Source organism: Flavobacterium sp. FlaQc-28 (assembly GCF_044007415.1).
In the GTDB taxonomy this organism is placed as follows: domain Bacteria; phylum Bacteroidota; class Bacteroidia; order Flavobacteriales; family Flavobacteriaceae; genus Flavobacterium.
This window is the reverse complement of the sequence record NZ_JBIPCM010000001.1, coordinates 173,015-288,357: the sequence shown is the minus strand read 5'-3', so window position 1 is coordinate 288,357 and position 115,343 is coordinate 173,015. Positions and strand designations below refer to the sequence as shown.

The 115,343-nt window shown below is 33.0% G+C and carries 97 protein-coding genes and 2 riboswitches (2 of these 99 running past the window's edge); of the genes, 55 read left to right on the top strand and 42 right to left on the bottom strand.

The window, feature by feature from the left end:
• A protein-coding gene (locus ACHRVL_RS01195; protein WP_395409701.1) for a hemolysin family protein crosses the window boundary here: on the top strand, positions 1 to 429 show its 3' portion. 831 nt of this gene lie to the left of the window's left edge; only the last 429 of its 1,260 coding nucleotides appear in the window; its start codon lies off the left edge, out of view; its stop codon occupies positions 427 to 429.
• A 109-nt stretch (positions 430 to 538) separates the two neighbouring features.
• The gene (locus tag ACHRVL_RS01190; protein ID WP_395409700.1) at positions 539 to 2,638 is read left to right on the top strand and encodes a peptidylprolyl isomerase; all 2,100 of its coding nucleotides are present in this window, start codon (positions 539 to 541) and stop codon (positions 2,636 to 2,638) included.
• A gap of 247 nt (positions 2,639 to 2,885) precedes the next feature.
• On the opposite strand, the gene ACHRVL_RS01185 is transcribed toward ACHRVL_RS01190, so the two are convergent.
• Together ACHRVL_RS01185 and ACHRVL_RS01180 are read right to left on the bottom strand one after the other, a co-directional pair.
• Complete coding sequence (locus tag ACHRVL_RS01185) at positions 2,886 to 3,800, bottom strand: GYDIA family GHMP kinase (protein ID WP_395409698.1); 915 nt, start codon at positions 3,798 to 3,800, stop codon at positions 2,886 to 2,888.
• Between the two features lie 131 nt (positions 3,801 to 3,931).
• Positions 3,932 to 5,245 (bottom strand): hydroxymethylglutaryl-CoA reductase, degradative, encoded by a 1,314-nt coding sequence (locus tag ACHRVL_RS01180; protein ID WP_395409696.1) that lies wholly within the window; start codon positions 5,243 to 5,245, stop codon positions 3,932 to 3,934.
• Positions 5,246 to 5,425: 180 nt separating this feature from the next.
• On the opposite strand from ACHRVL_RS01180, the gene ACHRVL_RS01175 reads away from it, so the two are divergent.
• The 6 genes from ACHRVL_RS01175 to ACHRVL_RS01150 all read left to right on the top strand — a co-directional run bounded on the left by ACHRVL_RS01175 (position 5,426) and on the right by ACHRVL_RS01150 (position 13,730).
• The gene (locus ACHRVL_RS01175) at positions 5,426 to 7,597 is read left to right on the top strand and encodes a S9 family peptidase (protein ID WP_395409695.1); all 2,172 of its coding nucleotides are present in this window, start codon (positions 5,426 to 5,428) and stop codon (positions 7,595 to 7,597) included.
• Positions 7,598 to 7,634: 37 nt separating this feature from the next.
• On the top strand, positions 7,635 to 9,311 hold the full coding sequence (locus ACHRVL_RS01170; protein ID WP_129052926.1) for a peptide MFS transporter: 1,677 nt from the start codon (positions 7,635 to 7,637) through the stop codon (positions 9,309 to 9,311).
• A gap of 77 nt (positions 9,312 to 9,388) precedes the next feature.
• Positions 9,389 to 11,047, top strand: a complete 1,659-nt coding sequence (locus ACHRVL_RS01165; protein ID WP_395409694.1) for a peptide MFS transporter — start codon at positions 9,389 to 9,391, stop codon at positions 11,045 to 11,047.
• 10 nt (positions 11,048 to 11,057) lie between these two features.
• A complete protein-coding gene (locus ACHRVL_RS01160; protein WP_395409692.1) occupies positions 11,058 to 12,542 on the top strand; it encodes a peptide MFS transporter in 1,485 nt (494 codons plus the stop codon).
• Positions 12,543 to 12,590: 48 nt separating this feature from the next.
• Positions 12,591 to 13,058: a thioredoxin family protein gene (locus ACHRVL_RS01155; protein WP_395409691.1), complete on the top strand. Its 468-nt coding sequence runs from the start codon at positions 12,591 to 12,593 to the stop codon at positions 13,056 to 13,058.
• A 219-nt stretch (positions 13,059 to 13,277) separates the two neighbouring features.
• On the top strand, positions 13,278 to 13,730 hold the full coding sequence (locus ACHRVL_RS01150) for a hypothetical protein (protein WP_089052517.1): 453 nt from the start codon (positions 13,278 to 13,280) through the stop codon (positions 13,728 to 13,730).
• Between the two features lie 19 nt (positions 13,731 to 13,749).
• On the opposite strand, the gene ACHRVL_RS01145 is transcribed toward ACHRVL_RS01150, so the two are convergent.
• From ACHRVL_RS01145 to surE, 5 genes are read right to left on the bottom strand one after another with little or no spacing between them, the layout of a single operon-like run.
• Complete coding sequence (locus ACHRVL_RS01145) at positions 13,750 to 15,786, bottom strand: ComEC/Rec2 family competence protein (RefSeq protein ID WP_395409688.1); 2,037 nt, start codon at positions 15,784 to 15,786, stop codon at positions 13,750 to 13,752.
• A gap of 53 nt (positions 15,787 to 15,839) precedes the next feature.
• Positions 15,840 to 16,325 (bottom strand): C40 family peptidase, encoded by a 486-nt coding sequence (locus ACHRVL_RS01140; RefSeq protein WP_395409686.1) that lies wholly within the window; start codon positions 16,323 to 16,325, stop codon positions 15,840 to 15,842.
• Positions 16,326 to 16,335: 10 nt separating this feature from the next.
• Positions 16,336 to 17,451 (bottom strand): lipid-A-disaccharide synthase, encoded by a 1,116-nt coding sequence (gene lpxB / locus ACHRVL_RS01135; protein WP_395409685.1) that lies wholly within the window; start codon positions 17,449 to 17,451, stop codon positions 16,336 to 16,338.
• A 36-nt stretch (positions 17,452 to 17,487) separates the two neighbouring features.
• Complete coding sequence (locus tag ACHRVL_RS01130; protein ID WP_395409682.1) at positions 17,488 to 17,760, bottom strand: hypothetical protein; 273 nt, start codon at positions 17,758 to 17,760, stop codon at positions 17,488 to 17,490.
• A complete protein-coding gene (surE, locus tag ACHRVL_RS01125) occupies positions 17,753 to 18,532 on the bottom strand; it encodes a 5'/3'-nucleotidase SurE (RefSeq protein ID WP_129023911.1) in 780 nt (259 codons plus the stop codon). The genes ACHRVL_RS01130 and surE overlap by 8 nt, the downstream gene beginning before the upstream one ends.
• A 212-nt stretch (positions 18,533 to 18,744) precedes the next feature.
• Here surE and ACHRVL_RS01120 point away from each other — a divergent pair, with 212 nt between their 5' ends.
• The 3 genes from ACHRVL_RS01120 (at position 18,745) to glsA (ending at position 22,881) form a co-directional block, all read left to right on the top strand.
• Positions 18,745 to 20,931, top strand: a complete 2,187-nt coding sequence (locus tag ACHRVL_RS01120) for a carboxy terminal-processing peptidase (RefSeq protein WP_395409680.1) — start codon at positions 18,745 to 18,747, stop codon at positions 20,929 to 20,931.
• Between the two features lie 100 nt (positions 20,932 to 21,031).
• Positions 21,032 to 21,811: a DNA/RNA non-specific endonuclease gene (locus ACHRVL_RS01115; protein WP_395409678.1), complete on the top strand. Its 780-nt coding sequence runs from the start codon at positions 21,032 to 21,034 to the stop codon at positions 21,809 to 21,811.
• A 44-nt stretch (positions 21,812 to 21,855) separates the two neighbouring features.
• The gene (gene glsA, locus ACHRVL_RS01110) at positions 21,856 to 22,881 is read left to right on the top strand and encodes a glutaminase A (RefSeq protein WP_395409677.1); all 1,026 of its coding nucleotides are present in this window, start codon (positions 21,856 to 21,858) and stop codon (positions 22,879 to 22,881) included.
• Positions 22,882 to 22,944: 63 nt separating this feature from the next.
• Here glsA and rpe read toward each other — a convergent pair whose 3' ends face one another.
• The 14 genes from rpe to ACHRVL_RS01040 form a co-directional block, all read right to left on the bottom strand.
• A complete protein-coding gene (gene rpe / locus ACHRVL_RS01105; RefSeq protein WP_395409675.1) occupies positions 22,945 to 23,607 on the bottom strand; it encodes a ribulose-phosphate 3-epimerase in 663 nt (220 codons plus the stop codon).
• A 249-nt stretch (positions 23,608 to 23,856) separates the two neighbouring features.
• Positions 23,857 to 24,720 carry an RNA polymerase sigma factor RpoD/SigA gene (locus tag ACHRVL_RS01100; protein WP_007804760.1) on the bottom strand — a complete coding sequence of 288 codons (864 nt, stop codon included), beginning with the start codon at positions 24,718 to 24,720 and terminating at the stop codon, positions 23,857 to 23,859.
• Between the two features lie 146 nt (positions 24,721 to 24,866).
• A complete protein-coding gene (locus ACHRVL_RS01095; protein ID WP_395409673.1) occupies positions 24,867 to 26,654 on the bottom strand; it encodes a hypothetical protein in 1,788 nt (595 codons plus the stop codon).
• A 16-nt stretch (positions 26,655 to 26,670) separates the two neighbouring features.
• Positions 26,671 to 27,876 (bottom strand): DUF4249 domain-containing protein, encoded by a 1,206-nt coding sequence (locus ACHRVL_RS01090; RefSeq protein ID WP_395409670.1) that lies wholly within the window; start codon positions 27,874 to 27,876, stop codon positions 26,671 to 26,673.
• 5 nt (positions 27,877 to 27,881) lie between these two features.
• Positions 27,882 to 30,665, bottom strand: coding sequence for a TonB-dependent receptor domain-containing protein (locus ACHRVL_RS01085; RefSeq protein ID WP_395409668.1), 2,784 nt, complete (start codon positions 30,663 to 30,665; stop codon positions 27,882 to 27,884).
• Entirely contained in the window at positions 30,666 to 31,412 is a 747-nt protein-coding gene (locus ACHRVL_RS01080; RefSeq protein WP_395409666.1) for a hypothetical protein, read from the bottom strand.
• Between the two features lie 235 nt (positions 31,413 to 31,647).
• Positions 31,648 to 31,899: a hypothetical protein gene (locus ACHRVL_RS01075; protein ID WP_089052531.1), complete on the bottom strand. Its 252-nt coding sequence runs from the start codon at positions 31,897 to 31,899 to the stop codon at positions 31,648 to 31,650.
• A gap of 196 nt (positions 31,900 to 32,095) precedes the next feature.
• On the bottom strand, positions 32,096 to 32,842 hold the full coding sequence (locus tag ACHRVL_RS01070) for a LytR/AlgR family response regulator transcription factor (protein ID WP_395409664.1): 747 nt from the start codon (positions 32,840 to 32,842) through the stop codon (positions 32,096 to 32,098).
• Between the two features lies 1 nt (position 32,843).
• On the bottom strand, positions 32,844 to 34,571 hold the full coding sequence (locus ACHRVL_RS01065; RefSeq protein ID WP_395409663.1) for an ATP-binding protein: 1,728 nt from the start codon (positions 34,569 to 34,571) through the stop codon (positions 32,844 to 32,846).
• A 71-nt stretch (positions 34,572 to 34,642) separates the two neighbouring features.
• Entirely contained in the window at positions 34,643 to 35,035 is a 393-nt protein-coding gene (locus ACHRVL_RS01060; RefSeq protein WP_395409661.1) for a hypothetical protein, read from the bottom strand.
• Positions 35,036 to 35,288: 253 nt separating this feature from the next.
• Entirely contained in the window at positions 35,289 to 37,424 is a 2,136-nt protein-coding gene (locus ACHRVL_RS01055) for a polyribonucleotide nucleotidyltransferase (RefSeq protein WP_129023060.1), read from the bottom strand.
• 177 nt (positions 37,425 to 37,601) lie between these two features.
• On the bottom strand, positions 37,602 to 37,868 hold the full coding sequence (gene rpsO, locus ACHRVL_RS01050) for a 30S ribosomal protein S15 (RefSeq protein ID WP_007804772.1): 267 nt from the start codon (positions 37,866 to 37,868) through the stop codon (positions 37,602 to 37,604).
• 98 nt (positions 37,869 to 37,966) lie between these two features.
• Positions 37,967 to 38,914, bottom strand: coding sequence for an energy transducer TonB (locus ACHRVL_RS01045; RefSeq protein WP_395409658.1), 948 nt, complete (start codon positions 38,912 to 38,914; stop codon positions 37,967 to 37,969).
• Positions 38,915 to 38,952: 38 nt separating this feature from the next.
• Positions 38,953 to 39,408: a GAF domain-containing protein gene (locus ACHRVL_RS01040; protein WP_332653083.1), complete on the bottom strand. Its 456-nt coding sequence runs from the start codon at positions 39,406 to 39,408 to the stop codon at positions 38,953 to 38,955.
• Positions 39,409 to 39,479: 71 nt separating this feature from the next.
• On the opposite strand from ACHRVL_RS01040, the gene xrtF reads away from it, so the two are divergent.
• The 6 genes from xrtF to ACHRVL_RS01010 all read left to right on the top strand — a co-directional run bounded on the left by xrtF (position 39,480) and on the right by ACHRVL_RS01010 (position 44,191).
• Positions 39,480 to 40,016 carry an exosortase family protein XrtF gene (gene xrtF, locus ACHRVL_RS01035; RefSeq protein WP_395409655.1) on the top strand — a complete coding sequence of 179 codons (537 nt, stop codon included), beginning with the start codon at positions 39,480 to 39,482 and terminating at the stop codon, positions 40,014 to 40,016.
• Complete coding sequence (locus ACHRVL_RS01030; protein WP_395409654.1) at positions 40,006 to 40,452, top strand: exosortase F system-associated membrane protein; 447 nt, start codon at positions 40,006 to 40,008, stop codon at positions 40,450 to 40,452. The genes xrtF and ACHRVL_RS01030 overlap by 11 nt, the downstream gene beginning before the upstream one ends.
• Before the next feature lie 47 nt (positions 40,453 to 40,499).
• Complete coding sequence (locus ACHRVL_RS01025) at positions 40,500 to 40,898, top strand: HYC_CC_PP family protein (protein ID WP_395409652.1); 399 nt, start codon at positions 40,500 to 40,502, stop codon at positions 40,896 to 40,898.
• Positions 40,899 to 41,002: 104 nt separating this feature from the next.
• Entirely contained in the window at positions 41,003 to 43,009 is a 2,007-nt protein-coding gene (locus ACHRVL_RS01020) for a TonB-dependent siderophore receptor (RefSeq protein ID WP_089052541.1), read from the top strand.
• 26 nt (positions 43,010 to 43,035) lie between these two features.
• On the top strand, positions 43,036 to 43,377 hold the full coding sequence (locus ACHRVL_RS01015; RefSeq protein WP_129052949.1) for a heavy-metal-associated domain-containing protein: 342 nt from the start codon (positions 43,036 to 43,038) through the stop codon (positions 43,375 to 43,377).
• Positions 43,378 to 43,510: 133 nt separating this feature from the next.
• Positions 43,511 to 44,191 (top strand): DedA family protein, encoded by a 681-nt coding sequence (locus tag ACHRVL_RS01010; RefSeq protein ID WP_129023068.1) that lies wholly within the window; start codon positions 43,511 to 43,513, stop codon positions 44,189 to 44,191.
• A 266-nt stretch (positions 44,192 to 44,457) separates the two neighbouring features.
• Here the strand turns inward: ACHRVL_RS01010 and rodA are convergent, their stop codons facing one another.
• The 6 genes from rodA to purH form a co-directional block, all read right to left on the bottom strand.
• Positions 44,458 to 45,693 (bottom strand): rod shape-determining protein RodA, encoded by a 1,236-nt coding sequence (rodA, locus tag ACHRVL_RS01005; protein WP_089052544.1) that lies wholly within the window; start codon positions 45,691 to 45,693, stop codon positions 44,458 to 44,460.
• Between the two features lie 15 nt (positions 45,694 to 45,708).
• On the bottom strand, positions 45,709 to 47,673 hold the full coding sequence (gene mrdA, locus ACHRVL_RS01000; RefSeq protein ID WP_395409648.1) for a penicillin-binding protein 2: 1,965 nt from the start codon (positions 47,671 to 47,673) through the stop codon (positions 45,709 to 45,711).
• The gene (locus ACHRVL_RS00995; protein ID WP_129053212.1) at positions 47,670 to 48,176 is read right to left on the bottom strand and encodes a rod shape-determining protein MreD; all 507 of its coding nucleotides are present in this window, start codon (positions 48,174 to 48,176) and stop codon (positions 47,670 to 47,672) included. The genes mrdA and ACHRVL_RS00995 overlap by 4 nt, the downstream gene beginning before the upstream one ends.
• Positions 48,169 to 48,999 (bottom strand): rod shape-determining protein MreC, encoded by an 831-nt coding sequence (mreC, locus tag ACHRVL_RS00990; protein ID WP_395409646.1) that lies wholly within the window; start codon positions 48,997 to 48,999, stop codon positions 48,169 to 48,171. The genes ACHRVL_RS00995 and mreC overlap by 8 nt, the downstream gene beginning before the upstream one ends.
• A gap of 109 nt (positions 49,000 to 49,108) precedes the next feature.
• On the bottom strand, positions 49,109 to 50,137 hold the full coding sequence (locus ACHRVL_RS00985; RefSeq protein ID WP_007804822.1) for a rod shape-determining protein: 1,029 nt from the start codon (positions 50,135 to 50,137) through the stop codon (positions 49,109 to 49,111).
• 56 nt (positions 50,138 to 50,193) lie between these two features.
• The gene (purH, locus tag ACHRVL_RS00980) at positions 50,194 to 51,720 is read right to left on the bottom strand and encodes a bifunctional phosphoribosylaminoimidazolecarboxamide formyltransferase/IMP cyclohydrolase (RefSeq protein ID WP_395409645.1); all 1,527 of its coding nucleotides are present in this window, start codon (positions 51,718 to 51,720) and stop codon (positions 50,194 to 50,196) included.
• Positions 51,721 to 51,886: 166 nt separating this feature from the next.
• Between purH and ACHRVL_RS00975 the strand changes: the two genes are divergently transcribed.
• Positions 51,887 to 53,134, top strand: a complete 1,248-nt coding sequence (locus ACHRVL_RS00975) for an ABC transporter permease (protein WP_395409643.1) — start codon at positions 51,887 to 51,889, stop codon at positions 53,132 to 53,134.
• A gap of 187 nt (positions 53,135 to 53,321) precedes the next feature.
• Here the strand turns inward: ACHRVL_RS00975 and accD are convergent, their stop codons facing one another.
• From accD to ACHRVL_RS00960, 3 genes are all read right to left on the bottom strand, one after another.
• Positions 53,322 to 54,176, bottom strand: a complete 855-nt coding sequence (gene accD / locus ACHRVL_RS00970) for an acetyl-CoA carboxylase, carboxyltransferase subunit beta (protein ID WP_089052550.1) — start codon at positions 54,174 to 54,176, stop codon at positions 53,322 to 53,324.
• A 110-nt stretch (positions 54,177 to 54,286) separates the two neighbouring features.
• Entirely contained in the window at positions 54,287 to 55,354 is a 1,068-nt protein-coding gene (gene fbaA / locus ACHRVL_RS00965; protein ID WP_395409641.1) for a class II fructose-bisphosphate aldolase, read from the bottom strand.
• A gap of 60 nt (positions 55,355 to 55,414) precedes the next feature.
• Positions 55,415 to 57,988, bottom strand: coding sequence for a BamA/TamA family outer membrane protein (locus ACHRVL_RS00960; RefSeq protein ID WP_395409639.1), 2,574 nt, complete (start codon positions 57,986 to 57,988; stop codon positions 55,415 to 55,417).
• Positions 57,989 to 58,025: 37 nt separating this feature from the next.
• Here ACHRVL_RS00960 and ACHRVL_RS00955 point away from each other — a divergent pair, with 37 nt between their 5' ends.
• Positions 58,026 to 58,754, top strand: coding sequence for a TrmH family RNA methyltransferase (locus ACHRVL_RS00955; protein ID WP_395409636.1), 729 nt, complete (start codon positions 58,026 to 58,028; stop codon positions 58,752 to 58,754).
• Positions 58,755 to 58,763: 9 nt separating this feature from the next.
• Here the strand turns inward: ACHRVL_RS00955 and ACHRVL_RS00950 are convergent, their stop codons facing one another.
• The 4 genes from ACHRVL_RS00950 to ACHRVL_RS00935 form a co-directional block, all read right to left on the bottom strand.
• Entirely contained in the window at positions 58,764 to 59,471 is a 708-nt protein-coding gene (locus ACHRVL_RS00950; protein WP_089052554.1) for a porin family protein, read from the bottom strand.
• A 1-nt stretch (position 59,472) separates the two neighbouring features.
• The gene (ubiE, locus tag ACHRVL_RS00945) at positions 59,473 to 60,204 is read right to left on the bottom strand and encodes a bifunctional demethylmenaquinone methyltransferase/2-methoxy-6-polyprenyl-1,4-benzoquinol methylase UbiE (RefSeq protein WP_089057440.1); all 732 of its coding nucleotides are present in this window, start codon (positions 60,202 to 60,204) and stop codon (positions 59,473 to 59,475) included.
• A gap of 572 nt (positions 60,205 to 60,776) precedes the next feature.
• Complete coding sequence (locus tag ACHRVL_RS00940; RefSeq protein WP_395409633.1) at positions 60,777 to 61,259, bottom strand: dihydrofolate reductase; 483 nt, start codon at positions 61,257 to 61,259, stop codon at positions 60,777 to 60,779.
• A gap of 12 nt (positions 61,260 to 61,271) precedes the next feature.
• Positions 61,272 to 61,616 carry a 2TM domain-containing protein gene (locus ACHRVL_RS00935; RefSeq protein WP_089052557.1) on the bottom strand — a complete coding sequence of 115 codons (345 nt, stop codon included), beginning with the start codon at positions 61,614 to 61,616 and terminating at the stop codon, positions 61,272 to 61,274.
• Between the two features lie 240 nt (positions 61,617 to 61,856).
• Here ACHRVL_RS00935 and ACHRVL_RS00930 point away from each other — a divergent pair, with 240 nt between their 5' ends.
• Complete coding sequence (locus ACHRVL_RS00930) at positions 61,857 to 62,153, top strand: isoamylase early set domain-containing protein (RefSeq protein ID WP_395409631.1); 297 nt, start codon at positions 61,857 to 61,859, stop codon at positions 62,151 to 62,153.
• 50 nt (positions 62,154 to 62,203) lie between these two features.
• On the opposite strand, the gene ACHRVL_RS00925 is transcribed toward ACHRVL_RS00930, so the two are convergent.
• From ACHRVL_RS00925 to ACHRVL_RS00910, 4 genes are all read right to left on the bottom strand, one after another.
• The gene (locus ACHRVL_RS00925) at positions 62,204 to 63,055 is read right to left on the bottom strand and encodes a thymidylate synthase (protein WP_395409629.1); all 852 of its coding nucleotides are present in this window, start codon (positions 63,053 to 63,055) and stop codon (positions 62,204 to 62,206) included.
• A 118-nt stretch (positions 63,056 to 63,173) separates the two neighbouring features.
• Complete coding sequence (locus ACHRVL_RS00920; protein WP_042566126.1) at positions 63,174 to 63,797, bottom strand: bifunctional nuclease family protein; 624 nt, start codon at positions 63,795 to 63,797, stop codon at positions 63,174 to 63,176.
• Between the two features lie 162 nt (positions 63,798 to 63,959).
• Positions 63,960 to 64,928 carry an electron transfer flavoprotein subunit alpha/FixB family protein gene (locus tag ACHRVL_RS00915; RefSeq protein WP_089052560.1) on the bottom strand — a complete coding sequence of 323 codons (969 nt, stop codon included), beginning with the start codon at positions 64,926 to 64,928 and terminating at the stop codon, positions 63,960 to 63,962.
• A 74-nt stretch (positions 64,929 to 65,002) separates the two neighbouring features.
• A complete protein-coding gene (locus tag ACHRVL_RS00910) occupies positions 65,003 to 65,749 on the bottom strand; it encodes an electron transfer flavoprotein subunit beta/FixA family protein (protein WP_089052561.1) in 747 nt (248 codons plus the stop codon).
• 502 nt (positions 65,750 to 66,251) lie between these two features.
• Here ACHRVL_RS00910 and ACHRVL_RS00905 point away from each other — a divergent pair.
• The 5 genes from ACHRVL_RS00905 to ACHRVL_RS00885 all read left to right on the top strand — a co-directional run bounded on the left by ACHRVL_RS00905 (position 66,252) and on the right by ACHRVL_RS00885 (position 73,876).
• Positions 66,252 to 67,229: a pyruvate dehydrogenase complex E1 component subunit beta gene (locus tag ACHRVL_RS00905; protein WP_089052563.1), complete on the top strand. Its 978-nt coding sequence runs from the start codon at positions 66,252 to 66,254 to the stop codon at positions 67,227 to 67,229.
• A gap of 84 nt (positions 67,230 to 67,313) precedes the next feature.
• Positions 67,314 to 69,815 carry a DUF5686 family protein gene (locus tag ACHRVL_RS00900; RefSeq protein ID WP_395409628.1) on the top strand — a complete coding sequence of 834 codons (2,502 nt, stop codon included), beginning with the start codon at positions 67,314 to 67,316 and terminating at the stop codon, positions 69,813 to 69,815.
• 158 nt (positions 69,816 to 69,973) lie between these two features.
• Positions 69,974 to 70,573, top strand: a complete 600-nt coding sequence (locus ACHRVL_RS00895; protein ID WP_395409627.1) for a DNA-3-methyladenine glycosylase family protein — start codon at positions 69,974 to 69,976, stop codon at positions 70,571 to 70,573.
• Positions 70,574 to 70,684: 111 nt separating this feature from the next.
• Positions 70,685 to 71,215 (top strand): inorganic diphosphatase, encoded by a 531-nt coding sequence (locus ACHRVL_RS00890; protein ID WP_089052566.1) that lies wholly within the window; start codon positions 70,685 to 70,687, stop codon positions 71,213 to 71,215.
• A gap of 114 nt (positions 71,216 to 71,329) precedes the next feature.
• A complete protein-coding gene (locus ACHRVL_RS00885; RefSeq protein ID WP_395409624.1) occupies positions 71,330 to 73,876 on the top strand; it encodes a sodium-translocating pyrophosphatase in 2,547 nt (848 codons plus the stop codon).
• Positions 73,877 to 73,995: 119 nt separating this feature from the next.
• On the opposite strand, the gene ACHRVL_RS00880 is transcribed toward ACHRVL_RS00885, so the two are convergent.
• Together ACHRVL_RS00880 and ACHRVL_RS00875 are read right to left on the bottom strand one after the other, a co-directional pair.
• Entirely contained in the window at positions 73,996 to 74,610 is a 615-nt protein-coding gene (locus ACHRVL_RS00880; RefSeq protein WP_089052568.1) for a deoxynucleoside kinase, read from the bottom strand.
• The gene (locus tag ACHRVL_RS00875; protein WP_395409623.1) at positions 74,610 to 75,425 is read right to left on the bottom strand and encodes a hypothetical protein; all 816 of its coding nucleotides are present in this window, start codon (positions 75,423 to 75,425) and stop codon (positions 74,610 to 74,612) included. The genes ACHRVL_RS00880 and ACHRVL_RS00875 overlap by 1 nt, the downstream gene beginning before the upstream one ends.
• Positions 75,426 to 75,657: 232 nt before the next feature.
• On the opposite strand from ACHRVL_RS00875, the gene ACHRVL_RS00870 reads away from it, so the two are divergent.
• The 4 genes from ACHRVL_RS00870 to ACHRVL_RS00855 all read left to right on the top strand — a co-directional run bounded on the left by ACHRVL_RS00870 (position 75,658) and on the right by ACHRVL_RS00855 (position 83,223).
• Positions 75,658 to 76,560: a GLPGLI family protein gene (locus ACHRVL_RS00870; protein ID WP_395409621.1), complete on the top strand. Its 903-nt coding sequence runs from the start codon at positions 75,658 to 75,660 to the stop codon at positions 76,558 to 76,560.
• 39 nt (positions 76,561 to 76,599) lie between these two features.
• On the top strand, positions 76,600 to 79,287 hold the full coding sequence (locus ACHRVL_RS00865) for a carboxypeptidase-like regulatory domain-containing protein (protein ID WP_395409619.1): 2,688 nt from the start codon (positions 76,600 to 76,602) through the stop codon (positions 79,285 to 79,287).
• Positions 79,288 to 79,379: 92 nt separating this feature from the next.
• Entirely contained in the window at positions 79,380 to 81,614 is a 2,235-nt protein-coding gene (locus ACHRVL_RS00860) for a hypothetical protein (protein WP_395409618.1), read from the top strand.
• Between the two features lie 142 nt (positions 81,615 to 81,756).
• Positions 81,757 to 83,223: a M28 family metallopeptidase gene (locus tag ACHRVL_RS00855; RefSeq protein ID WP_395409616.1), complete on the top strand. Its 1,467-nt coding sequence runs from the start codon at positions 81,757 to 81,759 to the stop codon at positions 83,221 to 83,223.
• Positions 83,224 to 83,475: 252 nt separating this feature from the next.
• Here the strand turns inward: ACHRVL_RS00855 and metK are convergent, their stop codons facing one another.
• On the bottom strand, positions 83,476 to 84,726 hold the full coding sequence (metK, locus tag ACHRVL_RS00850; protein ID WP_089052574.1) for a methionine adenosyltransferase: 1,251 nt from the start codon (positions 84,724 to 84,726) through the stop codon (positions 83,476 to 83,478).
• A gap of 531 nt (positions 84,727 to 85,257) precedes the next feature.
• Between metK and ACHRVL_RS00845 the strand changes: the two genes are divergently transcribed.
• The 13 genes from ACHRVL_RS00845 to ACHRVL_RS00785 all read left to right on the top strand — a co-directional run bounded on the left by ACHRVL_RS00845 (position 85,258) and on the right by ACHRVL_RS00785 (position 100,142).
• Positions 85,258 to 88,104 carry a TonB-dependent receptor plug domain-containing protein gene (locus tag ACHRVL_RS00845; RefSeq protein WP_395409615.1) on the top strand — a complete coding sequence of 949 codons (2,847 nt, stop codon included), beginning with the start codon at positions 85,258 to 85,260 and terminating at the stop codon, positions 88,102 to 88,104.
• Between the two features lie 451 nt (positions 88,105 to 88,555).
• Positions 88,556 to 88,738: a hypothetical protein gene (locus ACHRVL_RS00840; RefSeq protein ID WP_395409613.1), complete on the top strand. Its 183-nt coding sequence runs from the start codon at positions 88,556 to 88,558 to the stop codon at positions 88,736 to 88,738.
• Between the two features lie 65 nt (positions 88,739 to 88,803).
• Positions 88,804 to 90,108, top strand: a complete 1,305-nt coding sequence (locus ACHRVL_RS00835) for an O-acetylhomoserine aminocarboxypropyltransferase/cysteine synthase family protein (protein WP_395409611.1) — start codon at positions 88,804 to 88,806, stop codon at positions 90,106 to 90,108.
• A 104-nt stretch (positions 90,109 to 90,212) separates the two neighbouring features.
• Positions 90,213 to 91,301 (top strand): aspartate kinase, encoded by a 1,089-nt coding sequence (locus ACHRVL_RS00830; protein WP_129053194.1) that lies wholly within the window; start codon positions 90,213 to 90,215, stop codon positions 91,299 to 91,301.
• Positions 91,302 to 91,890: 589 nt separating this feature from the next.
• Complete coding sequence (locus ACHRVL_RS00825; RefSeq protein WP_089052578.1) at positions 91,891 to 92,085, top strand: hypothetical protein; 195 nt, start codon at positions 91,891 to 91,893, stop codon at positions 92,083 to 92,085.
• A gap of 187 nt (positions 92,086 to 92,272) precedes the next feature.
• Positions 92,273 to 92,381, top strand: a riboswitch (SAM riboswitch).
• Positions 92,382 to 92,458: 77 nt separating this feature from the next.
• Complete coding sequence (locus ACHRVL_RS00820) at positions 92,459 to 93,442, top strand: alpha/beta fold hydrolase (protein WP_395409609.1); 984 nt, start codon at positions 92,459 to 92,461, stop codon at positions 93,440 to 93,442.
• 1 nt (position 93,443) lies between these two features.
• Positions 93,444 to 95,858, top strand: coding sequence for a bifunctional aspartate kinase/homoserine dehydrogenase I (thrA, locus tag ACHRVL_RS00815; protein WP_395409607.1), 2,415 nt, complete (start codon positions 93,444 to 93,446; stop codon positions 95,856 to 95,858).
• 59 nt (positions 95,859 to 95,917) lie between these two features.
• Positions 95,918 to 96,475, top strand: coding sequence for a hypothetical protein (locus ACHRVL_RS00810; RefSeq protein WP_395409606.1), 558 nt, complete (start codon positions 95,918 to 95,920; stop codon positions 96,473 to 96,475).
• A gap of 30 nt (positions 96,476 to 96,505) precedes the next feature.
• Positions 96,506 to 97,165, top strand: coding sequence for a DUF3592 domain-containing protein (locus ACHRVL_RS00805; RefSeq protein WP_395411071.1), 660 nt, complete (start codon positions 96,506 to 96,508; stop codon positions 97,163 to 97,165).
• Positions 97,166 to 97,181: 16 nt separating this feature from the next.
• Positions 97,182 to 97,607, top strand: a complete 426-nt coding sequence (locus ACHRVL_RS00800; RefSeq protein ID WP_395409605.1) for an OsmC family protein — start codon at positions 97,182 to 97,184, stop codon at positions 97,605 to 97,607.
• Between the two features lie 138 nt (positions 97,608 to 97,745).
• Entirely contained in the window at positions 97,746 to 98,918 is a 1,173-nt protein-coding gene (locus tag ACHRVL_RS00795) for a PLP-dependent aspartate aminotransferase family protein (RefSeq protein WP_129053189.1), read from the top strand.
• A gap of 162 nt (positions 98,919 to 99,080) precedes the next feature.
• Positions 99,081 to 99,587, top strand: coding sequence for an RDD family protein (locus tag ACHRVL_RS00790; protein ID WP_395409604.1), 507 nt, complete (start codon positions 99,081 to 99,083; stop codon positions 99,585 to 99,587).
• A 144-nt stretch (positions 99,588 to 99,731) separates the two neighbouring features.
• Positions 99,732 to 100,142 (top strand): Rrf2 family transcriptional regulator, encoded by a 411-nt coding sequence (locus ACHRVL_RS00785; protein ID WP_089052586.1) that lies wholly within the window; start codon positions 99,732 to 99,734, stop codon positions 100,140 to 100,142.
• A gap of 74 nt (positions 100,143 to 100,216) precedes the next feature.
• On the opposite strand, the gene ACHRVL_RS00780 is transcribed toward ACHRVL_RS00785, so the two are convergent.
• Complete coding sequence (locus tag ACHRVL_RS00780) at positions 100,217 to 100,999, bottom strand: sulfite exporter TauE/SafE family protein (RefSeq protein ID WP_395409602.1); 783 nt, start codon at positions 100,997 to 100,999, stop codon at positions 100,217 to 100,219.
• 303 nt (positions 101,000 to 101,302) lie between these two features.
• Here ACHRVL_RS00780 and ACHRVL_RS00775 point away from each other — a divergent pair, with 303 nt between their 5' ends.
• From ACHRVL_RS00775 to metH, 13 genes are all read left to right on the top strand, one after another.
• On the top strand, positions 101,303 to 102,205 hold the full coding sequence (locus ACHRVL_RS00775; RefSeq protein WP_395409600.1) for a sulfite exporter TauE/SafE family protein: 903 nt from the start codon (positions 101,303 to 101,305) through the stop codon (positions 102,203 to 102,205).
• Between the two features lie 27 nt (positions 102,206 to 102,232).
• Entirely contained in the window at positions 102,233 to 102,943 is a 711-nt protein-coding gene (locus ACHRVL_RS00770) for a phosphoadenylyl-sulfate reductase (protein ID WP_395409598.1), read from the top strand.
• Between the two features lie 155 nt (positions 102,944 to 103,098).
• Positions 103,099 to 103,998, top strand: a complete 900-nt coding sequence (cysD, locus tag ACHRVL_RS00765) for a sulfate adenylyltransferase subunit CysD (protein ID WP_035645595.1) — start codon at positions 103,099 to 103,101, stop codon at positions 103,996 to 103,998.
• A 136-nt stretch (positions 103,999 to 104,134) separates the two neighbouring features.
• The gene (locus ACHRVL_RS00760) at positions 104,135 to 105,379 is read left to right on the top strand and encodes a sulfate adenylyltransferase subunit 1 (protein ID WP_395409597.1); all 1,245 of its coding nucleotides are present in this window, start codon (positions 104,135 to 104,137) and stop codon (positions 105,377 to 105,379) included.
• An 84-nt stretch (positions 105,380 to 105,463) separates the two neighbouring features.
• Positions 105,464 to 107,554: a HEPN domain-containing protein gene (locus tag ACHRVL_RS00755; RefSeq protein WP_395409595.1), complete on the top strand. Its 2,091-nt coding sequence runs from the start codon at positions 105,464 to 105,466 to the stop codon at positions 107,552 to 107,554.
• Positions 107,547 to 108,320, top strand: a complete 774-nt coding sequence (cobA, locus tag ACHRVL_RS00750; protein ID WP_395409594.1) for a uroporphyrinogen-III C-methyltransferase — start codon at positions 107,547 to 107,549, stop codon at positions 108,318 to 108,320. The genes ACHRVL_RS00755 and cobA overlap by 8 nt, the downstream gene beginning before the upstream one ends.
• A 138-nt stretch (positions 108,321 to 108,458) precedes the next feature.
• The gene (locus tag ACHRVL_RS00745; RefSeq protein WP_144337552.1) at positions 108,459 to 109,040 is read left to right on the top strand and encodes a bifunctional precorrin-2 dehydrogenase/sirohydrochlorin ferrochelatase; all 582 of its coding nucleotides are present in this window, start codon (positions 108,459 to 108,461) and stop codon (positions 109,038 to 109,040) included.
• 98 nt (positions 109,041 to 109,138) lie between these two features.
• The gene (locus ACHRVL_RS00740; protein ID WP_395409592.1) at positions 109,139 to 110,191 is read left to right on the top strand and encodes an NAD(P)/FAD-dependent oxidoreductase; all 1,053 of its coding nucleotides are present in this window, start codon (positions 109,139 to 109,141) and stop codon (positions 110,189 to 110,191) included.
• A 156-nt stretch (positions 110,192 to 110,347) separates the two neighbouring features.
• On the top strand, positions 110,348 to 110,575 hold the full coding sequence (locus ACHRVL_RS00735) for a hypothetical protein (RefSeq protein WP_395409591.1): 228 nt from the start codon (positions 110,348 to 110,350) through the stop codon (positions 110,573 to 110,575).
• Positions 110,566 to 110,859, top strand: a complete 294-nt coding sequence (locus ACHRVL_RS00730; protein WP_395409588.1) for a type II toxin-antitoxin system RelE/ParE family toxin — start codon at positions 110,566 to 110,568, stop codon at positions 110,857 to 110,859. The genes ACHRVL_RS00735 and ACHRVL_RS00730 overlap by 10 nt, the downstream gene beginning before the upstream one ends.
• Positions 110,860 to 110,971: 112 nt before the next feature.
• Positions 110,972 to 111,088, top strand: a riboswitch (SAM riboswitch).
• A 304-nt stretch (positions 111,089 to 111,392) separates the two neighbouring features.
• Complete coding sequence (locus ACHRVL_RS00725) at positions 111,393 to 112,397, top strand: homocysteine S-methyltransferase family protein (protein ID WP_395409586.1); 1,005 nt, start codon at positions 111,393 to 111,395, stop codon at positions 112,395 to 112,397.
• A gap of 24 nt (positions 112,398 to 112,421) precedes the next feature.
• Complete coding sequence (locus tag ACHRVL_RS00720; RefSeq protein ID WP_395409585.1) at positions 112,422 to 112,742, top strand: YbbC/YhhH family protein; 321 nt, start codon at positions 112,422 to 112,424, stop codon at positions 112,740 to 112,742.
• A 232-nt stretch (positions 112,743 to 112,974) separates the two neighbouring features.
• Positions 112,975 to 115,343: the 5' portion of a methionine synthase gene (gene metH / locus ACHRVL_RS00715; protein WP_395409583.1), read on the top strand. It continues 307 nt past the right edge of the window; the window shows 2,369 of its 2,676 coding nt (coding positions 1-2,369); its start codon is at positions 112,975 to 112,977; the stop codon falls past the right edge of the window.

Below are 115,343 nucleotides of genomic sequence, written 5' to 3'. Positions count from 1 at the left end.
GAGTACGTTCCAGAAACAATATTGATAAAAGACGCCCTAAATATTTTGATAAAAAAGCGAAAAAATGTTGCCGTTGTTCTTGATGAATATGGTGGGACTTCTGGGATCATTACTATTGAAGATATTGTCGAGGAGCTTTTTGGAGAAATAGAAGATGAGCATGACTTAGACGAAGAATTGATTGAGCAGGAATTGGGTGAAGGAAAATATTTGTTTTCGACAAGATTAGATGTTGAGTATTTAAACGAAACCTACAAACTGATGATTCCCGAAGAAGATTCGTATGGAACCTTAGGAGGTTTTATTGTAAACCATACCAAAGAAATCCCTCAAAAAGGAGATGAAATTGTAATCGACAAGTATCATTTTGTGATAGAACAAGCTTCAAACAAGAAAATCGAGTTGGTCAAAATGACAATAAAAGAGTGATTTTTTTAGTAATTGAAAAAAATTGTGTAAAATAAAACCCTAGTTGTATTGTTATTAACTAGATAATTGTATTTTCGCAAACTGAATATAAAATTAACGATAATTAAAAATGGCAGTTTTAGCAAAAATTAGACAGCGTTCCGCTTTATTGATAGGAGTTATTGCACTTGCATTATTTGCATTTATAATACAAGATCTATTTACTAGAGGAACATTTGGTCAAAGTTCAAAAGATGTAGGAAGCATCGATGGAAAAGATATTTCATTTGAAGACTTTAGAGTTAAAGTTAGTAATGTTGAAAAAAGTGGTCAAGGAATTACTTCCACTGAAGCTGCAAATAGAGTTTGGGACCAAGAGGTTTCAATCGCATTATTATCAACTCAGTTTGATAAATTAGGATTGAGAGTTGGTGAAAAACACTTACTTGAAGTTTTAAAATCTGATCCAAATATTGGTAAAAACCCAATGTTTTTGAATGCAGCAGGAATGTTTGATGTAGTAAAATTTAAAGACTACTTTAAAGCAAACCCTGAAGCGGCTCAATTTATTTCTGAAAAAGAAAAAGATGCTGAGTTAAATGCAAAATTTCAAATTTACAGTACTTTAGTAAAATCTGGACTTTACACAACTGCTAGTGAAGGAAAGTTGAAATATGAAATGGAAGCAAACAAAGTAAACTTTGCTTATGCTGCTGCTTTATATTCGTCTATAAAAGATAGTGAAGTGAAAATTTCTGATGATGAAATCGTAGCTTACATGAAGAAAAATGAGAAAAAATTCAAAGCTGATGCAACTCGTGAAATTCAATACGTTTTAGTTGAGGATAAAGCTTCAAAAGAAGACGAAGCTGAAATTAAAGCTAAATTAACAGCTTTATTAAACGGAAGAGTAGAGTATAATGCAAAAACAGGTAAAAACGATACATTGCCAGGTTTTAAAAATGCAACAAACATTGCTGAATTTGTAAACTCAAATTCTGATGTTCCTTACGATTCTACTTATGTTGCTAAAAACAATCTTCCAGCAGTAGATGCTGATAAATTATTCAGCTTACCAGCTGGTTCTATTTATGGTCCTTATGTTTACGGAAGATATTATGCTATTTCTAAATCATTAGGATTTAAAGCAGGTGTTAATGCAAAAGCTAGTCATATTTTAATTGGTTACGAAGGATCTCAAACTCCAAGTCCAAAAGAAAAAAGAACTAAAGAAGAAGCAAAAGCTAAAGCTGAAGAAATTTTAGCTCAAGTTCAAGCTAATCCAGATAGTTTTATGATGCTTGCTTTTACAAGCTCTGATGATTCATCTGCACAACAAGGTGGTGATTTAGGATATTTTGGTCAAGGTCAAATGGTAAAACCATTCAATGATTTTGTATTCAACAACGGAATTGGAAAAGTTGGTTTAGTAGAAACTCAGTTTGGTTTCCACATTATCAAAATTACAGATAAACAAGACGGTATTCGTTTAGCTACAATCGCACAAAAAATTGAGCCATCTGAAGTTACTTCTGATAAAGTATTTACATTAGCAACTAAATTTGAAATGGATGCTGCTAATAAAGATTTTGCTGCTACAGCTAAAGAATTAGGTCTAAAAGTTGCTGCGCCAGTTACTGCAAAAGCAATGGATGAAGCATTTGGTCCGTTAGGAAATCAAAGAAACATCATTAGATGGGCATTTGACAAAGAAACAAGTACAGGAGATGTAAAACGTTTTGAAATAGCTAATATTGGCCATGTAATTGCACAATACAAAAGCGAAAACAAATCTGGTTTAGTTTCTGTTACTATGGCAAGACCTTATGTTGAGCCAATCTTGAAAAACAAGAAAAAAGCTGAAATGTTGAAAGCTAAAATGACAGGTTCAAGTATCGAAGCTATCGCTAAAAGTGCTGGTGTAGCTGTACAACAAGCTGCTAATGTTACTTTAGAGAATCCAGTTTTACCTGGAGGAGTTGGGCAAGAGCCTAAAGTTGTTGGTAATGCATTCGCTTTAGCAGCTAATAAAATTTCTGCTCCAATCGAAGGAAACACTGGAGTTTATGTAGTAAAAAACATAAGCACAGTTAAAGCTCCAGCGCTTCCAAATCATGCAGAGTATATTGCTAAAGTAAAAGCTCAAAGCGCATCTGATACAGGAAGAATTTTACCAGCATTAAAAAACAATGCTAAAATTGAAGATAACAGATTACAATTTAACTACTAGTATTTAGTAATTAGATTAAAAATATAAAACCCGAAGTGTTCTACTGAATACTTCGGGTTTTTTCGTTTACTAGTGTGTTAAATGTAGAAAATGAGAAGAGAATATAGTTTTGATTTTTATCAATAATATGCTCTTAAAAATGAGAATTGTCACTTTAGGAAATTAGCATAATAAAATAAAACAGAATGTAAAAAAGCGTCACGTAGAATTGTGCAGAGCAAATTGATTTAGTTTGCGTTAATTATCTCTATTCTTGCAGAATCATTTCATCATAAGAAAGAATAGTGTCGTATCCTTTTGATGAAAAATAATCTTTCGGATTTTCTTTAGAAACGGCCATTACAAAATCTCCTCCCCAAGCGCCAAGGCTTTTAATAGTGCCATTAAAATCAGGAAAAGCGACTTCCTTAATCGTTTCGATTTCAAGGATATTACTTAAGTGAATTTCGTGTTTCTCGACCGCATATTCAAACTCTTTTAGAGTCTTAGCGTTCAAAATTGCCTTAGTAATTTTATTGTTTTCAATAACGCTTTTGGTTAAATTTTGGTCTTTATGCCTGTTATAAGCATGTATTGCTGCTTTGCTGTTCTGCTTTTTATTTAGATAAACAAAGAAAATGTTTTTTGTAAAATCAGGTTTAAATAAAACTGGTTCTACATTGTTATTTTCTATTTTGTAGAGAATCGGAGTATTATTTTGAGCGCAGGCAATATCGTAACCACTTCCCCCAAAACTGTTTTTAAGCAATGTAAAAGCATTAACTTTTGTCCATTGAGCAATGTTGTTGATTAGTGTTGATGATGTTCCTAATCCCCAGTTTCTTGGAAAAGTAAGATGTGTAGTAATTTTGTACCCATTAGATTGTGTAATGAAATCTGGATTTAACAGGTAGGCTTCATGAAGAATATCAATTAAAGTTGTTCTTACAGTTTCAATTTCTGAATCGGCATTGGTTATGATTTCCGCAAATGTAAAAGTGTCTTCAAACCAAAGTTTTTGATCGTAGTCGTAGCTTTTCCATTCAATAATTTTATTATCATCATTTTCTACAACTAGATTTTGACCAAATTTTGTTGGTAATGCAAATGCGTCAGCGCCATCTAGAACTAAGTATTCTCCAGAAATGAGTAGTTTTCCGTTGCTGTAAAAGGTTGTTGACATACGTTGTCTTTATTATGTAAATTTCAGTATTTTAAATTGCCGCGCCTATTCGCTGTCGCTCGAGTCTAAATTCCAATTTTGGGATTTGAAATTTATTTAAAAGCTTTAAATATTGGAATTTTTAAATTTGGTTATTTTCTTAAGTTTTCAATAAATTCAACTACGGCACTATGAGAAACGGCAGTTTTCTTGAAATGGGATTTGATTAAATGACGTTCTTCGCTTGTAGCTTCAAATTGATTGATGATGTTGTTCAGGTGCATTTTCATGTGTCCTTCCTGGATTCCAGTTGTAGTTAAAGAACGCAATGCAGCAAAATTTTGCGCTAAACCTGCAACAGCTGTAATTTCCATTAACTCTCTTGCTGAAGGTTTTTGAAGAATTTCTAAACACAATTTTACCAGAGGATGCAGCGAAGTTAGACCTCCTACTGTTCCTAAAGCCAAAGGTATTTCTAACCAGAAAGTAAAAATTCCGTCTTCAATTTTAGCATGCGATAAACTTGAATATTGCCCGTTTTTTGATGCATAAGCATGAACTCCAGCCTCAATAGCTCTAAAATCATTTCCGGTTGCTAAAACCACAGCGTCTACACCATTCATAATTCCTTTATTATGTGTGACTGCTCTAAAAGGCTCCACTTCGGCAATTTGAACAGCTTGCACAAAACGTTCTGCAAATTCCAGCGGATTTTGAATGTGTTTTTCGGCTAAATCTTCAATTGGACACGAAACTTCGGCTCTTACAACACAATTTGTGACATAATTAGACAAAATGCTCATAATTACTTTCAGACTCTCATCATCAGAAAATAAACCAGAGTCTTGAAATTCTTCTTTTAATGTTGATGCAAATTGTTCTAAACAGGAGTTTATGAAATTTGCGCCCATACTGTCTTTTGTTTCGAAAGTAGCATGAAGTTGAAAATAATTTTCAAGTAAATTTCTTTTGTCTTTTAGCTGAATATCTAATATACCTCCGCCACGCTGCTGCATTTTTTTTGTAATGCTTTGTGTATCAGAGAAGAACTTTGGTTTTATTTCTTGAAAGAAAGATTGAAGTTTTTCAACCTCTCCGTTATAAGTAAAATGAACCTGACCTATTTTTTCAGTATCAATAATTGTTGTTTTAAAACCTCCACGCGTCGACCAGAATTTTGCGGCTTTTGATGCAGCTGCAACAACTGAACTTTCTTCAATTGCCATTGGGATGGTTTTGTACTTTCCGTTTATCAAAAAATTCGGAGCAACTCCAAGTGGAATATATAAATTTGAAATCGTGTTTTCGATAAATTCATCATGTAATTGTTGGAGCTTTTCATCTGAATTCCAGTAATTTCTTATAATATTTAGTGCCTCCTCAGGCGTTGAAAAATATTCGTTTGCAATCCAGTTTATTTTTTCCTTTTTGGATAATTTAGAAAATCCGGCAACAGCGTTGTTCATTCTCAGTATATTAAATAATATTGTTGCGGCAAAGATACTATTTTAAGAGTTTTGTTTGCAATGTATTTCAAACATGAAAATACGCAATCGTTATTTTTTTTAACATTTAACACTTAAAATGTGTATTATGTTTATTTTTTTTACTAAAATTGGGCTCTTTTTATATTTAAAATAATTCTGATGAATACAAGTAAAATTACTGTTGTGCTTTTGTTAATAGTTGCGACAGTTTTTGGGCAGCAAAAGATAACGGTTGAAAACATCTACGGCGGGGCATTTCGGGCAAAAGGAATGGATGCATTGCAATCTTTAAAAAACACAAACCAATATACGGTTTTAAATGTTGACCAAGCAAATAGGAGTATGCAGATCGATTTATATGACTTTGCAACTCTAAAAAAAGTATCAAACTTAATAGATACTAAAAACCACGCAGCACTTTCAGACGGGATTGACAGTTATACCTTCGATGCTTCAGAAAAAAAGATTTTAATTGCCTGCAATTCTAAAAAAATCTTCCGTCACTCTTTTACAGCAGATTATTTTTTATATGATATTGCTTCTAAATCATTAACAAAATTATTCGATTTTCAAATTCAAGAGCCAACTTTTTCTCCTGATGGAACTAAGATTGCTTATGCGAAAGAAAATAATTTATACGTTTATGACTTAGCATCAAAAAAATCTACAGCGATAACTACTGATGGAAAGAAGAATGCAATTATAAACGGTATCACTGATTGGGTTTACGAAGAAGAATTTGCTTTTGTGCGTGCTTTTGACTGGAGTAAAGACAGTAAAAAGGTAGCTTATATTCGTTTTGACGAAAGTCAGGTTCCTGAGTTTTCGATGTCAATTTTTCATAAAGATTTGTATCCAACGGTTGAAACGTTTAAATACCCTAAAGCTGGAGAGAAAAATTCAGTAGTTTCATTGCATATTTATGATACTGCAGGAAATACTTCTAAAAAAGTAGATTTAGGAAATTACAATGACTTTTATATTGCAAGATTACAATGGACAAATGATAACAATACATTATCAGCTCAGGTTTTAAACCGTCACCAAAGTAATCTTGATTTGTTATTTGTTGACGGAACAACTGCTGCTGCAAAAGTAGTTTTAAATGAAAAAGACAAAGCTTACGTTGATGTTACAGATAACTTAACTTTCTTAAAAGATAATAGTTTTATCTGGACAAGCGAAAAAGATGGTTTCAATCATATTTATCTTTATGATAAAACAGGGAAACTTAAAAATCAGGTTACAAAAGGAAGCTGGGAAGTGGTTTCATACTACGGTTTCGACGAAAAAACAAAAACTATTTTCTACCAATCTACAGAAAATGGTTCTATCAATAGAGATGTTTACAGAATTGGCTTAGACGGAAAAAGCAAAACTCGTTTAACTTCTAAAGTTGGAACAAGTGCAGCGACATTTAGTCCTAATTTCCAATTTTTTATTAATACTTATTCCAGCGCTTCTCAGCCAACAACTTACACTTTAAATGAGGCTAAAGCAGGAAAAGAAATTCAAGTTATAGAAAACAATCAAGCACTTGCAGATAAATTGAAGGCATATAATCTTCCTGCAAAAGAATTTTTTGTTTTAAAAACAGCTAAAGGAAATGAATTGAACGCATGGATCATGAAGCCAAAAGATTTTGATGCTTCAAAAAAATATCCTGTTTTCATGTACCAATATTCTGGTCCAGGATCGCAGCAAGTAAATAATGATTGGAACAACTCTGATGATTATTGGTTTGCTTCTTTAACACAACAAGGTTATATCGTGGCTTGTGTTGATGGTAGAGGAACTGGTTTCAAAGGTGCCGATTTCAAAAAAGTTACTCAAAAAGAATTAGGGAAATACGAAGTTGAAGACCAAATTGATGCGGCAAAAGTAATTGGAGCTTATCCTTATGTTGATGCTTCAAGAATTGGAATCTTCGGATGGAGCTATGGTGGATTTATGGCTTCGAACTGTATTTTTCAAGGAAATGATGTGTTTAAAATGGCAATCGCTGTTGCGCCGGTTACAAACTGGAGATTTTATGACAGCGTTTACACAGAAAGATACATGCAGACTCCACAAGAAAATGCGAGCGGATACGATAAAAACTCTCCAATAAACCACGTTGATAAATTAAAAGGTAAGTTTTTATTGATTCACGGATCTGCTGATGACAACGTTCATGTTCAAAACTCTATGCAAATGATGGAAGCGTTGATTCAAGCAAACAAACAATTTGATTCTCAGATTTATCCTGACAAGAACCATGGTATTTATGGCGGGAAAACCAGAATTCAGCTTTATAATAAAATGACTAACTTTATCAAAGAAAATTTATAATCTTAAAATATACTAACTTAAAATAATAATGAATAATATGGGAGAAACTCAAGTAAAAACTGCGCATCCAAAAGGTCTTTGGGTATTATTTGGAACAGAGATGTGGGAGCGATTCAATTTTTATGGAATGCGCGCTTTGTTAACTTTATTTCTTGTGAATTCATTATTGATGAAAGAAGAAGAAGCTTCTTTAATTTATGGAGGTTTCCTTGGACTTTGTTATTTAACACCAATGTTGGGCGGTTTTATTGCAGACCGTTTTTTTGGAAATAGAAATTGTATTTTATTAGGTGGATTGATGATGGCGATTGGGCAGCTTTTGTTGTTTACAAGCGCAACTGTTTTTGACGCAAATTTAGGTTTAGCAAAAACTATAATGTATTGCGGATTGGGTATAATCGTTTTTGGAAACGGTTTCTTTAAACCTAATATTTCTAGTATGGTGGGAAGTTTGTATCCTAAACAAGAAAAGACAAAATTAGATACAGCTTTTACTATTTTCTACATGGGAATTAATTTAGGAGCATTCTTAGGTCAATACATTTGTCCAATTTTAGGAGATGTCAAAGATTCTGGGGGTGTTCGTGATATTCATGCTTTTAAATGGGGATTTTTAGCAGCATCTATTGCGATGCTTTTAGGAACAACTCTTTTTTACTTCTTAAAAAACAAATATGTTGTATCGCCAGAAGGAAGACCTTTAGGAGGTTTGCCATCGAAAAATGTTTCAGCTGATTTTGAAGAAGGAGAAGCACAACAAGCTAATTTTTCGAATAAAGCGTTGACTATGGCAGGAATTGCATTTGTTGCGTTAGGATTCTTTTTTCATTATGTAGTAGGGCAGAATTTAATTTATACTTTAATTTATTCAAGCGGTATTGCGTTAGCAGGATTAATTGTTTCAGACTCATCGCTGACTAAGATTGAAAGAGATAGAATTATAGTAATTTATATTGTTTCATTCTTTGTTATCTTCTTCTGGGCAGCATTTGAGCAGGCAGGATCATCATTAACTTTTATTGCAGATAATCAAACAGATCGTAATTTCTTTGGCTTTCAAATGCCGGCTTCTATGGTGCAAATCTTTAACGGTTTGTTCGTTGTGGCTTTGGCAGTTCCTTTTAGTGTAATTTGGGATACTTTGAGAGCTAAAGGCAAAGAGCCAATTTCTCCAGTGAAATTAGCAGTTGGATTGGTTGTGATCTCTATAAGTTTCTTTATGATTGCAACTCAGGTTTCATACATTGGAACTTCAGGTTTATTGGCAATTAAATGGCTTATTTTATTATATTTCTTAAACACATGTGCTGAGCTGTGTTTATCTCCAATTGGATTATCATTAGTTGGTAAATTATCTCCAAAACGTTTTGCTTCATTATTGTATGGAGTATTCTTCTTGTCTAATGCTTCTGGGTATGCTTTAGGAGGAACTCTAGGTTCAATCTTGCCGGCAACAGGAGATAAATTTGCAAAAGCGAAAGAATTAGGTATCGATCTTCAGGCAGTTTTAGATAAAACAATAACTCCAACTGCAGAGCAGCTGGCTCTTTTAGACAAACATCAAATTAGTGCAGCGAATCACTTTTTTGCAGGATTCGAAATACATAATTTATATGAGTTTTTTATGGTGTTTGTTGTTCTTACTGGAATCGCAGCAATTATATTGTTTGCTTTGACTCCATTTTTGAAGAAAATGATGCACGGTGTTAGATAAATAATTGTAATAATATATAAAAAATTACCTACAGGTTTAGGCTTGTAGGTAATTTTAATTTTAAAGAGTTTGTAAGTATGTGGAATAAGCACCCAAAAGCATTGCCTTATTTGTTTTTATCTGAAATGTGGGAACGTTTCGGCTATTATTTAATGATTGGAATTTTTACTTTATATCTTAAAGATGTAGAGAGTGGTTTTGCCATGACCGAAAAAGAAGCTTCTGATTTGTACGGAACCTTTATTGCATTAGTTTTTCTTACTCCTTTTATTGGAGGCTTAGTTGCTGATAGATATTTAGGCTATAAAAAGTCGATTGTTTTTGGCGGTATTTTAATGGGTATTGGTTATTTCTTAATGGGAGTGCATGATATTACAGTACTCTACATAGCGATGACTTTGGTGATTATTGGGAATGGTTTTTTCAAACCCAATATTTCTACATTGTTAGGAAGTTTTTATACCAATGAAGAATATAAAGATAAAAAGGACGAAGGCTACAATATTTTCTATATGGGAATTAATGTTGGGGCTTTTATTTGTAATTTCTTTGGTGCTGCTTTGCAGATTCTTTTAGGTTGGCATTGGGCTTTTATGGCTGCAGGAGTTGGAATGTTTATAGGTGTAATTGTGTTTTTATTAGGAACTAAACATTACGTAGGACACGATCAGAAAAAAGGTGTGCAGGAAGGTGATATGCCATTTTATAAAATCATCCTTTTTATTTTATTGCCGTCATTTGTTTTTGGTGCAATAGGCTGGTTGATAAAAGGAGTTGCATCAGAAACTAATTTGAATAGTTCGATCTTTGGTTCAGACAGTACAGATGCCTTTATTTTTGCTTGTATTCCAATCGTTTTGTTTTATGGATCACTTTATGTTAGAGCTAAAGCAGAAGACAAACGTTCAATAGGAGCTTTATTAGCTATTTTTGGAGTAGTGATTTTATTTTGGGGTGTTTTTAAACTTAATGGTTCAGCACTTACTACTTGGGCAGATCGTTATACAGATCGAGAAGTAACCGGAACAGCTGGTCAGGTTGTTGGTAAAATCAAATTAGCAAAAGAAGTAGAGTATAAAAAAGAATCAACAGAGCTTTATGATGACCAGTTTCGTTTACAAAAGGTAAATGGAGTTGTTCAAAAAGAAGAGAATTATCCTTTGTATTTTAGAAATGTCGCTCCAGAAAAATTACCTGCTGAAGGCGGTAAAGTGCATCTTTGGGCTACAAACTTAAGCCAGTCTATTAATCCGGGCTGGGTAATTATATTAACACCTTTGGTTGTGGCATTCTTTTCTTTTTTAAGAGCAAGAAAAAAAGAGCCTTCAACACCTACTAAAATTGCTTTTGGATTGTTAATTTCGGCCTTGTCTGTTTTGGTTATGATAGCAGCGGTAAAAATTGGCGGTAATGGAACAGAGAAAGTCAGTGTTTGGTGGTTAGTGGCAAATTACGGAATAATCACAATTGGAGAATTGTTTTTAAGTCCTATGGGATTATCTGTAGTTTCTAAATTAAGTCCAGTTAATATTACTTCATTGATGATGGGAGGTTGGTTTTTATCAACTTCAATAGGAAATAAGCTAAGCGGCGTTTTGGCGAGTATGTGGGATACCTATGATAATAAAGTCAACTTTTTTTGGGTTAATTTTGCGTTGCTGATGTTTGCGACTGTGCTGATGTTTGCTTTAGTAAAACAGCTTAACAAGGTGATGAAAGAAAGAGGAATCAATTAATTATAAATAAATGGAACAGAAGATTACTTTAGAGGAAATTCAAAATTTTAAAGGCAATTATCCAAAGCAATTGTGGTACTTGTTTTTTGTCGAAATGTGGGAGCGTTTTTGCTTTTACGGAATGCGGGGGGTTCTTGTTATTTTTATGGTAGATCAGCTTTTTTTAAAAGAAGATCACGCTAGTTTACAATATGGTGCAATTCAGGCTTTTGTATATGCATTTACTTTTATTGGAGGTATTTTTGCTGATAAAGTTTTAGGATTTAAAAAATCATTGTTTTTTGGAGGAATCGTTATGATTCTTGGAAATCTTTTGATCGCTGTTTCGCCTCACGATTTCTTTTACTATGGTATTGCATTTTCTATTATTGGAACAGGTTTTTTTAAGCCAAACGTTTCATCAATGGTAGGAGAATTGTATCACGAAAGTGACGGACGTAGAGATGCTGGTTACGGAATGTTCTATGCCGGAATCAATGTAGGAGGCCTTTTTGGAGGTGCTTTATGTGTTTATTTAGGGAAATATTATTCTTGGCAATTATGCTTTTTGTCAGCCGCAATAGTAATGTTTTTAGGGTTGATTACATTTTTGTTTACTAAGAAATATTTAGGACCAATTGGAGATTCTCCATTGTTGAATTTAGAGCCTGGTAAAAGACGAATTCGCGAAATAGCAGTATATGCTTTATCAATTTTAAGTTTACCATTTATTTTTATAATGGTTAAAAATACTGACTATACAGATTATTTCATGTATACAATTGGTATCGTTGCGGTTTTGTATTTTGTATATGAATTGCTTAAACTTGGAGATGTAAAAATGCAAAAGAAACTCTTTGCAGCTTTCTTATTTGTATTTTTCTATTTCTTGTTTAACTCAATTTATGAACAAAGCGGTGGTTCATTATCTCTTTTTGCGAAAGACAACTTGAATAATAAATTGTTGTTTTTTAATATTGACCCAAATGTTGTCAATAATAGTTCAAATACCTTTTTTGTAGTCGTTCTAAGTCCGCTTATTGGATTGTTGTGGATTTGGTTGGGGAAACGAAAAATAGAGCCAAATACATTAATTAAATTTGGAATAGGATTTTTGTTTCTGGCAGCCTCTTTCTATATCTTCTATCTTACTAGATTTTTTGCTGATTCAAAAGGGATAGCATCACTAAACGTGTTTACTTTAGCTTATTTAGTAACAACAATCGGTGAGCTTTGTTTAGGGCCTATTGGAATGTCGATTATTACAAAATTGTCTCCAAAAAGATTGTTCGGAATGATGATGGGATTGTGGTTTTTAGCTAGTGCTTTTGGTCAACTGGCAGCAGGAAAGTTAGGAGCTGAAATCTCAAGATCAAATACAGGAGATACTTTAGTTTCTAAATTACAGTCTTACACAGAGGGTTACTATCAATTGGCAATTTATTCGCTTATTGCAGGAGTTATTTTGATTGCTATTTCTCCAATAATTAGAAAATTAATGCAAGAAGTTAAATAGTTAATTATTATTGACTTTTTGATTAAATTTGTCAAAAAATAAAAGAACATGAAAAAGATATTCTTAATAACATTGTTTTTAATTGGTGCATTTGTAACTCAAGCCCAAGAGTTAAAGTGGTACACAGATGTAAAAGAAGCAATTACAGTTAGTAATAAAGAAAAGAAACCAATGTTGATGTTCTTTACAGGCAGTGATTGGTGTGGATGGTGCATTCGTTTGCAGAACGAAGTATTGAAAACAGCTGAATTTAAAAAATGGGCTTTAGACAATGTTGTTTTGGTAGAGCTTGATTATCCAAGACGTGTTCCTCAAACGCCAGAGTTAAAAAATCAGAATAATGAATTGCAGCAGGCTTTTGGAATTCAAGGATTTCCTACGGTGTTTTTTACCAGCGCAGAATCTAAAGACGGAAAAGTTAATTTTAAAGGTCTAGGAAAAACAGGTTATGTTGCCGGTGGTCCATCGGCTTGGTTAACTGTGGCTGAAGAAATCGTTCATCCTAAAAAGTCTTAAAAAGAGAAAATAGATTTCTATAAATAGAAACTCCTTACAGTAATGTAAGGAGTTTTTTTTATGTATAAGGAAAAGATTTTCATTTTGGCAGTAATTAGTGCTTTATTGTTTAAACATGGATTAAAAAACATATAATGTATTTTTTGTGTTTATTAAATTTGGATAATTAAAATATTATGTTAATTTCGTCACGCTATACTAACCAAAAACCAATCTACTATGACTAAAAAATTACTTATCCTACTATTTTTTTTAGGTTCATTTTTTATGCAGGCGCAAAATCTCGCTTGGCGGACAAACATGACAGATGCCATTGCAATCAGCAATGAACAAAAAAAACCAATGTTAATTTTATTCACTGGTGCAGGTGTACCAGAAAATTTACAAAATGAAATTTTTAAAACCCCAGATTTTGCTGTTTGGTCTCGAGATAATGTAGTTTTGGTAAAACTAGACCTGTCAGATTCTTCAGCTTCAGCTACTGACAAAGAGCAAAATATTAAACTGAAAAATGCTTTTGGCGTTGAAGATCTTCCTGAAGTTTGCTATGCAATAGCTTCAATAAGAAAAAATAAAACAACTTTTAGTGCTTTAGGCAAGATTGCTTACAAGCCCGGCGGTGCAAAAGCATGGATCGCTGAATCTAATAATATTTTGCACCCAAGTGAATAGTGAATTTAATTAAGTTTTCTTAGTTTAATTTGTAGAATCCCTTTTCGGCAGTAGCATGAAAAGGGATATTTTTTTTAGCACAGCTTGCCTCCCATATTTTTTGAATTTTGTATGAATTTGAAGCGTCAGCCACAATGATTTTGGGATGAAGATGTGCTAAAATTCGATCAAGATTTATTTTTGGAGATTGTGTTAGAATTAGTATATCGGGTTGTAATTTATCAACGTAAATTCCTGTGCTGTCTACAATGAGAATTTTTTTGCCATTAAAAAACAAAGTGTTTTTAATTTTTTTTGGTTCACTCAATATTCCAAAATTTCCCACTAAATAAGAATTAAGTATAAAGTTTCTTGTATTAGGTTTTAAAATAGTATCTGCAGCATAAAATGTAATATTTTTTCCTGCCCTCGTGGTTATCAACGTACTTTTCTTTACGTTGTAAACAATTAATTCATGTTGACCTGCGATTTCTTTTTTAGTATAAATTAAAGACAACTGCAGTAAAACTATGGATAGTGCAAACGCGGTAAAATGAGTAAAAGTTCTGTTTTTTGACCAAATAATACAGCTGATAATTAGAAAATAAAGAGAAAATAGATAATAGGAGTTAAAGCTTATATTTTGAAAAACAAATGATTCAAACGATGCAACATAATGAATTGTTTGGTTTAAAAGATAAATGCTTTTTTCAAAGATTTCAACAAGAAACATTGGCGGACTTATAAAAATGGCAATTATCATAACGATTATGCCAGCAATCATTATGAAAGATAATATGGGCAGAATAACAATGTTGGTTACAAAAAATAAACCCGGAAATTGATGAAAATAATAAAGACATAGAGGCAGAGTGCCAATTTGAGCAGCAAAAGAAACGGTTAATGCATCCCAAATATAAATTGATATTTTGTTTTTAGGAGTCCATATTTTTTTTAGTTCCGGTTGAAGCCAAACAATAAACAGCAACGCTAAATAACTCAATTGAAAACCAACATCAAACAAAAAATAAGGTTCAAATAGTAATATAAGTAAAATTGAAACTAGGAGAGTATGATAAATATTTCCGCTTCGACGCAAATGATTGCCTATTGCTACAAAAGAAAACATGACAACCGAGCGCAGCACCGAAGGCGATAAACCAGAAATTATCGCAAAACCGGCTAATGATATTAAAATTGAAATTAATTTAATGGCAGAACCTTTGCGAGTATTAGGAATAGGTTTTAAAACAAAAGCAATAAACAGCATTATAAAACCAACGTGTAAGCCAGAAACCGAAAGAACATGTGTCGCTCCAGAATATTGATAATCTTTAATTATATCTGATGAAATTTCTTGCTGCTGACCTAGTATTAATGCAAGCGCAACATTCATTTCGTCTTTATTAAAATGAGCGCTTTCAAGATTTTTTAGAATAGTTGAATGCAAGCGTCCGCAATAATACCAAATGTCTTTTTTGATTGTTTTGCTTACTGAGATTTCTGACTTCTCACAATATAATTGCGCATATATTTGTTTGTCTGATAAGTATTTTGAATAATCAAATTGATTCGGATTTTTATTAGAAGGAGTTCGCTGTATAGTGGCTTTTACTCTAATTATATTTCCTATAATCAAAGGATTGCGTAAGCTGTCTTTTTGAATATTTACAATTATTTTACCTGAATAAATGTTGTTGTCAATTTCTTTGATGAGCCCAATGTAACGATCACTATAATTGTTGCTTTTGAGTTTTTCGCGAAGTATAAAAGTTATAAAGTGTGGTTTTTCGAATGCAGTTTTTGAGTGCGTATAATTCGACTTGTCAAAAGAGTCAGTGTGAAAAATCAGCACGCATATTCCTGTAGATAATGAAATTAGATAAGTGCCTAATCCAAAATAAATGTTTGTTTTTTTGTTGTTTTTTGCTGCAAAATAAAGCAGACAAAATAAAATCGTGCTAGAAAGAAGAAATGTACAAGCGGTTAAGATAGAAGGCTGGCAATAATAAGAGATTATTATACCCAAAATAAAGCATAACGTAATTTTAACTAAAGGAAAATCTAATACTTTCATGGTTTAAAAGTATTAAATTTATGTAAGAAAAAGAATATAAATAGGTTAAAAAGTTATTCTATTACTCGATTGATTTGTACAAAGGAATTTTGATAATATGGTTCTTTGGTAGATGAAATTATAACACCTTTTGAAGTAGAAGAATGTACAAATTTTATTTCATTTGAGCTGACTTCAACAATTAATCCTACATGATTAATTTGTCTGCTTCTATTGGTCTTAAAAAATATTAAATCACCTTTTTGGGCATCATTAAATTTTATTACGGTTCCAATTTTAGCCTGCTCAAAAGAACTTCTAGGAAGTTTTATGTGTTCAGATTCGAATGTTGTAAAAACTAATCCAGAGCAATCGAAACCACTTTTTGTTGTACCTCCTGCTTTGTATTTAACACCAATATTGTCCGTTGCAATTTCAATTAAATTATTTACAACATATCTATTTTCTCGTTTCGATTCTTTTTTGTTCACAGCAGTAGAGGCAGATTTACAAGAAGTAAACAGCACAGTTAAAAGAAGGAAAATGAGTAGTTTTTTCAAAATAAAAAATTTAAGCTTTTAAATCAGCAACAATAAGTTTAGCTGTTTTTTTACTGGCACCAACTCCGCCAAGTTTTTCTTCTAAAATATCATAGTTTTTAAGCAATTTGGTACGATAAGAAGGTTCAAGTAATTTGTTTAATTCTTCTTTTATGCGTTTTGTATTGCATTCACCTTGAATTAATTCAGTTACAACCTCTTGATCCATAATTAAATTAACAAGCGAAATGTATTTTAAAGTAATGATGCGTTTTGCAATTTGGTAAGAGATAGAATTTCCTTTGTAACAAACAACTTCTGGAACTTTAAAAAGTGCTGTTTCTAAAGTAGCAGTTCCCGAAGTTACTAAAGCAGCTGTAGAGGAACGAAGTAAGTCATATGTTTTGTTTGAAACAAAAGCTATGTTTTTATTTTTTATAAACTGTTGGTAAAACTCAAAATCTTGACTCGGTGCACCAGCAATAACAAATTCATAATCTTGAAAATCGTCAACAACGCTCAGCATTACACTCAGCATTTTTGTTATCTCCTGTTTACGGCTTCCTGGTAAAACGGCAATAATTGGTTTTTCGCCTAAATTATTTTCTGTTCTAAACGCAATTTCATTAAAAGAAGGTTGATTCTGAATGGCATCAATCAAAGGATGTCCCACAAAATCAACAGGAAAATGATGTTTGTCTTCATAGAAACTTTTTTCAAAAGGTAAAATAACAAACATCTTATCAATATCATGTTTTATGGCATTGATTCGGTTTTCTTTCCAAGCCCAAATTTGCGGCGAAATATAATAATGTGTTTTATAGTTAAGAGCTTTGGCCCATTTTGCAATACGCATATTAAAACCTGGGTAGTCAATAAAAATTAAAACATCAGGCTGAAATTCAGAGATATCCTTTTTACAGATTTTAATATTATTCAATATGGTTTTTAGGTTAAAAATAACTTCAACAAATCCCATAAAAGCCAACTCGCGATAATGTTTTACTAATGTTCCGCCAGCCTTTTGCATTAAGTCGCCGCCCCAAAATCTAATGTCGGCTTGAGGATCTTCCTCATACAATGCTTTCATTAAATTTGAACCGTGTAAATCTCCAGAAGCTTCACCAGCTATTATGTAGTATTTCATGTTGACCAATTTTTATTGCTGCGCAAAGATAGGTTTTTAAATAATTAGAGTTGAAATTGCTAAAACAATCACCGCCAAAATTACACCTCTTGCCATTATTTCTTTGTTTCTGTTTAAAAGAATTAGAAAAACCGCAAGATCTAAAGTGGTGCCAATAGTAATTACTTTTCCTAAATAACCTTGCTGTTTAATCGTTTGAATTCCTGTTGAAAGATCAAGTGATGTAAAGGTTTTAATGAATAAAAGACTTCCAAGAATAGAAGTCAGGATCCCAATAATAAATCCAATAATAAAATCTTTTTTATTCATTTAAATTCCAAGTATTAAGTTGCTGCATCGAATGATGAGCGGTTAAATCAAATTGTACCGGAACAACTGATATGTATCCGTTTTCTAAAGCCCATTCATCTGTATCTTCGCCTTTATCTTCATTTACAAATTTACCCGTAAGCCAGTAATAATCTTTTCCAAAAGGAGTTTGTCTTTTGTCAAATTTTTGAGAATAAAAAGCTTTCGCCTGACGACAGATTTTTATTCCCTTAATTTCTTTTTGACTTAGTTTTGGAAAATTTACATTTAAAACCACACCTTCTGGCAGTTTGTTAGCCAGAGTTTCTAAAGTTATTTTCTTCACAAAAGCTTTAACAGGTTCGAAATCAGCATTCCAGTCAAAATCTAAAAGAGAAAAACCAATTGCTTGAATCCCTTCAATTCCTGCTTCAACAGCAGCGCTCATAGTTCCAGAATAAATCACATTAATAGACGAATTAGATCCGTGATTGATTCCTGAAACGCATAAATCTGGCTTTCTTTTTAGAATTTCATTTACCGCCAGTTTTACACAGTCAACAGGCGTTCCAGAACAGCTGTATTCTGTAATTGTATCTTCATCTTTAGAAATTTTGTCTAAAAATAAAGTGTTATTTATGGTAATAGCGTGTCCCATGGCACTCTGAGGTTTGTCTGGAGCAACAACAACAACATCGCCAATTGTTTCCATTACACTTATCAAAGCCCTTATTCCTGGAGCAAGAATTCCGTCGTCGTTTGTTACTAATATTAAAGGTTTTTGAGTACTCATGCTGTGATTTGTATTTTTAATTTATCAAAATTAAAGCTTCTTAAAACAAATGTAGTAACAGATTTTGGTAGAATACTAACAAATAAATAAAAATTGTAAACTAAATTCGGGAAGACTTTTGCGCATCAAACATTTTTATATCTTTAACAAAAAATTATAGTGAACTTGGCATGTTGGCATAGTTTTTACCGTAACTTAGATTAAAAAATTTGATGAATGCTATTATTAAGTTTATGAAAAGAAATTATAAAATCCTTATAGCCGTATTATGCTTGTCTCTGACCTTGTTTGCTTTTAAAATAAATGCAGACAAATCTGGCGATCCGGATCCAAATAGAGATAAAACACTTCTGGAATTACTAGCGTTTGTTATTGAAAAAGGACATTACAGCCCGGCTGAAATTAATGACGAATTCTCTAAAGGTATTTTCAAAGATTATATCGAAGCTTTAGATCCTTCTAAAAGGTTTTTTCTTCAATCAGATATTGATGGGTTTAAGCAGTATGAATTAATGCTTGACGATCAGTTTTTGAATAAAGATTTGACGTTTTTTAATTTGACGTACACGAGGTTGATGAAAAGAATGGAAGAGAGTAAAAAACGTTACAAAACGATTTTAGCACAGCCATTTAATTATAACACTGACGAGACTTTTAATTCAGATTATGAGCATCTTCCTTATGCGAAAAACTTAACAGAGATTAATGAAAGATGGAGAAAACAAATTAAGTTATCTACACTTTCATCGCTTGTTACAAAGCAGAAAATTGAAGAAGAGAAAAAGAAAAAAGATCCAGCTTACAAAGAAAAAACGTTTGAAGCTTTAGAGAAAGAAACTCGTGACAGCTCATTAAAATCTTTAGATGATAACTTTAGTGTTATTAAAGATTTGAATAAAGATTATTGGTTTTCAGTGTATTTGAATTCAATTATGGCTCGTTTTGATCCGCATACAAGTTATTTTGCACCAGAAGAAAAAGATCGTTTTGATGTAAATATTAGTGGAAAATTAGAAGGGATTGGAGCAAGATTAACTAAGAAAAATGATTTCACACAAATCGATGAATTAATTTCTGGCGGACCTGCTTGGAAAGGAAAACAACTTGAAGCAGGAGATTTGATCTTGAAAGTAGCTCAAGGAAATGAAGAGCCGGTAGATGTAGTTGGAATGCGTCTTGATGATGTTGTGAAAAAAATTAAAGGACACAAAGGAACTGAAGTAAAACTAACAGTTAAAAAAGTCGACGGAAGTATTAAGGTTATTTCGATTATCAGAGATGTTGTCGAAATTGAAGAAACTTATGCAAAATCTAGTATTGTTGAAAAAGACGGATTAAAATACGGGGTTATTTATCTGCCTAAATTTTATATCGATTTTGAAAACAAAGACGGCCGTGATGCAGGAAAAGATATCGCTCTTGAAGTAGAAAGATTGAAAAAAGAGAACATAAACGGAATCGTTCTTGACGTTCGTGATGATGGCGGTGGATCTCTTTCTACAGTTGTTGATATTGCTGGTTTATTTATTGAAGAAGGGCCAATTGTTCAGGTAAAATCTGCAGGAAAAAAGAAAGAAGTTTTATACGATAAAGATAAAAAAATAGAGTGGGACGGACCATTAGTAATTATGGTAAACAGCTTCTCTGCATCGGCTTCTGAAATTTTGGCTGCGGCAATTCAGGATTACAAACGTGGTGTTATCATTGGCAGCAAACAAACTTATGGTAAAGGAACAGTTCAAAATGTACTTGATTTGAATCAGTTTGTTCGTAACGCAAATTACGGAGACTTAGGAGCATTGAAAATCACAGGGCAAAAATTCTATAGAATTAACGGAGGTTCTACACAATTAGAAGGTGTTCACAGCGATGTTGTTATGCCAGATCGTTATGCTTACCTGAAAATGGGAGAGCGCGATATTGACAATGCTATGCCGTGGGATAAAATTGATCCAGCTGATTACAGCATTTGGACTTCTAACGAGAACTTTACTAAAGCAATTCAAAATAGTAAAAACAGGATTGCACAAAGTCCTCAATTTAAATTAATTGAAGATAATGCGAAATGGATTGATGTTAAAAACAAAGAAAACACATACAGCTTGAATATTAAGAGTTTTAAAGAAACTCAAGAGCAAGTTGAAAATGAAGGAAAAAAATACAAACCAATTTCTGATTATAAAAACAACTTAGTTTTTAAATCACTTCCTTATGAAGAAGCTGAAATGAGCAGCGATGCAGCTTTGAAAGAGAAAAGAGATGTTTGGCATCAAGCTTTGTCTAAAGATGTTTATGTTGAAGAAGCTTTGAATGTTTTAGATGATTTACAATCACCAAAAGGTTATGTGAAAAATACAGTTTCTCCAAAAATGAAAAAGGATAAATTGGTGAAATCTTAGTTCTCGATAGAATTAATTTGTTATTAAAAAACGCTCCATAGGTTTAAAATTTATGGAGCGTTTTTTGTAAGTTTATTTTAAAAATAACGACTGTGCTACAATGAAGAATTATATTATTTTAGGTTTATTGGGGATTACATTATTTGCTTGTAAAAAAGAAAATACCGATGAAAACGAAACTATTCAGAAACAAACTTCTTTTGCTCCAGTTCAAAATGTGACAGATTCTTTGTATACGGCAGTTTATTTGCCAACATCGACAACCAATCAAATTGTAAAGCACAAATATTATACATTATCTTATAGTGAAAAGTTCGAGCAGGCAGAATGGGTTGCGTATGAATTAAAAAAAGATTATTTGAAAAATGGGGACTTTAAACGTCCTTATTTTATAGAAGATCCTAAAGTTACTACAGGTTCTGCAGACTGGAGAAATTATAAAAAATCGGGTTACGATAAAGGTCATCTTTGCCCGGCAGGAGATATGGAATTTAGTGAAGAAGCTTATAATGACACTTTTTATACATCGAATATTTCTCCTCAAAAACATGACTTTAACAGCGGAATTTGGAATAGATTAGAGCAAAAAACACGTTATTGGGCGGGGAAATATAATGATATTTATGTTGTCACTGGCGGAATTTTGAAAGATTCGGATAAAAAAATAGGAACAGAGAAAGTTTCTGTTCCTAAATATTTTTATAAAATTGTCTTAGCTAAATCAGGGAAAGAACATAAAGCAATTGCTTTTCTGGTTCCTAATGAAGACAGCGACAAGTCAATTTATGATTTTGAAGTTCCTATTGAAACTTTAGAGAAAATGACCGGAATTGACTTCTTTCCGAATTTGAAAAACTTAAAAAGCGGTAAGGATTTTTAATTAAATAATGTCCTGTTATAAATTAATATAGAATACAAATAAGAATGCAGTTTTTTAGAATAAAGAAGCAAATGATTTTTGTTGGTTTAATGATCGTTTCTATCATAAACCAAGGCTATAGCCAAACATTACTGAATAAAAAAAATATAGAAAATACACTTAATGAAGCCTTTGATAAATTTAAAGATTTAAAAGAAGGAAAAAATGCAGACTATATTAAAGAGCTAGCCAATGTGGATCCCAATATTTTTGGCATTGCACTTGTTACTGCAGACGGAGCGGTATACACAAAGGGTGATATAACCTCAATGGTTTCAATTCAAAGTATATCGAAAGTATTTACTATGGCAAAAGTAATTGAACAAGAAGGGCCTCAGTTTTTGCAGGACAAAATAGGTGTGAATGCGACTGGGCTGCCATTTAATTCTATAGTCGCGGTAGAAATGAATAAAGGGGGTAAAATTAATCCTCTTGTAAATCCTGGAGCTATTGCGGCCACAAGTCTTATTAGAGGTAATGATTCTATAGAAAAATGGAAAGAAATCCAGAAAATTCAGAGTGATTTTGCGGGAAGACAGCTTTCTATAAATCGTCCAGTTTATATAAGTGAGGCTGGTGATAATTTGCGTAATCAAGCCATTGCACATTTGTTATTGGCTTATAATAGAATATATTTCGATCCGATAGAAGCAACAGATATTTATACGAAACAATGCGCATTGAATGTAAATGTAAAGGATCTTGCTACAATGGCGGCCACATTGGCAAATGGAGGTGTTAATCCTATCACAAAGAATAAGGTGGTTAGTCAAACGACTGTGATGTACACCTTGCCTGTAATGGCAACTGCGGGTCTTTATGATAATTCTGGAATTTGGCTGTTTAATTCTGGGCTTCCGGCAAAGAGTGGTGTTGGAGGAGGTATATTGGCAGTGTGTCCTGGTAAATTTGGAATTGCTGTTATTTCGCCGCCATTAGATAACTCTGGAAATAGTTTGAAAGCTCAGAAAGTTATTCAGTATGTTGTAGAGAAACTTAAAGCAAATCCTTATTGGATTGATCCTAAGTAGGCTTTGGGTAAAAAAAGAAAAGTCCAAAAATAATTTTGGACTTTTCTTTTTTTCTTTTAAAATTTAAAAAGTAGTAAGGATTTTTAAGTCGGCAATTGTCAGAGTTGGATTTTCGGCTTTAAAAACAAAGCTTCCCGCTACTAAAACATCTGCTCCAGCTTCTACTAGTTGTTTTGCATTTTTATTCGTTACACCGCCGTCAATTTCGATAATTGTCGAAGCGTTTTTGCGTGTAATTAAAGCTTTAAGCTTTTTGACTTTATCATACGTGTTTTCGATAAACGATTGACCTCCAAAACCAGGATTTACACTCATGATGCAAACTAAATCAATATCATTGATTACATCTTCTAGTAAATCAATATTAGTATGCGGATTGATGGCAACTCCTGCTTTCATTCCTTCTGCTTTAATTGCTTGAAGTGTTCTGTGTAAATGTGTGCAAGCTTCGTAATGCACGCTTAGAATATTAGCTCCTAAATCAGCAAAAGTTTTAATGTAACGATCTGGATCAATAATCATTAAATGTACATCGATTGTTTTTTTTGCGTGTTTTGAAATTGCTTCTAAAACAGGCATTCCAAAAGAAATATTCGGGACAAAAACGCCATCCATTATATCGATGTGAAACCAATCAGCTTGACTGTTGTTGATCATTTCGATATCGCGTTGTAGATTAGCAAAATCCGCTGCAAGAACAGAAGGGGCAATAAGTGTATTTTTCATTTTGTAGTTGTGTGTTGTTTTATACAAAGGTAGATTTTAACCGCAAAGTGCGCAAAGAATTACGCAAAGTTCGCAAAATAAAATAAAAAACTCCGGTAATCAGCCGGAGTTTCAATCATCAATCAAAAAACGAACAGTCAATCAAACTGTTGTTTGCTTTAATACCAATATACGAAATTTTGAAACAAATTCCAAGCTCCAATAATTTTTTGGAATTTGGAATTATTTGTATATTGGAGTTTTGGGTGATTACCCAAGATAAGTTTTAAGAATTTTACTTCTTGAAGTATGTTTTAATCTACGGATTGCTTTTTCTTTAATCTGACGAACACGCTCACGAGTTAGGTCGAAAGTTTCTCCAATTTCTTCTAAAGTCATTGGGTGTTGATCGCCAAGACCAAAATACAAACGAACAACATCAGCTTCTCTTGGAGTTAATGTTTCTAATGAACGTTCAATTTCAGTACGTAATGATTCGTGAATTAATTCTCTGTCAGGGTTTGGAGATTCTCCAGAACGTAAAACGTCATAAAGGTTAGAATCTTCACCTTCTACAAGAGGTGCATCCATTGATAAGTGACGACCAGAGTTTTTCATAGACTCTTTTACGTCATTTACTGTCATGTCAAGTTCTTTTGCAATTTCTTCAGCAGAAGGCGGACGCTCGTTAGATTGCTCTAATAACGCATACATTTTGTTGATTTTATTGATAGAACCAATTTTGTTTAATGGTAAACGAACGATACGAGATTGTTCTGCCAATGCTTGAAGAATCGATTGACGAATCCACCATACAGCGTAAGATATAAATTTAAAACCACGAGTTTCATCAAAACGTTGAGCCGCTTTAATAAGACCTAAGTTTCCTTCATTAATTAAATCAGGAAGAGTTAATCCTTGATTTTGATATTGTTTAGCAACCGATACAACGAAACGCAGGTTGGCTTTTGTTAATTTTTCTAATGCTCTTTGATCACCTGCTTTAATTCTTTGTGCTAATTCTACCTCTTCATCAGCGGTAATTAGGTCAACTTTTCCGATTTCTTGTAGATATTTATCTAACGATGCAGTTTCACGATTGGTTACCTGCTTGGTGATTTTAAGTTGTCTCATGTTATTTGTGTCCTCAATTTTTAAGTGTACAAATGGTTATACGTTTGAAGATGCAAAAAGGTTACAATTAAATGAAAATAATTTTATTTTTTTTTAGTAATTAGATCAAAAAAAAATCGGTTCAAGAATTGAACCGATTTTTATATTTATTTTACTGTAATGTTTTTTGTAATATAGACAGGTTTTCCTTCATCTGTGAAACCTTCTAAAACAACTTCAAAGTCGCCTTTAAGATCTGAAGTGTAGAAAGATAGGATTTCTTCGTTTTTTTCTAAAGATAAAGTTGGCTCCCAAAGCAATTGGTATCTATAATCTGGAATTCGTTTTAAATTATTTCCCGAACTATAATCAGGGTTATAATAAATTTTTGCAGGATTTGGTCTTTGAACTTCAGTTGGCTTCATGTATTTTTTGACAAAATTTATAGCAAAGTCACTGTTTTTGGTTTCAAAACTTATTAAGCCTCCGTATAATTTTGGACCATAAGCATAAGGTTCATTAATAAGGCTTACTTTGTCTACATTTCCCATATTATAATCAAATAAATCACTTGAATCTTGTATAAGAAGACCGTCGACAATTATCAAAGGCGGTCCGTAAGAGGTTAGGTCTTTATGACCATTTCGTACAAACAATTGATTTTTATCGTTAACACGTCTATAATAAAGTTCTAATATGATTTCTACAACATTCTCCTTTAGGGTTGGGAAGCGAGTATAGTCATCAAGAACATATGTTTTTTCGATGCTGTTAAAAAACGGACTGATAACTGCTTCTTGTATCAAGCTGTCTTTTTTCGTTTGATAATAGGCGTTTTGAATCTGACTTGCAGTAGAGCGTTCTTCAATATCTTTTTTAAGATCTTCTGTTAGATTGAGTTTTGATGAAAATTGCAGTCCTGAAGTATCAAGTTTTGGTAATGGATCTAAAAGCACGGTGAAATCTGACGGGTTTTCATCGAGAACCTGAATAATCGCATTTGAGAAATTTGGAAATTGATCTAATAAGAACGTGAATTTTCCCTGAGAGTTTGTTTTAACTATTTTTAAAACATACTCTTTCCCAGGAAGCGAAATTGACAATGATTTATTATTTAAATCTTGATTGGTTTTTGATACAATTGAACCAGTAATTAATTCTGCTCGAAGTTCTGGAATATATAAAAACGAACTAGGAGAATAATCGCTGTAATTTCGGGCTGTTTTTTTTACAAATTCTTGCGGAGTTGTTTGTTTTAAAGCAGGAATTTGATCTTTCTTTCGAACAGAAATAGAATAATTTCCTTTTTGGGTTATTTCAGTAAGTGATTTTACTTTAATGCTCGCTTTATCTCTTGTGTAATAACTGTTTTTGTCTAGTTCAAAATCGATTCTTTTTTCGTTATCTAGATTTGAATCTGTTGAGATGTTAGCTGATGATACACTGTTTTTCAGTGTATTGTCAAAAGTTACATTAGCATTAGGTTCTTGGGTTTGAAATGGATTTATGATGAATAAATCTATTTCATATGTTTGAGATTTCGGATTGTTTAACATCCATTTTGTATAGGCAATTAACTTGTAATTTCCTGTTTTTAATGTTGTTGGTATAAAATAATCCCCTGTTCCAATTCCTTTGTCAAGATAAACTTTGTTTTTTTGAAATGATTGTTTCTCATTATCAACAAGTTCAATATAAGCTATTTTGCTTATTAAACTTGGTTTGTTATTGATAGGGTTCAAACAATATAATTTGTAGAACAAAGTTTCTCCAGTTAAAAAAGTTGTTGTATTCGAATGAAGAAAAATAGTTTCTTGTGATGATTTGGTTAATGTGCTATTTTTATTTTGCTGCGCAGAGACAAATAGGCTGTTCGCAATCAAAAGTGTTAAAACCAATAATTGTTTAATTCTTTCCAAAATGTATGTCTGGTTATAGATTAATAGTTGTTTCATAGATGATAAAAAAGAATTATTCTATCCAAAAAGTTGGAACTAAGTTAGATGAAAAAGTAGTGCAGTCACCACAAGGTGCTTTTACCAAAAAGTATTTACTTTCATGATCCCATGAAAACAGAGTTCTGCCTTTGCTTCGAAGGGAGGAACGTAATATTTGGCCTGTACAAGGAAGGTCTCCTGGACAATCGATGTATTCTTTTAGATCACAATCTTCTATATAGTAAGGAGGTAAGTTATCATTCGGAAATAAATCTTTATAGTTGAAGTAAATTCTATCTGAAGAAACGGCCGAAACTTCAAAAAAGCCAATTACTTTCTCATTAGGATTTTCTACAGATTTCATATTACCATAAAAGAATCCAGGCTGTTTTGGCGAAAGAATACTTTCAGATGTAGATAATTCTCTCAATGTTTTATAAAAAGTATAAGCGGCTAAATTTTGAACATACTGTTTTACCATAATAGTATAACGATGTGAGATGATGTAATTTTGATCGCTGATAAAACGAACAGGATAGTGTACACGATCTTCGCTTGAGGTGCTAGTGTTATTAAGAAGAATAGCATCAGAAGTTTTAGAAGAATAACATGTTTTAACTTCTTTGACTCTATTAGTTACTACAATGACTTCTCTTTCTGGAGTAGTAGGAGTTCCTGGTATTACATTTATATTTGCCTCTTGATAATACCACATAGGCGCTATGATTTTGTACGTCTCAGTATATTCATATCTATAGTATTTCGAAGTATTGGCAGGATCGTAACTATTTACATTTATTTGAACTCCACGCTGTCCATCAACAGTTTCGACAGTTGCAGTCATATTGTCAATTTTAGTTTCTGTAGTTAGAAGCTGTTCATCAGAAGTATAATTTTTTCCTTCCCTTGTTTTAATGTTTAGTTTGTACTTTGTTCCAGGCATTGCTTTAAACGGTGTAAGCGAAACATAGAGGCTGTCGTTTTCTTTGAACTGATACTCATTGCCTTTATCATCTGTGATAAAAACATTAGCTCCTTTTTCAAATCTAGGACCGGTTTCTTCTAATTGATAAACTTGAGAAACTTTTATAGTTTGATTTTTAAGTTCGTTTGTGATTGTTCCTTCAACAACTAGTGCGCTTTCAAAATCGGTAGTTTTAAAAGCATATTGTTCTGTACAGCTTGTTATGGCAAGCGATAGAAGAAGAAAAACGGAGATTTTTATTTTAAAATATTTCATAATTATTAAAACTTGAAATTATAAGTAATACTAGGAATTGGAACAGAGAATATTGAAGTTTTGTAGGCTTTAATTTGTCCTTTATCGGTTACGAAAAATACGGAATAAGGATTATTTCTGCCTAAAACGTTATAAACTGAGATGTTCCAGAAGCTATGAGTTAATTTTTTTATTTTATGATTTCCTTCAATGTTTAAACCTACATCTAATCTATAGTAATCAGGAATTCTAAATTTATTACGATCGCTGTAAACGGTATATTGTGCATTTCCGTAATCATACTTTCCAACAGGATACGTTATTGGTCTTCCGGTTTGATAGATGAAGTTACTAGAAAAACTATATCGTTTTGTGATTCTATAGTTTAAAACCGCACTAAAATCATGAGGTTTGTCAAAATTAGACGCAAAGAACTTACCGCCATTTACTTTCTCTTCATTAAATTGAGAATTTAGTCTAATTAATGATCTAGAGTATGTATATCCAAGCCATCCGTTAAGTCTGCCTACTTGTTTTTTTAATAATACTTCGATTCCATAAGCTTTACCATCTCCTTGAAGAAGTTCGGTTTCTATATTATGATTTAATAACAAATCAGCACCTACTTTATAGTCTAAGATGTTTCTTGATTTCTTAAAGTAACCTTCTACACTTAATTCTAACTCATCATTTTTTAGATTCTTATAAAGACCTAGCGAAAATTGCTGAGCACTTTCGGGCTTTACATTTAAATCTGAAAGCTTCCAAATATCAGTTGGAGATTGTGTAGTGTTGTTTGATAAAAGATGGATGTATTGATACGTTTTGTCATAACTGGCTCTGACAGAAAAATCGTCTGTTATAAAATAGCGGGCAGCAACTCTAGGCTCAAATCCGCCATATCTTTTAATTACTTCGTTATTGCCAAATGTTTTAGTTTCTACTACAGTAGCATCACTTATAGGAAGATTTTCGTCATAAACCCTTTGAGTAGATTTTCCTAATGCTGCAAATGATGAGTATCTTAAGCCAAAATCGACTAAGAATTTATCTGTAACTTTAAAATTATCGCCAACGTAAATTGCAGATTCTAAACCTCTTTCTTTATCTATTTCAATAGGAACTAGGATAGATTCAGGATTTTTAGGGTTCAGATATCCGGGATTAATGCCGTATAGTTTAGTTGAAATTCCGTAACTAATTTTATGCTTTTCGCTGTATAAGTAAATCATTTTTAAAGCGGCCTGCGTATCATTGATTTTATAGCCAAAATCAAAAGCATTTACACCGTCAGGCTGATAATCTATATTAAAACGATACTCACTATTGGTAAAGAGAAGTGAACCTTTGTTTTTCTCATTAAATGTGTGATTCCATTTTAAAGTTGCTAGTCGATTGCTGTATTTATATAGAGAGTCTGATGAAACGCTAAATTTATCGTGGCTGTAATAAGCAGTAGCCTCTATGTCATTATTGGCGTTTATTTTATGATTATATTTCAAAATGAAGTCATAGAATGATGCCTGACTATTTTTTAACTTCTCATCATCTAGACTTTTTAGAATCCAATTAGAATAACTGGCTCTTCCTCCAGCAACAAGGCTTGATTTACCTTTTACAATAGGTGTAGAAATCATTACATTGCTTGTTGCAGGGCCAATTCCAGCTTCACCTTCAAATTTATTGAAATTTCCAGTTTTTGAAGTTATGTCAAAAACAGATGATAATCTGCCTCCAAATTCAGCAGGAATACTTCCTTTATAAATATCTACTTTTTTTGTTGTGTAAGGATTTAATGCTGTGAAGAAGCCAAAAAAGTGCGATGGATTATATAAAACGGCATTGTCTAACAAAAATAGATTTTGATCTTCTTTTCCTCCTCTTACATTATACCCAGAAGAACCTTCTCCAGATGTTTTGATCCCCGGCAGTGTCAATGCTACTTTTAGAATGTCACGTTCGCCAAGAACTAATGGAACATTTTTAATTCCTTCAGCATCAATAGTTGTAACCCCTGTAATTGCAGCTTTTGCATTTTTACTTTTATTTGTATTAATTAAAACTTCGTCGAGCTGATTTATGTTGTCAACAACCATAAAATTAAGGGTGCCGTCATTGTAAACCATTATTTTTTTAGACACTTTATCGTAAGCAAAAGTTTCTGTTTCAACAGTGCTGATTCCTGGCGGCACTTGCAGTTTATAATGCCCGTCGTTATCGGTAATAGTTGAAAATTCGGTATTTGGAATTTTTACTACAATGTTTGCAATTCCGCCTTTATTTTTACCGCCCCTAACGTATCCTGAAAGAATATAACTTTTCTTTTTTTGGTTTTTTACTTCTTTACCAATAAGTATAATATCCTTAATGTTTTTGTTAGGATTACGAGAATTTGTTTTTTTTACCGAGTCAAATTGCTGATAAAAAACAGGAGCAAGAGCTAAACCATTTTCATCTCTTTCTAGTGGAATTCCAAAGTAATCGTCTGCCAGCTCATTATATATGATGCTGTTATTGGTTAATATGACTTTATTTTCGGCAACAAAAAAGTTGATGTTAGTGTTTTGAAAAACATCTTCAAGTAATTCAGCTATACGAACTTCTTTATACTGTTTTGTAATAGAAGTGCTGTCAGATTCTAACCATTTTTCGTCGTAGTAAAATTTAAAATATGACGTTTGTTCAATATTTTGAATTGCAGTTTTAATGTTAGCGTTTTTAAGTTCAACAGAAACTTTATCACTAATGACTTGTGATTGTATATTGTATTGAAAGGCTAATAAAAAGAATAGGAGAGTAATTTTTTTCATTTAGTTAGAACTTTTTTTTAAAAAAAAATTATTGATTTGTTTCGTTAGATTTTCCATGTATTGAGTTTTATCTAATCGTGCTAACTTTCTATTTGCGTTGTAGTAATTATTAATTTCTTTTTTAATAGAAGGAAAGATTTTTTTTATATCTTTTTGTGAGTCAGCTTTGTAGAAAAATCCATTGTATTTTAGGAGATAATTTATTTTCTCAATAAAATTGTAATAGACTCCATCTGTCTGAAAAACTTCTATTTTTTCTTTATGATATTTAATGAAGAGTGAAACATCACTGCCAACATATTTTTCTTCGTAAATACCTTTTACGATATTTGGAAATTCAATGCTTTCAGATCTTAGATTGACGAATTTTTTATTATTGATGTAAAAAAAATCAACTTTGTCCTTAACAATATTCATAGCTAAGTTATCTGTTTGATCTTTATGCTTGAAAATTACCTCGTCTTTAAGGATATCGTATTTAAGATAAGAGTTGGAATAAATTTCTTTTTCAAAGCTTATATCTCCAACGGTGAATTCGTCGATATAATATCTGTGTTTATTTGGAATTGGACGAAGCGGCTCGCTGTGCAAAACTCCATTATTAATGTTTAAGTTGTCTTTTCCAACAGCATTGTCAAAATAATCATACAATGATGATTGGTCATTGGACTGACAATAGGAATAAGAGGTCGTGAGTAATGTGCTTAATATCAGTAGATATAAAGCCTTTTTTTGGTGATTTTTCAAAGGATTTTGTGGTTTTGATGATTTGTTTTTGATTGGAGCCAAATATATCAAAAAAAATATGTTAACCTTTTAGAATTTCTGTTAAATTGTGATAATTTATTTACTTTTTGTGATTTTGCAGAATATTATAACAATTTTTTTAAGACATACAACATAAATAAAAACCCTAATCAAGCTAATGAATAGGGTTTTTGGCATTAATGAATTGAGGGCAAATATTATCGTTTAAAGGAATTTATTCATAAGAATCATCCGTACTGTCTAGGATTTCATCAAATATCTTTTTTAATGATTTTAAATAAAGAGGAAATGAAAGTGCCAGCAATACATATTCTATTCTTAAGACAGTTATGTCGTCTAGTATTCGATATAAGCAGGGAATAATAATGACTAAAGAAACTGCGACCCCAATCCAAGGATTATTTATTATCTTTTTTATGGTTGGTAAAAGTTTCATTTCGGTTTTCTGATTTAATGTGATTCTCATCTACTTTTTTATTAGTTTCTTGATGTAAAAGTAATTTCGATTTCAAACTCTTATCTTAAAAATGTCATGAAAGCCGTTTTTCTTGTCATGAAAAGTGCGGTATTTGCTTTCGAAGGAATAATAGGCAGTAAAACAAAAAAAATCCTCTTGAAATAAAGAGGATTTTTGAGAGGTATATTTATTTTAAAAGTTTCAATTATGATAAAACGTTCATCTTTTTTATGAAATCTTTATAAGTGTCACTCAAGGTTACTTTATGATTTCCTTTTAAAATAATCAAATTGTCGGCAAGAATGATTTCTTCTATTTTTTCTGAATTTACAATTGTGTTGCGATGCGTTTTTATGAATTTGTTTTTATCTAATAAATCACTGATTTTGGTAAGCGAAATCAGGATTACAAATTTCTCCTTTTCAGTTATAATATTGCAGTAGCGTTCTTCAACTTCTATATAGAGAATATCAGTTAGAGCAACTTTTTTCAAGGTATTCTTTTTCTTGATAAACAAGAAGTCGTTACTGATTACAGTGTCTTGTTCTTCGCTCAAAAAAACATTCGTTTGTTCGTAAAACTTTTCAACAGCCATTTCTATAGCATATAGAATTTCCAGCTCGTTAAAAGGTTTCATTAAAAAACTAAAAGGTTTTGTGAGTTTTGCTCTTTCAAAAATCTGTCGGTCTTGCGAGCTTGTTAAAAACACAAATGGTTTCGATGCATTTGGAATTATATTAATTGATTCTGCAAAAGTAATTCCGTCTGGTTTTCCATCTAGAAAAACATCAATCACAATAATGTCGACTGTTTTCTCGTAGAAAAGTTGTAAAGCATCTTTAAAATTTCTTGCGACTCCAGCAATCGCATAATTGTTTTCCAGCAGTACTTTTATTAAAGCATCACTTTGTTCTGGAGTATCTTCTATAATTAAAACATTAATATTATCCATACTATTTTGTTTTAGGTAATCTCATTATCATTTTAGTTCCTTTGTTGATTTCGCTTTCAATAAAAAATGTACCGCCATTTTTTTTGATCATTTGTTTACATAACTGTAAACCTAGCCCAGTTCCAATAATTTCGGAGTTCTCTTTTTTAGATAATAAGTCATTATCTTGAAGTAATTCATCAATGCTATTTTGGCTCATTCCAATTCCAGTGTCCTCAATTATGACCTCGCAAAATTCGGAATCTATTTCTTTAGTGTAAAATTTAATTTCATCATTTTGATTGCTAAACTTAATAGCATTGTCTAATAAATTTCTGAATACAATTTTTAAGGAGTCAAGATCTACAAATAAGAAAATACTTTTAGAAACCAAATTTTCAAATGTTATTGCTTTGTCTAAAAGTAAAGGTTTGTAGTTGTATTCGATTTGTTGTATTATTGAGTATAAATGAACCGATTCTTTATGAAAATACAATTGTTTGGTTTGCAATAAAGCCCAATGTAATAAATTATCTAATAAACTGTAAGTACCGTTTGCAATGCTGCTGTTCTGGATGATTAATTGATTTAATTCATCGTAATTTTTAGTCTCTAATGTGGCAGATAATTTAGCATTACTGGTTTTTAATGCATTTACAGATGAACGTAAGTCATGACTGACGATTGAGAATAGTTGATCTTTGGCTGCGTTTAATTCATCAAGTTTGTTTTTTTGTAATAAAATGATTTTGCTGTTTTTTACTTTTTGGGCATAAAGATAAACTCCTCCGGTTAGAATTAACAGCAGTCCAATTGCAGAGAAAAACAAACCATTACGTTGTGAGTTTTTTAGTTTGTTCTCTATCTCTAGTACTTTTATTTGTTTTTGTTTTTCAGCAACGGCGAATTTTTTTTCATAATTTGCCAGTGCCCATACTTTATTTTGATTGTTGAGAGAATCTTTCCATTGTTCGGATTCTTTTCTGTATTCTAAAGCTTTTTTAAAATTACCTCTATTTTCTTCTACCATTGCCATGTTGAATGCTGTGTATTCTTTTTGATCGAAATCTTTTGTTTTTTTCGAAAGAACATATGCTTTTTCAAAATACGGAATAGCTTTTTTGTCTTGATACTGAACATAATATAAGTTAGCAATATTCATGTACAGTCCAATTAGAGAAAGAAGATCTTCTTCTTTTTCTTTTAATTTAAGGCTTTTAAAAAAGTATTCTTCAGCTTCAGAAAATTGATCAAGATGCAAATAACAAATTCCTAAATTAGAATAAATTGCACTGATTTTGTAATCTTCTTTTGGTAAAGCTGATTTTTGAACTTCTTTAAAGTAATATATTGCTTTTTTGTAATCTTTTAATTGCAGTGAAATCTGCCCAAGAGTTTTGTTGACTAATGGGTAAAATGAAAAGTCTTTAGAAATTAAATGAAGTTCAGTTTGTGCTTCTTTAAATAATGATAATTTGCTGTACCCGCATCCTCTAAAAAAACGACAATAATTTGTCAGTTCTTTATTACTGCCTAAACTAATTTGTTTTATGGAGTAAATTATGGTGGAGTCCCATTCTTTTTTTATAAAAAAATGTTGTGCTTTATTGAAATTAATTTCGTTTTTAAAATGTACCGCTTTTTTTTTAAGGATATCATTTAAGGCATCATTTGTAGATTGCACTTGAGCTGAAAGGGAGGAAAAGCTTAAAATAAATAAAAGGACAAGTACGAAATGAGATTTTGACATTACTTTATTTATTTAAAAAAGACATCTTTTGATAAGATCTAAAGATGTCTTTTGTTCGATTTTTTTATTAATTAGTCGTCCACTTTTGTTTTGGTACCTCTAGACGTTTCAGGGTCAAGATCTTTTAAGTAGGAAACAACTTCGGTAATATTTTTAACAGTATCTGAAGTATAATCTAGTTCAACGTACCAAACATCGCAGCTTTCTGGTGTTTCTTCAGAGAAGTCATAATCAAAGTAGATTTGCAATGTATCTTCCAATTCAGTCGGTTCTTCTACAGTTGGATTGTTAGGGTCTAGAGAGTTAATGTATAATGTAGCTCTAATTTTTAATGTTGGTACGCCGTTAGGCTCGTACAATTTTACCGAAACCAATGGTTTTACGGGATAGGTAACAGTTTCGGGGTGTTGGAAAATAAAATCGCTGGTATTAATTCTAGTGTTTTGTAGAACTTGATAGGCCATAATTATGGTTTTAGGATTAATTATTTGTTATTGGTAGTTAAAGATATTTTTTTATTTCAATATAGTGAGAAAAAAGAGGTGTTTTTTTTAGTTTGTTTTTGCTTTTTGGTGATTAAAATATTGAAAAGTATGGCTGTTTTATTGAAAGGATAATAATGAAGTTTGATTGATTTGTCATAAAAACGAAAAACCCCAATTCAAATACATGAATTGGGGTTTCCTATGAATAAACCTTTAGTAAACTAAGATCTGATTACTCTTTTTTCTCCTCGCGTGGAGGTCTTGGAACAAGTGCTTTTTTAGACACTTTTTCTTTTTTAGTTTTTGGGTCAACTCCTAAGTATTTCACTTGGAAAACATCTCCCATTTTAACTACATCAGCAACGTTTTCAGTACGTTCCCAAGCTAGTTCAGATACGTGAAGCAATACTTCATTTCCTGGTGCAGCAGTATATTCTACAACAGCTCCAAAATCAAGCATTTTAATTACTTTAACTTCGTAAGCTTCTCCCATTTGAGGTTTGAAAGTAATAGATTGGATTTTTGCCAATACCGCTTCAATTCCAGCAGGATCTGTACCTAAAATTTCGATAACACCTTGCTCATCAACTTCGTTGATTACAATAGTTGTTCCAGTAGCTTTTTGTAATTCTTGAATTACTTTTCCACCAGGTCCAATTAATGCTCCGATAAAGTTTCCAGGAATAGTTCTGGTAATGATTTTTGGTGCATGAGCTTTTACGTCAGCTCTCGGTGCAGCGATAGTTTCAGTTAATTTTCCTAAAATGTGTAAACGTCCATCACGAGCTTGTGCTAAAGCTTGCTCCATAATGTCATAACGTAAACCATCAATTTTGATGTCCATTTGACAAGCTGTAATACCGTCAGCAGTTCCAGTTACTTTAAAGTCCATATCTCCTAAGTGATCTTCATCACCTAAAATATCAGACAATACAGCAAATTTCTCTCCGTCAGTAATCAATCCCATAGCAATTCCAGAAACTGGTTTTACCATTTGAACTCCAGCATCCATTAAAGCCATTGTTCCGGCACAAACTGTTGCCATAGAAGAAGAACCGTTAGATTCTAAAACCTCAGAAACAACACGAATTGTATAAGGACAATCAGCAGGAATCATATTTTTTAACGCTCTTTGAGCCAAGTTACCGTGACCAACTTCTCTTCTTGAAGTTCCTCTAAGAGGTTTTGCTTCACCAGTTGAGAAAGGAGGGAAGTTATAGTGTAAGTAGAATTTCTCTTCACCTTGTTCAGATGGAGAATCGATTTGGTTAGCTTCTCTAGAAGTTCCTAAAGTTACTGTAGCCAAAGCTTGAGTTTCTCCACGTGTAAATAAAGAAGAACCGTGTACTCTTGGTAAATAATCAGTTTCACACCAGATTGGTCTGATATCTGTAGTTTTTCTACCATCTAAACGAACACCTAATTCTAATACTACATTACGAACAGCTTCTTTGTTTGTTTTGTAGAAATATTTAGAAACTAAATCACCATCAGCAGCTAATTCTTCTTCAGTAAATAAAGCTTTAACTTCTTCTTTTACTTCAGCAAATGCAGCACCTCTTTCGTGTTTAGCTGAACCGACTTTTGCAATAGCATAGATTTTGTCATATGCTGCAGCTTTTACTTTTTTGTAAATTTCTTCGTTTTCTTTCTCACCTTCGTAAGTACGGATTTCTTTTTTACCAAAAGCTTCTTGTAAACGGTATTGAGCTTGAATTTGAACTTTGATAGCTTCGTGAGCGAATTTAATAGCTTCGATCATTTCAGCTTCTGAGATTTCTTTCATCTCACCTTCAACCATTGCTACAGAATCCATAGAAGCTCCAATCATCATGTCGATATCAGATTTTTCTAATTCTTCTCTACTTGGGTTGATCACTAATTTTCCGTCAATACGTGCAACACGTACTTCAGAAATTAAGTTATAAAATGGAATATCTGAAACTGCTAATGCTGCAGATGCAGCTAAACCAGCTAAAGCATCTGGCATAACAGTTTCGTCATGAGACATTAATTGAATCATAACTTGTGTTTCAGCATGGTAATCGTCTGGGAAAAGCGGACGCAAAACACGGTCTACTAATCTCATTGTCAATACTTCGCTGTCGCTTGGACGTGCTTCTCTTTTAAAGAAACCTCCTGGGAAACGACCTGCTGCTGCAAATTTTTCGCGGTAATCTACCGTTAATGGTAAAAAATCAACGCCAGGGTTTGATGTGCGAGCTGAAACTGCTGTTGCAAGAATCATAGTGTCGCCCATTCTTACTACTACCGAACCGTCAGCTTGTTTTGCTAAACGACCCGTCTCGATTGTGATGCTTCTGCCATCACCTAAATCGATCTTTTCTACAAATAATTGTGGAATCATAATTTTTCCTTATTGGTTATACAATGGGTTTTAGTTGTGTTGTAGTTGTTGTTGTGTGTAGTTGTTGTTTCTAAAACCCAATGAAAAACCAAACTTTTTTTCTTATAAATGCTTGTAATTAAATACAATTCTGTAAAAAACAAAAAGAGGCACTCTCGCACCTCTTTTCTATATTGATTATTTTCTGATATTCAATACTTTGATAATCTCACGATATCTGTTGATCTCTTTCTTTTTCAAGTAGTCCAACAAAGCTCTTCTTTTACCTACTAATAGTACAAGAGAACGCTCAGTGTTGTAATCGTGACGATTTTTTTTCAAGTGTTCAGTTAAGTGTGAAATTCTGTAAGTGAACAATGCAATTTGACCTTCTGCGCTTCCAGTGTTTGTTGCACCACCGTGTTGTGCGAAAATCTCTTCTTTCTTTTCTTTAGTTAAATACATTCCAATATTATTTAATGATTTTTATGTATGTCAATACAACTTTTGTAAGACGGGTGCAAAAATACAACTTTTTTTTGAAAAATAAATAGTATTGAATCTTATTTTGTAATTATTGTTATTGGCAGCTTATAAAGTACTCTTACGGGAATGCCTCGATATACACCTGGATTCCATTTTTGAGCTTCGTTAATGAGTTTAATTGCATTTTCATCTAATCCGTAACCAACACCTTTTATTATTTTTGGGTCGACTAAATTTCCTTCTTCATCTACAATAAAAGTCATATATATTTTTCCAGAAACTTTATTTCTTGCTAATGCAGGGATATGCATTGATTTTGCTACGTAGCTATAAAAAGAATTGATTCCTTTTTTAGGAGCAGGCTGCTGTTGTTTTGTGGTATAAAAATGTTCTACGTTTAAAGAATCGGTTGTTACTCCCGAAATCAGTTTTCCATTTTCATATTTCTCGATAAAACTTAATTTTTTCTTTAAGTCTTTTCCTTTCCAAAAAGCATCAGGTTGACCATTTTTCATTTTACCTTCTTCTTCGTAGTTTTCGGTTTTATCTGCATAGTCTCCATTTCCGTCTATAACAATTCGTTCTTTTTGCGGATTCCAAAAGTTATTGATTTTACGTTCAACTTTTCCCTTTTTTCCTTCAGTGTATTCAATCTCAGATTTTAGATCTCCATTTTCATACCAATTAAATTCTTTTCCAGCTTTTTTAGCATTGACATATGATACAGTGGTTTTTTTATTTCCATTTTCATAATAAGAAACAGATTGTCCTTCGTTTATCATAACATCTTTATCTGTTGTATTTGCAATATATTTTATCGCACCAGATTTATAATGGTCTTTGTAGACGTAAGTTTTTTTCTCAGAATAATAATCTACAACAAGACGAGTGTATTTGTAATTTTCAGGAGTACTTGGCGTCCATAAAGAGTCGAGATAAATTAACTTGTTAGCCGAAATAGAGTTTTGAGCAAACATATTTGCTGCAGTAAAAAGAAACAGTAAGAAATGTAGAAGTCGTTTCATAAAAGTTTAAGGCAAATGTTTGATTTAAAATGTTTTTCTTAGAATAAAGCAGCGACTTCTTGATTTACAAATTCCAAAAATCTTTCGTCAGCCTCAGTAAATGGATCAATCACATGACTGTCAATATCTATTTGTCCTATATTAATTCCATTTACAAACAACGGAACAACAATTTCAGATTTTACTGTAAAACTACACGCAATATAATTATCCTGTGCTTTTACATCTGGTACAACAAAATTGGCATTACTTTCGGCTACTTGTCCGCAGATTCCTTTTCCAAAAGGAATTACAGTGTGGTCAGTTTCAGCCCCTACATATGGACCTAAATGCAGTGTTTTGTTTTCGTGGTTTGCAAAATAAAAACCTACCCAGTTATAGTATTCTACATTTTCATTTAATAATTGGCAGATTGCTAGTAGTTTTTCATCTCTAACAAGTTTGTTGTCAGATACTATAGCGCTTATTTTTGGTTGTAATTCTTGAAAAGTCATAATTTGAAAATTTTATACAAAAGTATTTAAAGCTGAACTCAAAAAAGATATAAATTTGAAAAAAAAATCTGTTGAAAAAATATTTAATTCAGTTCAAGCCTTTTTTAGTTTTTTTGAGCACTTTTTTCTCGGTTTATATTCTATTGACATTATTGTACAAAGTATATTTGAATGAGTTTAAAACTTATGAAGTTGACGGGATTACCAGTTTTGTTGGCCGCAATGTTGAACAAGTATTACGAGGGTTTAATTATGATGCCAAAGTTTTGAAAAACTCTTCAGGTTCTTGGTTAGAAGTTTTTTTAAATAATGAAGATGTAGTTCGTATTATTGAAGGTTGTAATGCCGTAAGTATTATGATTCTTTTTGTTTCCTTTATAATTGCATTTTCTGGAAAATTTAAGACTACAATGCTTTATGCCTTGTTTGGAGTTGCATTAATTTGCATTTTGAATGTTTTGCGAATTGCGGTATTGACGGTTTTGTTATTTTATTTTTCTCAATACGCTCATTTTTTACACGGAGTTCTCTTTCCGTTGATTATATATAGTTCTGTTTTTATCTTATGGTTTGTTTGGGTCAACAAATTTTCTAAGTATGCTAAATAGATTTAAAGAGTATCGATCTAAAATATTAGCTGCTATTGTTATAGTGCTGTGCTTTGTACTGATAAGAGCTTTTGAAACATCGTTGTTTTATGATCCTTTTTTGCAGTATTTTGAGTCCGATTTTAGCAGCTTTCCATTACCTAAAGTTGATGTTTTTAGAATTTTTTGCAATCTCCTGATTCGTTTTACACTGAATACAGTTTTGTCTTTAGTTCTTATTTATGTGTTGTTTAAAGATTTAGAAATTTTAAAATTTACCAGTTATTTGTTTTTATTCTTTTTTCTGATTCTCTTCACAATGTTCTTTGTAATTATTCAATATTTTCAAGACAGCAGTTGGGCTTTATTTTATGTGCGAAGATTTATTATTCAGCCATTGTTAGTATTGTTATTTATTCCTGCATTTTACTATCAGCTTCAAGATTTAAAAAAATAACATTTTATTAAGTTTTTAATCCGAGACTTTTTGGATACTTTTGCAGTATGAATTTAAAAAAGTGCACAGTATTGTTTTTAGCGTTCTTGTTGTTGGTTTCCAACGCAGGCTTTGCTTTTGATGTGCATTATTGTGGAGGAGAGGTAGCTTCAGTATCTTTAAATACTACTGCTTCTGCAACGCCGCAAAAGAAATGTTGTGAAACGAAAGAAGAAAAATCATCTTGCTGTAAAGATAAAGTTGTTCATTTTGAGAAAAAATCTGACAACGCAACTTTCAAAGTCTTCTTTTTTCAACTTATAGCTCCAGCTGTAATTCAAGAGTATGATCCAGTCGTATTTTTGTCTATTCCAAATTTCAAAAGCAATCAGATAACTACTTATTATTCTGATGCGAATGCCCCCCCTTTATTTAAATTATACAATCAATATATTTTTTATTCCTGATTTTAATATTTAGAATTAAGCTCATGTGGCTTGTTACGTACTGTTTTATTGTTTCGTTTTGAAACTAAAACAGAAATTTCTAAATAATATTAAAATCTTTTTTTATGCAAAAAAATATCACGCTTTTTGTGATGTTGTTGCTTTCGATTTCTGCTTTTGCGCAGGAAAATCTTGAGGAAGTAAAAATTACAAAAAAGCAAAAAGGACTTAAAAAGTCTTATACTCTTACCGCAAATACATCATTAATAACTAGTAAAGAACTTTTAAAAGCGGCTTGTTGTAATCTGGCTGAAAGTTTTGAAACTAACCCATCAATTGATGTTAATTTCTCTGATGCTTTAACTGGAACTAAACAGATAAAAATGCTGGGCTTAACAAGTCCTTACTTGTTGATTACTGAGGAAAATGTTCCGTCAGTTCGAGGTGCTTCTCAAGCTTACGGATTGTCTTTTACCCCAGGAACATGGATCGAAAGTGTTCAAATTACAAAAGGAGCAGGAAGCGTTGTAAATGGTTTTGAAAGTATTTCAGGACAAATAAATACTGAGCTTTTAAAACCTTTAAATGACGATCCTTTCTTTTTAAATTTTTATGGTTCTACAGATGCGCGTTTTGAGTTGAATACGCATTTTAATAAAAAAATATCTGATAAATGGGCAACAAGTTTATTTGTTCATGGAAATGCTCGTGTGGCTAAAAATGATATGAATAATGACGGATTTTTAGATAATCCTTTAGGAAAACAAATCAATGTTTTAAACCGTTACCAGTATTTTAACCCAGAAAGCGGCTTTGTTAGTTTTATCAATTTTAGGTACATGAATGATAAAAAACAAACCGGTGAACTGGATTTTGATAAGGATACAGATCGAGGCACTAAAAATCACTGGGGATCAGAGATTAACACAGAACGTTTTGATGTTTCTACAAAAGTTGGGTATGTTTTTAAAGATATGCCTTATCAAAGTATTGGTTTTCAAAATGCTTTCAATACTCATAATCAAAACTCTTATTTTGGTTTAAATCAGTATAATATTAAGCAGAATAGTTTTTATTCTAATTTAATTTTCAACTCGATTATCAGCAATACAATGCATAAGTTTGCAACGGGTTTAAATTTTACATACGATCAATATCAGGAGTTTGTAAATGTAAATGATTACAGTCGTATCGATAATTCTGTTGGAGCCTTCTTTGAATATACTTATGATAATACAGATAATTTTAGTTTGGTTTTAGGAGGAAGGGTCGATAATCATAACCGACTTGGTTTTTTTGTAACGCCAAGATTGCATATGAGATATAATCCTTGGAAAAATGGAGTAGTTCGTTTTTCTGCTGGTAGAGGAAAACGTTCGGCTAATATTTTTGCCGAAAATCAACAGCTTTTTGCAAGTTCAAGAACATTTTCGATTTTAGACAACGGTGGGAAAATTTACGGTTTAAATCCTGAAATTGCTTGGAATTACGGTGTTAGTTTCTCGCAAAAATTCCGTCTTTTCAATAAAAATGCAGAAGCTGGATTTGATATCTATCGCACCGATTTTAAGAATCAGGCAGTTGTTGACTTAATGCAGAGCCCGCAAGAAGTTTTATTTTATGACTTAAAAGGAAGTTCATTTGCAAACAGTCTTCAGGTTGAATTTAATTATGAGTTGATTCATAATTTAAATCTAAGAACAGCATATAAATATTATGATATCCAAACAGATTATTTGAGAGGAACATTTCAGCGTCCGCTTCAAGCTAAACATCGTTTCTTAGGGAATCTTGAATACGAAACTAATTTAAATAATAATAAGCAATGGAAATTCGATTACACTTTCAATTGGTCAGGTAAGCAGCAATTACCTTATACGGCATCAAACCCAACTGCAGACCAATTTCCTAATTATTCGCCTTCTTATGCAGTGATGAATGTTCAGGTAACAAGAGTTTTTTCTCCTGTATTTGAAGTGTATGTAGGTGGAGAAAACATTGGTAATTACAAACAGGAAAAAGCCATTCTTGGAGCCAATGATCCTTTTGGACCAAATTTTGATGCTTCTATTGCATATGCGCCAATTTTTGGACAAATGTATTATGCAGGTTTACGTTTTAGAATAAAATAAATTTTAATATAAATAATAAATAAAAAATGAGAAATATCGTATTAATTGCAATGATGGTTTTTTTAGGTTTTTCAGCTCAAGCGCAATCTAAAAAGAATAAAAATTTAAAATACAAAACAGAGGTAAACGGCAGTTGTGAACTTTGTAAAAAACGTATTGAAAAAGCGGCTTATAATGTTCCAGGTGTAAAAATGGCTACATGGGATATTGGTTCGCACGAGCTTGCAGTGATTTTAAATGAAGAGAAATCATCAACAGCAGATTTAAATGCGGCTATTGCAAAGGTTGGGCATGACACAAAAGAGGTTAAAGCAACTGATGCAGATTATGAGGCTTTACATTCTTGCTGCAAGTATGTAAGAGAATAGCAGAATCTTTTAAGAGCCCAAGTGAATCTTGGGCTTTTAATAGTTAATTTATCTTTAAAATATGGCATTTAATTGTGGTTAAAACAATTTATTGTTAATTTCACGAACTTATAAGTATAACCAAATTCTTTTTATGAATAATTTTGATTGGACGCAGTTAATAAACCCTGAATTTTATATAACGTTAAATATTGGTGGTTTTGAGATTGGGTTATTTATCGTTCTGTTTATAGTTTATGCTGAAACAGGACTTTTTGCAGGCTTTTTTCTGCCAGGAGATAGTTTACTTTTTTTAGCAGGTATTTACAGCCGTGATTTAATTCAAAATGTGGCATATATTCCAGGTGATTTCTTAAATGTATTTTTGCTTGCCTTGGGAGTTGCTGTAATGGGAGTTTTGGGTAATATGACAGGTTATTGGTTTGGTGCCAAAAGCGGTTATTATTTATTTAAAAAAGAAGATTCATTTTGGTTTAAAAAGAAATACCTTTTGCAGTCAAAAGATTTCTTTGAAAAATATGGTGGTAAAGCAATTATTTATGCTCGTTTCCTGCCAATTTTTAGAACTTTCGCGCCAATTGTTGCGGGGATAGTTTCTATGGACAAAAAGAAGTTTATGTTTTACAATATTTTAAGTTCTTTCTTGTGGTCGTTTATCTTGATTTTTGCAGGACATTATTTATACGGTGTCTTCTTGAAACAAGGAATTGACTTAAAACACCATATTGAATACATTATCATTATTATCGTTATCATTTCTACTTTCCCAGTTTTAGTTAAGCTTTTAAAGAAAAGACCAGCTGAGAAAATCTAAAGAAAATTAATGAACATAAAAAAAGCCCGAAGCATTAAACTTCGGGCTTTTTTTATTTTATTAAGGCATGAAAACTATTCTATGTAAATAATGATTTAATACATTGAAACGAATGAAACCGCTAGAAATGATTATGCGGTGAAATAGATAAGAGTGATAAAAAAAAAGCTGCAACTCAGTTTTGAAAAACAAGAGTTGCAGCTTTAGATTAAATCTTTATTATTAATGCCGAAGGTATTTCTACGATTGGAACTTGGTATTTTAATCTACCATTCATTTACCTTATTAGCATCCATCTTCAAGAAAATAAATAATAAGATAGTGAATCCCCATAAACCAGAACCTCCATAAGAGAAGAAGGGTAATGGAACTCCAATGGTTGGAAATATACCAATAACCATGGCAATGTTTACAAAGAAATGGGTAAACAAAATTCCGGCAACACAATAGCCGTAAACACGGCTGAATTTGGTTTTTTGCCTTTCAGCTAAATAAATCACTCTTAAAAATAAGCCTACAAAAAGTAGAATAACGACTAAAGAACCTGCAAAGCCCCATTCTTCACCTACAGTTGTAAAAATATAATCGGTATGCTGTTCAGGAACGAATCCTCCTTTAGTTTGAGTTCCTTCTAAAAAGCCTTTTCCAATCCATCCTCCGGATCCAATTGCAATTTCAGATTGGTTGGTGTTATAACCAATACCTTTCATGTCTACAGTTTTTCCTAAAAGAATATTAAAACGGTCTCTATGGTGCTGTTTAAATACGTTGTCAAAAACGTAATCAACAGAGAGTACAAAGCCCGAAATAACAACTAATAAAATAGCACTCAAAATAATATTTCGATCTACCGCCCGTCCTTTAAAATGAATAATAATAAGTACTCCTAGGGCGATTAAAATAACGGCATAAGGTTCTAAAACGAGCGTTAATACAAATAAAAGAATAGTGATAAAACCTGTCCAAACGTACCAAGAAGGCAAGCCTTCTCTAAACAAAACGAGGATAAAGACGCTATATATTAAAGCACTTCCTGGATCGGGTTGAGGCAGGATTAACATTACAGGTAAAAAAACTATTGCTAGTGCCTGCAACTGTCTGTTGGTTTCTTTAAGGTTAATTTGGGTGTCACTTAAATATTTAGCTAATGCTAATGATGTAGCGGCTTTTGCAAATTCAGATGGCTGTAAAGTAAAACTTCCAATAGCATACCAGCATCTTTGTCCTGCAATAGTTTTTCCAAAAAGAAATAATCCTGCTAATGATAATAGGGATACTCCAAATATTATACTGGCGTATTTTTCGTAAAATTTTCCATCAACAAAAAGGACAACAAAAATTAAAGGAATGGTACATCCAATAAAGATTAATTGTTTTTGATATGTTCCATCAGTTGATAATAGTGATGAAGAATAAATATTCAGCCACCCTAGTATTACCAATGCAATATAGATAAAGACACTTATCCAGTCAATGTTATTTTTTACACTTTGATTTTTCATTTGAAATAATCTTTCTTAGTTCTTTTTAGTAGTGTCTATTGTTGTTTTTTTAGCCTCTGTTTTTGGAGCGGTCGTTTTCGGAGTAATAATTTTAGCTTTTAAAAGGGAATCTTTTGGTGTAGATTCGATTGCGCTGGCTTCGTTCATTCCTCCAAGTTTAGCATATTCGCTCGCTAAAGTTTTATTTAAAACGCGAATCTCTAAATCAGTTCTCGTTATTTTTTTTCTTAAATATTTTTCTATCATCAAACTCGCAATTGGACCTGCCACGGTAGCTCCAAAACCTCCATTTTCAATCATAATCGCAATCGCAATTTTTGGATTGTCTTTTGGTGCAAATGCCACAAAAATAGAGTGGTCTTTAAGCTGTGTTCTCTTGCCGTTAATTTTAGCAAAGTTTTCAGCTGTACCCGTTTTTCCGCAAATGTCAATTCCTTCAACTCTTAAAGCGTGTGCAGTACCTTTGTTGTATACATCAAATAAACCACTTATAACTGGCGGAAAGTACTTTTGGTCAATTGAAGTAGTGTGTTTGGTTGTAAATTTAGAATCGATTTTTTCACCCTCAATTTTTTTAATGATATGAGGCGTGTAATAGTATCCTTGATTTGCAACAGTTGCCATCATATTAGCAAGCTGAATAGGTGTCATTAAAACCTCTCCCTGACCAATTGCATTCGATACAATCGTTGTGCTTCTCCAGCCTCCGTTAGGATAAATTCTTTTATAAGTTTTAGAATTTGGGATATTACCTCTTTTTCCTGTTGGTAAATCATATCCCATAAATTGACCTAAACCAAAACTTCTCATATGATCACTCCAAACATCAACTGCTTTACCTGGATTTGCATATTTGTTAATCGTTAACATATAGGCTTGGGCAAAATAAGTGTTGCAAGAGTTGTAAATACCGTTATGTAATTGATGAGGTCCAAAGCCGTGACATTTCATGAAGCGGCCGCGTCCATAACTAAATCCGTGATGACACATAAAAGTGGTTTGCTCGTTGACAACGCCTTCTTGCAGAGCCACTAAACCCGTTAAGATTTTAAAAGGAGAACCAGGAGGATACTCAGCCAAAAGTCCTCTGTCGTACAACGGTTTTGCAATCGAATCATGATACAAAAGAGTATAGTTTTTAGAACGTTGTCTTCCAACTAGAATTCCTGGGTCGTATGATGGAGCGGTTACTAATGCTAAAATTTCACCAGATTTTGGTTCGATAGCAACAATTCCACCTCTTTTATTAATCATTAACTCTTCGCCATACTTTTGAAGTTCAGCGTCGATTGTTAAATTGATGTCTTCACCAGCAACAGCGATCGTATCGTACTTACCTTCTTTATAAGAGCCAATTTCACGATTGTATTTGTCTTTCTGAATGTATTTTACTCCTTTTATACCACGTAAAATTTCTTCGTAACTTTCTTCAACTCCTTGTTTCCCAATTAAATCACCACTGTTGTAATAGGGGTTTTTTGCAATTTGGCGCTCGTTTACCTGCGTTATGAAACCAAAAATATTAGCGCCATAATCTACTTCGTAATCACGAAGTGAACGTTTTTGAAAATAAAAACCTTCAAATTTTCTGATTTTTTCCTGAAAAGCAGCAAATTCATTTTTATTTAACTGAGATAAAAATACAGATGGTAATCGTGGACTGTAAACTTTTGCTTTAGCAACTCTTTTCTCGTAATCTTCGGGAGTAATATTTAGTAATGCGCAAAACTCTGGAATATTAAGATTTTCTTTAATATCTCTAGGAATTACCATGATATCGTAAGAAGCCTGATTGGCAACCAGTAATTTGCCATTTCGGTCATAGATATATCCTCGTTCTGGATAATCGTAGACTTTTTTAATGGCATTATTTTCTGATTTCAATTTAAACGAATCATCAATGATCTGCAGATAAAATATCCGCATTACTAGCAAAGATGCTGCAATAATAATTAAAGAGGGCAGCAGAACTTTTCTCATCGTTTATTGGGCTTAATAAGATAAATTATTATAATTGAAGTGATTATTGTAAAAATGGTGCTGAACAAGGTTCGCAGTAAAATGTCTAGTATAAATTTAAATTGAAAAGCTTCTAATGTAAATAGTATAATGTGATGCAATAAAACAGATACTAGAATAAATGAAAACCTTTCAGGTGTTAAAGATTCATTTAGTTTAATGGTTTGATATTCATAACTTAAACCAAATGAAAATTTAAAGATATAAGGTCTGTAGTAGGCTAGAATTACACAAGCAGTTGCATGAATTCCGCCAGAATTACAAAACATATCCATCATCAATCCTAATAGAAAGCTAGAGATGATTAATCCAGCTCTATTACTGTTTACAGGATACAATATAATGTACAAGATATACGGGAAGGGACTTATGTACCCTAAAAAATTCATATTATTGAAAATAACAACCTGAATTGCTAGTAACATAATAAAACGAAGAATATTGACTAATAAAGCGCTATTCATCTTTTTCCTTGTTTTTGTTTTCTAAATTAATAAGTTCTTCTCTGTCCTTACTTTTGATAATATAAACGTGTCCTAGATTTGTCATATCGTTAAATAGTTTAACGTTTATAACATAGTAACTTGTGTTCTTTTTGATGTAAATTTTGTCTACAGTTCCAATGTTTATGCCTTCAGGGAAGATTACTGATTGTCCGCCTGTCACAATGGTGTCGCCTTTTCTAATTGAAGCTAATCTTGGAACGTCTTCAAGTTGAACAAAACCAGTACTTTTTCCGTCCCAAGTTAAAGAACCAAAATGATTTGATTTTTTGATTTTGGCATTAATTTGAGATTTCATGTTCAAAATACTCACAACGGTTGAATATCTTGGTGATGTATTATCTACAACTCCAATAATTCCTAAACTATTAATTACTCCCATATCTTGTTTAACCCCTTCGTTTGCTCCAGAGTTTAAGGTGATATAATTTTCGTGAGTATTATAAGAGTTGTGAATTACTTTTGACACAATAATATCTGCAGGTTTTACTCCTTTTATACTATCGGCCAAAGGTATTTTGGTAGTATCCTCTTTGTTGAATAAAAGACTTTTTAATCTTGCATTTTCAAGTACAAGTTCATCATTTTCAGATCTTAAATTCAAATATTCGTTGATGTGATTAATTCTTTCGTAAACGCCTCCGCTTAAAAAATTTGCGGAACTGATTACTCTGCTTCTGTGATAGGAGTGTGACTGAATTGTGAGCGTCAACGAAATACCTAAAAGCAGCAAAAACAGCAATCGATTACTGTTTCTTAAAATGAAATTAAAAATTTGCTGCATTTCTTGTTTGGTTATTTTGTTTCAGGATATGCTTTTGGTTTCAAATTTTATTAGAGTCAAATAGTGAAATTTGACTCTAATAAAAGTAAATTGATTACTATTTTGAATCTTATTTGATTAAGATACTTTTAAATTTTGCAATGTTTTTAAGTGCCATTCCAGTTCCACGAACAACAGCTCTTAAAGGGTCTTCGGCAATATAAACAGGTAAATCTGTTTTTTGAGAAATACGCTTATCAAGACCTCTTAACATAGATCCTCCACCAGCTAAATAAATACCTGTATTGTAAATATCGGCAGCTAATTCAGGAGGTGTTTGAGATAATGTTTCCATTACAGCATCTTCAATTCGTTGAATCGATTTGTCTAATGCTTTTGCGATTTCGCGGTAAGAAACATCTACTTGTTTTGGTTTCCCTGTAAGCAAATCTCTACCTTGAACAGACATGTCTTCTGGCGGCCCATCTAAATCTTCGATAGCCGCTCCAATTTGAATTTTTATTTTTTCAGCAGTACTTTCACCTACAAAAAGGTTGTGTTGTGTACGCATGTAATAAACGATATCATTTGTAAATACGTCACCTGCAATTTTTACAGATTTATCGCAAACAATTCCGCCTAAAGCGATAACAGCAATTTCTGTTGTACCACCTCCAATGTCGACAATCATGTTTCCTTTTGGCTGCATAATATCAATGCCAATACCAATTGCAGCAGCCATAGGCTCGTGAATTAAGTAAACTTCTTTTCCGTTTACTCTTTCACAAGATTCTTTTACCGCTCTCATTTCAACCTCAGTAATACCAGAAGGAATACAAACCACCATACGTAAAGCTGGAGTAAACATTCTTTTTTTCAATGCAGGAATGCTTTTAATGAACATATTGATCATTTTTTCCGAAGCATCAAAATCAGCAATTACACCATCTTTTAAAGGCCTTATGGTCTTGATGTTTTCATGCGTTTTACCTTGCATCATGTTGGCTTCTTTACCAACAGCAATGATTTTGCCTGATATTCTGTCACGTGCAACGATTGACGGACTATCAATAACAACTTTATCATTATGAATGATTAAAGTGTTTGCGGTACCAAGGTCTATCGCAATATCCTCAGTCATGAAATCAAAAAATCCCATAAGTTTTTTAGGGGTTTAAAATGTTATAAATTATTTATCGAACAAAGTTAAACAAATTAATGTTTAAAATGACGAGTTCCTGTAAATACCATTGCAACATTATTTTCATTGCAATAATTTATACTTAATTCGTCTTTTATTGAGCCTCCTGGCTGAATTACAGCAGTTATTCCTGCTTTTTTGGCTAATTCTACACAATCCGGAAATGGAAAAAATGCATCGCTTGCCATAGAAGCGCCGGTTAAATCAAATCCAAAAGCTTTTGCTTTGTCAACAGCCTGCATTAAAGCATCAACTCTTGAAGTCTGACCTGTACCAGATGAAATTAAAGTTCCGTTTTTTGCAAAGACAATTGTATTTGATTTTGTGTTCTTGCAAATTTTTGATGCAAAAATCAAATCCTCTATCTCTTGAGCAGTAGGTTCTGTAATTGTAACGGTTTTTAAATGCTCTTTATTATCTGTAATATTATTTCTGTCCTGAATTAACAAACCATTAAGACAAGTTCTTACTTGACGATTTGGTAATTCAACTTCATTTTGAACTAATATAATTCTGTTTTTCTTTTCTTGTAAAACTGTAACTGCTTCATCATCATAAGATGGAGCAATAACTACTTCGCAGAATAATTTGTTGATTTCCTGAGCTGTTTCTAAATCAATTTTAGTATTAGAAATCAGCACTCCTCCAAAAGCAGAAGTAGGATCACAAGCTAAAGCTGCTAAATATGCCTCGCTGATAGTTTTTCTTGAAGCTAAACCACAAGCGTTATTGTGTTTAAGAATAGCAAATGTTGGTCCGTCAGTTTTGAATTCAGCAATTAAATTTACTGCAGCATCAACATCAAGCAAGTTGTTGTATGATAATTCTTTTCCGTGAAGTTTATTGAACATAGCATCAAAATCTCCAAAGAAGAAACCTTTTTGGTGAGGGTTTTCACCATATCTTAAAACTTGACCATTTGCAATACTTTCTTTGTAAATAGTCTCGTCTGTATTGAAATAATTAAAAATAGCTCCATCGTAATGAGAAGATACGTGGAAAGCTTTTGTAGCTAACAATCTTCTGTTTTCAAGAGTTGTAGAACCATTTTGTTCTGTAATCATATCTAAAAGCAAACTGTATTCATTAACAGAAGCAACAATGACAGTATCTTTAAAGTTTTTTGCTCCAGCGCGAATCAATGAAATTCCGCCAATGTCAATTTTCTCGATAATATCTTGCTCGCTTGCACCAGAAGCAACTGTTTTTTCAAAAGGATACAAGTCAACAATTACTAAATCAATCTGCGGAATATCAAATTCCTTCATTTGCTGTACATCACTTTCGTTATCTTGACGATTCAAGATTCCTCCGAAAATTTTTGGGTGTAAAGTTTTAACTCTTCCTCCAAGAATTTCAGGGAAAGAAGTAATGTCCTCAACAGGAACTACCGGAATTCCAAGGTTTTTAATGAAATCTTCAGTTCCTCCAGTAGAGTAAAGTGTAACATTTTGTTCGTGTAATTTTCTAACGATTGGTTCTAATCCATCTTTAGAAAAAACAGAAATTAATGTCGATTGTATTTTTTTAGTTGTGCTCATTGTGTAGTTATGATTTTTGAGACTGCAAAAGTAGTTTTTTTATATATTATTTTAAAGAAAATTAATGTAACATTATGCTAAAAAAATCTACTGATGAGTAAGTTAACTTTTATTAGGTTTTTGTTTTTAAATTATTGAATTTTACTTTGTTGAAAAATACTACTATATGCTTCTTTATCTAAGATTATTAAAAGAAAGTTTAAGCTTTGCTATAAGCGCTTTGCGAAATAATAAACTGCGAACTTTATTGTCGCTTTTAGGTGTTACTATTGGTATTTTTTCAATTATTGCTGTTTTAGCTGCTGTTGATTCTTTGGATAGAAAAATTTCAAAAGATTTGAGCAGTTTAGATAAAAATACGATTTATTTAATGAAATACTGTTTTGGACCCTCCGAAATTCCGCAATGGAAGAGAGAACAGTTTCCAAATGTAAAGTATGATGAATATATTGCTTTAAAAAACTCGCTTAATAATACAGATCAGGTTGCGTATCAGCTTTTTGTTAATCATGAAAGTTTAAAATATGATTCAAAAACTGTCAGCGATGTAAATATTGTGCCGTCGTCAAGCGAAATGGTCGATATTGATGGATTGAGTTTTGACAAAGGAAGGTTTTATAATGAATCTGAATCGAATTCAGGAACTGCAGTAATAGTTTTAGGATATGATATTGCCGATGGGCTTTTTGGCAGCAGCGATCCTATTGGTAAAAATATACGGCTTTATGGTCAGCGTTTTACTGTAATTGGTGTAATTGAAAAACAAGGAGCAGGTTTTTTTGGAGACAGCAACGATACTTCGGTGTATTTGCCAGCTAATTTTTTGCGTAAAATGTATGGTGACAGCGATGCAATGACCCCGGTAATTGTTTTGAAACCAGAGAAAGGCATTGATATGGATGCTTATAAGGCTGAAGTTGCACAAAAACTTCGAGCAACTAGAGGAATGAAAGCAGGAGAGATTGATAATTTTTTTGTAAATGTTCTTTCCGGTTTTACAGATTTTATCGATGGAATTCTAGGGCAGATGAATGTTGTAGGCTGGATTATCAGCGGATTTTCTCTTTTAGTTGGCGGTTTCGGAATTGCAAATATTATGTTTGTTTCAGTAAAAGAAAGGACGAATTTAATTGGAATTCAAAAATCATTGGGGGCCAAAAACAGGTTTATATTATTTCAGTTTTTATTTGAAGCAATAATTCTTTCAGTAATTGGCGGAATTATTGGTTTATTGATGGTTTGGGGAATTGCTCTTATTTTAACAAAAGCGCTCGATTTTGAGTTTGTTTTAAGTTTTGGAAATATTGTATTAGGAACAACATTAGCGGCGCTTATTGGATTAATTTCAGGAATTCTTCCAGCAATTTCTGCAGCAAATTTAGATCCAGTTGAAGCAATTCGAACTGGAATGTAGGTCTTTTTGAGGTTCAAAGGTTCAGAGAGGCAAAGGGACTAAGTTTTAATTTTAGATCTTTATGTAATTCTGGAATTTTACAAGTTTTTCTTTTTTAAATTCCATAGGAATAATACATATTCATTTTTGATAACAAAAAATCCCAAGAAGTAATTCTTGGGATTTTTTGTTTTAGAGAGTTAAAAAACTATCTAATTGTATTGTTTTGAATCAAATCGATGTATAAGTTGATCTTATCTTTCAATTCTTTTCTAGGCGTGATAAAGTCTAAGAAACCGTGCTCTAATAAGAACTCAGCAGTTTGGAAACCTTCTGGTAAATCTTTTCCTGTAGTGTCACGAACAACACGAGGACCAGCAAAACCAATCAAAGCCCCTGGTTCAGAGATGTTGATGTCTCCTAACATAGCGTATGATGCTGTTGTTCCTCCGGTTGTTGGGTCTGTACAAAGTGAGATATAAGGTAATTTTGCTTCTGCTAATTGAGCTAGTTTTACAGAAGTTTTTGCTAATTGCATTAAAGAATAAGCAGCTTCCATCATACGAGCCCCGCCAGATTTAGAAATCATTACAAAAGGCAGTTTGTTTTTGATCGCATGATCAATACCTCTTGCAATTTTTTCACCTACAACAGCTCCCATAGATCCACCAATAAAAGCGAAATCCATACAGCAAATTACAAGTTCTTTTCCTTTAGATTTTCCTACTCCCGTACGTACAGCATCTTTAAGGTGAGTTTTTTCCATTACATCTTTTAATCTTTCTGCATATTTTTTTGTATCAACAAAATGCAAAGGATCTTTTGATGTCATGTTTTTGTCTAACTCAACAAATTCGTTGTTGTCGAATAAAATTTCAAAATAGATTGCGCTTCCAATTCGAACATGAAAATCATCTTCAGGGCTTACGAATAAGTTTCTTGCTAATTCGTCAGCATCAATAATTTTTCCAGTAGGAGATTTGTACCACAATCCTTTCGGAACGTCCATTTTATCTTCTGTCGCGGTCGTAATTCCTTTTTCTTGTCTTTTAAACCAAGCCATTTTTTTAATTTTAGAATGTAGATTTTAAAGTTTAGATTTTTCAATCTGATTCAAAATTTAGATTTCAGGCTTTTTTAGAAGTCTGAAATCTAAAATCAGAAATCTAAAAATTAAAGTGTATTTACGTTATTCAAGTCAGCAAAAGCTTGTTCAAGTCTTGCGTTGAATGTTACTTCGCTCTCACGAACCCATTTTCTTGGGTCATAATATTTTTTGTTAGGTACATCAGCACCTTCTGGGTTACCAATTTGAGTTTTTAAATACTCAATATTGTTTACCATATAATCACGGATTCCTTCAGTATAAGCAAACTGTAAATCAGTATCGATGTTCATTTTGATAACTCCGTATCCAATAGCTTCTCTAATTTCTTCAAGTGTAGAACCTGAACCTCCGTGGAAAACGAAATCTACTGGATTGTGGCCAGTTTTGAATTTGTCTTGAACGAAATCTTGAGAATTTTTTAAAATTTTTGGAGTTAATTTTACGTTTCCTGGTTTGTAAACACCGTGAACGTTTCCAAAAGCAGCAGCAATTGTAAATTTAGGACTTACTTTAGATAATTCTTCGTAAGCGTAAGCTACCTCTTCTGGTTGAGTATATAATTTTGAGCTGTCTACGTCTGAGTTGTCAACGCCATCTTCTTCTCCACCTGTAATACCAAGTTCGATTTCTAATGTCATTCCCATTTTGCTCATTCTAGCTAAATATTCTTTGCAGATTTCGATGTTCTCTTCGATTGGCTCCTCAGACAAATCGATCATGTGAGAACTAAATAATGGTTTTCCTGTTTCTGCAAAATGTTTTTCAGAAGCATCTAATAAACCATCGATCCAAGGCAATAATTTTTTTGCGCAGTGGTCAGTATGTAAAATTACAGTTGCACCGTAAGCCTCAGCTAAAGTGTGAATGTGTTTTGCTCCAGCAATTCCACCAGCGATTGCTGCTTTTTCGCCTGCGTTAGATAAACCTTTTCCAGCGTTAAATTGTGCTCCTCCGTTAGAAAATTGAATGATAACCGGTGCATTTAATTTTGCTGCAGTTTCTAGTACTCCATTAATTGTACTTGATCCTGTAACGTTTACAGCAGGTAAAGCAAATCCTTTTTCTTTCGCATAATTAAAAATCTCCTGTACTTGATCTCCTGTAGCTACTCCGGGTTTAATATTGTGTACCATTGTAATTTTTTTTATAGTTGTTTTTAGTTTTTAGGTTGCAAAAATAAGAATTAATTAGCATTAGAACGGATAATTTATTCCAAAATTTAAAACCGAGTGTCCAAAATTGTACTCTTTAAACCAGCGGTCACCCTTCTCATGCGCCGGATTATAAGTCTTAAAGCCTAAATCTAAACGAATAACAAAAAAGCTTAAATCGTATCGTAAACCAAATCCTGAACCCAAAGCAATTTCAGCTAAATCGTTTACGCCAGAAAATTTTGCCTTCTCATCGATGACATTATCGAGCACATTCCAGATATTTCCGGCATCTGCAAAGATGGCTCCTTTAACATCTCCAAACACTTTAAATCTATATTCTGCACTAAAAGCAATTTTCATATTTGCCTCATTGAAATCATTTACAGCATTCGTGCTTCCAGGTCCAAGAGAGTAAGGCTGCCAAGCACGGTTGTCATTTGATCCCCCTGCGTAATAACTTCGTGAGAAAGGAATGTAATTTGAATTTCCGAAAGGAATTGCTATTCCAAAAAAGCTTCGAACGGCTAATACTTTCTCTTTTCCAAAATCCCAGTGTTTGATATAGTCAAACTCAGTTTTTACATACTCGGAGTATTCTAAGTTGAAAATTTCGTAATTGCCATTTGCATTTTTTTGTAGATTTCCTAAACTTGAAATCGCTGATAATAAGGTTCCTGCAGATTCTATTTTAGTTTTGAATTGATAAAAAGTATTGTCTGCTAAATCTTTTTTAGTTGTTTTGGTAAAAGTGTAGCTGGTTGCTAAAATAAAGTCGTTTTCAGTTAAACGAACCCTTCTTTCTTCTATACTTTCTACATCTTTATATTGTGGGTCGCCAGGAAGTAACGCCGTTTTGTTGTTCAATACATCACTGGTAAAACCTGTCGTTCCATTTGGAATAGTCAGATCTTTTCTAATTTGTTCTTCTGGTGTAGTTCCCCAGTTGATAGGGTTTTCATTATAATCTTTACCAATTCCGTTCAATTCATCATAAGAAGAAGTATAAACGTTAAAGTAATTATTAGGATTTAGGTTTCGGACAAATTGAGCATTAAGCAAATCAAATTTCACAGAATTGTGTCTTTTTGGCGACCAGTTGTAAGATATTCCTCCTGTAAAGTTTTCTTTGTCTAAACCAATATTGCGCTGTTTTGAAAAACCTGCTGAAATACTGGTAGATGGAATCATTCTTTTTGGAATAATTTTTTCCGTACCAAAAGGCATCAGGATTCTTGGGAAGTTAAGTTTTAAATCAATCCCATATTCAGAAACGTTAAAAAAGTTATCGTTAGGATTTGCCATGTCTTTAGAAGATCCAATGTTTAAACGCGTGGAGATTTCTAAAGTTTCAGCTCTGTTGAATACATTTCGTATAGTTTCGGATATACTAGCCCCAATACCAAAGTCTTGAATATTGGAGTGCGTTACGTCTAAAGTTGTACCAAAACTATATTTCTTTCTAGGAGTTAAATAAACTTTTGCAATTAAAGACTGCGCAGTTGAGTCGCGTTTGTCTACTTCGTATTGTATTGATGGGTAATTAAAAATTTTAAGATTATTTAAATATCGTGATGAAAGAGTTGTTCTAGTGTCAGAAAAAGTACTTCCTTTATTTATAAAAACAGCATCTGTAATGGCACGAGGCTTATATTTTAGCTTTTTATAACTGTATAGATTGAAGTTGTTATAAGTAGTACTGTCGCTGATTTTACTTTTAGCATTTGCGGCAGAGTAATCAGTAAAAATATTTACATCGCTGATTGTATATAGTTTAAAAGGTTCTGTTCTGCTGGAGTCTTTTTCCTGTATATTGTTGTTGCTGATAATAAGAGTTACATTGGCTTTGTTTTTTTTGCCAATTGTATCAATGTCAAAAGTGATGTAAGTAGGCTGAAAAAAATAAGCACCATGATTTCTAAAATAGGTTGTGATACGATTTTTTTCTTCTTCGAAATCAGAAGTTTTATACTGATTTCCAGATTTTAAAACCGAAGCCTCTGGATTGTTTTTGTATAATGAATCAAGGGCAGGGGTCATTATTTTAGTTCGAATAGTGTCTATAGTATAACCAGGGCCGGTAGTTATTTTATAATTTATCTGAGCCTTTTTTCGAGCAATACTGTCAATAGAATAATCTGTAGAAACATTAAAATAACCATTGTTGAAATAGTAATATTTTAAGCGCAACAATGACTTTTTTGCTTTTGCGGTATCAATTATTACGGGTGCTTCACCGGTATTTTTTAAAAACTCATTAAGTCCTTTGTTTAAAAAAGATTGTCCAAGTCGATCAACTTGCTTTGCAGATAATACTTTAGACCAGCGTTCATATCTGTGTGGGTGTTTTATAAATTGAGCCTTGTAAGTTGAGTCTGGATTTAAGTTTGCTAAATTGTACAAATTTAGACGAAGCTTGTATCCTAATAGTTTACCATTAGGTTTTTGATACATTTGATTTAAGGCCGTTTCATCATTTGTAGATTTCCCGTTTACAAGAATATTATTTTTTACAAGAAGGTTTTTTCCGTCAGGAACTCTTTTTACAGCATTACAAGCGCAAATAAGTATTGCTATTAGAATAAATGCTGTTATTTTTGTAGAATTCTTTTTCAAGTGTTTTTAAAAATTTAATTCAAAAGTACATTATTTTATGGTTGCTAAAAACCAAATAAAGCTTATCTCAGGTTTGCATCAAAAAAAGCAGCGTTTTGTAAATCAATTATTTTTTGCCGAGGGGGTAAAGGTAATTCAAGAATTACTGCAATCCAATTTTGAATTAGAGCATTTATACACCACATTAAATGATTTTCAAGAAGTTCAAACTTCAAAGCGAACTCTTATTAATGATCAAGAACTAAAAAAAATAAGCGCGCTGACAACTCCAAATTCTTGTTTAGCAGTTTTTAAAATGCCTGTTGAAAACGAAATCAATAATAACGGTTTAATCCTCGCTTTAGATGATATTCGTGATCCAGGAAATTTAGGAACCATTCTGCGTCTTTGCGACTGGTTTGGAATTAAACAAATTGTTTGTTCTAAAGAAACAGTCGATATTTACAATCCAAAAGTTGTGCAGGCCACAATGGGATCAATTACCAGAGTAAACGTAAATTATGTTGATCTCAAAACGTATTTAAGTCAAACAAAACTTCCTGTTTTTGGAACTTTTATGGATGGTGAAACTATTTATAAAAAAAATCTGCCTGAAAACGGAATCATTATTATGGGTAATGAAGCCAATGGTATTTCGGCAGAAATTGAAAAAACGGTTACCACACGATTAACAATTCCTAGGTTTGGAGAGTTACAAAAAACTGAAAGTTTAAATGTAGCAACAGCAACCGCGATTATTCTTAGTGAGTTTAAACGAAATAGTTAGGAATTTGTTTTAGTGAAAAGTAAAATTTATTAAAAGAGCTCTTGATTTCATAGAATCGATGTTACTTGTCCAAGGGCTTAGTGGATCTTTGTCTTGTACTAATTCGTTTGTAATACCAAACATACCTCTAATAGAAGGAGAGAAAATAAAATACTCTGTAAAGAAATCTATTCCAAAGCCAAGTTCATAAGCTGCTGTCCATGGTTTTACCCTGAATTTTCCTTCGGCATTGTCATCCGTAGATTTAGAGTTGCTTGATAGGTTTAATGTTGTAGACATTCCGCCAACTAAATAAGGACGAACATTTCCGGTACGCAATGAAGAAAATTTCAATAACAACGGAAAATGAATATAAGTGCTGTTTACTTCTCTCAAGTAATCCGTTTTAGAAGTAAAATTAGGGTAATACAAATCTCGCTTTGTGTAATATAAGCCCGGTTCAAAACGCAAATTAATGTATTCTTGCAATCTTAAATCAGCAACTACACCAACATTAAAACCAGTAGTTTTTTTTACTTGAATATCTTGATTTACTACATTTTTATAATCAAATTTGAAATCAAAGCTGTTAAAACCCAAATAGTATCCAAAATAAACACGCTGCTTTTGCCAGTTTTCAAGATTTATAATAGGATCTTTGCTAAACATGCTTTTAGCAAATTGAGAATATCCTTTTGTCGATAAGACTAATAAAAATAAGATTACAATTTTTTTCATACTACTTTTTAGATGCTGAATAAATGGTTGCTACACCAAAAGTCTGAGGCATTGCTACAACATCTATAAACCCAGTTTTTCTTAAAATATTGTTTAATGCTTCTCCATATGGGAAAGCGGCAGCAGATTCAGATAAATAACCGTATGCTGAATTGTCTTTAGAAAACAATTTCCCTATAACTGGCAATATATTTTTGCTGTAAAATTTATATCCTTGTTTGTATGGTGTTTTGTCAGGAACTGAAGTTTCTAAAATTACAAATACACCGTTTGGTTTTAAAACTCGTAAAATTTCAGAAAAACCTTTTTCTAGATTCTCAAAATTACGAACGCCAAAACCTACAGTTATTGCATCAAAATAGTTGTCATCAAAAGGAATATTTTCAGAATCTCCTAACACTAAATCTATAACAGAAGATAGATTTTTTTCTTCTACTTTTTTCTTTCCAACTTCAAGCATTCCTGCAGAAATATCCAGACCAATAATTTTTTCTGCTTTAGTTTGAGCCATTAAAATGGCTAAGTCGCCAGTTCCTGTAGCAATGTCAAGAATGACTTTTGGTTTAGTATCTGAAACTATTTTTAATACTTTTTTTCGCCATTTGACATCAATACCAAATGAGATTACACGATTTAAATTGTCGTAGTTCCCAGAAATGTTGTCAAACATTTGGGCTACTTGTTCTTTTTTACCTAAAGAAGAATCTTTATATGGGGTTATTTTTTCAGACATTATTTTTATTTACGCAAATATAAACAATCTGCTTTAACTGTAGTTGAGTTTTTTAAAGTGTAAATTAAATGTTTTGAAATGGAGGATAAAAATCACTTTTAGTAAAAGTTTTTACCATCACCAAAAGTGGGTATTTTTAAAAAATCACTAAAAGTGGGTATTGTATGATGTGTATTTTATGTACAACTTTGTTAAAGTAAAAATGATAAAAATTTAATGATTGATTTATCATATTGACTTAATCAAACAACTGTTTTTTGCACTGCAGTTAATTTGTTCAAGTAAGTAGTTTTAAAAGTATTGTTCTTGGGGGGATACTATTTTTAAAGTGCGAAATACGTTCTTAGGATTAAATTTGTTTTTGGAAATTTTAATTTTCTGCCTTTAATATCTTAGTGGTATTTGTTATTAAGGGCCTATTGAGATTCGTTCTCAATTAACAGTAAATGTTATTCAGTTATTTCAAATGCACTTTGCATTTGTGATTTTTACAAAAACTATTTCTTGAATTAGTCAAGGCTAACAATCAGTCATTTTTAAAAAACATCCTTCAAAAGAGGATGTTTTTTTATTTATTTTCTAATGTAAGTTTCGTAAGTATAATCGTAAAGATGTTTTTCATCTTTAAAATTTTCTTCAGATTCTACTAATAACCATTCACTTTTATTGATTTTAGGAAAAAATGTATCAGCATCAAATGCGTGATGCACTTTAGTTATTTCAATTATATCAGTATAAGGTAAAGCCAAATTGTAAATTTCGCCGCCTCCAATAATATATGAATCTTCATTTTCAGGGCATAATGCGATAGCTTTTTCTATGCTGTCTACAACTATGCAGCCTTCAGGGGCATAATCTTTTTGTCTGGTTATAACAATATGTACTCGGTTAGGTAATGGTTTCGGAAAACTTTCAAATGTTTTTCTTCCCATTATAATATGATGATTCGTTGTTAGTGTTTTGAATCTTTTGAAATCATTTGGCAAGTGCCATACTAAATCATTATTTTTTCCAAGAGCATTGTTTTCGGCAACAGCCGCGATCATTATAATCATAATGTGCTAAAACTAAATTTTATTTTCGGTATCCTCATTAATCCTTGATTCTAATTGACTGATTCTTTTTTGCTGTAAAGCAACTAATCTGTCAATTTGTTCCCTTTCCCATTTTTTGTTCATGAATCGATCTGTTATGTAAACTTTTATAAAGTGCAGTATAAAAATGAAGAACCATAAGGTAATGCCCCATAAGCACCAATTTTGCTCTGTTGAAGCTCCAAAACCAAAAAATCTATTTGCGATAAAAATAAATAAACTTCCCAGTAGAAAAAGTACAAAATGAAAATAAAGGATTTTTTTTTGTCTTATACGTCTTCTTGCATACTCGTATTGTTCGTGCACTTCTTTTTCCATACCGATATAAATGAGATTATAAAGTTAGAATTTATTTTTAAAACACCGTATTCTGACCGCAGAATATTTGTTTGAAAATGAGTTGTAAATAAATATACAAAAAAAATATACTCTTTAAATTGTTGATGCAATTAAAAAAACCGACTGTTTTTGCTATTATCACAAATCGGAATTGCATTGTGAAAAGTTTAGTTGAATTTATGTAATTTTAGTTTCTATAAATCTAAAAACTAAATAGTTATGTCTTTAAAGAAACAATTTGTCAAAACAAAACCAGTTGTAAAAGTTACTTTTTCTATAGATGCCAAAGACGCTGATTCGGCAGCGGTTGTTGGAGATTTTAATAACTGGAATCCTGAAGAGGGAACTTTGAGTAAACTAAAGAATGGAACATTTAAGGCTACGTATGACTTGGTAAAAGATGCCATTTATGAATTTAAGTATGTAATTGACGGCACATATATCAACGATCCAGAAGCAGATTCATATAAATGGAATGATTTTGCCGGCAGTGAAAATAGTGTTTTAGTAGTATAAAAAAATCCGCTTAAAATTTTAAGCGGATTTTTTTTTATTATTATTTATTTTTATACAGCAACACTTCCTTTTATGCCCGCATGCGGTTCATAGTCTTCAAGTGTGAAGTCATTATAATCAAAATCAAAAATGTTTTTAACAGCTGGGTTTAGAATCATTTTTGGAAGCGGTTTTGGCTCACGAGTTAATTGTAATTCCAGTTGTTCAAAATGATTGTTGTAAATGTGCGCATCACCAAAAGTATGAATAAAATCGCCTGGTTCTAAATCGCAAACCTGTGCAATCATCATAGTTAATAGTGCATAAGAAGCAATATTGAAGGGAACGCCTAAAAATATATCAGCGCTGCGTTGATACAATTGACAAGACAGTTTTCCTTTTGTTTCTCCTTTTTCTAAATCTGGTGTTGCTACATAAAACTGGAAAAAGGCATGGCAAGGAGGTAATGCTGCTTTATTGTTGGCTACATTTTCTTCAAAAGATTTTTTTGTATCCGGTAAAACAGATGGATTCCATGCTGATACCAACATTCTACGACTGTTTGGATTAGTCTTTAATTCGGTAATCAACTCTGAGATCTGATCAATTTCTTCGCTGTTCCAATTACGCCATTGATGTCCATAAACCGGACCTAAATCGCCATTTGAATCAGCCCAGGCATCCCAAATTTTCACTCCGTTTTCTTGTAAATATTTAATATTCGTATCACCTTTCAAAAACCAAAGCAGTTCATAAATGATCGATTTTAAATGTAATTTTTTTGTTGTAACCATTGGGAAACCTTCACTTAAATCAAAACGCATTTGGTATCCAAAAACGCTTTTGGTTCCAGTTCCAGTTCGGTCTCCTTTTTGGCATCCGTTTTCTAAAACGTGTTTTACTAAATCTAAGTACTGTTTCATTATTGCTTTAGGCTTTAGGCTTTAAGCTTTAGGCTTTTTCCTAAATGCTTTAAGCTTGTTTTTTTATGTTTTGCACTTTAAGCTTATTGCCTAAAGCTTAAGGCTTACAGCCTTAAAATTATCTTTTCGAGATTTCGTCTCTAATTTTTGCAGCTTTTTCATAATCTTCCTGAGAAACGGCCTGATCTAAAAGTTCATTTAGTTCTTGCAAGCTGTGTTTTGCATAAACATCTCCAGATTGATTACTTTCTTCTTCGTGTCCAAAAGTTTCTGGGTTAGAAAGTACATCGTCAATTTCCTGAGAGCCTTGATCTGTTTCGGCTGTATTTGATTTTAAATAAATTCCAGCTTTGTCCAGAATGTTTTTATAGGTGAAAATTGGAGCGTTAAAACGTAATGCTAAAGCGATAGCATCTGATGTTCTAGCATCGATGATTTCTTCAATTTTGTCTCTTTCGCAGATTAAGCTTGAGTAAAAAACGCCGTCTACTAATTTGTGAATAATGACTTGTTTTACAACAATGTCAAATCTTTCAGCAAAGTTTTTGAATAAATCGTGAGTTAATGGGCGAGGAGGTTTTATCTCTTTTTCTAAGGCAATAGCAATTGACTGGGCTTCAAAAGCGCCAATAACAATAGGTAATTTTCGTTCGCCGTCAACTTCATTCAAAATCAAGGCATACGCGCCATTTTGAGTTTGGCTGTATGAAATTCCTTTTATAGATAATTTTACTAGACTCATATATGTTTGTAAAACGGGCACTTAGCACCGCATTTTAATACTTTTTTTGATTGAAAAATAAAGGTGCAATTTTAATCAAAAAATATGGAACAAAAAAGCTGCCTTAAAACAAAGATACGATTATCTTGTTTTTAGGCAGCTATAATATTAAGAATTCTTGAATTAAGAATGTTGCGCTTTGAAAGCTTTTAATTTCTCTGTTAATTGAGGTACGATTTCAAATGCGTCGCCAACAATACCATAATCAGCAACTTTAAAGAAAGGAGCTTCTGGATCGTTATTGATAACTACTTTTACTTTTGATGAGTTGATACCTGCAATGTGCTGAATTGCTCCAGAAATTCCTATTGCAATATATAAATTTGTTGCAACTGGCTTTCCTGTTTGTCCAACGTGCTCGCTGTGAGGTCTCCATCCTAAATCCGAAACTGGTTTAGAACATGCTGTTGCAGCACCTAAAACTTCAGCTAAATTTTCAACTAATCCCCAGTTTTCCGGACCTTTCAATCCGCGTCCGCCAGAAACTACAATATCAGCATCAGCGATAGAAACTTTTCCGCTTACTTTTTCTACAGATTCTACTTTTACACCAAAATCGTTATCTCCAATTGATGGATTAAAATCTTCGGCAGCTGCAGCTCCTGCGCTTTCAAAAATTCCGTAAGAGTTTTTAGCTAAACCAAGAACTTTTACATCTGTATCGATTTGTGTAATATTGAAAGCTTTGTTTGAAAAAGCATTTCTTTTTACTTGGAAAGGCGAGGTGCTTACTGGTAATCCCACAACATTTGAAGCAAAACCAGCATTTAACGCTACTGCAACTAATGATGAAAGATAAATACTATCTGTTGTAGAAGAAAGTAAAACTACTTTTGTTCCTTCTTTTTCAGCGGCTTGTTTGATTACATCGGCGTAAGCCTTAGCAGTAAAACCAGCTAATTTATCGTTGTTTACTTTTAAAACCTTATCAACTCCGTATTTAGCCAATTCGCTTACATCGCTGATGTTTACAGTTAAAGCTGTAACGGTTGTTCCTAAACTTTCGGCTACTTTTTTAGCGTAAGAAGCTAATTCGAAAGCTACTTTTTTAAATTTTCCTTCTGCAGATTCTGCATATATTAATATTGACATAATTTTTTGTTTAAAAGTTTAAAGTTTCAGGTTTCAAGTTTTGCAAACTGAAAACTGCGACTGAATACTGATTACTAGATTACTTTCGCCTCGTTGTGCAATAAATTGATTAACTCATCTAAATTATCTGCAGAAACTAATTTTACTGCTGATTTTGGAGCTGGTTTTTCAAATTTTACTGCTTTTGTATTTACAGGAGCGTCAACTGGTTCAAGAATAGTTAAAGCTTTAGTTCTTGCTGTCATAATTCCTCTCATATTCGGAATACGTAAATCTTTTTCTTCAACAAGTCCTTTTTGACCGCCAATGATTAAAGGAAGGGTAGTGCCTACAGTTTCTTTTCCACCATCGATTTCGCGAACCGCTTTTACATTATTTCCGTCAACAGTCACTGCTGTACAAGAGTTTAAGAAGTTGTAGCCCAAAATACCAGCGATCATTCCAGGAACCATTCCTCCGTTATAATCTAAAGATTCTTTTCCTGCAATTACAAGATCATATCCACCGTTTTTAATTACTTCTGCTAATTGTTTTGCAACAAAAAAGCCATCAGTTGGGTTTGCGTTTACACGAATTGCTTCGTTTGCACCAATTGCTAAAGCTTTACGTAAAGTTGGTTCAGTGTCAGGACCTCCAACATTTACCACTGTTACATTTGCGCCTTGCTGCTCTTGAAACCAGATTGCACGAGTCAATCCAAATTCGTCATTAGGGTTAATTACATATTGTACACCATTGGTATCAAATTCAGAGTCACCATTGGAGAAGTTAATTTTTGAAGTAGTATCAGGCACATGGCTGATGCAAACTAGTATTTTCATAAGTATATATTTTGAATTTATAATATGCTTTTACAAATTTAGAATTTAATTTGGAATAATTATACTATGCATGCATAATATTTTTAAAAACTATTACGATTTCGAAGATTGTATGTTTTTAGATGGCTTTTGTCGGAATGTAAAATCAAAAACACACTCGTTACATCTGATTATTAGGAATTTTGCGACGACTGATGTTTGTAGTTAGGGCAGAATTTCATCATGTTAAATACTAATTTTTAGTTTTTGTCGTTCTGATCAAAGGATTTTAAAGGGAACAAGAATTAACAAATGACCTAAAGTTTGTCTAAAAAAAGTTTTACATAGTTTAAGTGTGAGTTTTACGTGTGTTATATCGATTTCGTAAATATCACAATAAAGCTAAAAAAGTTAAAACCTATAGAGAGAAAGAAGTTCATGCGATTTTAAACTTAATTTATGCTTTTAAGTGATTTAAAATATTTATTTTTGCTCTTCAGAAAATTCAACATACAATATAAATATGAGAACAATACAATTTAGAGAGGCCATTTGCGAAGCGATGAGCGAAGAGATGCGTCACGATGAATCCATATATTTAATGGGCGAAGAAGTTGCGGAATACAATGGAGCATACAAAGCTTCAAAAGGAATGCTTGCTGAGTTTGGCGAAAAAAGAGTAATCGATACTCCAATTGCTGAGCTAGGTTTTACAGGAATTGCAGTAGGTTCAGCAATGAACGGCTGTCGTCCAATTGTAGAGTATATGACTTTCAACTTCTGTTTAGTAGGTATTGATCAAATTATAAACAACGCTGCTAAGATGCGTCAAATGACAGGTGGACAATTTAATGTGCCTATCGTTTTCCGCGGACCAACAGCTTCTGCAGGTCAATTAGGAGCAACACACTCTCAAGCTTTAGAAAACTGGTTTGCAAATACTCCAGGTCTTAAAGTTGTTGTGCCGTCAACTCCTTATGATGCAAAAGGACTTTTAAAATCTGCAATTCGCGATAATGATCCAGTAATTTTCATGGAATCTGAGCAAATGTATGGTGACAAAGGTGAAGTGCCAGACGGAGAATACACTATTCCATTAGGAGTTGCTGATATTAAACGTGAAGGAACAGATGTAACTATCGTTTCTTTTGGTAAAATCATCAAAGAAGCTTTTATCGCTGCTGATGAATTAGCTAAAGAAGGAATCTCTTGCGAGATTATTGACTTAAGAACAGTTCGTCCTATGGATAAAGATGCAATTCTTAAATCGGTTAAAAAAACAAACCGTTTAGTAGTTCTTGAAGAAGCTTGGCCGTTTGCTAGTATTTCTTCTGAGATTACTTATATCGTTCAAGAGCAAGCTTTCGATTTTCTTGATGCGCCAATTCAGCGTATTACGACAGCAGATACTCCAGCACCTTACTCTCCAGTTTTATTAAAAGATTGGTTGCCAAACGCAGGTGATGTAGTAAAAGCAGTTAAAAAAGTATTGTACAAATAATACACATATAAAATACACATAAAGCTTCATCAGTCATATTTATTGATGAAGCTTTTTTATTGATGAAGCTTTTTTTACCAGATTATGAAAAGAATAATTTTACTCAGCCTGTTTTTTGTATTTGCTTTTGTAAATATTGCTGCTGCACAGACAAAAGTGAGTGGAATTGTTTTAGATAAATCTAATCAGCCGGTTCCGTTTGCAAATGTTGTTTTTAAAGGGTCAAATACAGGAATAGTTTCTAATGAAGACGGCCGTTTTTATCTAGAATCTCCCAATACTTATACGGCTTTATTGGTTTCTTCTGCAGGATTTTCAGATCGTGAAGTGCCTTTGGAAAAAGCGGTAAATTACGATTTTAAAATAGTTTTGAGTGAAGCCGAAGTGCTTAACGAAGTTGTAATTTATACCGGAAAAACATCTAAAAAGAATAATCCGGCCTTAGATATTCTTCGAAAAATATGGGAAAGAAAGCGTAAAAACGGACTTTACCAGTTCAATCAATATCAGATGCAGAAGTACGAGAAAGTTGAGTTCGACATGAACACAATCGATAGTGCTTTTATGAAAAATAAACTCTTTAAAGGAATGGAGTTTGTTTTTAATCATATTGATACATCAGATGTTACAGGGAAAACTTATCTGCCAATTTTTATCAACGAGTCAGTTTATGATGTTTATGGCGATAATAAAATAAAGAAAGTAAAAGAAAATCTTACCGGAAATAAAATGTCTGGTTTTAATGGTAATCAGCAGATTTTATCATTTGTAAAAGATCTTTATTCAGACTATAATATTTACGATAATCACCTTAAGTTTTTTGATAAAAGTTTTACGAGTCCGCTTTCAAGAACTGGAATTGATGTATATAATTATGTTTTAAAAGACAGCGCTTATATAGACAAAAAGTGGTGTTATAATATTGTTTTTTACCCGAGACGTAAAAACGAATTAACTTTTAAAGGAGATTTTTGGGTAAACGATTCTACTTTTGCAATCAAGAAAATTAATATGGGCGTTACTAAAAGCGCCAATATTAACTGGGTAAAAGATATTTATATTGAGCAGGAGTTTGAAGTAGAAAACGATTCTGTTTTTCTTTTAACGCGTGATTATATGATGTCTGATTTTGCTTTAAACAAAAAAGAAAAATCAAAAGGAGTTTACGGAAAACGAACCACTTTATATCGAAACCATAAATTCAATATTCAGAAACCGGAGAAATTTTACAAAGAAGAAGTCAACTTTATAGACAATGCAGTTTATGAGCGACCGCCTGAGTTCTGGGAAGAAAATCGATTTGAAAAACTAAATAAAGATGAAGCAGGAATTTATAAAATGCTTGATACACTGCAAACCGTCAAGCGATTTAAGCAGTTGTATAGTCTCGTCTCGATTTTAGGAAGCGGTTACGTTGAATTTAAAAATTTCGATTTCGGACCTATTTTTTCTACGTTTGGCTATAATGAAGTTGAAGGTATACGAATAAGAGCGGGAGGAAGAACTTATTTTGGACCAAATGACCCTTGGCGTCTGCAGGCTTATACAGCTTATGGTTTTGATGATAATAAATTCAAATACGGTGTTTCAGGAAAATGGATGATCGACAGAAAAAACAGGATCATTATTTCTGGAGGAAACAGGCGCGATATTGAACAAATTGGAGCCAGTTTAACCACGACAAATGATATTTTAGGACGAAGTTTTGCATCATCAGCATTATTTACAACAGGAAGCAACGGAAAATTAACCAATATTAATCTGAGTAATGTTTCCTTTGAAATGGAACCTAAAAAGAATTTTATTGTTCAAGCAGGTTTTTCGTATCGAACATTAGAATCAGCTTCAAAGACTTTTAGTTTAGATTATTATACAACATTACCGAGTACAGCAAATCCTGCTGGTGTGGTCGAAAGTATGGTAAAACAGTCAGAAGCAAATATTCAGTTTGAATATATGCCAAATCGTAAAACAATTGGATACGGAGTTGAACGCAGCTTAGTTGACAGCCCTTTTAGTCATTTCTTTGTTAACTTTAGTTATGGTATTAAAGGTGTTTTTGACAGTGATTTTGCTTACGAAAAAATTCAATTATTTTATAAACAGCCTATTATTATTGGGCCATTAGGAAGATCAAATATTATTCTTGAAACTGGAAAAACATGGGGTACAATTCCGTTAGGATTAATGAGTGTAATTCCTGGAAACCAGACTTATTTTACAATTGAAAATACGTTTAGTAACTTGAATTTCTATGAATTCATTACGGATCAATATACGACTTTACAATGGAATCATGATTTTGGAGGAAGGTTGTTTGCTAGAGTTCCTTTTATGAGAAAATTGAATTGGAGAGAATTTGTAGGTATAAAAGCAGTTCATGGAACCATTTCGGATGCGAATCGCGCCATAAACGCTTCGGGGCAGCCTTATAATGCGCCAGAAAATGTGTATTGGGAATATAATGCAGGAATTGGTAATATTTTTAAAGTATTTAGAATCGATTTTTCTTGGAGAGGAAGTTATTTAAACACTCCAGATGCTAATAAATTTGCAGTAAAAGGATCTTTCGGATTCTATTTCTAAATAATATTAAGGTGCAAAGCATCAAAGTTACAAAGTCGCAAAGGTTTAAAATCTTTGCGGCTTTTTTTGCTTAAATCTGCGTGAACTAAAACTTTGAGTCTCTGCGTCTTTGCGAGATTCTTTTTTGTTTAATTTTGAAATGGACTTAAAACCATTTTATGCAAGAAGCCATTGATTTTCTATCTGCTAAAAATCCAATTTTTTATCAAATCATCGAAAAATATGGATTGCCTCCAATTCCAAAACGGCCACAAGGTTTTGAGACCTTAGTTTTGTTGATTCTCGAGCAGCAAGTTTCGATAGATTCGGCTAAAGCCACATTCTTAAAAATTAAAGCCTATACAACGTGTAATCCAGAAACGATGTCGGTTTTATCAGATGAAGAATTTCGAAATCTTGGTGTAAGCCGTCAAAAAACAAAATACATTAAAATTTTAGCAGAGGCCGTTTTAAATAAAGATTTAGATATAGAAAGTTTAGCTGTAAAATCGGCAAAGGAAGTTAGAGAAGAACTTATTAAACTAAAAGGAATTGGAAATTGGACTATTGATATTTATTTAATGTTTTGTTTGCAAGAGCCCGATTTAATTCCGCTTGGAGACATTGCAGTAATTAATACGATTAAAGAATTACTTGATATTCATGACAAACAAGAAATGGAAATTCATGCACAGCAATGGAGTCCGTACAGATCATATGCAACATATTTGCTGTGGCATTATTACTTAAATAAACGAAATCGTAAGATTACCTATTAACTGCCTGTTTTTTAAAACAAAACTAGGCAGATTAATGTAGTTTTTTATTGTGAAAAAAGGATTCTTTAGTTACTTTTGCAACCGAATTTATAGAAACAATAAAAAACGAAAATGACCGCAGACAAACTAACAACTTTCGATGTATTAATCGAAATACCAAGAGGAAGCAGAAATAAATATGAGTACGATTTTGAAATCAAAAGAATGCGTTTCGACAGAATGTTATTCTCTTCAATGATGTACCCTGCTGATTACGGATTTATTCCAGAAACTTTAGCTCTTGACGGTGACCCTCTTGATGTATTGGTTTTGGTAAACGAACCAACTTTTCCTGGATGTGTTATGGAAGTAAAGCCAATTGGTGTTTTCCACATGGCAGATGATAAAGGACCAGACGAAAAAATTATCTGTGTACCAGTTTCAGATCCAATCTGGAATTCTTTGACAGATCTTTCAGATATTAATCCTCACTTAGTAAAAGAAATCGAGCATTTCTTCCAAGTGTACAAAGATCTTGAAAACAAAAAAGTAGATGTTGAAGGTTGGGGAGACGTAAACGAAGCTTATGCAATTATTGCTGAGTGTACAAAACGTTTTGATGACATTGAAAATAAACCAGAGGGATTATTTAGCATTAAATAATTTTAACCCTATTTTGATATAAAAAAAGCAATACTACCGTCAGGAGTATTGCTTTTTTGTTTAAATTCGTTTTAGTTAGTTTGTTGACTATTAACCAAAAACCATTACTATATTATGAATTCATTTATGATTTACCTGCCAATTGTTATGGCAATTTTAGGATTACTTTTCATGGGAATAAAAAGGGCTTGGGTTTTAAAACAAGATGCAGGCGACGGTAAGATGAAAGAGATTTCAGATTACATTTATGAAGGAGCATTAGCCTTTTTAAAAGCCGAATATAAATTATTAACTATTTTTGTAATTATTGCCAGTATTGCTTTGGCAGGAATTACTTTTATTCCAGGAGTACAAACTCATTTATTAATCGTAATTGCATTTATTTTTGGAGCTTTATTTTCTGCTTATGCTGGAAATATTGGAATGAAAATAGCGACTAAAACAAACGTTAGAACCACGCAGGCTGCTCGTACAAGTTTGCCGCAAGCATTAAAAGTTTCTTTTGGAGGTGGAACTGTAATGGGATTAGGAGTTGCAGGTTTAGCGGTTTTAGGTTTAACGACTTTCTTTATATTATTCTTTAATCTTTTTTCTGATGGAGTTTGGAAAGATACTGAAACGATGACTGTTGTTTTAGAAACTTTAGCTGGATTTTCACTTGGTGCTGAATCGATTGCTTTATTTGCGAGAGTTGGAGGTGGAATTTACACTAAAGCTGCCGATGTTGGAGCTGATTTAGTAGGTAAAGTTGAAGCTGGAATTCCAGAAGATGATCCTCGTAATCCTGCTACAATTGCAGATAATGTTGGAGATAATGTTGGTGACGTTGCGGGTATGGGAGCTGATTTATTTGGATCTTATGTAGCAACCGTTTTAGCGGCAATGGTTCTTGGTAATTATGTAATAAAAGATATGGGCGGAAGTATTAATGATGCTTTTGGCGGAATTGGACCAATTTTACTTCCAATGTCTATTGCTGGTTTTGGAATTTTATTTTCGATTATAGGTACAATGTTGGTTAAAATTTCTGATGATAATGCTAAAGAAGCGCAAGTGCAAAAAGCATTAAATATAGGAAACTGGATTTCTATTGCTTTAACAGCTGTTGCTTGTTTCTTTTTGGTAAAACATATGCTTCCAGAAGTAATGACAATGGAATTTTATGGAGAAGGAGCACAACAAATATCGTCAATGCGTGTTTTTTATGCTACTTTAATTGGTTTGATTGTTGGAGGAGCAATTTCATCAGTAACTGAATATTACACGGGATTAGGGACTAAACCGGTTATGGCAATTGTTCAAAAATCATCTACAGGAGCAGGAACAAATGTTATTGCAGGTTTGGCTACGGGAATGATTTCTACTTTTCCAACTGTATTATTATTTGCAGGTGCGATCTGGATTTCATATGCTTTGGCAGGATTTTATGGTGTTGCTTTAGCGGCTTCGGCAATGATGGCAACAACAGCGATGCAATTAGCAATTGATGCTTTTGGACCAATTTCAGACAACGCTGGTGGAATTGCAGAAATGAGCGAATTGCCAAAAGAAGTACGTACAAGAACTGATATTTTAGATTCTGTAGGTAATACAACTGCAGCAACAGGAAAAGGTTTTGCAATTGCTTCAGCAGCTTTAACTTCACTAGCCTTATTTGCAGCATATGTAACTTTTACAGGAATTGACGGAATTAATATTTTTAAAGCGCCAGTTTTAGCGATGTTATTTGTCGGCGGAATGATTCCAGTAGTTTTCTCAGCATTAGCGATGAACTCTGTTGGAAAAGCAGCGATGGATATGGTATACGAAGTGCGTCGCCAGTTTAAAGAAATTCCTGGAATTATGGAAGGAACTGGAAAACCTGAATACGGAAAATGTGTTGAGATTTCTACAAAAGCAGCTTTGCGTGAAATGATGCTGCCGGGAATCTTGACAATTGGTTTCCCAATCGCAATTGTACTTTTAGGAAAACTTGTTTATGCAGATAACAACCAGTTAATAGCTGAAATGTTAGGTGGATATATGGCAGGAGTTACCGTGTCTGGAGTTCTTTGGGCTGTTTTTCAAAACAATGCAGGAGGAGCTTGGGACAATGCTAAAAAATCTTTTGAAGCTGGAGTAATGATAAACGGCGAAATGACTTATAAAGGTTCTGATGCGCACAAAGCGGCAGTAACTGGAGATACTGTTGGAGATCCGTTTAAGGATACATCTGGACCATCAATGAACATCCTGATTAAGTTAACTTGTTTAATTGGTTTGGTAATTGCGCCAATTTTAGGAGCAGGACATACTGATGCTGGAATGGCAGGAAAAGGTTCTTGCTGCGCTAAAACAGAAATGCATGCAGGAGTAACTTCTAAATGCGGAGATATGTCTGGAATGACAAAAGAAGAATGTATTGCAATGTGCAAAGAAAAAGGATGTTCTGAAGAAGAAACAGCTAAATGCTTAGCTCATTTTGATCAAAAAGGAAAATATCAAAAAACAGATTGTTTTGACACGAGTAAATATGAGAAAAAATCTGTTCGAGTTGAAATTACAAACGTAAACGGAAAAACGAAAGGAACTGTAACTAAAACCGAAAATGGTAAAACAACCACAGAAGTTTATGAAGGAACCGAAGAAGAAGTGCAGGCAAAAATTGATGCTGCGAAATAAAGAGTATTAACAACTTTGTCAAAGTTTAAAACTTTGACAAAGTTTCTTAAATAAAAAAAATGCCTCTAATAATTTTAGAGGCATTTTTTTATTTCGTTTAAATCGGCGCAATTCGTGTTCTAAAACAATCCGTTCAATTCAGCATCAATTCTATTGATAATGTTTCCTAAATCTTCTGGATTATCAACGAAATTGATGTTATCAACATCAATAATTAATAATTTTCCTTTAGTATAAGTCTGAATCCATGCTTCATATCTTTCGTTCAAACGGCTTAAGTAATCAATAGAAATTGAGTTTTCGTATTCGCGTCCGCGTTTATGAATCTGTCCAACTAAATTAGGAATAGAACTTCTTAAATAAATTAATAAATCTGGTGCTTTTACCAACGATTCCATTAATTCAAACAAAGACGTGTAGTTTTCAAAATCACGACTTGTCATTAATCCCATCGAATATAAATTGGGAGCAAAAATGTAAGCATCCTCATAAATCGTTCTGTCTTGAATGATTTTTTTTCCGCTTTCTCTAATTTGCTGTACCTGACGGAAACGACTGTTCAAGAAATATATTTGTAGATTAAATGACCAACGTTCCATTTGATGGTAAAAATCATCTAAATACGGATTATCAACAACATCTTCATAATGGGGTTCCCATTTAAAGTGCTTTGCTAATAATTTAGTCAGAGTAGTTTTTCCTGCGCCTATATTTCCTGCTATTGCTATGTGCATTACGGTGTTACGATTTTATAATTTGCAATTTCTTTAGCTGTAAAAATAGATAAAATTTGGTCCTTGTAATAGAATTTGTTAAACGTTTTTTCTAAAATTTCAATTTCAAAATCTTTGGCAGTATTTACTTTGCTAATGTCTTTAAAAAACAACAAATTAGCTTTGCTGTAAATGTATTTTTGAGGGCTTATTATTTCAATTTTATCAAAGTCTGGCACATTTCCTAAACTTGAAATTTTTCCGAAAATATCACACGAAAACCAATTGTTTTTTTTATCAATCCAGTAAAAAGTATTAAAATCAGTTTGGTAATACTTTATGCTTTCGGTCAGTGGAATTGAAACTGTTTTGTATTCATTTTTCAAATAATCAAAAAGACCTATCTGCAGATTTAAAGTATTGAAAATCCAAAGCTGATTTTGGGTAGACATACCCATTGCGCCAGCTATTATTGGAATTGAATTTTGAGAAAAATTAATTTCCGTCATTTTATTTAATTGATTGTCCAATAAAACAACGCTGTTAAAGTCTTCGTAGTATAATACAATTTTAAGCGGATTTTGAATATCAACTTTGGTGATGTTTCCCAAAGACACATTTTTATATTCAAAGATTTCACGCCCTTTTACTTTTCTAAAAACATTGTTCTTTATATCATAACCATACCCAAAAGAATCAAAGCCAATAAAGTCATCAACATCAGCCTCAAATTTAGAAACAACATCAGGTTTTATTTTTTGGTTTTGTCCAAAAAAAGTCGAAAACGAGCACGAAATAAACAGCAGTAAAAAAATATGACGATATATTTTGCTCATAAAAGATTTGGTTTCGAAATGCCAAAGTACAAAAACTGCGTAAAAGAAACTCTTAAAATTAGAGTTTTAGTTATTTTAGAGTTTAAACCTTTCTAAATTCTAATAGTCTTACAAAAACTTAATTTTGTCGATGACATTTTAAGATTGATATATTTAATTTTCAGTATTTTAAAATTAATAATACATTTGAGTATAAGTTTTGAAAAGCTTACCGAATTACAAAAAGAAAGAAATGAAAAAAGGATTTTATTTGCTTTTGATTCTTGTTTTTAGTCAAGTACAAGCACAAAAAGATTTTCAAGGATTAGCGGTTTACGAATCTAAAACTCAAGCACCTAAATTCGAAGGTATGAGAACTGGAAATCGCGATATAACGCCAGAAATGCAAAAAAGTATGGAAGAGCGTCTGAAAAAAATGCTCGAAAAAACATTTATTTTAAATTTTGACAAATCAGCATCCATTTATAAAGAAGAAGAAAAACTGGAAACTCCAGGACAGCAAGGCGGCGGAATGCGAGTTATGATGAATTCGTTTATGGGCGGCGGCGGCACTTTTTATAAAGATGTTAAAACAAAATCATATACGGTTGATAAGGAATTTATGGGAAAAGAATTTCTAGTTGTAGATTCACTTCCAAAATTAGAATGGAAACTAGAACAGGAAACCAAGCAAATTGGAGGATACAATTGTTTTAAAGCCACTGCGGTTAAAGAAGCCAGTAAAACTGATTTTAGAAATTTCAGACCTAAAAACAATGATGATAAAAAGGAAGAGGTAAAAAAGACATCAGGAGAAACTAAAACAAATTTTGAAGACAATTTTGAAATTCCTAAACAAATCGTAGTTACCGCTTGGTATACACCAGAAATTCCAGTTAATCAAGGGCCAGAAAATTATTGGGGACTTCCGGGTTTGATTCTGGAAGTAAATGATGGCAAAACTACAATTTTATGTTCCAAAATAGTTTTGAACTCTAAAGATAAAGTAGAGATAAAACCCTCAAAAAAAGGTAAAGTAATCTCTCAAAAAGAGTACGACGCAACAGTGATTAAAAAAATGGAAGAATTTCGAGAAATGAATCGCGGACGCGAAGGTGGTCCAGGCGGAGGAAGTACAATAATGATCAGGCGATAAAATGCTAACTCTAAAATATTTATCCTAATTACTTTCTTGATGAACAAGACGCTTTTTTTATTCGCCTTATTTTTTACTTCTATATCCTTTTCTCAGAGTGTTCGTTTTGATGGAGTTATTCAGGATGAACAGAAAAATTCGTTAGAAATGGCCAATATTATGGCGGTTAACAACGGGACAAAAGCAATGGATTCTTATGGGATTACTAATGATAAAGGGAAGTTTCAGCTTACTTTAAAATCGAATACCTCTTATACAATCAAAGTAAGTTACCTTGGAATGAAATCTAAGGAAATTGCTGTTTTGACTAAAACGGAAAACATCAGCCAGAATATTGTTTTAGACGGCGCAGGAATTGAATTAGAAGGAGTAGAAATTGTGCGTGAAATGCCCGTTTCTATAAAAGGAGACACCATTGTTTATAATGCTGATTCGTTTAAATCGGGTACAGAAAAAAAACTCGAAGACGTTTTGAAAAAATTGCCGGGAGTTGAAGTAAATGCCGATGGAGAAATTGAAGTTGAAGGAAAAAAAGTAAGCAAATTGATGGTTGAAGGCAAAGACTTTTTTGACGGTGACACCAAATTAGGCGTTAAAAATATTCCAGCTGATGCTATTGATAAAGTACAGGTTCTTAGAAATTATAACGAAGTAAGTGCTTTAAAAGGCTTAGAAAATGATCAAGATAATGTAGCGATGAATATCAAACTAAAAGAAGGAAAGAAAAACTTTTGGTTTGGAGATGTTACCGCAGGAATTGGAGTTGCAGAACTAGACAGCCGTTATATTATTAATCCAAAATTGTTTTATTACAGTCCAAAATACAGCATTAATTTAATCACCAATTTTAATAATATTGGAGAGCTGCCGCTTACCGCACAGGATTATTTTAAGTTTACCGGCGGTTTTAAAAATATGATGAAAAAGGGAGGAAGCTCTTTTAATGTTTCTTCAAATGATTTAGGAATTTCGATTTTAAGAAATAATCGCGCCAAAGAAATTGAAACCAAATTTGGAGCAACAAACTTCGCTTATTCCGTTTCAAAAGCATGGAATATTAGCGGTTTTGGAATACTTTCGACTTCAAAAACAGATCTTGAAACCAAATCGCAGACTACAATTCTTGATTCTGGAGATCAGCAGAAACGCGATGAATTAACGCATCAAAAGAATAATTTGGGGCTTTTTAAATTAAGTTCAACCTATAAACCAAATGATAAATTTCAGTTTGATTATGATATTTTAACCAAATTGTCAAAACAAAATGAAGATACTGATTTGCTGCGCGAATCAATTGTAAGTAATGCCTCGACAGTTGAAACTATTTTGACAGGTAAAAAACAAGATCCGACCTCAATAAATCAAAATTTGAGTTTGTATTATACACAAAGCGCCAAGAATATATTTGCTTTTGAAATGCAGCATTTATATCAAGACGAAAACCCATTTTACAACGCCAATTTGCGCACGCAGCCATTTGATTTGTCAGGCTATATTTCGGGTCAAAAAAGGAATGATCTCAATCAAAACCGATTTGTAAAAACGAATAAACTAGATGCTAAATTGGATTATTATTATATGGTAACGCCCAAAAGCAATATCAATATTACCTTAGGAAATACCTATTCGTATCAAGATTTTAATTCTCATATTTTTCAGATGTTGGATAACGGAGATAAAAATGATTTGAATGATGCGGCCAATAATAATGATGTGAATTATAATTTTAACGATGTCTTTCTAGGTTTCCATTATAAAATTCTAACTGGAAAATTTACTTTGACACCTGGAGTAAGCGTACATTCATACCAAATGGCAAATACGCAGTTAGGGACAAACTATTCGCAAAATTTCGTAAAAGTACTGCCTGATTTTTTTGCACTGTATCAAATTAAAAAATCAGAAACGCTGACCTATAATTTCTCTTTAACAAACGATTTTACAGATATTAATCAGCTGGCAGCGGGTTATGTTTTGTCTGATTACAGCAGTTTATTCCGCGGTAATAGATTTCTGGAAAATGCAACTTCTCAAGTGCATTCGCTTCGCTACTTTAAATACAATATGTTTAATTTTGAGAATATTTTTGCCAATGCATCCTACACAAAAAAAGTTGATGCCATAAAAACTAAAGCCAATTTTGAAGGAATTAATCAATCATCATCGCCATACAACTCAAATTTAGCCGATGAAACTTTTAGCGGAATGGGAACTTACGGACGTTCCTTCTTGAAAAACTATAAAGCGTCAGCAAGTGCAAGTTTAAACTGGTCGAAATTCAACAATATTCAAAATGATAAATTGGCAGCGACCGAAAGTTTTGTTCAGAGCTATACCATAAAAGCATCAACAAATTATAAAAACTTTCCCAATATTGAATTTGGTTATAATGCATTAATCAATAAGTACAGCGGTTCTACTTATTATACAGATAAGCCTTTTGCCCGACTAGATTATTACTTTTTAAAAAGTTTTTCGTTTGTTTCAGAATATGAATTCTATCATTATTATAACGGAAATAAAACTGTAGATAACGAATATGATTTTTTAAGCGCTAGTTTAATTTATCAAAAAAAGAATAGTAAATGGGAGTACAAAGTTTCTGCAACAAACTTATTAAACACAAAATATCTTAACGACGACAGCTTCTCACAGTTTTCTACAAGAGTTTCTCAATATACCGTCCAGCCGCGATATATCATATTCTCAATGAAATACAATTTATAGTATTTTAGTTACATTATTTTAGATTTAAGTGTTCCGATTCAGACAATAAAGAAATACCTTTGCGCAACAAAATTAACCACAAAATTTTAGTCATGCGCAATCTTATTTGGAGTTTAATGCTCTTGTTTACTGGAATGTCTGCATTCTCTCAGACAAAAACAATTGAAAAAGGATCGTATCTGTCTACAGATAAAGGTCAAAAAATCAAGCTTAATTTATTAGATAATAATAAATATGAGTTGATTCTATATTCTGGTGATTATGAAATCAAAGGAGATTCATTACTTTTTATACAAAATGGAAAAGACAAAAACATTTTTAATCTTTCTTTTGTAAACAATAATAAAGCAAAGAAGATCAAAGTAAAATTTATAGATCCAGCCTATTATCCTTTTTATATAGGAACTCAAAAAGGATCAGATTTAGTTCAATATCAAAGTTTGATCGATGTAAAAACCAAAATAGATCCTAATTGGATCAAAGCTGATTTAGAGTTTGAAATTGATAAAGCCGATTTTTTGTATTTAGTGTATGAAGGCTACGAAGGAAATTCTAGTGTTTATAAATATGCTTTGCCAAAAGAAGTTTCAGAAATAACAATCAATTATGAATTACCAGTTTTAGGAGATTTAAGGCTGTCTGGTTTTTTTGATAAAAGCACAAACGGATTAAAAATTTCTGAGAAAGGAGGAAAAAATCCATTGACATTTTTTAATGAAAAAAATGCTCAGCCAGAGAAATCTCAAAAAGTTATTCCGCTCGAAAGTAAAACTGTTTCAAACTGGACTTATCCAGGAAAAGAAGAAGCTTTGGCAGCATCAGCTGCAGTAGACAGCGTTGCAGCACCTTTTTCCCTTGATAGTATTGCAGCAGTGAGCCAAGTAGATTTTAAGTTAAAGATAGAAAATAATCTAAAAAATGCACTTGCTGCAACCAAACAAGTCAAAGATAAATTTTTAGTAGTTGCAGCGAATGGCAAAGATTCTGCAAAAACTGATTTTGATTTCTTTATAAAAGGTCAGGAAACACAGATTGGATATAATATGTATACCGAGTACAATCCTCAATATGACGTGTACAATTTTTATTTGGCAGGAGCCGAAGATAAAAAATGGCTGAAAAATAATAAAATTGTAAACGATCCTGCTATAATAGTTTTGAATGGTGATGGAGAAGTATTAGCACAAGCAAAATCAGATTTAGCAGGCAAGGAATATCAATTTGGGTATTACAGTGATTTTTACCGCCAGCTAAAACGTGCAGATGCTTTTTTAGTTTTTGATAAAGCAATAAAAAATAAAAAAGCAACAGATGCAGATTTGATAAACGCTTTTAATAAAGTTTCAGCTTTAGAAGTTTCATACGATTATGACACTAATGATGCAACAGACCCTAATTCAACAGATTTTGTAGTAACTAAGGTAGTTCAAGATAAAAAAGGAATCGAAAAGATTTGGAAAAAACTTATTGAAACACATCAAAAAGATACTAAGCCAAATATGCTTTTGGTAGAAACGATTATAAAAGAAATCAAAGATCAAGGATTTACTAAACAGCTTTTTAAGGAAGAAAAGATTCTTAACGACACTGATTTCTTAGCGATCGATTATTTGATAAAACATTACGATGCTATTGAAAAAATAAATAAAGAGGCTGAAAATAGTGAAGTCGAAGCGGCTGATGGAACTAAAATTGGAAACCTAAGTGCAGAAATTTCATTTGCTTTACAGCAAGATACTTATGCAGCGCAAGATGAAACTGAAGGGAAGACGAGTCAAGACAAAGCTATTGCAGTGTATAAAAAGTTAATTGCAGCAGGAAAAGGTGGTTTTGACTGCTACAAAAATTATTTAAACTATTTAAGTCAAGAGGCTGAAACGAATGGTAATGATACTGCTCTTTTAAAAGAATTCAGCGCTTATTTTGATACTTATTTGTCGACAGATAAAGGAAATGCAATTCAGCGATTAGATGATTTATTTACAACGATCGATTATAATTCTGATTATTCGTATAACGGATGGAATTCATTTAAAGAGTATAATTCTAATCTATGTAATTCAGCAGCTTGGGCAGTTGTTTTGAAGCCTGAAAATGCTGATTATATTAAATCGGCAATCAATTGGTCAGAGTATAGTTTGATTGTAACCAAAAACAATCCGTATTATTTAGATACTTTAGCGCAATTATATTATAAAGACGGTCAGAAACAAAAAGCAATTGAAACGCAAAAATTGGCTGTGAAATATTTGAATGCTCAGGTTGAAGCAGAAACTGCTGCAGAAATTAAAGAAACCTTAACTAAAATGCAAAACGGAACGTATTAAATAAATAGTTGAGAAAAATGAAATGGCTGTCTATAGAGATGGCCATTTTTGTTTATTAATCGCTGCTATTCGCTGTTTTTGATGTAAAAAATCGAAAAAATTGCCTCGAAATGCTTAAGTTTGAAATACTAAATTAAAATGTATGAAAAACAAAATGCTCCTTGTTTTACTTGCCTCTGGTGCACTGACTTTTGCACAGGCAATTAAAAAACCGTTAGTTTCGGCAATAACAGATAAAGATCTTAGAACCGATATGTATCAAATGGCTGGAGATCATTTTAATGGTCGTGAAGCTGGAACACTTGATGAATTAAAAGTATCGATGTGGCTTGCCAATAAAGCCAAAGAAGCCGGAATGGCTCCAGCTGGAGACGATGGGACTTATTTTCAGTTTTTTGATTTGTACAGACATCAGGTTACACCAAATACAAAATTTAAAATAGGCAAGAAAGAATATAAATTATGGAAAGACGTTCTGGTTGCAGAAACAACTAATGTAAAAGTTGAAGGTTCTTTACTGTATTTAGGTGCAGCCACAAAAGAGGAAATCGAAAAAGCCGACATTCAAGGAAAAGCAGTTGTTTTACTGGCTTCAAAAGAAGGAATTGCTGATGATATTTCGCTTTTTGACAGAAGGTATCCAGGTTTAGTGCGAAATAAATATTATGATCTTGTTGTAAAAAAAGGGGCGGTTGCGCTTATTATGGTCGCTGACGAATTAGCAGAACAAAGCTGGTCTCAAGTTGAACCACAAATGACAAGAGGAATTTACGGAATTGAAGGTTTTCGTGACAAAATAGGTGCAACGATGCCAGTTTTTTGGGTACACGGAGATCAATTGGAATATTTAAAAACGACAAAAGATATTTTGTCTACTGAAGTAGTTTCTGAAACCTATAAATATCCTTCAGTAAATGTTGTGGGTACAATTGCAGGAACAGATCCTAAATTGAAAAATGAATATGTACTTTTCAGCGGGCATCAGGATCATGACGGAGTACGTCAAAAATACGGTCAGGATTCTATTTATAATGGAGCAGATGATAATGCAAGTACTTGTGTAGCAATGCTGGCAATTGCAAGAGCTTATAAAAAACAGCCGGGAAAAAGAACAGCTTTGTTTGTATTTCATGGTTCTGAAGAGCGCGGATTGTTAGGATCGAGATGGTATGCAGCACATCCTACTGTTCCAGAAAAAGACATTGTAGCAGTTTTAAACGGTGATATGATTGGAAGAAACAATGTAAATCAAGCGGCATTACTTGGTTCTAGTTCTCCTCATGAAAATTCATCTGATTTAGTAGCCATTGCAAAAAAAGCAAATGACGAAGGACCAAAATTTGATTTGGATAAACTTTGGGACAGACCAGAACATCCGGAGTATTTTTACTTCCGTTCAGATCATTTGCCTTATGCGAAAAGAGGAATTCCTGCAGTTTTCTTTACAAGCGTACTGCACAGTCAATATCATACTCCAATGGATGAGTCAGAAAACATTGATTACGTAAAACTGCGTAAAATGACAGAATGGATGTATCGTACAGGTTGGATTTTATCAAATGATGCAAATCGTCCGAAAACATTGCCAAATGTAAAATTGGAAAGATAATTTTTTATTGGGAGGAATTAAGACGCGGATACAACGGATTCGCTATCGCGAAAACGCGGATGAAAACGGATTTTATTATAGTTAAGCTTTCAAAAAGTTTAGCAGATAAACCAAGAAAAAAATCCGTTTTCATCCGCGTCTTTACAAAGTAAATCAGTTTCATCTGCGTTGAATTAATACGTAGGTAATAAAAACAAAAAGGCTGTCTTAAAATTATAGACAGCCTTTTTTATATTTTGAATTTAGATTGAATTACAATCCAAATGCAGCTTTTACTTGGTCAACAAAATCAAGTTTTTCCCATGTAAACAAATCAACAGTAACTGTTTTTGTGTTTCCTCCAGGAGCAGAGAAAGTTTTAGTAACCGTTTCTGGTTTACGTCCCATGTGTCCGTAAGCAGCAGTTTCACTGTAAATAGGGTTTCTTAATTTTAATCTTTGCTCAATAAAGTAAGGACGCATATCAAAGATAGCTTCTACTTTTTTAGCGATTTCACCGTTAGTTAAGTTTACTTTAGAAGTTCCGTAAGTTTCAATGAAAATTCCCATTGGCTCAGCAACTCCAATTGCGTAAGAAACTTGTACTAAGATTTCGTCAGCAACACCAGCAGCTACTAAGTTTTTAGCGATATGACGAGTTGCATAAGCAGCACTTCTATCTACTTTACTCGGGTCTTTTCCAGAAAATGCACCACCACCGTGAGCACCTTTTCCACCATAGGTATCAACGATAATTTTTCTTCCAGTTAAACCAGTATCTCCGTGAGGTCCTCCAATAACGAATTTTCCTGTTGGGTTAATATGGTAGTTGATTTTATCATTGAATAAATGTGCGTGAGCTGGATTTTTAGCAATGATTCTAGGAATTAAAATTTCAACAATATCTTTTTTGATTTTAGCAAGCATTGCAGCTTCTTCGTCAAAATCATCATGTTGAGTCGAGATAACAATCGCATCAATACGAGTTGGTTTGTTATCGTCACTGTATTCTAAAGTTACTTGAGATTTAGCATCTGGACGTAAATAAGTGATCTCGTTATTTTCGCGTCTTAAGATTGCTAATTCTTGTAATAATTTATGAGATAAATCAAGTGCCAATGGCATGAAGTTTTCAGTTTCGTTTGTAGCGTAACCAAACATCATTCCTTGGTCACCAGCACCTTGCTCTTCTGGCTTAGCTCTGTCAACACCTTGATTAATGTCTGCAGACTGCTCATGAATTGCAGAAAGAATTCCACAAGAATTTGCTTCAAACATGTACTCGCTTTTAGTATATCCAATTTTACGGATTACGTCGCGTGCAATTTGCTGTACATCAAGATAAGTATTCGATTTTACTTCACCAGCTAAAATTACCTGACCAGTAGTAACAAGAGTTTCACAAGCTACTTTTGAGTCAGCATCAAATGCCAAAAAGTTATCAATTAATGCATCCGAAATTTGATCTGCAACTTTGTCTGGATGCCCTTCACTAACAGATTCTGACGTAAATAAATAAGCCATAATAATGTATTAAATTTAAAATTAAGCGAGAAAAATAATTGCTAAAAAGGGCTAAAGGAGAGTTTCTGCTTTAGCATTTTTTACTACTGAAATATTTGTTTCAGCATCCATAACGAACCGTTTCATTATGAAGAGGTTGCAATCAGTTCAAATTTTTCCTCTGTATTCGGGTGCAAAGGTATAAAACCATTTTGATTTGCAAATTAAAGTTCAACTTTTTTTATTTTTTATAGCATAAATTTAACACTAATATACTAATTTGATAGGGTAATGGAAAATATTTTAGTTTTTGTTTGGCTGATTAAAAAATAGTTCGCACATTTGCCCCATCAAAATAACAAAAAAATGAAAACAACAATTTGCAATATGATGTCTTGTAAGATGCCGGAGTTATCCGCAGAGATACTATTGTAGTTTTTTTTTCAAAAAATATATATAGAACCTCTGCAATCTGCAGAGGTTTTTTTTTGCACAAGAACGACTGTAATGCTTTTTTAAAACCAAACAAAACACTAATTAATCAGAAAAACAATGAAAAAAAATGTATTAATCGCTTTAGGCCTGCTGACTTTTTCAGGCATTAATGCTCAGGAAAATAAAAAAGAGCAGGATAGCTTGAAAAACAATGAATTGTCAGAAGTTACTATTATTGGTTCAAGAAGTAAAAATAGAGTTAAAACAGATGTGCCGGTTCCGGTTGATGTTTTTAATATTGCAGATATTACAAAAGGAGCGCCGCAAACCAGTGTGACTCAAATTTTAAATTATGTTGCACCGTCGTTTACCAGTAATGCAACATCTACAGCTGATGCAACAGATCACGTTGATCCTGCTCAATTAAGAGGTTTAGGACCAGATCAGGTTTTGATCTTAGTAAACGGAAAACGTAGACATACAAGTGCTTTAGTAAATATAAACGGATCACCAGGAAGAGGTTCAGTAGGAACCGATTTAAATGCAATTCCGTCTTTTGCAATCGAGAGAATCGAAGTTTTAAGAGATGGTGCGGCGGCTCAATACGGTTCTGATGCTATTGCTGGAGTAATTAATATAGTACTTAAAAAGAATGCCAATTATCTTTCAGGAGGTATTCAATACGGTGCAAATTTATCTTCAGGATCTAATAATTTTAAAGGCGGCGCTGACGGACAAACTGCACAGGTTGATTTAAACTATGGAACTTCTTTAGGAAAACCTGGTAGTTTTTTAAATATTACTGGTACTGCTGTAACTAGACAAGCAACAAGCCGAGCAGGAATTAGAAGTAATGCTATTTTTAATGCTTATAATGCTGTCGAGAACAGAGCAGCACAAAACGGTGTTGAAATTAACTCGCTGTTTAGTAATATAAATACAACTCCAAACTCAGCGCAAATTTTGACATCATTAAAACAATATGCGCCGCAAGTAAGTTATTTTACGCCGGCACAGCAAAGCGCTATTGCTTCGGCATCAACGCTTACGCAAATGCAGACGGCGCTTAATTTTGATGTGACTAATAATGAATTGGCATACAGAGGTCAGCAAAGAAGTGATTATAATATGAGTGTTGGTCAGTCAGAATTAGCGTCTGGGCAGGCATATTATAATGCAAAATATCCTTTAAGTGAAATCACATCTTTATATTCATTTGGGGGAATCTCCTATAGAAACAGTAAATCGTATGCTTTTAACAGACTTCCAAATGGTTCAGGAACATTTACGCAAGTGTACGAAAATGGATTCTTACCAGAAATAGAATCAGACATTCTAGATGCTTCGGCTGCAGTAGGTGTTACTACAGAATTATTTGGTTTCGATACAGATTTGAGTTCAAATCTTGGAACAAACTCTTTTAAGTATGATGTAAACAATACTATTAATGCAACTTTAGGAACCAATTCGCCATTTAGTTTTGATGCTGGTAAAGTTTCGTTTTTACAAAGCACAACAAATTTAGATTTTAGTAGAAAGTATGATGTTTTAGCGGGTTTAAACGTAGCTTTTGGAGGGGAATTTAGATATGAAAATTACCAAATTAAACAAGGTGAAGAAGCTTCATACGGATTGTATGATGTAAACGGAAATGTAGTTTCTGGAATTCTTCCAAGTAATTCACCATTAATTGTTACTGACTTTTTTGGCAACAAACGCGGTGCTGGAGCACAAGGATTTTCTGGTTTTCAACCTTCAGATGCTAAAGAAAGAGATAGAAAAAGTGGAGCAGCTTATATAGATTTAGAATTGAATGCCACAGAAAAATGGCTTGTAAATGGAGCGGCACGTTATGAGAACTATTCAGATTTTGGAAGTACGGTTACTTTTAAATTAGCGTCTCTTTTAAAATTAAATGAAAACATAAATTGGAGAATTTCTGGGCAAACTGGTTTTAGAGCGCCTTCTTTACAACAAAAATATTTTGAATCAAGTTCAACTCAATTTATTAATGGTTCACCATATCAAGTAGGTTATTTTACAAATGATTCACAGGCTGCAAAAAGCATTGGAGTAGAAAATTTAAAACCAGAAAAATCAAAAAGTATCAGTACAGGATTTACATTTAAAATTCCTGCAGCCAATATTACAATTGCAACAGATGCTTACTTTACCAGAATTAATGACCGAGTTGTATTGTCAGGACAATATGCAAGACCAACAGATGCGCAGATAAGTGCGGCAACTTCACAAAGTCAAAAAGACGCCTTGACATTGTTTCAACAAGCGTTTGATCTTAAAGGTGTAGAAAGAGCTTCGTTTTGGACAAACGGAATTGACTCTGAAACGAAAGGAATTGATTTAGTAATTTCTCAAAAATACGATGTAATTCAGGATTTCATTATTCGAAACGATTTAGCACTAAGCTATAATGAAACGAAGAGAGTAGGTGATTTACATATTCCAAAATCTATAATTGATGCAGGTGGAGATCCTTATATTTATTCATTTTTTCCTGAGTCAAGCAGAATTTATTTAGAAGAAGCAATTCCAAAGCTGAAAGCAAATTTAATGACAACATTCAGTATTAAGAAATTAGATATTTATTTAAGAAACAGCTATTTTGGAAAAGTTACAGATCCGGGAGCGACAGATGTAAACTTAGACGGATTTTCATCAGTATACGAACATCCGGAATATAGTGCAAAACTTGTTACAGACTTATCTTTAGGATATCAAATCAATGAACATTTTAGAGCAACAATTGGCTTTAATAATATAGGAGATGTTTATCCGGATAGAAATAATCCTGCAACTCCTGCATTTACAAATACAACTCCAACATTGTCGCCTGCGCCAAGTACAGATTTGAGCAATGCAAACCAATTTGCATACTCAAGAGCAGTATCTCAATTTGGATTAAACGGCAGGTTTGGTTTTGCTCGTTTGAGCTTTAAATTTTAAAAGTTGAAAGAGTCGGCTGCTCGCGATAGCTATCGGGATATATGGATTAACCGAATTAGCATTGATTTTTTGAATCTTTGTAATCTGTTATCCCGATAGCTATCGCGAGCAGCTAAACTTTTTAATCTTGATTTTTAATGCTGATTATTTGATTTTCAGTACTAGAAGAAAAAAATATATAAAATATCAATTTTTAATTTGGTAGTTAAATAAATACTTATTACATTTACTCTATCGAATTAGTAGAATTTAAAATAAGACTTAAATTTTAATTAAAATGAAAACAATAGCAAGAAAAAATATGATGTGTTGTAGAATGATGCAAATGTGCATCCCAACTTGCTGTTGCCAAAAGTGAAAGATAAAATCTTTGTTATAGTTAGAACTATAAGCCCTTTTGGTCGCCATCCGAAAGGGCTTTTTTTTAATTCACACATTTAAAATTAAAATTATGAAAACACTAAATTCAATCGCAATAGAATATTTATTGAGAAACGATTCTCAAAATAACAATAACATATCAGAAGAGCTAACAAAAGAAGTTGTAAGAATAAATACAGAGCAGAATATAAAAAGTCAAAAATCGCTGCTGTTTCAAATGTATGATCTAGAAGATGAAGATCTTTTTATTTAATTGCAATTTCAAAATCAAATAACAATATATAATAGTATTAACAATACCTAAAAAACTAAGAAATCATGAGTACACAAAAATTTGCAACAAACGCATTACACGCAGGACACGATGTTACTAAAAACGCAGGAACAAGAGCAGTGCCAATTTATCAAACATCATCATATGTATTTAATAATTCAGATCATGCGGCCAATTTATTTGGTCTTGCCGAAGCAGGATTTATCTATACAAGATTAAATAACCCAACAAACGATGTTTTAGAGCAGCGTTTAGCAGCACTTGAAGGCGGAATTGGAGCTGTAGTAACGGCTTCGGGAGCATCAGCAATTTCTACAGCTTTGTTAACATTGCTAAAAGCCGGCGATCACATTGTGGCTTCAAATAGTTTGTATGGAGGAACTTATAATTTATTAAGTGTAACATTACCGCGTTTAGGAATTACAACAACTTTCGTAGATCCTTCAAAACCAGAAAACTTTACAAAAGCAGCTAAAGAAAATACGAGAGCATTTTTTGTAGAATCTCTTGGAAATCCAAAATTAGATGTTTTAGATTTAAAAGGAATTTCGGTCGAAGCCAAAAACTTCAAAGTTCCTTTTATCGTAGACAATACAGTTGCTACACCTTATTTATTGAATCCAATTGCGCATGGAGTAAACATTGTGATTCATTCCCTGACAAAATATATTGCCGGAAACGGAACTTCATTAGGCGGTGCTATTATTGATGCCGGAACTTTTGACTGGTCTAACGGAAAATTTCCTGAATTTACAGAGCCTTCTGCTGGATACCACGGACTTGTATATCACGAAGCCTTAGGAAATGCTGCTTTTATAGCAAAAGCAAGAATCGAAGGATTGCGTGATTTTGGAGCAGCTTTGAGTCCGTTCAATGCCTTTCAAATTATACAAGGATTAGAAACCCTGCCAATTCGAATTAAAAAACACAGCGAAAATGCTTTGGCGCTGGCCGAATGGTTAGAGAAACAAGATGAGGTTGTGTGGGTAAATTATCCAGGTTTAAAATCAAGTAAATATTATGATTTATCACAACAATATTTACCGCAAGGACAAAGCGGCGTTGTTACTTTTGGATTAAAAGGAGGTTTTGAGGCAGCTAAAAAAGTAGTTGATGAAACTAAACTATTCTCGCTTTTGGCAAATATTGGAGATACAAAATCATTGATTATTCATCCTGCTAGTACAACACACCAGCAATTGTCTGAAGAAGAGCAATTATCGACTGGAGTTTCAAAAGATTTAATCCGACTTTCTGTTGGAATAGAAGATATTGAGGATTTGATTGCCGATTTAAAATCGGTTTTTGAAAACGTAGCTAAAACGCAGTACAATATCAGTAAAAATTAGGTTTTTTTGTTTTTTGTTTGAAAAATTGCCTTTAGCAGCGTGAGTTCTGCTAGAGGTGATTTTTTATAATAAAATCTCTTTATAGTTTTAAAACACTAAAAATTATGTCAAAGCTTAAAATAAATATTATTCTATTTGGAATAGGAAATATAGGAAGCACTTTAATCAATCAGATTATAGAAAGTCAGGAGTTTTTTCTTCAGAGTAAAAATATCGATTTTCATTTTCCAATTATTACCAATTCTACAGTTGCCTTTTTCGAGAAAGAAGGCGTTGGATATGCTTGGGAAACCAATTTTAGAGAATTGGCAGTTCCTTTTAGAGTTGAGGATATTGTCGAATTTGCCAAGGAAAATGAATTTGAGAATTTAATTGCAGTAGATGCAACAGCGAGCGATGAACTTATTGGTCATTATAATACATTGATCGAAAACGGATTTAATATTGTTGCCGTAAATAAAAAAGCAAATACGCTCTCAATAGACCTTTACAAACAAATTAGAGAAAATCTTAAAAAGTATGATAAAGAATTTTTATACGAAACCTCAGTTGATACTGGTTTTCCTGTTTTGCAGACCTTAAGAGATCTTTATTATTCAGGAGAAAAAATCACCAAAATTCGAGGCGTATTTTCAGATAACCTCAGTTACGTATTTAATAGATTTTCGACAGAAGACAATTCATTCTCTTCTATTTTAAAAGATGCGGGTTTATTAGGATTAATGCGTTCTACTTTTAAAGAAAATCTATCAGGAAATGATACGGCAGGAAAACTGCTGATTTTAACTAGGGAAATAGGAAAAGAATTTGAACTCTCAGATATAAAGATTGATTCACTTATAAAAGAAGAACATTTAGAGAAAAATGGAGTTCTTAATAGAGAAGCAATCGACAAATCCTTTAGAATAGAAAAAATTGCGCAGGCAGAAAATCATGTTTTACGATATGTTGGCGAATATGATGTTGAGAAAAATATATTAGAAGTAAAATTAATTTCAGAACCAATAACATCTGCAATAGGACAGTTAAAAGGATCTGATACTATTTTCGAAATTTATACAGAATCCTATTCAAATACCCCAATTGTAATACAAAGTGCAGCGCCATGCAGACAGGCAATTTCTAGAGGTATAATTACAGATATTTTGAAAGTATCAGAGAAAATTAAAAACAAAGAAGCTGTTTGGCTGTAAGTGAAGTTAATGTTAGGAGATAGTTCTTTGATAGATTGAAACAGAAAAGTTAGTTAAATTTTTGTAAGATTAAACCTGTAAAATATAAAAACACAATTTTGTAGGGTGTTTTTTAACGATAAAAGGTTGTTTTTTAACGTTTTTTAAGACTTTTTTCTTTTGAAATGCTTGCGATATTGAAAAAATATTCGCACATTTGTAAGACCCTAAATACTATCAAATACAATAAGTTAGCAATCTAATTAATAGTTATGCACATCGGTTAAAACCGCTGAATAAATTTTAAAATCAATAGAAATATTTTCAGCAGTTTCGAGAAGCTTATAAAAACAAACAAATGCAAGAATTTTTTAAAATAACAGTCAAATCGCAAATGAATAAGTCACTACAGATGAACAAGATGTTTAATGTCGCACGTATTTGTGTATGCGTCTGTTGATACTAAAAGTATATATAAGTTCTAAAAAAACTTAAACCCTTTTGGTATTAAAAACCCAAAAGGGTTTTTTTATTCCATTTGGTTACCATAACAAAGAATTAAAGAAAAAGTAAAGATTATAAAACGCAAACTAACTTAAACTTAAATATCATGAGCACATTAAACTACTTAACAAGAACGTTGAAAAGCATAAGAACAAAAAGAAACAATTTGCCGCCGCCGACAAATGAATTGGTACACCCAAGATTCGGCATAAACGAGACAGATAAAAAAACGGAGAAAAAAGATCCGAACTCATTATTGTTTTTGATGTATTCAAAAGAAAATGAAACGCTTTTTATCTAAATCAAAAAACGTTATAAAATAGGGTAAAACCTGCATAAACTTACTGGGCAGTTTGTTCGGTAATTTTTTGCGTACAATAGTTTTGTTGAATTATGTTTAAGAAATTGCAGAATCAATTTCGATAAAATTTGCTTGTTTAAGAAATTAGTAGTTAATTTGCACCTTTAAGTTCAAAAACGTATTGAAAATGTTATAAAGAAAGGACGAGGGATTAGACCCGATGAATCCTTAGCAACCCTTCGTTAAATCGAAGAAGGTGCTGCATTCTACCACGCCCAAACGTGGAAAGATAACAACAAGAATTTTTCTAGTTTCACTCTAGGCTTTCTTTCTAATATTTCCACATACAAATCAAAAATAAAAAGATTTGAAATTGGAAAATAGACCCAATCCCATTATAATTCAAGATTTCATCACAGAAAGTGGTGCACTTTATTCATCCTTACCATTAAGCTTTACGCTTTCTGGCAGACCTTTGCATACCGCGCCGATTGTTATGGTAAATCATGCCTTAACAGGAAATGCACAGGTTACAGGAGAAAATGGATGGTGGAATGATTTAGTGGGCGAAGAAAAAACAATCGACACCAACAAGTACACCGTTCTGGCCTTTAATGTTCCAGGAAACGGAAACGATTCGTTTATAATCGAAAATTATCAAGACTTTACTACTAGAGATATTGCCCGAATTTTTATAAAAGGACTTGAAGCTCTAAATATTGAGCAGGTATTTGCCATAATTGGCGGTTCTGTTGGCGGAGGAATCGCTTGGGAAATTTTGGCTTTAGAACCAAATATCACAGAACATTTAATTCCGATTGCAACTGACTGGAAGTCGACAGACTGGATGATCGCCAATTGCTATCTGCAAGAGCAAATCCTGAACAATTCTTCAAAACCTATAGAAGATGCCAGAATTCATGCAATGTTGTGTTACCGCTCTCCAGAATCATTCAAAGAAAAGTTTCAACGGACCACCAATCAAGATCTCTTGATTTTTAATATAGAAAGCTGGCTGGCACATCATGGTAAAAAATTACAGCAGCGTTTTCAATTGGCATCTTATAAATTGATGAATCAGCTGCTTAAAACCATTGATATTACAAGAGACAGTGGGGATTTTGAAACTTTAATGTCTAAAACAAAAGCAGCGATTCATATCGTAGCCATCAATTCAGATTTGTTTTTTACACCAAAAGAAAATCTGGAAACTTATAATGAATTAAAAAAGTTTAAAGAAAATGTCACCTACAGCGAAATCGATTCTGTTCACGGACATGATGCTTTTTTAATAGAGTACAAACAATTAGATCATTTACTTGCCGATATTTTTAAGGCAGAAACAATAGCAAAATAAAATGAAAGTATTAAAATTTGGAGGTAAATCATTATCAAACGGAGAAGGACTTAGTAAAGTTGTTTCAATCATTTCTGATAAAGTAAGTCAAGGCGAAAATATTGCTGTAGTGGTATCAGCTCGTGGAAACGCAACAGACGAGTTGGAATTTATTTTAAGCATCGCTGCCAAAAACGGAAGCTATAAAGAACTATTAGAGAATTTTAAAAAATATCAAATATCAGATTATCCGCAAGTAGATTTATCTGAAGAATTTAATGTTTTGGATAAACTTTTTGAAGGCGTAAGCTTAATTGGTGATTACAGCAAAAAAATTAAAGATCAAATTTTGTCAAAAGGAGAATTGCTTTCGGCTAAATTATTGACGGCTATTTTGCTTGAAAAAGGAATTCCTGCCAACTTCGTTGATACAAGAGACTTGCTTAAAACCGATTCAAAATTTGGAGATGCTCAGCCTTTAGAACAGCTTTCAAAGAAAAACGTAATTAATTATTTCAAAGAACATAATGGTTCAACCGTTAATATTGTAACAGGATTCATAGGTTCAAACAACAATAACGATACAACAACTCTAGGAAGAAACGGAAGCAATTACACTGCTTCATTAATTGCAAACTATCTGAATGCCGAAGAGCTTCAAAATTTTACGCACGTAGATGGTATTTACACTGCAAATCCAGATTTAGTTGCTGATGCTAAGAAAATCGAATATTTATCGTTTAACGAAGCAAATGAGCTGGCAAACTTTGGAGCCACTATTCTGCATGCCAAAACGATTATTCCATTATTAGAAAAAAATATCCCGCTTCGCATTTTAAATACATTCAACCACGAAAATCGCGGGACATTAATTACTTCAGATTCTGCTAAAGAAGGAATTAAAACACTTTCGGTTTTAGAAAACGTTTCGTTGGTAAACCTTGAAGGACGTGGATTACTTGGGAAATCTGGAGTTGATGCCAGAATTTTTAAAGTAATGGGTGATCACAATATCAGTGTCAGCATTATTTCACAAGGCTCTTCAGAAAGAGGAATTGGTCTTGTTGTCGCTACTGATAAAGCCACAACTGCTGTAGTTGAATTAGAAAAAGAATTCGAAAACGACTTTTATTCAAAAGATGTAAATCAGATTACTGTAACCGATAATGTTTCGGTAATTTCGATTATTGGGCAGGATTTAAGTACTTTTCACAAACCTTACACTGCTTTAATAAAAAACAAAATAGTTCCAATATTATTCAACAATACCGTTACAGGTAAAAACGTGAGTTTGGTTGTAAAAAAATCAGAACTTAATAAAGCGTTGAATGTAATTCATGGTGAGATTTTTGGAGTTTCTAAAAAAATCAATATTGCTATTATTGGCCACGGTTTAGTAGGCGGAACTTTAATCAATCAGATTTTAGAGTCAGCATCTGCAATCGAAAAACGTAAAGATGTTAAATTGAATGTTTTTGCAATTGCAAATTCTAAAAAAGTGCTTTTAAATAAAAATGGCGTAAATTCAGACTGGAAAAACGAAATTCAGACAAAAGGAGAAAACTACACCATTAACGATATTATCACTTATGCAAATGAACATCATTTAGAAAATTTAATTGCAGTTGATAATACCGCAAGCGCAAGTTTTGTAGAAAACTATATTCCGCTTGTAGAAAACAGCTTCGATTTGATTTCTTCAAATAAAGTAGCCAATACCTTGAGTTATGGTTTTTATAAAGAACTAAGAAAAGCTTTGGCGGAAAACCAAAAGAATTATTTATACGAAACCAATGTTGGCGCGGGATTACCATTAATTGATACAATTAAATTATTGCACCTTTCGGGAGAAAATATCACAAAAATAAAAGGAGTTTTCTCAGGAACATTGAGTTATTTATTTAATAATTTCTCTGCAAAAGACGTTCCGTTCAGCGAAATCTTGAAAGAAGCAATTGATAACGGATATACAGAGCCAGATCCGCGTGAAGATTTATGCGGAAATGATGTTGGAAGAAAGTTATTGATCTTGGCAAGAGAATTAGATTTACAAAATGAGTTCGAAGAAATCGCAATTCAAAATTTAATACCAGAACATTTACGCGAAGGAAATGTTGCTGATTTCTTAACGAAACTAAAAGAATTCGATCCAATTTACGACAAAATAAAAGCCGATCAGAAACCAAATCATGTATTAAGATATATTGGTGAATTGTCTGGAGATTTGCAAAATGACAAAGGAAATCTAGAAGTGAAATTAGTTTCAGTACCTTCAGATACAGCTTTAGGCGGATTGAAAGGTTCAGATTCTTTCTTCGAAATTTATACAGAATCATACGGAGATCGTCCAATCGTTATTCAAGGAGCCGGTGCAGGTTCTGCAGTAACAGCGAGAGGAGTTTTTGGAGATATTTTAAGATTGTCTGATAAAGGATAATTTGATTTTAGAGTGCAGATTTTAGATTTATTAAAAGCCAATTAATGTACATTTATTGAATGAAAAAATTACTGATTTTACTGCTTTTCTCGAATATTTTGGCCGCTCAGATTTCTAATGTTGTCAGAAATAAAGACAGTTATACACAAGAAATTTTTCCTTACAAAGGAGTTCGAGCAATTCAAATCGATGAAGTTAGTGTTGTAGGAAAGGAAGATAATGTCTTTATTTTTTCGAAAATTGAAAAAAATGCCAATCCTGACAAAATGTATTTTCAAAGATTTGCAAAAGTCAATGATAAATGGATTGTAAAATCTATTCTTGAGGTTGACCATAATGGAATCATTTCGGCTTGGGGAAGCCGAAAAGCTTTTGGCGATTATAATAAAGATAAAAGTGTTGACGCTCTTTTTATTTACGGATTGTATGATGCCGCTTTCAAACAGCAGTCGGTTCATTTGATTTTTTCACAAAAAGATCAATTCTATACCATTGAGTCCAATATTTCTGATGATTTTAAGACTGATAAATTCTCGGATAATTTTAATTCATTGGATGCAGATTCTAAAAAACAAGTATTAGAATATTGGAGTAAATTAGATAAAAGAGACAAGTGATTTAAGATCTGTATTTGTTTTTAGGCGTAAATATTAAATTTAATAAATATTAAAAAGTTTTTTAAAAATTGGGGTTGTGGATTAATATTCATTATTCCTTTTCTATTGGTAGGATTGGGAACTTTATTGTTTAGTTCTTATAGCATTTTTAAAACTGAGCAAGCGAAGGGATGGATTCCAGTTTCTGCCAATATTGAAAAAACTGATATTACTTCCCATTCAAATAAAGGGACGGTATCGCATGAAGTTATTGTTAGGTACCTTTATGTTATTGAAGGGAAAAAGTATTCAGGAAATAGAATTGCATTTGGTTATGGTATGAACAATATTGACGATCATGACGGATTGTATTTTAAATTAGAAAACAGTAAAAAAGTCTTGGTTTACGTAAATCCTTCAAATAACGAAGAAAGCGTGATTGTTCCGGGAATGAATGATTCGATTACTGGTTTATTAATTTTTACAATATTATGGAATTCATTTATTGTAGTTTTTGGCATACTTCCTTTTGTGATAAAAGGGGTTGACAAAAATAATGAACCCAGATTTAAAGCAAAAGAAGCTACTTGGATTATTTTTATAATATGGATAGCAGGTTTTGCGATTTTATTTAGCAATTGTTTTCATATAGATATAGAAAGTAAAATCAATGTTTTAGAAGCAAGAAATATTGATTTAGATACAGAATAAAAAAAAGAAAAATACCATGAAAGTAACGTTAAACAGAGTAAACGACGCGTTTCATTTTAAATTAAAAAATGAAAGAGGTCATGTAGTTGATGTTGACAGCAGAGCCGAATTTGGCGGAAGCGATTTAGGAGCTAGTCCAATGGAATTAGTTTTAATGGGCGTTGCCGGATGCAGTGCGATTGATATGATTTCAATTTTAAAGAAGCAGCGTCAGGAAATTACATCTTTTAATGCTGAGGTTGAAGGTGAGCGTGTGCAAATTGGTGAAGCAAAGCCTTTTAAAGAAATTGATGTCGTTTTTTATTTAGAAGGTGATATCAATCCTGAAAAAGCTAAAAAAGCGGCACAGCTTTCTTTCGAGAAATATTGTTCGGTTGCTAAAACAGTTGAGCCAACAGCAACAATTAAATACAAAGTTGTCTTGAACAACGAACAATTATAAAATTAGATAATTAGTCAATTAGATAATTAGAAAATGCTCAGATTGCGCATAAATAGTTGACTTGTTTTTAGTTTAGATTTTAGTTTTTAAAACTTAAAACCTGAAACTTGAAACGAAAAAAACAAAAAACAACACACAATGAATACAGAAGAATTTGGTTTTGAGACACAAGCCATTAGAACACAATTAGAAAGATCTCAGTATCTAGAGCATTCGGTGCCATTATACTTATCGTCAAGCTTTGTTTTTGAAGATGCCGAAGATATGAGAGCTTCTTTTACAGAAGAAAAAGAAAGAAATATTTACAGCCGTTTCAGCAACCCGAATACTACAGAATTTGTAGAGAAAATTTGCAAAATGGAAGGTGCTGAATCGGGTTATGCATTCGCAACTGGAATGGCGGCAGTATATTCTACATTCGCAGCATTGTTAAATTCAGGCGATCACATCGTTTCGGCAAGCAGCGTTTTTGGTTCTACACATGCTTTATTCATGACTTATTTCCCGAAATGGAATATCGAAACTTCGTATTTCGAAATCAATAAGCCGGAAACAATCGAAAGTTTTATTAAGCCAAACACCAAAATATTATATGCAGAATCGCCGACAAATCCTGGGGTTGATGTAATCGATTTACAATTGTTGGGTGATATTGCCAAAAAACACAATCTGATTTTAATTATTGACAACTGTTTTGCAACACCATATTTACAGCAGCCAATTAAATTTGGAGCACATTTGGTAATACATTCTGCTACAAAATTAATTGACGGACAAGGACGTGTTTTGGGTGGAATTACTGTTGGAAATGAAGATTTAATCAGACAGATTTATTTGTTTTCAAGAAATACAGGGCCGGCATTATCACCGTTTAATGCTTGGGTTCTTTCAAAAAGTTTAGAAACATTAGCAGTTCGTGTTGATAGACACTGCGAAAATGCCTTAAAAGTAGCTGAGTTTTTAGAAAGTCATCCAAATGTAAATAGTGTAAAATACCCATTCTTGAAATCGCATCCGCAGTACGAAATTGCAAAAAAGCAAATGAAAGCTGGCGGGAATATTATTGCTTTTGAAATTAAAGGCGGAATTGAAGCGGGAAGAAAATTCCTGAATTCAATAAAACTTTGTTCATTATCAGCTAATATTGGAGATACTAGATCAATTGTAACACATCCAGCATCAACAACGCACAGCAAATTATCTGAAGCAGATCAGTTAGCAGTTGGAATTACACAAGGTTTAGTACGCGTTTCTGTAGGTTTAGAAACCGTAGAAGATGTAATTGCCGATTTAAAGCAAGCGCTTGACTAAAATCTAGATTTTAGAATACAAAAAGAAAGACCGTTTTTTAACTGTAAATTAATTACTATTAAAAAACCGGTCTTTCTTTTTTTGTGATGTCAGTAAAAAGTATATTTTTGTTAATTACAAAATCAAAAGTTATTAATAATCAACTACTAAACCACATTACACATGAGCAATTCTACTTACGTTTTAGATGATAAATTATTAGTGTCAGCTGGAGCACGTTTTTTACATTATATTATTGACCTTTTAGCTTTTTTTGTCATTTTAATCCTTATTGGAGCAGTAATTGGTGTTCTTTCAGCCTTACTTGATGTTACAGCATTGTCAGATTGGATGAATGGTTTAGGTGATTTAGGATGGAATCTTATCGCGATTATCGTCTCGTTAATTTATTATATTGCTATGGAAGGATTATTAGGAAGAACATTAGGAAAATATATTACAGGAAGTATTGTTGTGGATGAAAATGGTCAGAAACCCGATTTTGGAACTATTGTAAAAAGAAGTTTTTGCCGTTTAATTCCTTTTGATGCTCTTACTTTTTTAGGAGGCTCTAGAGGATGGCATGATTCAATATCTGGAACCTATGTTGTGAGTAAAAAAGCACTAGATGAAGAAGTGAAATCATTTCATGAATTCAATTTAATAGGAGTTCAAGAAGTAAATCAATAAAACTATACTGTTTTGGTAGAATATAGTTTTCTATTCTGTTAGTATTCTCGTTCAAAAAGTCTATTTTTGTTGCAGAAAAACTATGAAGATTGTTTATTTTAGTGAGAATCTAAAAAACAGCAGTCAATAATCTAAAATATAAAAATGCTTTCAAAGAAAACAAAATACGGAATTAAAGCTTTAACTTATTTGGCCAGACGCGAGAACAACGAACCTGTACAAATCGCTGAAATTGCGAAAAGCGAACATATTTCGATTAAATTTCTAGAAAGTATTTTATTGCTTCTTAGAAATTCAGGTTTCTTGGGTGCTAAAAAAGGAAAAGGCGGAGGTTATTATTTAATCAAAGATCCAAAAGATATTAGTATGGCAAAAGTGTACCGTATTCTTGAAGGTCCAATTGCATTGCTGCCATGTGCGAGCCATAATTTTTATGAAAAATGTGACGATTGCGACGATGAAGATTCTTGTGCTGCACGACGTTTAATGACCGAAGTTAGAGATAATACACTTAAGATATTAGAAAGTAATTCATTAGCCGATATTGCATTTTAATGATTTGTTTTGAAAATAAAAATGACCATTTCAAAAATATGAAATGGTCATTTTTTTTATTATATACTATAACGCTAAAAAATAAGTTTATATCCAGCAAGGAAAAGCATTACAGCAATCGAGTTTCTAAGAAATGCATCAGGAACTTTTCCGCTTAGACTGCTTCCTATATATATACCTGGAAGCGATCCTAATAATAATTGAGCTAATAAAGCTAAATCTAAATTTCCCATCGAAGCATGACCAAGACCTGCAACAAGTGTTAAAGGTACAGCATGCGCAATTTCGGTTCCTACCAAACGAGGTGTTGGCAGAAGCGGATAAAGGAAAAATAAAGTTACAGTTCCTAATGCCCCGGCTCCAATAGAAGTTAAAGTTACGGTGGCGCCTAATAATATCCCAATGCCAATTGTAAGCATGTTTTGAGTAGTGCTTTCGCTGTGAAATTTATCTCCCGCATGTTTTTGAGAGAAATTTAAAAGCTTCTTTTTGAATATAATAGCTATTGAGGTAAACAATAATGCCCAGCCTAAACTGTACTTAATTACACGATTGATAGTTTCAATATCTGTTTTAATGCTGTTTAATATCCATAAAGTCACTAAAGCAGCGGGAACACTTCCTAAAGTAAGCCAGCCAGTAATTTTCCAGTTGATATTGCCTTTTTTGTTGTGAACAAATATGCCGCCGGCTTTTGTAAAAGCAGCGTAGAGCAAATCGGTTCCAACGGCCTTAGTTGGCGGAATGCCAAAGTATAATAAAATTGGAGTCATTAAAGAGCCGCCCCCAACGCCAGTTAGTCCTACAATAAAGCCAACGACTAAACCTGCAATTACAAGGCCTATTTGAAAATCCATAACTAAAAAAAATTTGGCGCTAAAGTAGCAACAATTTTATAATTATCCTATAGATGTTGTAGAGATTAAAGAATGTATTTAAAAAACAAATGATTTTAAGAGAGATGTTGTTTGAATATGATGCGTTTTGATTTCATTTGTTAAATTAATTTATTGACAGGTTACAGCAGTAATTTGTAGATAATTAGAGCTTTAAAAAAAATAAAATATTGTTTTGATTTTTAGAAATAAGTAGTACTTTTGCAAAGTAATCTATTAACCCGATAGGGTAATAGGTTTGAAAGCAAATCAAATAGTATTAATATGGAGAAAGAACTGAAAATAAATAGTATTGATGTGAAGTCTGAAGCTTCATTAAAAGAAAGGCTTTGGATTGTAATACCAATAGTTTTATTAGTAGGTTTATTATCAACATTGATTTATAATCATTATGCTGATTTTTCTGTTGATGCTTTTATAGCAGGATTCAATCAAGAATTTTTAGTGTTTTTTGCTATTGGAGTTTTTGCTCAATTGGTTGATGGTACTTTAGGAATGGGATACGGAGCGACTTCAACGTCGTTTTTATTGGCCTACGGAGTGCCGCCGGTTGTGAGCAGTACTGCGGTTCACGTATCTGAAATGTTTACAACGGGAGCTTCTGCTCTTTCGCATCACAGATTTGGAAATATTAATAAAAAGTTAGTTAAACATTTATTGATTCCAGGGGTTTTAGGTTCAATAACGGGAGCTTATTTATTGGCAGATGTTATCAATGGAGATATTATTAAGCCATTTATTGCAGTATACATGATTGTTTTGGCAGTTATTATTATTAAAAAAGCCTTGAAGAAAAGTATTGTAAAAAAGAAAACTAAAAAACTCGGTTATTTAGCTGTTTTCGGAGGTTTTATGGATTCAGTTGGCGGCGGCGGCTGGGGACCAATTGTAACTTCTACCTTATTAGGAAGAGGAAGAAACCCAAGATATACAATTGGTTCAGTAAATGCGGCTGAGTTTGCGATTTCATTTGCAAGTGGTATTACGTTCATGCTTTTTGGAGGAATCCACGGCTGGCAAGTAATTATCGGATTAATTTTAGGAGGAGTTATTTCAGCACCATTAGCAGCATATTTGGTAAACAAAATCAAAAGAAAACCAATGATGGTTGCTGTCGGAGTTCTAATTATATTATTGAGTTTAAAAACATTATCTAAATTATTGTAAAAATAATTTTAGAAAGGAAGAGAGATTATGAATGCGATTATTGTACAAGAATTATTAGAAAAAACTAAAGATTTTTCGCTTGACGAAACCTTAGTTTTTTTAGCAAAAGAGTTTCCAGGAAAAGTAATTTTTTCGACATCTTTCGGTCAGGAAGATCAGGTAATTACAGATTTTATTGCAAAAAGCAATACTGATATTACCGTTTTTACTTTAGACACCGGAAGATTGTTTCAGGAAACGTATGACGTTTTTCATAAAACATTAAAAAAGTATAAAAGACCTATTGAAGTTTTTTTTCCAGAAGCAACTGCAGTGGAGAACCTTCTAAAAACAAAAGGCCCAAACAGCTTTTACGATTCAGTTGAAAACAGAAAAGAATGTTGTTTTATTCGAAAAGTTGTTCCGTTAAGAAAAGCTTTGGCAGGAAACTCAGTTTGGATTACGGGACTAAGAGCTGAACAGTCAGAAAACAGAAACGATTTAAATCTGTTTGAATACGATGGAAACTTCGAAATCATAAAATTTAATCCATTACTAAAATGGACTTTAGAAGAAGTTGAAACGTATTTATCTGAAAACAATGTTCCTCAAAATGCATTGCACAAACAAGGTTTCGTAAGTATTGGATGCGCACCTTGTACGAGAGCAATCTTTCCAGGAGAAGACATCAGAGCCGGAAGATGGTGGTGGGAATCAAGCCATAAAGAGTGCGGGCTTCACAGTGCGAAAAAAGATTAGGTAGAAGCAAGAAGAAAGAGGCAAGACTTGCTTTTAGAGAATAGAGTAGAGAATATAGAATAAAGAGTGGAGATTTTTAGATCAGGGCAACTTGAAACTTTAAACATGAAACCTGAAACAAAATTTTCACAACAAAAATATCAAACAAAAAAACAATGAGTTCAGTATTAAAAACAAACGCTTTAGAGAGTGAAGCGATATACATTTTCAGAGAAGTAATTTCACAGTTTGACAAACCGGTTTTACTTTTCTCAGGAGGAAAAGATTCTATTACATTAGTGCGTTTAGCGCAAAAAGCATTTTTCCCTGCTAAGATTCCGTTTCCTCTATTACACGTTGATACGGGACACAATTTCCCTGAAACTATTGCTTTCAGAGATAAATTAGTAGAAGAATTAGGTTTAGAGCTAATCGTTCGTAATGTTCAGGATGCTATTGATGAAGGAAAAGTGGTTGAAGAAACAGGAAAATATTCTAGTAGAAACAGCTTGCAGACTACAACACTTTTAGATGCAATTGAAGAATTTAAGTTTGATGCTTGTATTGGAGGCGCACGTCGTGATGAAGAAAAAGCAAGAGCGAAAGAGCGTATTTTCTCAGTTCGTGATGATTTCGGACAATGGGACGAAAAAAATCAGAGACCTGAGTTGTTTGATATTTTGAATGGAAAAATTGAAAATGGACAAAACGTTCGTGTTTTCCCAATTTCAAACTGGACAGAATTAGATGTTTGGAGCTATATCGAGAAAGAACACATCGAAATTCCATCAATCTATTTTTCACATAAAAGAAAAGTTTTTTTGAGAGACGGTTTAATCTGGTCGCATTCTCCTTTTGTGTACCAAGAAGAAGACGAACAAATCGAAGAAAGAATTGTTCGCTTCAGAACCGTTGGAGATATGAGTTGTACAGCAGCTGTTGAATCTTACGCAGCAACAATCGAAGAAGTTGTAGGTGAAATTAGAGAATCAACTATTTCTGAAAGAGGAGCGAGAATTGATGATAAACGTTCTGAAGCGGCGATGGAGAAAAGAAAACAACAAGGATACTTTTAATAATTATGAGTTATGAATTGTGAATTATGAATGCAATTCAGAATGAATTAAAAGTTAGAATCAAGAAAACAAAAACATACGGATTTATAAGTTTCGAGAAAACCTGAAACTTTAAACCTGAAACAAAATATTAAGAATGGAAGTTTTAAAAATAGCAACAGCAGGAAGTGTAGATGACGGAAAGAGTACTTTGATCGGGAGATTATTGTATGATACAAAATCATTGACGACTGATAAAATAGAAGCAATCGAAAAAAGCAGTAAACAAAAAGGATATGATTATCTTGATTTTTCACTAGCAACTGATGGTTTAGTAGCAGAAAGAGAACAAGGAATCACGATTGATGTTGCGCATATTTATTTTTCGACTGCAAAGAAAAGTTACATTATTGCCGATACTCCGGGTCACGTAGAATATACAAGAAACATGGTTACAGGAGCTTCGACTTCTCAGGTTTCTATTATTTTAATTGATGCGAGAAAAGGTGTAATTGAACAAACATACCGTCACTTTTTTATCAATAATTTATTGAGAGTAAAAGAGGTAATTGTTGCGATTAACAAGATGGATTTAGTTGATTATTCTGAAGAAGTTTTCAATAAAATCAAAGCCGATTTTCAGGCATTAAATGCAAAAAGTACTTTTAAGGAACAAAACGTAAGTTACATTCCGTTAAGTGCCATCAACGGTGGAAACGTAGTTGATAAATCTGAAAATATGCCTTGGTTTGATGGGCAAACAGTTTTAGAACATTTAGAAGGGTTACACGCTTCGGATGTTTTTGAAGCAGGAAAAGCACGTTTCCCAGTTCAGACAGTTATTCGTCCAAAAACAGAAGAATACCACGATTTTAGAGGTTACGCAGGAAAATTATATGGAAATTCAATTAAAGTTGGAGATGCTGTAACAGTTCTTCCTTCTTTAACCGAATCAAAAGTATCTAAAATTCACTTTTTCGATAAAACATTTGACGAAGCCGTTGCAGGTTCTTCAATTACAATCGAATTAGAAAATGATATCAATGTAACAAGAGGCGATATGATTGTAAAATCATCAGAACTTCCAAAAATTGAAAAAGATATTACCACGACAGTTTGCTGGATGGACAGTAAAAAATTGGTTCCAGGAACTAAATATTTGGTACAACACAATACAAACAGAGTTTTAGCAAAAGTAGAAAGCATTAAAAATACAATTGCTACAGATTACTCAGGAACGACAGAAGCTTCTCAATTAGCCATCAACGAAATTGGAGAAGTAACGATCAAATTAAGCAAACCGTTATATTTTGATTCATACAACGAAAACAAATCAAACGGAGCTTTCATCTTAATTGATACAGCAACAAACACAACAGCAGGAGTAGGATTCATTAGATAGTTGATGGTTTTTAGTTGATAGTTGATGGTTTTTAGAGCCAACAACCAACAACCAGCAACCGACAACCAAAAACTCAAAAGAGAAATGGAAAGTTTTAGAACAGAAATAGAAAATCCGGTAGTTCAGAAGGAGATTATCGAATTAGAAAAAAAGATTCATTTATTCCGTGGAGGAAAAATTGATGATGAGCGTTTTCGTAGTCTTCGTTTAGCGCGTGGAATCTACGGTCAGCGTCAAGAAGGCGTTCAGATGATTCGTATCAAATTGCCTTATGGTAAAGTTACCAGCGAGCAATTGGTGCGTATTACTCAGGTTTCTGATGAATATTCTACGGGGCGTTTGCACATTACAACGCGTCAGGATATCCAGATTCACTATGTGAGTTTAGACAGAACACCAGAACTTTGGGCAGATTTGGCTAAAGACGATATCACACTTCGTGAAGCTTGTGGAAACACCGTTAGAAATATTACAGGAAGTGAATTGGCTGGAGTTGACGTAAACGAACCATTTGATGTTTCGCCTTATGCACACGGACTTTTTCAATATTTGTTAAGAAACCCAATCTGTCAGGAAATGGGACGTAAATTCAAAATTTCGTTCTCTTCTTCAGATGAAGATACAGCTTTGAGTTATTTACACGATTTAGGATTTATTCCTAAAATTAAAGATGGTCAAAAAGGTTTCAAAATTATGTTCGGAGGAGGTTTAGGATCTCAGCCAGCACACGCTGAATTACTTTCAGAATTTGTTCCGGTAAACGAAATCATTCCAACAGCAGAAGGAATCATCCGTATTTTCGACAGATATGGTGAGCGTGCCAAAAGAATGAAAGCCCGTATGAAATTCTTAATCAAAGAAATGGGAAGAGATGTTTTCCTTGACTTGGTTGAAAAAGAGAAAAAAGCCATCGCTTTTGAAACATATGAAATTGATACAACCGCTTTTGATGGACCAATTACAGAACCGTTATTAGAAGTTCCGCAAGTTACAATCGAAGATACAAAAGCGTATGAAGCGTGGAAAAAATCGAATGTAATCAAGCAGAAACAAGACGGTTATTATGCTATTGGAATCAAAGTTTTATTAGGCGATTTTTATACCGATAAAGCCCGATTATTAGCTGCTTTAATTAAAAATTACGGAGCAAATGAATTACGTTTTTCATTGCGTCAAAATATTGTAATACGTCACATAAAAGAAGAGAATCTTCCTTTCTTTTATCAAGAATTAGCCAAACTTGACTTTGTTCAATTAGGATATAATTCAGTTGGAGATATTACGGCATGTCCGGGTACTGATACTTGTAATTTGGGGATTGCAAGTAGTACCGGTATTGCAGAAGAATTAGAAAGAGTTTTAACTGCCGAATATCCTCAGTATTTAAACAACCGCGAAATCGAAATTAAAATTTCAGGTTGTATGAATGCCTGCGGACAGCACAATATGTCTGCAATTGGATTCCAGGGAATGTCTATTAACTCAGGAAAATTGGTTGCTCCGGCTTTACAAGTTTTGTTAGGCGGAGGAAGATTAGGAAATGGAGCGGGACGTTTTGCAGATAAAGTAATCAAAGTGCCTAGTCGTAGAGGTCCTGATGCGTTGCGTACCATTTTAAATGATTTTGATGCTAACGGAAGCGGACAAAAATTCCTTGATTATTATGATGCAAAAGGAGAAAAATATTTCTACGAAATCTTAAAACCGTATGCTGATGTTACCAATTTAACAGAAGCTGATTTTGTAGATTGGGGTAACGCAGACAATTATGTAAAAGCAGTTGGAGTTGGAGAATGTGCCGGAGTAGTGATCGATTTAGTAGCAACTTTATTGTTTGAAGCTAAAGAGAAATTGATTTTGGCTCAGGAATCTTTCGACGAGAAAAAATGGTCAGATGCAATTTACCATGCTTACGCAGGATTTGTAAATGGAGCAAAAGCTTTATTGTTGTCAGAAAACCAAAAAACAAATCATCACGCAGGAATTGTAGACTTGTTTGATACTGTTTTCATCGAAAACAACAAAATCGAATTAAACTCAACTTTTAAAGACTTGGTTTACCAAATCAATAAAAACGAACCATCAGAAGCTTTCGCTAAAGATTACATTGCTCAGGCAGTAGTTTTCTTTGATAAAATCGAAACTTTCAGAGCTCAGGAATTAGAAAATGCTTAATATAAAACCCAAAATAACTTTAGTCGGTGCAGGTCCGGGCGATCCAGATTTACTTACGCTAAAAGCTGTAAAGGCATTGGCTGAAGCAAATGTGGTTTTATACGACGCTTTGGCCAACGAAGAAATTCTGGATTACGCACCAAAAAGTGCAATTAGAATTTTTGTTGGAAAAAGAATCGGAAATCATGCGTACACGCAAGATCAAATCAATCAATTGATTGTGGATAATGCCTTGACGTACGGAAATGTTGTGCGATTAAAAGGCGGAGATCCTTTCATTTTTGGAAGAGGAAGCGAAGAAGTAGAATTTGCAGAAAGTTTCGGAATAGAAACTATCGTAGTTCCGGGAATTTCATCAGTAGTTGCAGTACCTGCAAGCCAAGGAATTTCAATAACAAAAAGAGGCGTTTCAGAAAGCTTTTGGGCAATAACAGGAACAACTTCTGATAGAAAATTATCTTCAGATATTGCCTTATCAGCCAAATCTTCTGCAACAGTTGTGATTTTGATGGGAATGCACAAATTGCCTCAAATTATCGATTTATTTCAGAAAGAAAATAAAGGAAATTTACCCGTTGCGATCATCCAAAACGGAACAACAGCAGAAGAAAAAGTTGGAGTTGGAACTGTAGATTCTATTTTAAATATTGTAAAACAAAAAGAATTAGGTTCACCAGCGATTATTGTTCTTGGAGAAGTTGTCCGAGAAAGCAATAAATTAAAAGGTTTTTACGAAGAATTTCTATCAAAAGAAATTGCAAGATAAAGTTCCGAAGGAACGATTCATATTGTAGCGTCGGGTTTCAACCCGATGGACGCACGGCAATGACGTTGGATTTTAACCCAATTTTGCCAAAGACAATAGAAAAATCATCTAATTTTGTTTAGATGAAATTAAATTAAAATGGAACAAAACGAATTATATCCAATATTTCTAAAGCTTCACAATTTAAATGTACTAATTGTAGGTGGAGGAAATGTAGGTCTGGAAAAGCTTTCTTTCTTGTTAAAGTCAAGTCCGAATGCAAATGTTGAGGTAGTGGCAAAAGAATTTCATTTAGAAATAAAAGTTTTAGCCGAAAAACATCCTTCGATTACATTAACAAAATCGAAGTTTAAAAAGAAAATGCTCAAAAAGCGTCACATGGTAATTGCCTGTACAGACGATTTGAAAGTAAATAAAAAGGTTTACGATTTAGCGAGAAAACGTTATTTGATTTGCAATATCGCTGACACGCCCGATTTATGTGATTATTATCTAGGCGGAATCGTGACAAAAGGAAATGTAAAAATAGCCATTTCAACAAACGGAAAATCTCCAACGACAGCAAAGAGATTACGTGAGTTTTTCGAAGAAGTAATTCCAGAAGATATCAATCAAATGGTTGAAAATCTGAATGAATACCGAAAAACCTTAAAAGGTAATTTCGAAGAAAAGGTTAAAAGAATGAACGAGATTACCTCTTCATTAAAAAATAAAGAGTAAAAAAGTTTCGGAAAGAAATTAATGATAAAAATCATTGAAAGTACAAGGATTTATTCGTTTCTTTGCGTTATTAAGAATGATTATAAACAACAACCATAATGATTAAAACAGATATACTTATAATTGGAGCAGGCCCAACAGGTTTATTTGCCGTGTTCGAGGCAGGATTGTTAAAATTAAAATGCCACATTTTAGATGCACTTCCACAAGCAGGAGGACAGCTATCAGAGTTATATCCAAAGAAACCAATTTACGATATTCCTGGATTCCCAGAAGTATTAGCCGGAGATTTAATTGATGGTTTGCAAGAGCAAATCAAACAATTTGAGCCAGGTTTTACTTTAGGAGAACGTGCAGAAACAATCGACAAACAAGAAGACGGATCTTTCATTGTAACCTCAAATAAAGGAACTAAATTTCACGCACCGGTTATTGCAATCGCTGGAGGTTTAGGTAGTTTTGAGCCTCGTAAACCACTTATTGAAGATATCGAATTTTATGAGAATAAAGGAGTGAAATACTTCATCAAAAATCCGGAGAAATTCAGAGATAAAAGAGTTGTAATTGCAGGAGGAGGAGATTCAGCTTTAGACTGGAGTATCTTCTTAGCAAACGTAGCTTCAGAAGTAACTTTAATTCACAGAAGAAATGAATTCAGAGGAGCTTTAGATTCAGTAGAAAAAGTACAGGAATTAAAAACAGCTGGAAAAATTAAATTAATCACACCAGCAGAAGTTATCGGAATCAACGGTGCTGAGCATGTTGAATCATTAGATATCGAAGAAAACGGCGCACACCGTAAAATCGAATGTGACTATTTCATCCCACTTTTCGGATTAACACCAAAATTAGGTCCAATTGGAGACTGGGGATTAGAAATTGAGAAAAATGCGATTAAAGTAAACAATGCATTAGATTACCAAACGAATATTCCGGGAATCTTTGCCATTGGAGACGTAAACACATATCCAGGAAAATTAAAGTTGATCCTTTGTGGTTTCCACGAAGCAACTTTAATGTGCCAAGCTGCTTACCAAATCATCAATCCAGGTAAAAAATACGTATTGAAATATACAACAGTTTCTGGTGTAGACGGTTTCGACGGAACTCGTAAAGAAGCTCCGAAAGCAGTTGTTAAAGCGATAGTTTAATTTGAGGTGCTGAGGTTCTAAGGGACTAAGGTGCTAAAGTTTTTATATAGAAAGCTCAAACTTTTAGTTTGGGCTTTTTTTAGCTTAGTCGCTTACATACTTAGCATCTCAGAACCTAAAAAAAACGTATCTTTGTAATTATAAATTTTGGTAATCATGGATTTAGAGGCTAGAAAATATCAATTTATTCAAGAGTTGGTTAAGGTGGAAGACGAGAGCGTTTTGGAAAAACTGGAATTGGTTTTGAAAGCAAATCAAAATGATTGGTTTGAGGATTTATCAGAATCAGAGAAAAACGAAATTCAAATTGGACTAGATCAAGCCGAAAAAGGAGAGGTTGTAAGTCATGAAGATGTGATGAAAAGATTTTCGAAATGGCATTAAAATTTATTTGGACTTCACAAGCCGTAAAAGGTTTTAATAAAGTTGTTGATTATCTTGAAGCAAAATGGACAGCAAAAGAGATTTTAAACTTAGAAAATAAAATACAGCAAGTAATAAATCAAATCAATCTAAATCCCGATCAATTCCCGAAATCCGAAAAAAATAAGTCATTGTATAAAGCAATTGTAGATAAAAACAATTATTTGGTTTACAGCATTGACAAAAAATCTAATATTATTACAATTATCAATTTTAGAGGAACTAAGCAAAAACCTAAACACTAACTAAGATTATAACCTTAGAATCTCAGTATCTTAGCCTCTCAGCAACTTCAAAAAAAACATTTGCAAATCGAAACCCTATTTCATACCTTTGCACTGTTCTTAAAATTATTGTCAGTTATCACGAAAGGCGGAGGGATAGACCCGATGAAACCTTAGCAACCCTTTATCATAAAGAAGGTGCTAAATTCTACTTTATACGATATTTTCCAGTATTAAAGATAGATAACACAAATACATACTCGTATTTCTCAAAACTTTTCTCGATAACATATAATATTTACTGAAACAGATTCTGTATCAGGAGCGAATCATTGGCGCATTTTTGCAGTCAATAGTTCCCGCTTTACGTTGCAATCATTTTACTTTTTAAAGGAAAAAGCAAAATAATTTCCACTTCAATCGGGGCTAAGGAGCCAGCAATAGTGCACTTTTGGAATTAATGTGAAAAAATATCGAAGGTTAAACTTCACAATCATAATAAAAAAACTTAGCATCTTAGAACCTTAGCGTCTTAGTGTCTAAAAGAAAACAATATGTCAATAACAATACAAGAAGCAATAAAAAAAAATATCCTAATCCTTGACGGAGCAATGGGAACAATGTTGCAACGCTATAATTTCTCTGAAGAAGATTTCAGAGGAGAGCGTTTCAAAGATTTCCCGCATCCGTTAAAAGGAAACAACGATTTACTATCCTTAACACAACCACAAGCGATTCGAGATGTGCACGCCGCTTATTATGAAGCTGGTGCAGATATCGTAGAAACGAATACTTTTTCAGGAACGACAATCGGTATGGCTGATTATCATATGGAAGATTTGGTTTACGAGTTAAACTACGAATCGGCAAAACTCGCACGCGAAGTTGCCGATGAGTTTACCGCAAAAAATCCGGAAAAACCACGTTTCGTAGCCGGTTCAATTGGGCCGACAAACCGTACGGCAAGTATGTCCCCAGATGTAAACGATCCGGGTTACAGAGCCGTAACGTTTGACGATTTACGAATTGCATACAAACAACAAGCAGAAGCTTTAATGGACGGTGGCTGTGATTTACTTTTAGTAGAAACGATTTTTGATACATTAAATGCAAAAGCTGCACTTTTTGCGATTGAAGAAGTAAAAGAAGAACGCAACATCGATATTCCAATCATGGTTTCAGGAACAATTACAGATGCTTCTGGAAGAACACTTTCAGGACAGACTGTTGAAGCGTTTTTGATTTCAGTTTCACATATTCCGTTATTAAGTGTAGGATTCAATTGCGCTCTTGGAGCCGATTTATTGAAGCCGTATTTAAAGACATTAGCGCATAATACAAGCTTTAATGTCTCGGCGCATCCAAACGCAGGATTGCCAAATGCTTTCGGACAATACGATGAAACGCCAGAACAGACTCAGGCTTTTATTAAAGAATATTTAGATGATAATTTAATCAATATCATTGGAGGTTGTTGTGGAACAACTCCAGATCATATTCGATTAATGGCTGAGGTTGCGAAGGATTATAAACCCAGAGTGGCTCCGGTTATTGCATAACTCATGATGAGTTTTTCAACAAATATGAAGAAGATTTTGTTTCTGATTAGTTTGATGCTTGTAAGTTGTAATTATACAACTAATACAGTTTTTCAGAAAAGTATTAAATGTGACGATTGTTTGGTTACAAAAGAAGAAACGGCAGTCGGAATAGCAGAACCAATTTTATTTGAATCATATGGTAAAGATCAAATAGAAGATCAAAGACCTTATAGAGTAACAATAGAAAATGATTCTATTTGGCATATTAAAGGGACTTTTAATAGTATTGGTTTTGGAGGTGTCTTTGATATTAAAATCTCAGCAAAAAACGGTAAAGTTCTTTATATGATGCATGGAAAGTAGAAAGATAATTGAAAGTAAAAGAACTATAAAGGTGTTTTGAAACCAAGTTTGCGTGAGGGGTAGAAGTGAAAAGCCCACAGCCTGACGAAGGAAGAGCGAGGACTTGTAACGGATAGCCCGACCCGGAGGGACACGCCCAAAATATTAAAAGATTACAGGTTTAAAAACCTAAAAATATAGAATAAAAAACTTAGAATCTAAGCATCTTAGAATCTCAGTAACTTAAAAAGAAATGACAGAAAAAAGAAGAGACCTTGTATTATCAGGATTAGAACCGTTGATTATTACGCCGGAAAGTGTTTTCGTGAATGTTGGTGAGCGTACAAATGTAACAGGTTCAAGAAAATTCCTGAGATTAATCAAGGAAGAGAAATATGACGAGGCGCTTGATATTGCAAGACAACAGGTAGAAGGTGGAGCACAAATCATCGATATTAATATGGATGAAGGAATGCTTGACGGTGTTACTGCGATGACTAAATTTTTGAATTTAATTGCGGCAGAACCAGACATTTCGAGAGTGCCGATTATGATCGACAGTTCGAAATGGGAAATCATTGAAGCCGGTCTGAAAGTAGTACAAGGAAAAAGCGTTGTCAACTCGATTTCGTTAAAAGAAGGCGAAGAAGCTTTTATTCACCACGCACGATTAATCAAACGTTATGGAGCGGCGGCAATTATTATGGCATTTGACGAAGTTGGTCAGGCGGATAATTACGATCGTAGAGTGGAGATTTGTCAGCGTTCGTATGATATTTTGGTGAATAAAGTTGGGTTTCCTCCGCAGGACATTATTTTCGATTTGAATATTTTCCCGGTTGCAACCGGAATGGAAGAACATAGATTGAACGCTTTGGATTTCTTTAGAGGAACAAAATGGGTTCGTGAAAATCTTCCGCATGCGCATATTAGCGGTGGAGTGAGTAACGTTTCATTCTCTTTTAGAGGAAATGATACCGTTCGTGAAGCGATGCACTCGGTGTTTTTATACCACGCGATAAAAAACGGAATGACGATGGGAATCGTTAATCCGGAGATGTTGACGATTTATGATGATATTCCGAAAGACTTATTAGAACACGTTGAAGACGTAATTTTAGATAGAAGAGACGATGCCACAGAACGACTTTTGGATTTTGCTGAAAACGTAAAAGGCGAAGTAAAATCAGATGAAAAAGCGGTTCAGGAATGGCGTTTTGGAACTGTTCAGGAACGTATTACGCATTCATTGGTAAAAGGAATTGATGCTTTTATTGAAGAAGATGTTGAAGAAGCGCGTTTAGCGGCAACAAAACCCATTGAAGTTATCGAAATCAATTTGATGACAGGAATGAATGTGGTTGGAGATTTATTCGGAAGCGGAAAAATGTTCCTTCCTCAGGTTGTAAAATCGGCTCGTGTAATGAAAAAAGCGGTGGCTTACTTACTGCCTTTTATCGAAGCGAGCAAACAAGCCGGAGATAAACAAGGAAATGGAAAAATCCTTATGGCAACTGTAAAAGGTGATGTTCACGATATTGGTAAAAACATCGTTTCGGTAGTTTTGGCTTGTAACAATTATGAGATTGTAGATCTTGGTGTAATGGTGCCTCCAGAGAAAATCATTGCGGCCGCGATTGAACATGAAGTAGACATTATTGGATTAAGCGGATTGATTACGCCTTCGCTTGACGAAATGGTGTATTTGGCCAAAGAATTAGATAAACAAGGAATTAAAATCCCGATTATGATTGGTGGGGCAACCACTTCGCGCGCGCATACGGCCGTGAAAATAGCGCCTCAATACAGAGAAACTGTAATTCACGTTAACGATGCTTCGAGAGCCGTTACCGTTGCAGGAAATCTGTTGGATCATAATAGAAAAATATATGCGGCAGATATTCGTGCAGAATATGATTCTTTTAGAGAAACATTCTTAAACCGTTCAAGAGATAAAAACTTCCTGACGATTGAAGATGCCCGTAAAAACAAATTGCCATTGGACTGGAGCGAATATACTCCAGTTAAGCCAAAAGTAATTGGAAAACAAACCATAGAAATAGAACTAGATGTTTTGGTTCCATATATCGACTGGACGCCATTTTTTCAGACTTGGGAATTGTACGGGAAATATCCTGCGATTTTAACGGATGAAGTTGTGGGCGAGCAAGCGACATCTGTTTTTAACGATGCTCAGGCAATGCTGAAAGTAATTCTGGAAGAGAAAAAACTAAAAGCAAAAGGTATTTATGGAATTTTCCCTGCGAATCAGGTTGATGACGACGATATCGAATTGCGTGATGAAAACGGAAAAGTTTTAGAGAAATTCTTAACGCTTCGTCAGCAGTCACAAAAAACAAAAGGTGCTCCAAATATCGCTTTATCTGATTTTATCCTGCCAAAAGAAAGCGGAATCGAGGATTATATGGGAGCTTTCTGTGTAACAACAGGTTTTGGTGTTGACGAATGGGCAGCGGAATACGAAAAGAATCTAGACGATTATAATTCGATTATGGTTAAAGCCCTTGCGGATCGTTTTGCTGAGGCTTTCGCCGAATATCTTCACGAGCGCGTGCGTAAAGATTTCTGGGGTTATGACAGCGAAGAATCTTTAACCAACGA

Coding starts and splice junctions, on each gene's coding strand:
- metK (WP_089052574.1), bottom strand. CDS start 84,726: ATGGCTTATTTATTTACGTCAGAATCTGTTAGTGAAGGGCATCCAGAC.
- ACHRVL_RS00915 (WP_089052560.1), bottom strand. CDS start 64,928: ATGTCAATATTAATATATGCAGAATCTGCAGAAGGAAAATTTAAAAAA.
- ACHRVL_RS01040 (WP_332653083.1), bottom strand. CDS start 39,408: ATGACTTTTCAAGAATTACAACCAAAAATAAGCGCTATAGTATCTGAC.
- ACHRVL_RS01130 (WP_395409682.1), bottom strand. CDS start 17,760: ATGAATAAAAAAGATTTTATTATTGGATTTATTATTGGGATCCTGACT.
- ACHRVL_RS01095 (WP_395409673.1), bottom strand. CDS start 26,654: ATGAAACAACTATTAATCTATAACCAGACATACATTTTGGAAAGAATT.
- ACHRVL_RS01100 (WP_007804760.1), bottom strand. CDS start 24,720: ATGAGACAACTTAAAATCACCAAGCAGGTAACCAATCGTGAAACTGCA.
- lpxB (WP_395409685.1), bottom strand. CDS start 17,451: ATGAAATACTACATAATAGCTGGTGAAGCTTCTGGAGATTTACACGGT.
- ACHRVL_RS00905 (WP_089052563.1), top strand. CDS start 66,252: ATGAGAACAATACAATTTAGAGAGGCCATTTGCGAAGCGATGAGCGAA.
- fbaA (WP_395409641.1), bottom strand. CDS start 55,354: ATGGTACACAATATTAAACCCGGAGTAGCTACAGGAGATCAAGTACAG.
- mreC (WP_395409646.1), bottom strand. CDS start 48,999: ATGCAGCAAATTTTTAATTTCATTTTAAGAAACAGTAATCGATTGCTG.
- ACHRVL_RS01155 (WP_395409691.1), top strand. CDS start 12,591: ATGAAAAAGATATTCTTAATAACATTGTTTTTAATTGGTGCATTTGTA.
- ACHRVL_RS01090 (WP_395409670.1), bottom strand. CDS start 27,876: ATGAAATATTTTAAAATAAAAATCTCCGTTTTTCTTCTTCTATCGCTT.
- ACHRVL_RS00940 (WP_395409633.1), bottom strand. CDS start 61,259: ATGATTATAATGATCGCGGCTGTTGCCGAAAACAATGCTCTTGGAAAA.
- ACHRVL_RS01060 (WP_395409661.1), bottom strand. CDS start 35,035: ATGGCCTATCAAGTTCTACAAAACACTAGAATTAATACCAGCGATTTT.
- ACHRVL_RS01015 (WP_129052949.1), top strand. CDS start 43,036: ATGAGAAATATCGTATTAATTGCAATGATGGTTTTTTTAGGTTTTTCA.
- surE (WP_129023911.1), bottom strand. CDS start 18,532: ATGAGTACTCAAAAACCTTTAATATTAGTAACAAACGACGACGGAATT.
- ACHRVL_RS01020 (WP_089052541.1), top strand. CDS start 41,003: ATGCAAAAAAATATCACGCTTTTTGTGATGTTGTTGCTTTCGATTTCT.
- ACHRVL_RS01085 (WP_395409668.1), bottom strand. CDS start 30,665: ATGAAAAAAATTACTCTCCTATTCTTTTTATTAGCCTTTCAATACAAT.
- ACHRVL_RS01145 (WP_395409688.1), bottom strand. CDS start 15,786: ATGAAAGTATTAGATTTTCCTTTAGTTAAAATTACGTTATGCTTTATT.
- rodA (WP_089052544.1), bottom strand. CDS start 45,693: ATGAAAAATCAAAGTGTAAAAAATAACATTGACTGGATAAGTGTCTTT.
- ACHRVL_RS00840 (WP_395409613.1), top strand. CDS start 88,556: ATGAAAACACTAAATTCAATCGCAATAGAATATTTATTGAGAAACGAT.
- ACHRVL_RS00755 (WP_395409595.1), top strand. CDS start 105,464: ATGGAAAGTTTTAGAACAGAAATAGAAAATCCGGTAGTTCAGAAGGAG.
- rpsO (WP_007804772.1), bottom strand. CDS start 37,868: ATGTATTTAACTAAAGAAAAGAAAGAAGAGATTTTCGCACAACACGGT.
- ACHRVL_RS00845 (WP_395409615.1), top strand. CDS start 85,258: ATGAAAAAAAATGTATTAATCGCTTTAGGCCTGCTGACTTTTTCAGGC.
- ACHRVL_RS01070 (WP_395409664.1), bottom strand. CDS start 32,842: ATGGATAATATTAATGTTTTAATTATAGAAGATACTCCAGAACAAAGT.
- ACHRVL_RS01030 (WP_395409654.1), top strand. CDS start 40,006: ATGCTAAATAGATTTAAAGAGTATCGATCTAAAATATTAGCTGCTATT.
- ACHRVL_RS00865 (WP_395409619.1), top strand. CDS start 76,600: ATGAACAAGACGCTTTTTTTATTCGCCTTATTTTTTACTTCTATATCC.
- ACHRVL_RS01075 (WP_089052531.1), bottom strand. CDS start 31,899: ATGAGAATCACATTAAATCAGAAAACCGAAATGAAACTTTTACCAACC.
- ACHRVL_RS00740 (WP_395409592.1), top strand. CDS start 109,139: ATGATTAAAACAGATATACTTATAATTGGAGCAGGCCCAACAGGTTTA.
- ACHRVL_RS00800 (WP_395409605.1), top strand. CDS start 97,182: ATGAAAGTAACGTTAAACAGAGTAAACGACGCGTTTCATTTTAAATTA.
- ACHRVL_RS01160 (WP_395409692.1), top strand. CDS start 11,058: ATGGAACAGAAGATTACTTTAGAGGAAATTCAAAATTTTAAAGGCAAT.
- ACHRVL_RS00870 (WP_395409621.1), top strand. CDS start 75,658: ATGAAAAAAGGATTTTATTTGCTTTTGATTCTTGTTTTTAGTCAAGTA.
- thrA (WP_395409607.1), top strand. CDS start 93,444: ATGAAAGTATTAAAATTTGGAGGTAAATCATTATCAAACGGAGAAGGA.
- ACHRVL_RS01115 (WP_395409678.1), top strand. CDS start 21,032: ATGAAGAATTATATTATTTTAGGTTTATTGGGGATTACATTATTTGCT.
- ACHRVL_RS00935 (WP_089052557.1), bottom strand. CDS start 61,616: ATGGAAAAAGAAGTGCACGAACAATACGAGTATGCAAGAAGACGTATA.
- mrdA (WP_395409648.1), bottom strand. CDS start 47,673: ATGAGAAAAGTTCTGCTGCCCTCTTTAATTATTATTGCAGCATCTTTG.
- ACHRVL_RS00860 (WP_395409618.1), top strand. CDS start 79,380: ATGCGCAATCTTATTTGGAGTTTAATGCTCTTGTTTACTGGAATGTCT.
- ACHRVL_RS01170 (WP_129052926.1), top strand. CDS start 7,635: ATGGGAGAAACTCAAGTAAAAACTGCGCATCCAAAAGGTCTTTGGGTA.
- ACHRVL_RS00900 (WP_395409628.1), top strand. CDS start 67,314: ATGAAAAGAATAATTTTACTCAGCCTGTTTTTTGTATTTGCTTTTGTA.
- ACHRVL_RS00830 (WP_129053194.1), top strand. CDS start 90,213: ATGTCAAAGCTTAAAATAAATATTATTCTATTTGGAATAGGAAATATA.
- glsA (WP_395409677.1), top strand. CDS start 21,856: ATGCAGTTTTTTAGAATAAAGAAGCAAATGATTTTTGTTGGTTTAATG.
- purH (WP_395409645.1), bottom strand. CDS start 51,720: ATGAGCACAACTAAAAAAATACAATCGACATTAATTTCTGTTTTTTCT.
- ACHRVL_RS00975 (WP_395409643.1), top strand. CDS start 51,887: ATGCTTCTTTATCTAAGATTATTAAAAGAAAGTTTAAGCTTTGCTATA.
- ubiE (WP_089057440.1), bottom strand. CDS start 60,204: ATGTCTGAAAAAATAACCCCATATAAAGATTCTTCTTTAGGTAAAAAA.
- ACHRVL_RS00795 (WP_129053189.1), top strand. CDS start 97,746: ATGAATACAGAAGAATTTGGTTTTGAGACACAAGCCATTAGAACACAA.
- ACHRVL_RS01185 (WP_395409698.1), bottom strand. CDS start 3,800: ATGTCAACAACCTTTTACAGCAACGGAAAACTACTCATTTCTGGAGAA.
- ACHRVL_RS01065 (WP_395409663.1), bottom strand. CDS start 34,571: ATGTCAAAATCTCATTTCGTACTTGTCCTTTTATTTATTTTAAGCTTT.
- ACHRVL_RS00875 (WP_395409623.1), bottom strand. CDS start 75,425: ATGAGCAAAATATATCGTCATATTTTTTTACTGCTGTTTATTTCGTGC.
- ACHRVL_RS00790 (WP_395409604.1), top strand. CDS start 99,081: ATGAGCAATTCTACTTACGTTTTAGATGATAAATTATTAGTGTCAGCT.
- ACHRVL_RS00895 (WP_395409627.1), top strand. CDS start 69,974: ATGCAAGAAGCCATTGATTTTCTATCTGCTAAAAATCCAATTTTTTAT.
- ACHRVL_RS00835 (WP_395409611.1), top strand. CDS start 88,804: ATGAGTACACAAAAATTTGCAACAAACGCATTACACGCAGGACACGAT.
- ACHRVL_RS00745 (WP_144337552.1), top strand. CDS start 108,459: ATGGAACAAAACGAATTATATCCAATATTTCTAAAGCTTCACAATTTA.
- ACHRVL_RS00725 (WP_395409586.1), top strand. CDS start 111,393: ATGTCAATAACAATACAAGAAGCAATAAAAAAAAATATCCTAATCCTT.
- ACHRVL_RS00890 (WP_089052566.1), top strand. CDS start 70,685: ATGACCGCAGACAAACTAACAACTTTCGATGTATTAATCGAAATACCA.
- rpe (WP_395409675.1), bottom strand. CDS start 23,607: ATGAAAAATACACTTATTGCCCCTTCTGTTCTTGCAGCGGATTTTGCT.
- ACHRVL_RS01175 (WP_395409695.1), top strand. CDS start 5,426: ATGAATACAAGTAAAATTACTGTTGTGCTTTTGTTAATAGTTGCGACA.
- ACHRVL_RS01190 (WP_395409700.1), top strand. CDS start 539: ATGGCAGTTTTAGCAAAAATTAGACAGCGTTCCGCTTTATTGATAGGA.
- ACHRVL_RS00730 (WP_395409588.1), top strand. CDS start 110,566: ATGGCATTAAAATTTATTTGGACTTCACAAGCCGTAAAAGGTTTTAAT.
- ACHRVL_RS00920 (WP_042566126.1), bottom strand. CDS start 63,797: ATGAGTCTAGTAAAATTATCTATAAAAGGAATTTCATACAGCCAAACT.
- ACHRVL_RS00735 (WP_395409591.1), top strand. CDS start 110,348: ATGGATTTAGAGGCTAGAAAATATCAATTTATTCAAGAGTTGGTTAAG.
- ACHRVL_RS01010 (WP_129023068.1), top strand. CDS start 43,511: ATGAATAATTTTGATTGGACGCAGTTAATAAACCCTGAATTTTATATA.
- cobA (WP_395409594.1), top strand. CDS start 107,547: ATGCTTAATATAAAACCCAAAATAACTTTAGTCGGTGCAGGTCCGGGC.
- ACHRVL_RS00720 (WP_395409585.1), top strand. CDS start 112,422: ATGAAGAAGATTTTGTTTCTGATTAGTTTGATGCTTGTAAGTTGTAAT.
- ACHRVL_RS00930 (WP_395409631.1), top strand. CDS start 61,857: ATGTCTTTAAAGAAACAATTTGTCAAAACAAAACCAGTTGTAAAAGTT.
- ACHRVL_RS00775 (WP_395409600.1), top strand. CDS start 101,303: ATGGAGAAAGAACTGAAAATAAATAGTATTGATGTGAAGTCTGAAGCT.
- ACHRVL_RS00925 (WP_395409629.1), bottom strand. CDS start 63,055: ATGAAACAGTACTTAGATTTAGTAAAACACGTTTTAGAAAACGGATGC.
- accD (WP_089052550.1), bottom strand. CDS start 54,176: ATGGCTTGGTTTAAAAGACAAGAAAAAGGAATTACGACCGCGACAGAA.
- ACHRVL_RS00855 (WP_395409616.1), top strand. CDS start 81,757: ATGAAAAACAAAATGCTCCTTGTTTTACTTGCCTCTGGTGCACTGACT.
- ACHRVL_RS01150 (WP_089052517.1), top strand. CDS start 13,278: ATGACTAAAAAATTACTTATCCTACTATTTTTTTTAGGTTCATTTTTT.
- ACHRVL_RS00810 (WP_395409606.1), top strand. CDS start 95,918: ATGAAAAAATTACTGATTTTACTGCTTTTCTCGAATATTTTGGCCGCT.
- cysD (WP_035645595.1), top strand. CDS start 103,099: ATGAGTTCAGTATTAAAAACAAACGCTTTAGAGAGTGAAGCGATATAC.
- ACHRVL_RS01025 (WP_395409652.1), top strand. CDS start 40,500: ATGAATTTAAAAAAGTGCACAGTATTGTTTTTAGCGTTCTTGTTGTTG.
- ACHRVL_RS00825 (WP_089052578.1), top strand. CDS start 91,891: ATGAGCACATTAAACTACTTAACAAGAACGTTGAAAAGCATAAGAACA.
- ACHRVL_RS00770 (WP_395409598.1), top strand. CDS start 102,233: ATGAATGCGATTATTGTACAAGAATTATTAGAAAAAACTAAAGATTTT.
- ACHRVL_RS00955 (WP_395409636.1), top strand. CDS start 58,026: ATGGTTGCTAAAAACCAAATAAAGCTTATCTCAGGTTTGCATCAAAAA.
- ACHRVL_RS01045 (WP_395409658.1), bottom strand. CDS start 38,914: ATGAAACGACTTCTACATTTCTTACTGTTTCTTTTTACTGCAGCAAAT.
- ACHRVL_RS00950 (WP_089052554.1), bottom strand. CDS start 59,471: ATGAAAAAAATTGTAATCTTATTTTTATTAGTCTTATCGACAAAAGGA.
- ACHRVL_RS00785 (WP_089052586.1), top strand. CDS start 99,732: ATGCTTTCAAAGAAAACAAAATACGGAATTAAAGCTTTAACTTATTTG.
- ACHRVL_RS00880 (WP_089052568.1), bottom strand. CDS start 74,610: ATGCACATAGCAATAGCAGGAAATATAGGCGCAGGAAAAACTACTCTG.
- ACHRVL_RS00985 (WP_007804822.1), bottom strand. CDS start 50,137: ATGGGATTTTTTGATTTCATGACTGAGGATATTGCGATAGACCTTGGT.
- ACHRVL_RS01180 (WP_395409696.1), bottom strand. CDS start 5,245: ATGAACAACGCTGTTGCCGGATTTTCTAAATTATCCAAAAAGGAAAAA.
- ACHRVL_RS00910 (WP_089052561.1), bottom strand. CDS start 65,749: ATGAAAATACTAGTTTGCATCAGCCATGTGCCTGATACTACTTCAAAA.
- ACHRVL_RS01120 (WP_395409680.1), top strand. CDS start 18,745: ATGAATGCTATTATTAAGTTTATGAAAAGAAATTATAAAATCCTTATA.
- ACHRVL_RS01055 (WP_129023060.1), bottom strand. CDS start 37,424: ATGATTCCACAATTATTTGTAGAAAAGATCGATTTAGGTGATGGCAGA.
- ACHRVL_RS00885 (WP_395409624.1), top strand. CDS start 71,330: ATGAATTCATTTATGATTTACCTGCCAATTGTTATGGCAATTTTAGGA.
- ACHRVL_RS00780 (WP_395409602.1), bottom strand. CDS start 100,999: ATGGATTTTCAAATAGGCCTTGTAATTGCAGGTTTAGTCGTTGGCTTT.
- ACHRVL_RS00760 (WP_395409597.1), top strand. CDS start 104,135: ATGGAAGTTTTAAAAATAGCAACAGCAGGAAGTGTAGATGACGGAAAG.
- ACHRVL_RS01165 (WP_395409694.1), top strand. CDS start 9,389: ATGTGGAATAAGCACCCAAAAGCATTGCCTTATTTGTTTTTATCTGAA.
- ACHRVL_RS00995 (WP_129053212.1), bottom strand. CDS start 48,176: ATGAATAGCGCTTTATTAGTCAATATTCTTCGTTTTATTATGTTACTA.